Annotated in this window: 85 protein-coding genes, 2 tRNA genes and 2 pseudogenes (1 of these 89 running past the window's edge); 37 read left to right on the top strand and 52 right to left on the bottom strand. The window is 67.0% G+C overall.

What is annotated here, in order from left to right; genetic code table 11:
• The 8 genes from ACT7B3_RS17200 to ACT7B3_RS17235 form a co-directional block, all read left to right on the top strand.
• Positions 1 to 184, top strand: the final stretch of a protein-coding gene (locus ACT7B3_RS17200; protein ID WP_444678943.1) for a hypothetical protein. Its footprint begins 242 nt before the window's first position; 184 of the gene's 426 nt are visible here — the last part of the coding sequence; the start codon falls outside the window, past its left edge; the stop codon is at positions 182 to 184.
• A gap of 125 nt (positions 185 to 309) precedes the next feature.
• A complete protein-coding gene (gene fdnG, locus ACT7B3_RS17205; RefSeq protein WP_445158771.1) occupies positions 310 to 3,378 on the top strand; it encodes a formate dehydrogenase-N subunit alpha in 3,069 nt (1,022 codons plus the stop codon).
• Positions 3,379 to 3,448: 70 nt separating this feature from the next.
• Positions 3,449 to 4,324 (top strand): formate dehydrogenase subunit beta, encoded by an 876-nt coding sequence (gene fdxH, locus ACT7B3_RS17210; RefSeq protein ID WP_445158899.1) that lies wholly within the window; start codon positions 3,449 to 3,451, stop codon positions 4,322 to 4,324.
• The gene (locus ACT7B3_RS17215) at positions 4,321 to 5,010 is read left to right on the top strand and encodes a formate dehydrogenase subunit gamma (protein ID WP_445158772.1); all 690 of its coding nucleotides are present in this window, start codon (positions 4,321 to 4,323) and stop codon (positions 5,008 to 5,010) included. The genes fdxH and ACT7B3_RS17215 overlap by 4 nt, the downstream gene beginning before the upstream one ends.
• A complete protein-coding gene (gene fdhE / locus ACT7B3_RS17220) occupies positions 5,007 to 5,945 on the top strand; it encodes a formate dehydrogenase accessory protein FdhE (protein ID WP_445158773.1) in 939 nt (312 codons plus the stop codon). The genes ACT7B3_RS17215 and fdhE overlap by 4 nt, the downstream gene beginning before the upstream one ends.
• A gap of 129 nt (positions 5,946 to 6,074) precedes the next feature.
• Entirely contained in the window at positions 6,075 to 7,550 is a 1,476-nt protein-coding gene (gene selA / locus ACT7B3_RS17225; RefSeq protein WP_445158774.1) for an L-seryl-tRNA(Sec) selenium transferase, read from the top strand.
• Positions 7,547 to 9,568 (top strand): selenocysteine-specific translation elongation factor, encoded by a 2,022-nt coding sequence (selB, locus tag ACT7B3_RS17230; RefSeq protein WP_445158775.1) that lies wholly within the window; start codon positions 7,547 to 7,549, stop codon positions 9,566 to 9,568. Before selA ends, selB begins: the two co-directional genes overlap by 4 nt.
• A gap of 39 nt (positions 9,569 to 9,607) precedes the next feature.
• Positions 9,608 to 9,703 (top strand) — tRNA-Sec (locus ACT7B3_RS17235).
• A 19-nt stretch (positions 9,704 to 9,722) separates the two neighbouring features.
• Here ACT7B3_RS17235 and ACT7B3_RS17240 read toward each other — a convergent pair.
• From ACT7B3_RS17240 to lhgO, 5 genes and pseudogenes are all read right to left on the bottom strand, one after another.
• A complete protein-coding gene (locus ACT7B3_RS17240; RefSeq protein WP_445158776.1) occupies positions 9,723 to 10,382 on the bottom strand; it encodes a L,D-transpeptidase family protein in 660 nt (219 codons plus the stop codon).
• A gap of 234 nt (positions 10,383 to 10,616) precedes the next feature.
• Complete coding sequence (gene fdhD / locus ACT7B3_RS17245) at positions 10,617 to 11,441, bottom strand: formate dehydrogenase accessory sulfurtransferase FdhD (protein ID WP_444678935.1); 825 nt, start codon at positions 11,439 to 11,441, stop codon at positions 10,617 to 10,619.
• Positions 11,434 to 11,703, bottom strand: a pseudogene (locus ACT7B3_RS17250) (molybdopterin dinucleotide binding domain-containing protein); the annotation flags it as partial. The pseudogene ACT7B3_RS17250 and the gene fdhD, both read right to left, overlap by 8 nt.
• A 127-nt stretch (positions 11,704 to 11,830) precedes the next feature.
• A tRNA-Arg gene (locus ACT7B3_RS17255) sits at positions 11,831 to 11,907 on the bottom strand.
• A 70-nt stretch (positions 11,908 to 11,977) separates the two neighbouring features.
• On the bottom strand, positions 11,978 to 13,177 hold the full coding sequence (lhgO, locus tag ACT7B3_RS17260) for an L-2-hydroxyglutarate oxidase (RefSeq protein ID WP_445158777.1): 1,200 nt from the start codon (positions 13,175 to 13,177) through the stop codon (positions 11,978 to 11,980).
• A gap of 242 nt (positions 13,178 to 13,419) precedes the next feature.
• On the opposite strand from lhgO, the gene ACT7B3_RS17265 reads away from it, so the two are divergent.
• Positions 13,420 to 14,328 carry a c-type cytochrome gene (locus ACT7B3_RS17265; protein WP_444678934.1) on the top strand — a complete coding sequence of 303 codons (909 nt, stop codon included), beginning with the start codon at positions 13,420 to 13,422 and terminating at the stop codon, positions 14,326 to 14,328.
• A gap of 125 nt (positions 14,329 to 14,453) precedes the next feature.
• On the opposite strand, the gene rep is transcribed toward ACT7B3_RS17265, so the two are convergent.
• The 4 genes from rep to pyrE form a co-directional block, all read right to left on the bottom strand.
• The gene (gene rep, locus ACT7B3_RS17270) at positions 14,454 to 16,532 is read right to left on the bottom strand and encodes a DNA helicase Rep (RefSeq protein WP_445158778.1); all 2,079 of its coding nucleotides are present in this window, start codon (positions 16,530 to 16,532) and stop codon (positions 14,454 to 14,456) included.
• Positions 16,529 to 17,023 carry a tRNA (uridine(34)/cytosine(34)/5-carboxymethylaminomethyluridine(34)-2'-O)-methyltransferase TrmL gene (gene trmL / locus ACT7B3_RS17275; RefSeq protein ID WP_445158779.1) on the bottom strand — a complete coding sequence of 165 codons (495 nt, stop codon included), beginning with the start codon at positions 17,021 to 17,023 and terminating at the stop codon, positions 16,529 to 16,531. The genes rep and trmL overlap by 4 nt, the downstream gene beginning before the upstream one ends.
• Positions 17,024 to 17,085: 62 nt before the next feature.
• A complete protein-coding gene (locus tag ACT7B3_RS17280) occupies positions 17,086 to 17,652 on the bottom strand; it encodes a YfaZ family outer membrane protein (protein ID WP_445158780.1) in 567 nt (188 codons plus the stop codon).
• A gap of 40 nt (positions 17,653 to 17,692) precedes the next feature.
• Positions 17,693 to 18,376 carry an orotate phosphoribosyltransferase gene (gene pyrE / locus ACT7B3_RS17285; RefSeq protein ID WP_445158781.1) on the bottom strand — a complete coding sequence of 228 codons (684 nt, stop codon included), beginning with the start codon at positions 18,374 to 18,376 and terminating at the stop codon, positions 17,693 to 17,695.
• A gap of 135 nt (positions 18,377 to 18,511) precedes the next feature.
• Here pyrE and ACT7B3_RS17290 point away from each other — a divergent pair, with 135 nt between their 5' ends.
• Complete coding sequence (locus tag ACT7B3_RS17290) at positions 18,512 to 19,279, top strand: exodeoxyribonuclease III (RefSeq protein WP_444678929.1); 768 nt, start codon at positions 18,512 to 18,514, stop codon at positions 19,277 to 19,279.
• 78 nt (positions 19,280 to 19,357) lie between these two features.
• Here ACT7B3_RS17290 and rph read toward each other — a convergent pair whose 3' ends face one another.
• Positions 19,358 to 20,095 carry a ribonuclease PH gene (rph, locus tag ACT7B3_RS17295; protein ID WP_444678928.1) on the bottom strand — a complete coding sequence of 246 codons (738 nt, stop codon included), beginning with the start codon at positions 20,093 to 20,095 and terminating at the stop codon, positions 19,358 to 19,360.
• A gap of 177 nt (positions 20,096 to 20,272) precedes the next feature.
• Here rph and ACT7B3_RS17300 point away from each other — a divergent pair, with 177 nt between their 5' ends.
• The 7 genes from ACT7B3_RS17300 (at position 20,273) to ACT7B3_RS17330 (ending at position 26,119) form a co-directional block, all read left to right on the top strand.
• A complete protein-coding gene (locus tag ACT7B3_RS17300; protein WP_444678927.1) occupies positions 20,273 to 21,151 on the top strand; it encodes a YicC/YloC family endoribonuclease in 879 nt (292 codons plus the stop codon).
• 86 nt (positions 21,152 to 21,237) lie between these two features.
• On the top strand, positions 21,238 to 21,852 hold the full coding sequence (gmk, locus tag ACT7B3_RS17305) for a guanylate kinase (RefSeq protein WP_445158782.1): 615 nt from the start codon (positions 21,238 to 21,240) through the stop codon (positions 21,850 to 21,852).
• Between the two features lie 116 nt (positions 21,853 to 21,968).
• Complete coding sequence (gene rpoZ, locus ACT7B3_RS17310) at positions 21,969 to 22,229, top strand: DNA-directed RNA polymerase subunit omega (RefSeq protein WP_444678925.1); 261 nt, start codon at positions 21,969 to 21,971, stop codon at positions 22,227 to 22,229.
• Between the two features lie 22 nt (positions 22,230 to 22,251).
• On the top strand, positions 22,252 to 24,387 hold the full coding sequence (locus tag ACT7B3_RS17315) for a RelA/SpoT family protein (RefSeq protein WP_445158783.1): 2,136 nt from the start codon (positions 22,252 to 22,254) through the stop codon (positions 24,385 to 24,387).
• An 89-nt stretch (positions 24,388 to 24,476) separates the two neighbouring features.
• Positions 24,477 to 24,866 (top strand): RidA family protein, encoded by a 390-nt coding sequence (locus ACT7B3_RS17320; RefSeq protein ID WP_444678924.1) that lies wholly within the window; start codon positions 24,477 to 24,479, stop codon positions 24,864 to 24,866.
• Between the two features lie 163 nt (positions 24,867 to 25,029).
• Positions 25,030 to 25,548, top strand: a complete 519-nt coding sequence (gene thpR / locus ACT7B3_RS17325; RefSeq protein WP_445158784.1) for an RNA 2',3'-cyclic phosphodiesterase — start codon at positions 25,030 to 25,032, stop codon at positions 25,546 to 25,548.
• Positions 25,549 to 25,615: 67 nt separating this feature from the next.
• Positions 25,616 to 26,119, top strand: coding sequence for an acyloxyacyl hydrolase (locus ACT7B3_RS17330; RefSeq protein ID WP_444678922.1), 504 nt, complete (start codon positions 25,616 to 25,618; stop codon positions 26,117 to 26,119).
• Positions 26,120 to 26,153: 34 nt separating this feature from the next.
• Here the strand turns inward: ACT7B3_RS17330 and ACT7B3_RS17335 are convergent, their stop codons facing one another.
• Complete coding sequence (locus ACT7B3_RS17335) at positions 26,154 to 27,026, bottom strand: NAD(P)H-binding protein (protein WP_445158785.1); 873 nt, start codon at positions 27,024 to 27,026, stop codon at positions 26,154 to 26,156.
• A 77-nt stretch (positions 27,027 to 27,103) separates the two neighbouring features.
• Between ACT7B3_RS17335 and ACT7B3_RS17340 the strand changes: the two genes are divergently transcribed.
• Entirely contained in the window at positions 27,104 to 28,024 is a 921-nt protein-coding gene (locus tag ACT7B3_RS17340) for a hydrogen peroxide-inducible genes activator (protein WP_445158786.1), read from the top strand.
• A complete protein-coding gene (recG, locus tag ACT7B3_RS17345; protein WP_445158787.1) occupies positions 28,021 to 30,114 on the top strand; it encodes an ATP-dependent DNA helicase RecG in 2,094 nt (697 codons plus the stop codon). Before ACT7B3_RS17340 ends, recG begins: the two co-directional genes overlap by 4 nt.
• 9 nt (positions 30,115 to 30,123) lie before the next feature.
• Here recG and yccS read toward each other — a convergent pair whose 3' ends face one another.
• From yccS to ACT7B3_RS17370, 5 genes are all read right to left on the bottom strand, one after another.
• Positions 30,124 to 32,346 (bottom strand): YccS family putative transporter, encoded by a 2,223-nt coding sequence (gene yccS, locus ACT7B3_RS17350; protein ID WP_445158788.1) that lies wholly within the window; start codon positions 32,344 to 32,346, stop codon positions 30,124 to 30,126.
• 6 nt (positions 32,347 to 32,352) lie between these two features.
• On the bottom strand, positions 32,353 to 32,970 hold the full coding sequence (locus tag ACT7B3_RS17355; protein WP_444678919.1) for a cyclodeaminase/cyclohydrolase family protein: 618 nt from the start codon (positions 32,968 to 32,970) through the stop codon (positions 32,353 to 32,355).
• Between the two features lie 57 nt (positions 32,971 to 33,027).
• On the bottom strand, positions 33,028 to 33,384 hold the full coding sequence (locus tag ACT7B3_RS17360; protein ID WP_444678918.1) for a hypothetical protein: 357 nt from the start codon (positions 33,382 to 33,384) through the stop codon (positions 33,028 to 33,030).
• Positions 33,385 to 33,459: 75 nt separating this feature from the next.
• Positions 33,460 to 33,738 (bottom strand): HU family DNA-binding protein, encoded by a 279-nt coding sequence (locus tag ACT7B3_RS17365; protein ID WP_010625919.1) that lies wholly within the window; start codon positions 33,736 to 33,738, stop codon positions 33,460 to 33,462.
• A 213-nt stretch (positions 33,739 to 33,951) separates the two neighbouring features.
• Positions 33,952 to 35,112, bottom strand: coding sequence for an NAD(P)/FAD-dependent oxidoreductase (locus ACT7B3_RS17370; protein ID WP_445158789.1), 1,161 nt, complete (start codon positions 35,110 to 35,112; stop codon positions 33,952 to 33,954).
• A gap of 106 nt (positions 35,113 to 35,218) precedes the next feature.
• On the opposite strand from ACT7B3_RS17370, the gene ACT7B3_RS17375 reads away from it, so the two are divergent.
• The 4 genes from ACT7B3_RS17375 (at position 35,219) to phoR (ending at position 38,841) form a co-directional block, all read left to right on the top strand.
• The gene (locus ACT7B3_RS17375) at positions 35,219 to 35,776 is read left to right on the top strand and encodes a chorismate--pyruvate lyase family protein (protein ID WP_445158790.1); all 558 of its coding nucleotides are present in this window, start codon (positions 35,219 to 35,221) and stop codon (positions 35,774 to 35,776) included.
• Positions 35,777 to 35,805: 29 nt separating this feature from the next.
• Positions 35,806 to 36,696, top strand: a complete 891-nt coding sequence (gene ubiA, locus ACT7B3_RS17380) for a 4-hydroxybenzoate octaprenyltransferase (protein ID WP_445158791.1) — start codon at positions 35,806 to 35,808, stop codon at positions 36,694 to 36,696.
• A gap of 80 nt (positions 36,697 to 36,776) precedes the next feature.
• Positions 36,777 to 37,466 carry a phosphate regulon transcriptional regulator PhoB gene (gene phoB, locus ACT7B3_RS17385; protein WP_444678916.1) on the top strand — a complete coding sequence of 230 codons (690 nt, stop codon included), beginning with the start codon at positions 36,777 to 36,779 and terminating at the stop codon, positions 37,464 to 37,466.
• 1 nt (position 37,467) lies between these two features.
• Positions 37,468 to 38,841 carry a phosphate regulon sensor histidine kinase PhoR gene (gene phoR, locus ACT7B3_RS17390; RefSeq protein ID WP_445158792.1) on the top strand — a complete coding sequence of 458 codons (1,374 nt, stop codon included), beginning with the start codon at positions 37,468 to 37,470 and terminating at the stop codon, positions 38,839 to 38,841.
• Between the two features lie 10 nt (positions 38,842 to 38,851).
• Here phoR and cysZ read toward each other — a convergent pair whose 3' ends face one another.
• The 6 genes from cysZ to ACT7B3_RS17420 are packed head-to-tail and all read right to left on the bottom strand — an operon-like array spanning position 38,852 to position 44,861.
• Positions 38,852 to 39,574: a sulfate transporter CysZ gene (gene cysZ, locus ACT7B3_RS17395; protein WP_445158793.1), complete on the bottom strand. Its 723-nt coding sequence runs from the start codon at positions 39,572 to 39,574 to the stop codon at positions 38,852 to 38,854.
• Between the two features lie 19 nt (positions 39,575 to 39,593).
• Positions 39,594 to 40,319 carry a phosphate signaling complex protein PhoU gene (gene phoU, locus ACT7B3_RS17400; RefSeq protein WP_444679419.1) on the bottom strand — a complete coding sequence of 242 codons (726 nt, stop codon included), beginning with the start codon at positions 40,317 to 40,319 and terminating at the stop codon, positions 39,594 to 39,596.
• Between the two features lie 32 nt (positions 40,320 to 40,351).
• Positions 40,352 to 41,167, bottom strand: a complete 816-nt coding sequence (gene pstB / locus ACT7B3_RS17405; RefSeq protein WP_445158794.1) for a phosphate ABC transporter ATP-binding protein PstB — start codon at positions 41,165 to 41,167, stop codon at positions 40,352 to 40,354.
• Positions 41,168 to 41,182: 15 nt separating this feature from the next.
• On the bottom strand, positions 41,183 to 42,721 hold the full coding sequence (gene pstA / locus ACT7B3_RS17410; RefSeq protein WP_445158795.1) for a phosphate ABC transporter permease PstA: 1,539 nt from the start codon (positions 42,719 to 42,721) through the stop codon (positions 41,183 to 41,185).
• The gene (locus tag ACT7B3_RS17415) at positions 42,718 to 43,851 is read right to left on the bottom strand and encodes an ABC transporter permease subunit (protein ID WP_444678914.1); all 1,134 of its coding nucleotides are present in this window, start codon (positions 43,849 to 43,851) and stop codon (positions 42,718 to 42,720) included. The genes pstA and ACT7B3_RS17415 overlap by 4 nt, the downstream gene beginning before the upstream one ends.
• A 47-nt stretch (positions 43,852 to 43,898) precedes the next feature.
• Positions 43,899 to 44,861 carry a PstS family phosphate ABC transporter substrate-binding protein gene (locus tag ACT7B3_RS17420; protein ID WP_445158796.1) on the bottom strand — a complete coding sequence of 321 codons (963 nt, stop codon included), beginning with the start codon at positions 44,859 to 44,861 and terminating at the stop codon, positions 43,899 to 43,901.
• A 228-nt stretch (positions 44,862 to 45,089) separates the two neighbouring features.
• Between ACT7B3_RS17420 and ACT7B3_RS17425 the strand changes: the two genes are divergently transcribed.
• Entirely contained in the window at positions 45,090 to 45,500 is a 411-nt protein-coding gene (locus ACT7B3_RS17425) for an acyl-CoA thioesterase (protein ID WP_444678911.1), read from the top strand.
• Positions 45,501 to 45,604: 104 nt separating this feature from the next.
• Here the strand turns inward: ACT7B3_RS17425 and ACT7B3_RS17430 are convergent, their stop codons facing one another.
• From ACT7B3_RS17430 to hexR, 3 genes are all read right to left on the bottom strand, one after another.
• Positions 45,605 to 46,693, bottom strand: a complete 1,089-nt coding sequence (locus ACT7B3_RS17430) for a TRAP transporter substrate-binding protein (RefSeq protein ID WP_444678910.1) — start codon at positions 46,691 to 46,693, stop codon at positions 45,605 to 45,607.
• 131 nt (positions 46,694 to 46,824) lie between these two features.
• Positions 46,825 to 49,032: a DNA helicase II gene (gene uvrD / locus ACT7B3_RS17435; protein ID WP_445158797.1), complete on the bottom strand. Its 2,208-nt coding sequence runs from the start codon at positions 49,030 to 49,032 to the stop codon at positions 46,825 to 46,827.
• Positions 49,033 to 49,223: 191 nt separating this feature from the next.
• Complete coding sequence (hexR, locus tag ACT7B3_RS17440; protein WP_444678909.1) at positions 49,224 to 50,087, bottom strand: transcriptional regulator HexR; 864 nt, start codon at positions 50,085 to 50,087, stop codon at positions 49,224 to 49,226.
• Between the two features lie 208 nt (positions 50,088 to 50,295).
• Here hexR and ACT7B3_RS17445 point away from each other — a divergent pair, with 208 nt between their 5' ends.
• Positions 50,296 to 50,496 carry a PA3496 family putative envelope integrity protein gene (locus ACT7B3_RS17445; protein WP_444678908.1) on the top strand — a complete coding sequence of 67 codons (201 nt, stop codon included), beginning with the start codon at positions 50,296 to 50,298 and terminating at the stop codon, positions 50,494 to 50,496.
• A gap of 71 nt (positions 50,497 to 50,567) precedes the next feature.
• Here the strand turns inward: ACT7B3_RS17445 and ACT7B3_RS17450 are convergent, their stop codons facing one another.
• Positions 50,568 to 51,914 (bottom strand): sodium-dependent transporter, encoded by a 1,347-nt coding sequence (locus tag ACT7B3_RS17450; RefSeq protein WP_444678907.1) that lies wholly within the window; start codon positions 51,912 to 51,914, stop codon positions 50,568 to 50,570.
• Positions 51,915 to 52,701: 787 nt separating this feature from the next.
• Here ACT7B3_RS17450 and ACT7B3_RS17455 point away from each other — a divergent pair.
• Entirely contained in the window at positions 52,702 to 53,304 is a 603-nt protein-coding gene (locus ACT7B3_RS17455; RefSeq protein ID WP_444678906.1) for an undecaprenyl-diphosphatase, read from the top strand.
• A 64-nt stretch (positions 53,305 to 53,368) separates the two neighbouring features.
• Here the strand turns inward: ACT7B3_RS17455 and glmS are convergent, their stop codons facing one another.
• The 4 genes from glmS to ACT7B3_RS17475 form a co-directional block, all read right to left on the bottom strand.
• Positions 53,369 to 55,201 (bottom strand): glutamine--fructose-6-phosphate transaminase (isomerizing), encoded by a 1,833-nt coding sequence (glmS, locus tag ACT7B3_RS17460; protein WP_445158798.1) that lies wholly within the window; start codon positions 55,199 to 55,201, stop codon positions 53,369 to 53,371.
• Between the two features lie 21 nt (positions 55,202 to 55,222).
• Entirely contained in the window at positions 55,223 to 56,590 is a 1,368-nt protein-coding gene (gene glmU, locus ACT7B3_RS17465; protein ID WP_445158799.1) for a bifunctional UDP-N-acetylglucosamine diphosphorylase/glucosamine-1-phosphate N-acetyltransferase GlmU, read from the bottom strand.
• 86 nt (positions 56,591 to 56,676) lie between these two features.
• Complete coding sequence (locus tag ACT7B3_RS17470) at positions 56,677 to 57,747, bottom strand: FAD:protein FMN transferase (protein WP_445158800.1); 1,071 nt, start codon at positions 57,745 to 57,747, stop codon at positions 56,677 to 56,679.
• A 33-nt stretch (positions 57,748 to 57,780) separates the two neighbouring features.
• Entirely contained in the window at positions 57,781 to 58,593 is an 813-nt protein-coding gene (locus ACT7B3_RS17475; protein ID WP_445158801.1) for an undecaprenyl-diphosphate phosphatase, read from the bottom strand.
• Between the two features lie 347 nt (positions 58,594 to 58,940).
• Here ACT7B3_RS17475 and mgtE (ACT7B3_RS17480) point away from each other — a divergent pair, with 347 nt between their 5' ends.
• Together mgtE (ACT7B3_RS17480) and ACT7B3_RS17485 are read left to right on the top strand one after the other, a co-directional pair.
• The gene (mgtE, locus tag ACT7B3_RS17480; protein WP_445158802.1) at positions 58,941 to 60,290 is read left to right on the top strand and encodes a magnesium transporter; all 1,350 of its coding nucleotides are present in this window, start codon (positions 58,941 to 58,943) and stop codon (positions 60,288 to 60,290) included.
• 88 nt (positions 60,291 to 60,378) lie between these two features.
• Positions 60,379 to 61,548: a cation diffusion facilitator family transporter gene (locus ACT7B3_RS17485; RefSeq protein ID WP_445158803.1), complete on the top strand. Its 1,170-nt coding sequence runs from the start codon at positions 60,379 to 60,381 to the stop codon at positions 61,546 to 61,548.
• A 22-nt stretch (positions 61,549 to 61,570) separates the two neighbouring features.
• Here ACT7B3_RS17485 and mgtE (ACT7B3_RS17490) read toward each other — a convergent pair whose 3' ends face one another.
• From mgtE (ACT7B3_RS17490) to argC, 16 genes are all read right to left on the bottom strand, one after another.
• Positions 61,571 to 62,944: a magnesium transporter gene (gene mgtE / locus ACT7B3_RS17490; protein ID WP_444678902.1), complete on the bottom strand. Its 1,374-nt coding sequence runs from the start codon at positions 62,942 to 62,944 to the stop codon at positions 61,571 to 61,573.
• A gap of 156 nt (positions 62,945 to 63,100) precedes the next feature.
• On the bottom strand, positions 63,101 to 63,529 hold the full coding sequence (locus ACT7B3_RS17495; RefSeq protein ID WP_444678901.1) for a F0F1 ATP synthase subunit epsilon: 429 nt from the start codon (positions 63,527 to 63,529) through the stop codon (positions 63,101 to 63,103).
• A gap of 25 nt (positions 63,530 to 63,554) precedes the next feature.
• Positions 63,555 to 64,931: a F0F1 ATP synthase subunit beta gene (gene atpD, locus ACT7B3_RS17500; RefSeq protein WP_444678900.1), complete on the bottom strand. Its 1,377-nt coding sequence runs from the start codon at positions 64,929 to 64,931 to the stop codon at positions 63,555 to 63,557.
• Positions 64,932 to 64,999: 68 nt separating this feature from the next.
• The gene (atpG, locus tag ACT7B3_RS17505) at positions 65,000 to 65,884 is read right to left on the bottom strand and encodes a F0F1 ATP synthase subunit gamma (protein ID WP_445158804.1); all 885 of its coding nucleotides are present in this window, start codon (positions 65,882 to 65,884) and stop codon (positions 65,000 to 65,002) included.
• 68 nt (positions 65,885 to 65,952) lie between these two features.
• Positions 65,953 to 67,497 carry a F0F1 ATP synthase subunit alpha gene (gene atpA / locus ACT7B3_RS17510; RefSeq protein WP_444678899.1) on the bottom strand — a complete coding sequence of 515 codons (1,545 nt, stop codon included), beginning with the start codon at positions 67,495 to 67,497 and terminating at the stop codon, positions 65,953 to 65,955.
• A gap of 16 nt (positions 67,498 to 67,513) precedes the next feature.
• On the bottom strand, positions 67,514 to 68,050 hold the full coding sequence (locus tag ACT7B3_RS17515) for a F0F1 ATP synthase subunit delta (RefSeq protein ID WP_445158805.1): 537 nt from the start codon (positions 68,048 to 68,050) through the stop codon (positions 67,514 to 67,516).
• Positions 68,051 to 68,062: 12 nt separating this feature from the next.
• Positions 68,063 to 68,533 carry a F0F1 ATP synthase subunit B gene (locus ACT7B3_RS17520; protein ID WP_444678897.1) on the bottom strand — a complete coding sequence of 157 codons (471 nt, stop codon included), beginning with the start codon at positions 68,531 to 68,533 and terminating at the stop codon, positions 68,063 to 68,065.
• 73 nt (positions 68,534 to 68,606) lie between these two features.
• Entirely contained in the window at positions 68,607 to 68,834 is a 228-nt protein-coding gene (gene atpE / locus ACT7B3_RS17525; protein WP_010625958.1) for a F0F1 ATP synthase subunit C, read from the bottom strand.
• 69 nt (positions 68,835 to 68,903) lie between these two features.
• Complete coding sequence (gene atpB, locus ACT7B3_RS17530) at positions 68,904 to 69,734, bottom strand: F0F1 ATP synthase subunit A (protein WP_444678896.1); 831 nt, start codon at positions 69,732 to 69,734, stop codon at positions 68,904 to 68,906.
• Positions 69,735 to 69,745: 11 nt separating this feature from the next.
• Positions 69,746 to 70,117 (bottom strand): ATP synthase subunit I, encoded by a 372-nt coding sequence (locus tag ACT7B3_RS17535; protein ID WP_445158806.1) that lies wholly within the window; start codon positions 70,115 to 70,117, stop codon positions 69,746 to 69,748.
• A gap of 222 nt (positions 70,118 to 70,339) precedes the next feature.
• Positions 70,340 to 71,251, bottom strand: coding sequence for a ParB/RepB/Spo0J family partition protein (locus ACT7B3_RS17540; RefSeq protein WP_444678894.1), 912 nt, complete (start codon positions 71,249 to 71,251; stop codon positions 70,340 to 70,342).
• Between the two features lie 49 nt (positions 71,252 to 71,300).
• Entirely contained in the window at positions 71,301 to 72,071 is a 771-nt protein-coding gene (locus ACT7B3_RS17545) for a ParA family protein (protein ID WP_444678893.1), read from the bottom strand.
• Between the two features lie 25 nt (positions 72,072 to 72,096).
• Positions 72,097 to 72,762: a 16S rRNA (guanine(527)-N(7))-methyltransferase RsmG gene (gene rsmG / locus ACT7B3_RS17550; RefSeq protein ID WP_444678892.1), complete on the bottom strand. Its 666-nt coding sequence runs from the start codon at positions 72,760 to 72,762 to the stop codon at positions 72,097 to 72,099.
• Positions 72,759 to 74,654, bottom strand: coding sequence for a tRNA uridine-5-carboxymethylaminomethyl(34) synthesis enzyme MnmG (gene mnmG / locus ACT7B3_RS17555; RefSeq protein ID WP_445158807.1), 1,896 nt, complete (start codon positions 74,652 to 74,654; stop codon positions 72,759 to 72,761). Before mnmG ends, rsmG begins: the two co-directional genes overlap by 4 nt.
• Before the next feature lie 591 nt (positions 74,655 to 75,245).
• Positions 75,246 to 75,599 carry an iron-sulfur cluster insertion protein ErpA gene (gene erpA, locus ACT7B3_RS17560; protein WP_444678890.1) on the bottom strand — a complete coding sequence of 118 codons (354 nt, stop codon included), beginning with the start codon at positions 75,597 to 75,599 and terminating at the stop codon, positions 75,246 to 75,248.
• 95 nt (positions 75,600 to 75,694) lie between these two features.
• The gene (argC, locus tag ACT7B3_RS17565; protein ID WP_445158808.1) at positions 75,695 to 76,729 is read right to left on the bottom strand and encodes an N-acetyl-gamma-glutamyl-phosphate reductase; all 1,035 of its coding nucleotides are present in this window, start codon (positions 76,727 to 76,729) and stop codon (positions 75,695 to 75,697) included.
• A 122-nt stretch (positions 76,730 to 76,851) separates the two neighbouring features.
• On the opposite strand from argC, the gene ACT7B3_RS17570 reads away from it, so the two are divergent.
• The 5 genes and pseudogenes from ACT7B3_RS17570 to ACT7B3_RS17590 all read left to right on the top strand — a co-directional run bounded on the left by ACT7B3_RS17570 (position 76,852) and on the right by ACT7B3_RS17590 (position 82,796).
• Positions 76,852 to 78,609: a chloride channel protein gene (locus tag ACT7B3_RS17570; RefSeq protein WP_445158809.1), complete on the top strand. Its 1,758-nt coding sequence runs from the start codon at positions 76,852 to 76,854 to the stop codon at positions 78,607 to 78,609.
• Between the two features lie 149 nt (positions 78,610 to 78,758).
• On the top strand, positions 78,759 to 79,190 hold the full coding sequence (hemJ, locus tag ACT7B3_RS17575) for a protoporphyrinogen oxidase HemJ (RefSeq protein WP_444678889.1): 432 nt from the start codon (positions 78,759 to 78,761) through the stop codon (positions 79,188 to 79,190).
• A gap of 1 nt (position 79,191) precedes the next feature.
• Positions 79,192 to 79,989, top strand: a pseudogene (gene thiD / locus ACT7B3_RS17580) (bifunctional hydroxymethylpyrimidine kinase/phosphomethylpyrimidine kinase); the annotation flags it as partial.
• 255 nt (positions 79,990 to 80,244) lie between these two features.
• Positions 80,245 to 81,525, top strand: a complete 1,281-nt coding sequence (gene hemL, locus ACT7B3_RS17585; protein ID WP_444678887.1) for a glutamate-1-semialdehyde 2,1-aminomutase — start codon at positions 80,245 to 80,247, stop codon at positions 81,523 to 81,525.
• 29 nt (positions 81,526 to 81,554) lie between these two features.
• Positions 81,555 to 82,796, top strand: coding sequence for an AAA family ATPase (locus tag ACT7B3_RS17590; protein ID WP_444678886.1), 1,242 nt, complete (start codon positions 81,555 to 81,557; stop codon positions 82,794 to 82,796).
• A 31-nt stretch (positions 82,797 to 82,827) separates the two neighbouring features.
• Here the strand turns inward: ACT7B3_RS17590 and ACT7B3_RS17595 are convergent, their stop codons facing one another.
• Together ACT7B3_RS17595 and ACT7B3_RS17600 are read right to left on the bottom strand one after the other, a co-directional pair.
• Positions 82,828 to 83,517, bottom strand: a complete 690-nt coding sequence (locus tag ACT7B3_RS17595) for a LuxR C-terminal-related transcriptional regulator (RefSeq protein WP_444678885.1) — start codon at positions 83,515 to 83,517, stop codon at positions 82,828 to 82,830.
• Between the two features lie 521 nt (positions 83,518 to 84,038).
• A complete protein-coding gene (locus tag ACT7B3_RS17600; RefSeq protein ID WP_445158810.1) occupies positions 84,039 to 85,406 on the bottom strand; it encodes a sigma 54-interacting transcriptional regulator in 1,368 nt (455 codons plus the stop codon).
• Positions 85,407 to 85,733: 327 nt separating this feature from the next.
• Between ACT7B3_RS17600 and rdgB the strand changes: the two genes are divergently transcribed.
• The 4 genes from rdgB (at position 85,734) to ACT7B3_RS17620 (ending at position 89,196) form a co-directional block, all read left to right on the top strand.
• The gene (gene rdgB, locus ACT7B3_RS17605; protein WP_445158811.1) at positions 85,734 to 86,348 is read left to right on the top strand and encodes an RdgB/HAM1 family non-canonical purine NTP pyrophosphatase; all 615 of its coding nucleotides are present in this window, start codon (positions 85,734 to 85,736) and stop codon (positions 86,346 to 86,348) included.
• Positions 86,345 to 87,529 carry a radical SAM family heme chaperone HemW gene (hemW, locus tag ACT7B3_RS17610; protein WP_445158812.1) on the top strand — a complete coding sequence of 395 codons (1,185 nt, stop codon included), beginning with the start codon at positions 86,345 to 86,347 and terminating at the stop codon, positions 87,527 to 87,529. The genes rdgB and hemW overlap by 4 nt, the downstream gene beginning before the upstream one ends.
• Positions 87,530 to 87,560: 31 nt before the next feature.
• A complete protein-coding gene (locus tag ACT7B3_RS17615) occupies positions 87,561 to 88,238 on the top strand; it encodes an OmpA family protein (protein ID WP_444678881.1) in 678 nt (225 codons plus the stop codon).
• Positions 88,239 to 88,347: 109 nt separating this feature from the next.
• Positions 88,348 to 89,196 (top strand): 23S rRNA (adenine(2030)-N(6))-methyltransferase RlmJ, encoded by an 849-nt coding sequence (locus ACT7B3_RS17620; RefSeq protein WP_445158813.1) that lies wholly within the window; start codon positions 88,348 to 88,350, stop codon positions 89,194 to 89,196.
• Between the two features lie 10 nt (positions 89,197 to 89,206).
• Here the strand turns inward: ACT7B3_RS17620 and mnmE are convergent, their stop codons facing one another.
• From mnmE to rpmH, 4 genes are all read right to left on the bottom strand, one after another.
• The gene (gene mnmE, locus ACT7B3_RS17625; protein WP_445158814.1) at positions 89,207 to 90,577 is read right to left on the bottom strand and encodes a tRNA uridine-5-carboxymethylaminomethyl(34) synthesis GTPase MnmE; all 1,371 of its coding nucleotides are present in this window, start codon (positions 90,575 to 90,577) and stop codon (positions 89,207 to 89,209) included.
• A gap of 107 nt (positions 90,578 to 90,684) precedes the next feature.
• Entirely contained in the window at positions 90,685 to 92,376 is a 1,692-nt protein-coding gene (yidC, locus tag ACT7B3_RS17630; protein ID WP_445158815.1) for a membrane protein insertase YidC, read from the bottom strand.
• Positions 92,377 to 92,494: 118 nt separating this feature from the next.
• On the bottom strand, positions 92,495 to 92,866 hold the full coding sequence (gene rnpA / locus ACT7B3_RS17635; protein ID WP_444678879.1) for a ribonuclease P protein component: 372 nt from the start codon (positions 92,864 to 92,866) through the stop codon (positions 92,495 to 92,497).
• A 13-nt stretch (positions 92,867 to 92,879) separates the two neighbouring features.
• Entirely contained in the window at positions 92,880 to 93,014 is a 135-nt protein-coding gene (rpmH, locus tag ACT7B3_RS17640; RefSeq protein ID WP_010626003.1) for a 50S ribosomal protein L34, read from the bottom strand.
• Between the last annotated feature and the right edge of the window lie 499 nt (positions 93,015 to 93,513).

Here is a 93,513-nt window from a genome sequence, read left to right on the forward strand (position 1 = left end):
GGCCGACGAACTGTTCCAGACCCCGGCGGCAGGCGCCCACGCCGGGCCCGCCTACGAGGTCGAAACTCCCGAGCGCGCCGACGAAGGCGACCCCGAGACCCTCCCCGATGCGCCGATCGGCGCCGACGACAGCGGACGGCGCGAGGATGGCGAGCCGCAGGCCAGCACCGACCAGTCGCCCTGAGCAGCCACCGTCCTGCTGCGTTACCGATGGAAACAAAGCGGCGGCAGGCAGGCGGGCAGAAGTCGCTACGCTTAAAGGCAGACCATGACAACACCAATGGGTACCGGAACCTGGCAGGAGGCCTCATGACCCTCAGGGTGACACGCAGACAATTCTTCAAGCTCGGGGCGGCGGGGATGGCCACATCCAGCCTGGCCATGATGGGCTTCGCCCCGGAGCCCGCCGTTGCCTCGATCCGCCACTTCAAGCTCACCGGCGCCAAGATCACCCGCAGCAACTGCACCTACTGCTCGGTGGGCTGCGGGGTGCTGATCTACAGCCGGGGCGACCAGGCGATCAACAACATCGACGACGTTTATCACGTCGAGGGCGACCCGGACCATCCGGTGAGCCGCGGCTCGCTGTGCCCCAAGGGCGCCGGGCTGCTCGACTACATCCGCAGCGACTCCCGGCTGCGCTACCCGCAGGTGCGCGAGGCCGGCGCCAGCGAGTGGAAGCGGATCAGCTGGGACGAGGCCTTCACCCGCATCGCCCGGCACATGAAGGACGACCGCGACGCCAACTTCGTCACCCAGGACGCCGAGGGCAACACCGTCAACCACTGGACGACGACCGGCATGCTGGCGGCTTCGGCCTCGACCAACGAAACGGCCTACTGCACCCACAAGATCGCCCGCAGCCTCGGCATGGTGGCGTTCGACAACCAGGCGCGCGTCTGACACGGACCGACGGTGGCAGGTCTTGCCCCAACATTCGGTCGCGGTGCCATGACCAACCACTGGGTCGACATTCGCAATGCCGACCTGATCATCGGTATGGGCGGCAACCCCGCCGAGGCGCATCCCGTGGGCTTCCGCTGGGTGATGGAGGCACGCGAGCACAACGACGCCCGGCTGGTGGTGGTCGACCCGCGCTTCACCCGCACGGCGGCGGTGGCAGACTACTTCGCCGAGATCCGCACGGGCACCGATATCGCCTTTCTCGGCGGGCTGATCCACTACCTGATCGAGAGCGGTCGCTTCCAGCGCGACTACGTGCTCGCCTACACCGATGCCAGCCTGATCGTGCGCGAGGAGTTCGGCTTCGAGGACGGCCTGTTCACCGGCTACGACGCCGACAACGGCGAGTACGAGACGGAGACCTGGCAGTACGAATACGACGACGAGGGGCACGCGCTGCGTGACGAGACGCTGATGCACCCGCGCTGCGTGTTCCAGCTGATGCGCCAGCACTACAGCCGCTACACCCTCGACGTGGTCTCGTCGGTGTGCGGCACGCCGCGCGAGAAGATCCAGCACGTCTGGAACATGGCCGCCGAGACGGCCGCCCCCGACAAGACCATGACCTTCCTCTACGCGCTGGGCTGGACCCAGCACTCGATCGGCGCGCAGATCATCCGCACCGCGGCCATCGTCCAGCTGCTGCTGGGCAACATGGGCATGCGCGGCGGCGGCGTCAACGCCCTGCGCGGGCACTCCAACATCCAGGGGCTGACCGACCTGGGACTACTCTCCGACCAGCTGCCGGGCTACCTGACCCTGCCCGACGACGACGAGCAGGACTACGAGGCGTACATCCGCGACCGCGCCCGCCCGCCGCTGGTGCCCGGAGAGGTCTCCTACTGGCGTCACTACGAGCGCTTCCACGTCAGCCTGATGAAGGCGTGGTACGGCGACGCCGCCACCGAAGCCAATAACTGGTGCTACGACTGGCTGCCGAAGATGGGCGAGGACCTCTACGACATCCTGCACACCTTCGAGCGCATGCATCACGGCGAAATGACCGGCTACCTGTGCCAGGGCTTCAACCCGCTGGCGGCCTTCCCGCACAAGGCCAAGGTCACCGAGGCATTGTCACGGCTCAGGTACCTGGTGGTGATCGACCCGCTGCGCACCGAGACGGCGGAGTTCTGGATGAACCACGGCGAATACCACGACGTCGATACCGCCGCCATCGACACCGAGGTGTTCCGCCTGCCCACCACCAGCTTCGCCGAGGAGGACGGCACCATCGTCAACAGCTCGCGCTGGCTGCAGTGGTTCTGGCAGGCCGCTCCGCCGCCGGGCGAGGCCAAGCCCGACACGGCGATCCTGGCCGGCATCTTCCTGCGCCTGCAGCGGCTCTACCAGGAGGAGGGCGGCGCCTTCCCCGATCCCATCCTCAACCTGCACTGGCCCTACCGGCGGCCCGAGGAGCCGAGCCCCGCGGAGCTGGCCCGCGAGTACAACGGCTGGGCGCTGGAGGACGTCGTCGACGAAGAGCGCAACCTGGTGATCCGCGCCGGCCAGCAGCTCGAGGACTTCGGCATGCTGCGCGCCGACGGCTCCACCGCCTGCGGCTGCTGGATCTTCGCCGGCTGCTGGACCGAGGCCGGCAACCAGATGGTGCGACGCGACAACTCCGACCCCTACGGCACCGGCCAGACGCTGGGCTGGGCCTGGTCGTGGCCAGCCAACCGCCGCATCCTCTACAACCGCGCCAGCGCGCGGCCCGACGGCACCCCCTGGGCGGCCAACAAGGCCGTGGTGTGGTGGGACGGCCAGCGCTGGGTCGGCAACGACGTGCCCGACTTCCCCGAGGAGTCGGCCCCCGGCATGACCCAGGGCCCGTTCATCATGAACCAGACCGGCCGCGGCCAGCTGTTCGCCCGCGACCGCATGAAGGAAGGCCCCTTCCCCGAGCACTACGAGCCGTTCGAGACGCCGATCGCCAGCAACCCGCTGCACCCGGACAGCCCGCTGGCCAAGCACAACCCGGCCGCGCGGATCTTTGCCCAGGACCGCGCCAACCTAGGCACCTTCGAGGAGTTTCCGCATGCCGCCACCAGCTACCGACTGACCGAGCACTTCCACTACTGGACGATGCACAACCGTCTGAATGCCATCGCCCAGCCGGAGAAGTTCGTCGAGATCGGCGAGGCGCTGGCCGAGGAACTCGGCATTGCCAAGGGCGACCGCGTGCGGGTCAGCTCCAAGCGCGGCCACATCGACGCCGTGGCGGTGGTGACCAAACGCATCCGCCCGCTGCAGGTGGCCGGCAAGACCGTGCACCAGGTAGGCATCCCGCTGCACTGGGGCTTTCTCGGCGAGACGCGCAAGGCCCACCTGACCAATACCCTGACGCCGTCGGTCGGCGACGCCAACACCCAGACGCCGGAGTACAAGTCGTTCCTGGTGCGCGTCGACAAGCTGTAGGGAAAGGAGGCCAGACATGAGAGGCGAACAGATCAACCTGCAGAACATCATCGCCCGCTCGGCGACCCCGGTGCCCTCGCCCCAGGAGCGCACCGGTGGGGTCGACCGGGTGACCAAGCTGATCGACGTGTCGCGCTGCATCGGCTGCAAGGCATGCCAGGTCGCCTGCGCCGAGTGGAACGACCTGCGCGACGAGGTGGGCGAGAACGTGGGGATCTACGACAACCCGCTCGACCTCACCCCCAACACCTGGCAGGTGATGCGCTTCAACGAGTACGAGAACGAGCAGGGCAACCTGGAGTGGCTGATCCGCAAGGACAACTGCATGCACTGCGCCGAACCCGGCTGCCTCGAGGCGTGCCCGGCGCCGGGCGCCATCGTGCAGTACGCCAACGGCATCGTCGACTTCAACTCCGAGCACTGTATCGGCTGCGGCTACTGCGTCACCGGCTGCCCGTTCGACGTGCCGCGCATCTCCGAGGTGGACGGCAAGTCCTACAAGTGCACGCTGTGCTCCGATCGGGTGTTCCACGGCCTGGAGCCGGCCTGCGTCAAGTCGTGCCCCACCGGCTCGATCATGTTCGGCACCCGCGACGACATGCTCGACCTGGCCGAGACCCGCACCGACTTCCTCCGCAGCCGCGGCTACGACAACGCCGGGGTCTACAACCCCGAGGGGGTCGACGGCACCCACGTGATCTACGTGCTGCAGCACGCCGACAAGCCGCAGATCTACAACGACCTGCCCGAGGACCCTCGCATCAGCCCGATGGTGGACGCCTGGAAGGGGCTGGGCAAGCCGCTGGCCTCGGCGGCGATCGGCCTGGCCGCGCTGACCGGCTTCTTCCACTACGTTACCGCCGGGCCCAAGGAGCACGGCGAGGAGGACGAACAGGCGGTTCGTGACGACGAGGCCCGCGATCGTGAACGGGAGGAGCGACCATGAGCCTGGCCAAATCCGATCCCCACCTGCGCCGCTACACCCTGGCTGAACGCATCAACCATTGGCTGGTGGCGATCAGCTTCGTGCTGCTGGTGCTCAGCGGCCTGCCATTTTTCCACCCCTTCTTCTGGTCGCTGACGGGGCTCTTTGGCGGCCCCACCATGACCCGCATCCTGCACCCCTGGATCGGCCTGTTCATGGTGCTGATGTTCGCCGTCATGGCGGTACGATTCTTTAAGGAGAGCCTGATCCGCCGCCATGACATCCAGTGGCTCAAGCAGATCAACGACGTGCTGTTCAACCGCGACGAGAAGCTGCCGCCGGTGGGCAAGAACAACGCCGGCCAGAAGCTGGTGTACTGGCTGATGCTGGGCTGCATCACCCTGCTGCTGATCACCGGGGTGATGATCTGGCAGCCGCTGGTCGGCGAGGCGATGCCGATCACGCTGCGCCGGCTGGCCTCGCTGGCGCATGCCTACCTCGCCTTCCTCGCCATCCTCACGCTGATCATCCACATCTACTCGGGCATCTGGGTCAAGGGTTCGTTCCAGGCCATGGTACGCGGCCGGGTGAGCAAGGCCTGGGCCCGCCACCACCACAAGCTGTGGTACGAGCACGAGATGGAGAAGGAGCGCAAGCATCGCGCGATCAGTCGGCGCCACGACAGCAGCGGACAGGAGACGCCGTGAACCACGCTTACGGTAGCGCCCCCACCGGGATCATGAACCCGGCAGAAGTGCGGCTGCCCACCGGCGACCACTTCGCCCGCCGCGCCCGGCGCCTGGAAACGCTGGCCGAGCGTCATCCGCCGCTGGGCGAGTTCCTTGCCTTCATGGCCCGGCTGGCCGCTGCCCAGCAGGTGGCGCTGGAACGCGGGATGCCGAGCTGGCAGCCCGCCCCGGGCGCCTTCGACCTGGCGCTTGCCCATGGCATGCCGCCGCTCAACGCCCAGGCCCTGCTGGACGACATCGACCTGCCCGGCGAACTCGAGGCCCTGCTTGCGGCGCTTGAGCTGCATGTCGGCGAGGCCCAGCGCCCACTGATTGCCGCCCTGCACCGGCTCCCGCCGCAGGCGCTGCGCCGGCTGGCCGGCCAGGTCGTGGCCGGCGAGGCCGGCGAGCCCGACATGCGCGGCCTGATGCCGCTGGTCGCCGCCGCCCTGCAGGTGGCCTGGCTGCGCCTGGTGCCCACGCTGCCCCACGCGCCCAAGCGCCCTCAAGGCGAGCTGCGCGCACTGTGCCCCTGCTGCGGTTCGCCGCCGGTGGCCAGCCTGGTCGAGAGCGACCCCCAGAGCAGCGGGGTACGCTATCTGCAGTGCGGCCTGTGCGCGACCCAGTGGTACTTCGAGCGCTCGCTGTGCACCCTGTGCGAACAGAGCGGCAAGCTCGACTACCTGAGCCTGGCGCCGGAAGCCGACGCCGCCGCGGTCGGCGACCCCGGCGTAGCCCAGGCCGAAGCCTGCGGCGACTGCGGCGGCTACCTCAAGCTCTTTTCCCGTGCGCTGGATGCCGACGCCGAGCCGCTGGCCGACGACCTGGCCAGCCTGGCGCTGGACCTGCTGCTCGGCGAGGAAGAGCGCTACCGGCGCAGCGGCTACAATCCGCTGCTGATCGTCGAGGGCTGAGCCGGCGGTTGGACGCTGACCGCCCCGACGTGCTATGCCATAGGGAGCCCAACCACGAGAGAGCGCGGGAAGCAGCGACGCCTCCCCGCAAGTAGAGTGGCTGACCCCGACATGGACATGAGCACGACAATGGACGTTCGACGCCAACTGCCCGCGGTGGATGCCTTGCTGGCGCATCCCGCCGTGGACGCGGCCCGCCTGCACCACGGCCACCGCCTGACCCGGCGCGCCGTGCGCCAGGTACTCGACGAAGCCCGCCGGCGGCTTTCCGCCGGGCTGGCCTCGGAGCTCGCCTCCCAACCCAGCGAACCCTCCGCCAACCCGCACGACACCCTGGCCGCTGCCGCCGTCGAGCGGCTCGCCGAGCTGGCCCGCCCGGCCTGCCGCGCGGTGTTCAACCTCAGCGGCACCGTGATCCACACCAACCTGGGGCGCTCGCCGCTGACCGAGGCCGCCATCGCCGCCATGGCCGAGGCGGCCCGCCACCCCATGGCGCTGGAGTACGACCTGGAGGATGGCGGGCGCGGCGACCGCGACCGCCTGGTCGAAGGGCTGCTGTGCGAGCTGACCGGCGCCGAGGCCGCCACGGTGGTCAACAATAACGCTGGCGCCGTGCTGCTGGCGCTGGGTGCGCTGGGTGCCGGCCGCGAGGCGCTAATCTCGCGCGGCGAGCTGATCGAGATCGGCGGCGCCTTCCGCATGCCCGACATCATGCAGGCCGCGGGCTGCCACCTGCGCGAAGTGGGCGCCACCAACCGCACCCATGCGCACGACTTCGAGTCCGCCATCGGCGAGCACACCGGGCTGATCGTCAAGGCGCACACCTCCAACTACGCCATCACCGGCTTCACGCAAAGCGTGCCGGAAGCCACGCTGGCCGAGATCGCCCACGCCCACGGCCTGCCCTTCCTGGTCGACCTGGGCAGCGGCGCGCTGGCCGACTTCAGCGCCCTGGGCCTGCCCTACGAGGCGCAGCCGGGTGACGCCATCGCCGCCGGGGCCGACGTGGTCACCTTCAGCGGCGACAAGCTGCTCGGTGGCCCCCAGGCGGGCATCATCGTCGGGCGCCGCACGGCCATCGCCACCATCAAGCGCCATCCGCTCAAGCGCGCGCTGCGCCTGGACAAGCTCACCCTGGCGGCGCTGGAGGCCACCCTGCGGCTCTACCGCGACAGCGACGCCCCCGAGCGCGACATTCCCACCCTGGCGCTGCTGACTCGCGGCGAGGCGGAGATCGCCGCCCTGGGCGAGCGCCTGCTGCCACGCGTACGTGAGCTGCTGGCCGACTTCGACGTCACGCTCGCCCCCTGCGCCAGCCAGCTCGGCAGCGGCTCGCTGCCGGTGGACCGGCTGCCCAGCCGGGCGCTGGCGTGGCGCTCGCGCGCCGACACGCGACGCCAGCGCGAGCGCCAGCTGCGCCGCCTGGAAAGCGCCCTGCGCCGGCTGCCGCGCCCGGTCATCGGGCGCATCCGCGACGCCGCCCTGCTGCTCGACCTGCGCTGCCTGGCCACGGCGGCCGACGAAGCCGTCTTCCTCGGACAGCTTGCCGAACTGCCCGAGCGTTACGCCGCCCCTGGTGGAGCGAACAACGGAGGCACGCCGTGATCGTCGGCACCGCCGGCCACGTCGACCACGGCAAGACCGCGCTGATCCAGCAGCTCACCGGCATCGACACCGACCGGTTGAAGGAGGAGAAGGCCCGCGGCCTGACCATCGAGCCCGGCTTCGCCTACCCCGAGATGGACGAGGGCATCGAGCTCGGCTTCGTCGACGTGCCCGGCCACGTGCGCTTCCTGCACCACATGGTGGCCGGCAGCGTCGGCGTCGACACGGTGCTGCTGGTGGTGGCCGCCGACGACGGCGTGATGCCGCAGACCGTCGAGCATCTGCAGATCCTCACCTTGCTGGGGCTCGACCGCGGCGTGGTGGCGCTGACCAAGGTCGACCGGGTCGACGCCGCGCGACGCCGCCAGGTGCGCGAACAGATCGCCACGCTGCTGGCCGACACGGCGCTGGCCGAGGCACCGCTCCACGAGGTGTCGAGCCATACCGGCGAGGGCGTGGAAGCCCTGCGCGACCGGCTCTGGACCCTGGCCGCCCGGCGCCAGGCCGCACCGGTGCAGGGCCACTTCCGCCTCGCCGTCGACCGCGTCTTCACCAAGCGCGGCGCCGGCGTGGTGGTGACCGGCACGGCCCTGGCCGGCCGCGTGAAGGTCGGCGACAGGGTGCAGCTGGCGCCTTCCGGCCTGACGGCTCGGGTGCGCGGCCTGCGCCGCCAGCACCGCGAGAGCGACCATGCCCGCCAGGGTGATCGCGTGGCGCTCAACCTCGCCGGTGGCGCCGTCAGCCGCGACGCCATCCAGCGCGGTGACTGGGTGGTGGCCGAGGCGCTGGCGGCACCGCTGCTGCAGCGCTTCGACATCGACCTCAGGCTGCTCGATGACGCCCCCACGCTCAGGCACTGGTCGCCGGTGCAGGTGCACCTGGGCGTGGGCCGCTACAACGGACATGTCTCGCTGCTGCAAGGCCAGCGCCTCGGCCCGGGCGAACGCATGCTGGGCCAGCTGGTGCTGGATGCACCGGTGCACGCCTGCCTGGGCGACCGCTGCGTGATCCGCGACCCCGCGGCCGGCATCACTCTGGGCGGGGCCACGGTGCTGGAAGGCGACCCGCCGCGCCGCGGCCAGCGCCGCCCAGAGCGGCTGGCCTGGCTCAGCGCCCTGAGCCGCTGCGCCGCCCACACGCCGCTCGACCTGTCCCCGGCGCTGCGCGAAGGGCTGGGGCTTGGGAAAACGCGTGGGCAAGACGCCGAACCGTACGCGGGCGAGGGAGCGCAAGACGGGTCAGGCAAGGCACAGGAGCCGGCGCCGAGCCAGGCCCAGCCGCCTGCCGGCGTCGACCTGCATGCCCTGGCGCACAACGCCAACGTCGCGCTGTCGGGGCTGGTCGACGCCGTGGCCGCGCTGGGCGGCGAAACTCTGACGGCACAGGAGCATGCCCGCGCCTTCTCGGCCGAGGCCATCGCGACGCTCGAGGCCCGGCTGCTCGACGCCGTAGCCACCAACCACGTGCGCGACCCTTCGCTGCTCGGCACCGAACGTGGCCGGCTGACGCGCCAAGCCGTCCCCTGGCTGCCCGAGGCAACGGGTCGGCAGCTGATCGAACGGCTGGTAGCCTGCGGCAAGCTTGAGCCCCAGGGCCCCTTCGTCGCCCGCCCCGGCCACCGCGCCGTGCTCGGTGAGGACGACGAGACGCTGTGGCAGCGACTCGCGCCGCGCATCGCCGCCGCGCCCTTCCAGCCGCCGCGGGTACGCGACCTGGCAGCAAGCGAAAGCCTCGACGAAGGGCGCATCCGCGAAGTGCTCAACGCCTGCGCCCGCCTCGGCCGGCTCTACCAGGTACGCCGCGACCACTTCTATCTCGCGGCGACGGTCGCCGAGATGGCCGCCATCGTGCAGGCGCTGGAGCGCGAGCATGGCCGCATTCGCGCGGCCGACTTCCGCGACCGCATCGGCACCGGCCGCAAGCTGGCCATACACCTGCTCGAATTCTTTGATAAGGTAGGCTTCACGCGCCGCATCGGCGACGAGCGCGTGGTACGCAATGCCGAGATGTGGCAGTAGGGCAACGGCCCACGGAGGCTGTCACACGACACCGCTCAAGGAAGAGGATCGACCCCCGGTGGGGCGGCCAGACTTCAAATCTGGCAGGGGCTGCCAGCGGTCCCTGGTGGGTTCGACTCCCACGCTCTTCCGCCAGCGCCCCCGCCCGTGTTCGTCAGCCCTTGATCACCACCCGCGTGCCGATGCGCAGCCAGGGGTCCAGCGCGCGAATCTGCTCGTTGTTTACCGCCACGCAGCCTTCGGTCCAGTCGAACAGCTCATGCACCTCCGGGTCGCCCCGGCCCAGGCCATGGATACCGATCAGCCCGCCCAGCGCCGTGGTGTGCGGCGCCCGGCCATGGCGTCGCCGGTACTCCTCGATGTACCAGTACTCCTGCAGGGTGATCTTGCCGCTGCGCAGCGCCTCCTCGGCGACCTGGGCATTGGGATAGTCGAAGCCGAAGAACAGCGCAAAGCGCGAGGACCGGTTGATGCGATCGACGCGAAACTCGCCGATCGGCGTCATCGAGCTGCCCTTGGCGCGCAGCGGCGCCGCCCCGCCGGCACCGTAGGCCAGGTGATCGATACGCTTGATGACATGCTCGCCGCGGAACACCCGCACCAGGCGATTGCGCAGGTCGATGCTGAGCCAGACCTCGTCTGGCGTCAGCCCTTCGGGCATGGCGATGGCGTCCAGCGCCTGCCACAGGGTCGGGGTGTCGCCCAGCATGCCGTCGAGGTGGTGCGAGGAATAAGGAATGTTGGCCTGTACCGTCGGCCCGAAGGTAAAGAGGCCCGCCATCAGGACGGCGGCCCGGAAAAGTGCCCTGTTCATTCAGCCCTGCCCGCGCGTTTGTCGTGTCGACCTGACCAGGTCGATCATTGTTTGCCTGCCTGGCGGGCGCCCGAGTGGCCCGCACTCCCGCCAGGGCTGAGCGAATATAGCATAGGGAAGCGAGGCCGAAAGAGAGGCCGGCGCATCTTGCGCCAAGGAAACGCCGGCCTGTATTCCGCCGACGTCTAGGCCGGCAGCGCACGGGGCAGGAGCTGGCTGCGGCTCATGCTGACATCAAACTCCGCTGGCTTGGACGACCGGGGCGATCTCGGCGACCGGCTGATGATAGATGACGTGGCGCCCCGAACGGGCGAAACCGACCAGCAGCAGGCCGGCCTGACGCGCCTGGTCGATGGCCAGCGAGGTGGGGGCTGAAACCGCCACCAGGCCGCCGATGCCCGCATTAGCGCATTTCTGCACCATTTCGTAGCTGGCCCGGCTGGAGACCAGGGCGAAACCGCTCTCGGCATCCAGGCGCCGTTTCTGCATGGCACCGATCAGCTTGTCCAGAGCGTTGTGGCGGCCTACGTCCTCGCGCGCCAGCTGCACCTGGCCGGTCAGATTGCACCAGGCGGCCCCATGGGTGGCGCCGGTTTCGCGCTGCAAAGGCTGATGCCAGCGCAAGGCCTCCAGGGCGTACTGGATGGCGGCATCGGAGACCAGCGGCGCTGACACCGGTGCGATGGGCCGGATCGCCTGCTCCAGCGACTCGGTGCCGCACAGCCCGCAGCCGGTGCGCCCGGCCAGGCTGCGACGACGCTGCTTGAGCGCCATGAAGCGCTGGGTGGCGATCTCCAGATGAACGGCAATGCCGCAATCCTCCTGGCGCACCTCGATGCCGTAGAGTTCATCTGGGGTGTGCAGGATCTGTTCGGTGAGGCTGAAGCCGAGCGCGAAGTCGTCGAGGTCGGCCGGGGAGGCCATCATCACGGCGTGGGAGATGCCGTTGTAGACCAGCGCCACCGGCGTCTCCACGGCGATGCTGTCTTCCAGTCGCTCGGCGCTGCCGCCCCGGCATACCTCCACGGGGGCTCGGCAGCGGCTGTGGTCGTCACTCATTGGCACGCTCCGCTGTGGGCGGCTTGGTCGCATCGTCCTTGTTCCCACCGCGCAGCAGCTCGAGCTGAAGCCGATCGAAGGTCTGGAACTGGCGCTGCCAGGCAGACGGCTGGCTGACCTTCTCGACCTGCACGGCGGGCACCTTGTATTCCGGGCAGTGGGTCGCCCAGTCGGAGCTAGCGGTGGTGATCACGTTGGCCCCGCTGCCCGGGTGATGGAAGGTAGTGTAGACCACCCCCGGCGGCATACGGTCGCTGATCCGTGTTGGCGTACCGGCACTGCAGGCGGCGAGCTGCCGACGCAGGCTGCCAGTGGCGAGCCTGGCGTTGAGCACAACGCAAAACGGCCACCGCGATGATTCGCTAAGTGACCGTTTTTACTATGGATTCTGGCGCGCCCGGCAGGATTTGAACCTGCGACCCCTGCCTTCGGAGGGCAGTACTCTATCCAGCTGAGCTACGGGCGCGTTGCGTGCTGCGAAGCGGCGGACATCGTAACCGCCAGCGCCGAAACTGTCCAGCCCGGCCGGCGGGGCCTCAGCTCGCCTGTACCATCTCGCCGACCTTCTCGAGGATATGCCGGCCGATGGGTAGCGCCGAGGTGGCGGCGGGCGACGGGGCGTTGCAGACGTTGACGGTGCGCCGGGTATTGACGAACAGGAAGTCGTCGATCAGCCGGCCGTCGCGGGAGACCGCCTGGGCGCGCACGCCGGCGGGCCAGGGCTCGAGATCGTCCAGCGTCACGCTGGGGCAGTACTTGCGTACCTCTTCCAGGTAGCCGCGCCGCCACAGCGAGTTCTTCATTTCATGCAGCCCGGGCCTGAGATTGCGCCCCAGCACCTTGAGGATGCCGGGGTCGCGCAGCATGCGCGCCATGTCGGCCAGCGAGACGTCGCCCTTGCGATAGCCCTCGCGCTTGAAGGCCAGCACCGCGTTGGGCCCCACGGTGACCGAGCCGTCGATCATGCGGGTCAGGTGTACGCCGAGAAACGGCATGCTGGGGTCGGGAATGGGATAGATCAGATGCTTGACGATATCGCTGTGACGGTCGGGCAGGCGGTAGTACTCGCCGCGGAACGGGCAGATGGAGAACCCGGGGTCGCGGCCCAGCAGGCGCACCACGCGGTCGGCCATCAGGCCGGAGCAGGTCACCAGATAGCGGCTGTTGAACTCGCCCTGGGAGGTGCCGACGATCACCTCACCGGTGCGCTCGGCGAGGCCGGTGACAGGGTGGTCGTAACGGATCTGCCCCCCGTGCCGCTGGAACTCGTCGGCCATGGCCTCGGCCACCCGGGCATAGCTGACGATGCCGCTCGACGGCACGAAGATGGCACCCTGGCCGGTGATGTGCGGTTCGCGCTCCTTCAGTTCACCGGCGGAGAGCCACTCGCGCTCCAGCCCGTTGGCGGCGGTGCGCTCCCACAGCGCCTGCATGCGCTGCATTTCCTGGGCATTGGTGGCCACCAGCAGCTTGCCGCAAACGTCGTAGGGGATGGCGTGGCGATCGCAGAACGCCTTGGTGGCACGGTTGCCTTCCAGACAGAAGCGCGCCTTGAGGCTGCCCGGCGCATAGTAGACCCCGGCATGGATCACGCCGCTGTTGTGGCCGGTCTGGTGCCGAGCCGGGCCGCTCTCCTTTTCCAGCAGCAGCATTTTCTTGTCGGGATAGCGTTCGATGAGCTGCATGGCGGTGGACAGGCCGAGGATGCCGCCACCCAAGATGATGAAGTCGTACACGCGGGCCTCGCGTAGCCAGGGAAAGGGCGAACAAACGCTTCACGATACCCGCCGGTTGCCGTGCTGGCCAGCCGTCTCGCCGCGCCTCCCCGCCTCATGCGAAAGGCGTGGGCAACGGCGTTTTCCAGCGGTTTGCTATCTCGGTATACTATCGCCCATTGTGCGTACCATGGTGCCGGGGTGGCATGGGCCGACGTCGCCACGGACAGATTACGATTACAGACCGTCGAGAGGTGGTGAGAGTGAAATCCAACAAGCTGATCATGGGGTGTCTGGCTACCCTGGGCCTGACCGCAGGTGCCGCGTACGTTCACGCCGAGGTGGATCGCGATGCCATGGCCGAACGTCTGAAGCCCGTGGGGCAGCTCTGCCTGGAAGGCCAGGAGTGCGGCACCGCCGCCGCTGCGGCCAATGGCGCCAGCGCAGAGCCCGCTTCCGCCGGCATCGACGGCGGCGCCATCTATCAGCGCGTGTGCATGGCCTGCCATGAAACCGGCGCCGCCGGCGCACCGCGGCGTGGCAACGAAGGCGAGTGGGCCGACCGTATCGACCAGGGGTGGGATACGCTGCTGGATCACTCCATCAACGGCTTCAACGCCATGCCGGCCCGCGGCGGCAACCCGAGCCTCTCCGACGAGGAAGTCGCCGCTTCCACCGCCTACCTGCTCGAACCGGTGATGGACGTTCCCGACATCGGCGGCGAAGCCGCTGCTGACGAGGCGCCTGCAGAAGATGCCGCCGCCGAAGAAACCGCGACTGAAGAAGAAGCCGTGACCGAGGCCGGTCCGGTAGAGGAAGAAGCCGAAGCCGCGGCCGTGGCCACCGAGGAAGGCCCGGCGGAAGACGAAGCCGTCGAGGAAGCCGCCGCCGATGACGCGGCCGCCAGCGATGACGAGCCGGCATGGGCCGGTATCGACGGCGAAGCCATCTACAACCAGGCGTGCATGGCGTGCCACATGACCGGTGCCGCCGGTGCACCGATTCGCGGCAATGCCGATCATTGGGCCGAGCGCATGGGCCAGGGCATGGATACCCTCTATGACCACGCCATCAACGGCATCGGCGCCATGCCGCCCAAGGGTGGCAACATGAGTCTTTCCGACGACGACGTGCGCGCCGCCACCGACTTCCTGGTCGAACCGGTGCGCTGATCCAGCCGAGAGCGGTAACGCAAACGGGGCGCCAGTGGCGCCCCGTTTGCATTGGTGGCAGGAGCCTTCAGCTTGTGAAGAGCCCTCAGCTCAGTGAAGAGCCTTCAGCCCACAATAGAGAACCTTCAGCCCAACAACGAACGCAGCCCGGCAATGGCGTCCTGGCCCCGCGCCTGCTTCCTCTCCGGGTCTTCCCTGTCGGCCCGCCCGATCCACTCCAGGTCATCCGCCGGCAGCTCGTCGAGGAAGCGGCTGGGCGCGCAGTCCATCAGCTCGCCGAAGGCCTTGCGCTGGCGCGCCAGGGTCAACGTCAGGGTCTGGCGCGCCCGGGTGATGCCGACGTAGGCCAGGCGCCGCTCCTCCTCCACCGTGCCGGCCTCGATGGCGTTGCGGTGGGGCAATAGCTCCTCCTCCAGGCCCATCAGGTAGACATGGGGAAACTCGAGCCCCTTGGAAGCGTGCATGGTCAGCAGCTGCACCCGGTCGGTGTCGTCCTCCTCGGCCTGCTGCTCGAGGATGTCGCGCAGCACCAGCCGCGAGATGGCCGCCTCGACGTCGTCGGTCTCGGCGTCGTCTTCTTCGCCGGCCTGCTCCGCACGCTCTTCGGGGCTCTCGTTTCCAAGGGCAGGCTTCATCGACTTCTCGAGCTGGTCGATCAGCGTCCAGACGTTGGCCATGCGCTTTTCGGCGATGGTCGGCGCGCTGGCGTTCTGGTAGAGCCACGCCTCGTAGTCCATCTCGTGCAGCATGCCGCGAATGGCGGCCAGGGCGTCGCCCTGGTCCATGCGCCGGCGCACGCCGTCGATGAAGTGGGTGAAGCGGCCAAGGCGCTCCACCGCCCGCGCCGGCAGCTGCTGCTCCAGGCCCAGCTCGTGGCAAGCGTCGAACAGCGAGACGCCGCGCTCGGTGGCGTAGTTGGCCAGCTTCTCCAGGGTGCCGGGGCCGATCTCGCGGCGCGGCACGTTGACGATGCGCAGGAAGGCGTTGTCGTCGGCCGGGTTGATCAGCAGGCGCAGGTAGGCCATGGCGTCCTTGATCTCGTTGCGCGAGAAGAACGAGGTGCCGCCGGAGAGCTTGTAGGGAATCTGGTAGTGCTGGAGCTTCAGCTCCAGCAGGCGGGCCTGGAAGTTGCCGCGGTAGAGCACGGCGAAGTCGCGCCACTCGGCGCGCTCCTTGATGCGTCGGGTGAGGATCTCGCTGGCCACCCGCTCGGCCTCGGCCTCCTCGTGACGGTTGACCACCACGCGGATCGGCGCGCCCTGGCCCATCTCCGACCACAGGGTCTTCTCGTAGACGTGGGGGTTGTTGGCGATCAGCGTGTTGGCCGCACGCAGGATGGTGCCGGTGGAGCGGTAGTTCTGCTCCAGCTTGATCACGTTGAGCCGCGGGAAGTCCTCGCCCAGGGTCACCAGGTTCTCGGGACGCGCGCCGCGCCAGGCGTAGATCGACTGGTCGTCGTCGCCTACTACGGTGAAGGTCTTGCGCTCCTCCATCAGCAGCTTGACCAGCAGGTACTGCGAGACATTGGTGTCCTGGTACTCGTCCACCAGCATGTAGTGGATCTTGCGCCGCCAGCGCGCCAGCACCTCCGGGTTGTCCTTGAGCAGCACGACCGGCAGCAGGATCAGGTCGTCGAAGTCCACTGCGTTGTAGGCCTTGAGGTGGCGCACGTAGGCCTCGTAGATCCTCGCGGCGTACTGCGCGTCCTCATCCGCGGCATGGGACAGCGCCTGGCCCGGCAGCACCAGGTCGTTCTTCCACGCCGAGATCTGGTGCTGCACGGCGTTGATCTGCTCGGCGTCGACCTGGGCATCCTTGTTCATCAGATCGCGCAGCAGCGCCTTGGCGTCCTCGGGGTCGAACAGCGAGAAGCCCGGCTTGTAGCCCAGCGCCTTGAGCTCGCCGCGGATGATATTGAGGCCCAGGGTGTGGAAGGTCGACACGGTGAGCCCGTGGCCCTCCTTGCCCTTGAGCATCTGCCCCACCCGCTCCTTCATCTCGCGGGCCGCCTTGTTGGTGAAGGTCACCGCGGCGATGCGCCGGGCGCTCATGCCGCACTCCTGCACCAGGTAGGCGATCTTGGTGGTGATCACGCTGGTCTTCCCCGAGCCGGCGCCGGCCAGCACCAGGCAGGGGCCGTCGATGTAGCGCACCGCTTCCTGCTGGCGGGGGTTGAGCTTGGCCAGACGCTGCCGAATGCTCATGGGCGTGCCTCGGTTGGCCTGTCGAGCGCCGCCGCCCCGGCGAAACCCAGCTGACGCCAGGCCTCGAACACCAGGATGGCGCAGGCGTTTGAAAGGTTGAGGCTGCGGCTGTCGGGCAGCATGGGAATGCGCAGGCGCTGCTCCGGCGGCAGGGCGTCGAGCATGGCCTGGGGCAGGCCGCGGGTCTCGGGGCCGAACAGCAGCACGTCGCCGGAGCGGTAGCGCGGCTCGTGGTAGCCGGTGCGGCCGCGGGTCGAGACGGCAAACACGCGCTCGGGCCTCACCGCTTCGACGAAATCCGGCCAGTTGCGGTGCACGCGCACGGCAGCCCACTCATGGTAGTCGAGCCCGGCGCGGCGCAGCCGCTTGTCGTCGAGCACGAAGCCCAGCGGCTCGATCAGATGCAGGCGAAAGCCGCTGTTTGCACACAGCCGGATCAGATTGCCGGTGTTGGGCGGGATCTCGGGTTCGAAAAGCACGACGTCTAGCATGGCAGGCCTGCCGGAACGCGCGCGGGCCCCCGCAGGGGCCCGCTGGCTCGATGAAGAAGCAATCAGAAGCTCAGGCGAACGCCGACCTGGGCGCCACGGTCCAGGGTGCGGTTGCCGTGGCGATTGTCGAAATCGGCCGCCGCCTGGCGCAGGCCGACGTAGCCGTCGACGTTGGGCGTGAAGGCGTAGCGCGCACGCACGCCCACCTCGTAGCCGTCGTCCAGATCGCCGCTGGTCACCACGCTGGGAGTATAGAAGCCGTAGCCGCCCAGCGAGACGGCCGGCGCCTGGGGCAGGTAGACGTAGCCATAGCCGCCCAGGCCGAGACCGCCACCGTTCCCGTAGTCGGTGTCGAACTGGGTCCAGCGGGCACCGATGCCGACGTCGCGCTGCAGGTTGCGCTGCACGCCCAGCAGCTGGGCATGATAGAGGGTGGCATCCTCACGGTAGTCGCTGTGCAGGATACCGCCGCCCAGCGCCACGCCGTGGGTGATGGTGCCGGCGGCTTCGAACTGCACCGCGTCCGGCCCCAGGTTGAGGTCCAGGCTGCCGGCCTGGGCGCTGGCTGCCGCCAGCACGACGGTACCCAGCAGCGTGGCCTTGGCAAAGTGGCTGATGAGGGTGTTCATCGACTCGCTCCTTCTGCATGCGCAATCGCGCGTCCAAGTCTCAATCGGGGCGCACGCCATAGCGTTCCCGGTAGGCGCGTATGGCGTCGGCGTGCCGGGCGAAGGCGTCGCCGTCCTGCGCTTCGAGATACGCGAGCACCATGTCCAGCGTGACGATGCTGACCACCGGGATACCGTAGCGCATCTGCACTTCCTGAATGGCGCTGTGGCGCTTCGTTTCTCCATCGGCCTGGCCGCACTCCTGGCGGTCCAGCGCGATCACCACCCCGGCCGCCTCGGCGCCGGCGGCCTCGATCAGCGTCATCACCTCACGGATGGCGGTGCCCGCGGTGATCACGTCATCGATGATCAGGATGCGTCCGGCCAGCTCGGCGCCAACAATGTTGCCGCCTTCGCCGTGCGCCTTCGCCTCCTTGCGGTTGAAGGCGAAGGGCAGGTCGCGGCCGTGGTGGTCGGCCATTGCCACCGCGGTGGTGGCGGCCAGCGGGATACCCTTGTAGGCGGGGCCGAACAGCACGTCGAAGGTCAGACCGCTGGCTTCGATGGCGTTGGCATAGAAGCGGCCCAGCTGCGCCAGGGCGCTGCCGGTACGAAACAGGCCGGCATTGAAGAAATAGGGGCTGACGCGGCCGGACTTGAGGGTAAACTCGCCGAACTTCAGCACGCCCTGCTCGATGGCAAACGCGATGAAGTCTCGCTGGTAGGCTTGCATCTTGGCCGACATGGCGCCTCTCTCATTTCTCACGGACCCGCCACGGACCCGCTATCGGCGTGTCCTATCATGGTTATCCATGCGGGCCATTTACCCAAACGTCGAAACGTCGGGTATCATACACGCGCGACGACAAAGGGACCATGTATGAAAATTGCCACCATCAACGTCAACGGTATTCGCGAAGCCGTCGGCCGAGGCTTTCTCGACTGGCTGGCCGAGCAGGATGCCGACGTCATCTGCGTTCAGAACCTCAAGGCCAAGAGCTTCGAACTCGATGACAGCATTCTCTACCCGGAAGGCTACGAAGGCTACTTTCTGGATGCCGAGGAAGACGGCTTCTCCGGCGTGGGGCTCTACTGCCGCAAGATCCCCAAGGCGATCATGTACGGTCTCGGCTTCCCCCAGTGCGACAACGAGGCGCGCTTCCTGCAGGCCGACTACGATCGCTTCAGCATCGCCAGCTTCCTGATGCCCGACGGCAGCGACTACGCCGCCAAGCAGGCCTTCATGGCCCAGTATCAGGAATACCTGAGCAAGATGGCACGCAAGCGCCGCGAGTACATCATCTGCGGCACCTGGCACATCGCCCACAAGACCCTCGACCTGGCCAACTGGGCGGACAACCAGGCCACCCCGGGCTTCAAGCCCGAGGAGCGCGCCTGGATGGACCAGGTGTTCGGCCCCACCGGCTTCATCGACACCTTCCGCGAGATCAATCGCGACGCCGGTGAATATACTTGGTGGCCCAAGCTCGATCAGGACGAACCGCGTTCGCGCCAGGAAGGCTGGCGCATCGACTACCAGATCGTCGGCCCCAACCTGCGCCGCCACGTGACCGATGCCTGGATCGACCGCGAGGCCACCTTCAGCGAATTCGCCCCGCTGTTCGTCGAGTACGACCTGACGCTCTGAGCGTGTTCCTTTCGTCGCGGCCGGCGCGTCCGGATCGCATCGCGCCGGCCCTGGGCCGGCGCGATGCGTTTGGGCGAATCAGCCGGGAATGCCGAGCGCCTCACGCTGATGGGCGAACAGCCCGGCGCCGGCCTGCTCGGCCAGGTCGACCATGGCATTGAGCTGCTCACGCGAGAACACGCCCGCCTCGGCGGTGCCCTGCACCTCGATCAGCCCGCCCGACTCGGCCATGACCACGTTCATGTCGGTCTCCGCACCGCTGTCCTCGGGATAGTCGAGGTCGACCACCGCCACGCCCTTGTACATCCCCACCGACACCGAGCTGACCAGCTGCAGGAAAGGGTCACCCTTGATCAGCTTCTTGCGCTGCAGGTGGCGAATGGCGTCCACCAGCGCCACACAGCCGCCGGTGATCGAAGCGGTACGGGTGCCGCCGTCGGCCTGGATCACGTCGCAGTCCACGGTGATGGTGAATTCGCCCAGCTTCTTGAGGTCAACCGAGGCGCGCAGCGAGCGGCCGATCAGGCGCTGGATCTCCAGCGTGCGACCGCCCTGCTTGCCCCGGGCCGCCTCACGCCCGCCGCGGGTGTGGGTGGCGCGCGGCAGCATGCCGTACTCCGCCGTCACCCAGCCCTGGCCCTTGCCACGCAGCCAGCGCGGCACGCCGGCCTCGACGCTGGCGTTGCACAGTACCTTGGTGTCGCCGAACTCCACTAGCACCGAACCTTCGGCATGGCGGGTAAACTCGCGGGTCAGCCGGATCTCGCGGGGCTGGTCGGGGCGCCGCCCGCTGGGTCGTACGGAGGGGAAGGTCATAGCACCTCTCAGGACAAGCGCATCTCAGGATACGCGTGGCTAGTGTGGCGCCCCTTCGCCAAGGCGAAGGGGCACCGCAATGGCCCGCCATTCTACACGGCATCCCAGCGGAATCGGTTACACTCCAGGCCAGTTACGTCAATGGGCACGGCCCTTCGGGCCAGTACGGGAGTCGCCATGGTTCAGAGCAACGGAGTTCACAGCATGACCGCCTTCGCACGCCAGACCCGCGAAGGCGACTGGGGCAGCCTGCAGCTGGAGCTGCGCTCGGTGAACCAGCGCTACCTGGAACCCTTCTTTCGCCTGCCGGAAGCGCTGCGCGACCTCGAGCCCGGCTTCCGCGAGGCGCTGCGCAACCGCCTGGCCCGCGGCAAGATCGAGTGCCACCTGCGCTTCGAGCCTTCCGCCACCAGCGAGACCCTGGCGGTCAACCACACGCGCCTGGTCGCCCTGGCCTCCGCGCTGGGCGAGATCCGCGAGGCGCTGCCCCAGGTGGCGATGCCCGACGCCCTGTCGCTGCTCGAGCACCCCGGCGTGCTCGAGGCCCAGGGCGTCGACCTGGACCTGGTGAAGGCCGAGGCCGCCGCACTGTTCGCGGCCGCCCTCGACGAACTGATCGAGGCCCGCGCCCGCGAAGGCGAAAAGCTGGCGGTACTGATCCGTGACCGGCTGGCCGGCGTACGCGGCCAGGTGGCCGAGGTGCGCCGCCTGCTGCCGGAGATCCTCACCCGCCAGCGCGCCCAGCTGCTGGAGCGGCTGGAAGCGGTCAAGGCCGAGCTGGACCCCCAGCGGCTGGAAGCCGAGCTGGTCATGATGGCGCAGAAGGCCGACGTGGACGAAGAGCTCGACCGGCTCGAGACCCACGTGGAGGAAGTGGCGCGCCAGCTCGGCCAGAAGGGCCCCAAGGGGCGGCGCCTCGACTTCCTGATGCAGGAGCTCAACCGCGAGGCCAACACCCTCTCCTCCAAGTCCGTGGTGGCCAGCACCACCCGCTGTGCGGTGGAGCTCAAGGTATTGATCGAACAGATGCGCGAGCAAATTCAGAATATCGAGTAGCGCTGCAGCCGGGCGGGAATTCGTGCGATACTGCGCGTTTTCTCGGCCCAGGCCGCTTCGTACAGCTGTCAACAGGGATGCCGACCATGCCCCAAGGTACCCTCTTCATCGTTTCCGCCCCCTCCGGCGCCGGCAAGACCACGCTGGTACGCGAGCTGATCGAAAGCCTCGACGGCATTCAGGTCTCGGTGTCGCACACCACTCGGACACAGCGCCGCGGCGAGGTCGACGGCGTCAACTACCACTTCGTGGCGGTCGCCGAGTTCGAGGCGATGATCGAGCATGGCGACTTCTTCGAATACGCCCAGGTATTCGACAACTACTACGGCACCTCGCGCTCGGCGGTGGAAACGCTGCTGGCCGCCGGCCAGGACGTGATCCTGGAGATCGACTGGCAGGGCGCACGTCAGGTCCGCGAGCAGCTGCCCGAGGCGGTGTCGATCTTCATCCTGCCGCCATCGCGCGACGAGCTGGAGCGCCGCCTGGCCGGCCGCGGCACCGACGAGCATGCCACCATCGCCCGGCGCATGCGCGATGCGGTCAGCGAGATGTCGCACTATGACGAATACGACTACCTGGTGATCAACGACGACTTCACCACCGCCCTGCGCGAGCTGCAGGCGCTGGTGATCAGCCGCCGCCTGAGCCTGACGCGAGTGCAGGAGAGCCACGGCCCGCTACTGGCTGCGCTGTTGTCCTGACCCGCCACCGGCGCTTGTCACGGCCGCGGGGGGTCGAGTAATCTAGTCAGTCTTGTTCATTTTCTAGGCGCTGCGACCCCGGTCGGAGCTCCTTCGCTTTCGGGAAGTACCCAACTATGGCGCGTGTCACCGTCGAAGATTGTCTGGAAAACGTCGAAAACCGTTTCAAGCTGGTGATGATCTCCACCCAGCGCGCTCGCCAGCTGGCCCGGGGCTCGCGCGACGCCCTGCTGCCGTGGGAGAACGACAAGCCCACCGTGATGGCCCTGCGCGAGATCGCCGCCGGCCTGGTCGACCACACCGTGCTGGACGAGCCGATCGAGGCGCCGGTACGCATTCGCCGCGAAGGCGAGCCGGGCCTCGCCCTCGAGGAGTAAGGCAGTCCACCAAGGCGCGCTAATGTTCACCATCGACGACCTGGCCGACCGTCTCGGCGGCTACCTCCCCCCCGACGAGATCCAGCAGGTCAAGCGCGCCTTCTATTACGCCGAACAGGCCCACGACGGCCAGCGCCGGCGCTCGGGCGAGCCCTACGTCACCCACCCGCTGGCCGTGGCCAACATCCTCGCCAATATGCACATGGACCATCAAAGTCTGATGTCGGCCATGCTGCATGACGTGATCGAGGACACCGGCGTCTCCAAGGAAGCGCTGGCCGAGCAGTTCGGCAAGCCGGTGGCGGAGCTGGTCGACGGCGTCTCGAAGCTGACCCAGATCACCTTCGAGGACAAGGCCGTCGCCCAGGCCGAGAACTTCCAGAAGATGGTGCTGGCGATGTCGCGGGACATCCGCGTCATCATCGTCAAACTCGCCGACCGCCTGCACAACATGCGCACCCTGGGTGCCCTGCGCCCAGAGAAGAAGCGCCGCATCGCCCGCGAGACACTGGAGATCTACGCCCGCATTGCCAGCCGCCTGGGCATCAATACCATCCGCGTGGAGCTCGAGGACCTGTCGTTCCAGGCCCTGCATCCCATGCGCGCCGAGCGCATCAAGCGCGCCGTCTCCAGCGCCCGCGGCCATCGCCGCTCGGCGATTCGCCAGATCCAGACCACGCTGCAGAAGAGCCTCGACGACGAGAAGCTGGCCGGCACCGTGGTCGGTCGCCAGAAGCACCTGCTGTCGATCTACAAGAAGATGCGCGACCAGCGCAAGCCGTTCGCCGAGATCATGGACGTGTTCGGCTTTCGCATCATCACCGAGGATGTCGACAGCTGCTACCGCATCCTCGGCGTGGTGCACAACCTCTACAAGCCGGTACCGGGGCGCTTCAAGGATTACATTGCCATCCCCAAGGCCAACGGCTACCAGAGCCTGCACACCACCCTGTTCGGCAGCGGCGGCATGCCCATCGAGGTGCAGATTCGCACCCGCGAGATGGAGGCCATGGCCAACAACGGCATCGCCGCCCACTGGCTCTACAAGGCCGGCCAGACCGACCACCCTATCGCCGAGGGCAGCCACGCCCGGGCTCGACAGTGGGTCAAGGGCCTGCTCGAGATGCAGCGTCACGCCGGCGACTCGCTGGAGTTCATCGAACACGTCAAGAACGACCTGTTCCCCGACGATATCTACGTGTTCACCCCGCGCGGCGACATCATGGAGCTGCCCCAGGGCGCCACGGTAATCGACTTCGCCTACACCGTGCACACCGATATCGGCAACAGCTGCATCGCCTGTCGCATCGACCGCCACCTGGCGCCGCTCTCCACCCGCCTGGAGAGCGGCCAGACGCTGGAGATCATCACCGCCCCCGGGGCGCGCCCCAACCTGGCCTGGCTCAACTTCGTGGTCACCGCCAAGGCGCGCTCGGCGATCCGCCATGCGCTCAAGCACCAGCAGCACACCGAGGCGGTGCAGCTCGGCCGGCGCCTGCTCAACAAGGCGCTGGCAGACTTCGAGACCAGCCTGGAGGAGCTGCCCGAGCACGTACTTCCGGAGCTGGTGGCGGAGCTGTCGCTCAAGGGCGATGAGGTCCTGCTGGAATCGATCGGCCTCGGCACGCGCGTGGCCCACGTGGTGGCGCGGCGGCTGGTCGACCTGCTGCATGGCGACACCGCCGAGGCCGGCGAGCGCACGCTGGCGTCCCAGGGGCCGATCCAGATCAGCGGCGCCGAGGGCATGGTGATCAAGTTCGCCCGCTGCTGCCATCCGCTACCGGGCGACCCGGTGGTCGGCCACCTATCGGTGGGCAAGGGCATCGTGGTGCACCGCACCGAGTGCCGCAACCTCGACGAACTGAGAAGCGACCCCGACAAGCTGTTCGCCCTGGAGTGGTCCGACGAGATCACCGAGGACTTCCCAGTGGCCCTGCGCATCGAGATCGAGAGCCGCCGCGGCCTGGTGGCCGAGCTCGCCAGCCTGGTCACCGATGCCGACGCCAACATCGAGCGCATCGGCATCGAGGAGCGCGACGCCCGGCTCTCCATCGTGCACCTCACCCTGGCGGTGCGCGACCGCGTGCATCTGGCGCGCATCATCAAGCGCATTCGCAACCTCTCCCACGTAGGAAAGATCACCCGCGTCGGAAACTGAGCCTTCTCTCGGCCCGTTCGCCGCTTTTCGCGGCGAACGGGCCTTTCATTCCTTGCCAGCCGGCACGCAACTGACACCAAGGAGCACTCATGAGCAACAAGGCCGTCATCAACACCGACAAGGCACCCGCCGCCATCGGCCCCTACTCTCAGGCCATCAAGGCCGGCAACACCGTCTATCTTTCCGGCCAGATTCCCCTCGACCCGGCCACCATGGAGCTCGTCTCCGAGGACTTCGAGGCCCAGGCGCGCCAGGTCTTCACCAACCTGAAAGCCGTATGTGAAGAAGCCGCCGGCTCGCTGGGCGAGATCGTCAAGGTCAACCTCTACCTCGTCGACCTCGACAACTTCGCCATCGTCAACAAGGTCATGCAGGAGTTCTTCAGCGCGCCCTTCCCGGCCCGCGCCGCGGTGGGCGTCAAGGCGCTGCCCAAGGGCGCCCAGGTGGAAGCGGAAGCAGTAATGGTAATCGGCGACTAGAAAAGGCGAATTCGCGACTGCGCTCGAGATCCTGACCGCCGGCGGTGCCGATGCGCCGGACCGTCGCTCTCCTCATGTAGCAATACTCCGGGAGCTGCGCTCCGGCGGCGATCAGCCTCTCTTTGCTCGTGACGCGTCTTCCTCCTTTTCAGCTGTATTAGCTATGAGGCTCTTCCTGGCCCTGGTGCCGCCGCCCAGGCTACGCGAGCGGCTCGGCGAACTGGCAGATGCCGCCCATGCCCAGTGCGGCGGGCGGCGCATGCCCGACGAGACGCTGCATGTGACGCTGGCTTTCCTCGGCGAGGTGACTGAAAAGCAAGCCACCGAGCTGGTCGACGGGGTGCAGGGCCTGGCCGTCGAGCCCGACGAGTGGCACCTCGACCGCTGGGGCCACTTCCGCCAGCCCGGCATCGTCTGGGTTGGCGGGCCGAGCCCGGCCCTGGCCGCGCTGCACGCCAGGCTGTGGAGCACCCTTGAAGCACAGGGCCTGGGGTCGCGCCCGGCGCGCTTCATCCCGCACGTGACGCTGCTGCGCCGCGCCGACTCCTTAGATCTCGCCCCCCTGCCCCGCACGGAGCTGAGCTGGGCCTATAATCAGGTAACGCTGATCCATTCGATCCGCGATGCCCGGGGTGCGCGCTATCGAATCCTGGCCGCTTCACCGGGCGAGCACGAGGCATGACGCCACACCGGCCGACGGCGCCGGCCGACGGCACCGGCCGCAAAGGCAGTATCGTAAGGAGAGCCCAGTGATTCGACACAAGATTGCCGCCGGCCTGCTGGCCTGTCTGGCCATGGCCGCCAGCCAGGCGAGCCTGGCGAACCTCTACGTGGCGGGCGGCATCACCAGCGAGTCCACCGCCACGGCACGCATCGAGCTCGACCGCATGTTGCACTGGGAGCGCCTGCCTTCCCGGCTCGGCGTGCGCCTGGGCGGCGGCCTGCTGCTGCTCGAGGGGCAGAAGGAGCGTCACAACGTCGCCCTGCTGGTCACACCGGCACTGCGCTGGCGCTTCGGCAAGACTCGCCGTCTATTCGTGGAAGGCGGGATAGGTGCGGCGCTGTTTCTGCATACGCGCCATGAGGCGACCGAACTCGGCAGCGCCTTCCAGTTTCAGGACCGGCTGGCGCTGGGTACGGCGTTGGGGCCGGGTGAGCTCGCGCTGAGCGTCACCCACTATTCCAACGGCGGCATCAAGTCGCCCAACAACGGCTTCGAGACCTTATCTCTCGGCTATCGTTGGGCGCTGTGAGGCTGTCGCTGATCGCACGGCAGGCGCCGTGCGATTAAACCGGTTCGGCCAGGAAGCCGCCCTCCTGCATCACCTGGGCATAGCCCTCGCGATAGCTGGGGAAGCGGAACGCGTAGCCCGTCTCGCACAGGCGGGTGTTGTCGCAGCGCTTGCTGGAGCGCTTGCGCAGCGGCGCCTGGATCACCTCCGTCGGCTCGACCTTGAGCTGCTTCGCCATCCACGCCATGACGTCGTAGAGCGGCTCCGGCGCGCAGTCGCTGGCCAGATAGAGTTCATCGACCGGCTTACCGGCCTCGCACAACGCGATCAGGTGTGCCAGCACGCCGGCACAGTCGTCGCGATGGATGCGGTTGGAGTACATCGGCGGCGTCTTGGGCGCGATCCGGCCCTCGAGCACCTGGCGAATCAGCCGGTCGCGCCCCGGGCCGTAGATGCCCGAGAAGCGCACCGCGGTGCCGGTCAGCGGGCTCTTGAACAGCGCGCTTTCGCCCTCGCGCAGCACCTTGCCGGAAAAGCCCTTGGCGTCGGCCGGGCTGGTCTCGTTGACCTGCTCGCCGTCCTTCTGGCCGTACACGCTGGTGGACGACACGAACAGGATGCGCCGGGGCGACTTGGCGCGCGCCTCGTAGGTACGCAGCACCGCCTTCAGGCCGTCGGCGTAGGCGGCGCGATAGGAGGCTTCGTCGAAGCGGTCGGCACTGAGGATGTAGACCACGTAGTCCGCATCCGGCAGCGCGGCAAGCGCCTCTTCGTCGCTCAGGTCCAGCGGCAGCGGCTTGATGCCCGTACCCTTCAGCGCCGCCACGTTGCGGCGGGCACCGATCACCTGATGGCCGGCGGCCAGCAGCTCGCGACCCAGCACCATGCCGATGTCACCGCAGCCCAGAATCAGTGTGGTTTTCTTCACCTTTCTCTCGCCCCCTGATAAAAAGTCCCTATTGAAAGTCATCTATCGTCCGAGAGGATGCCCAAGGGGCACCAGACATGACTCTAACAGAACTTCGCTACATCGTAACCTTGGCGCAGGAACGTCACTTCGGCCGTGCCGCCGAACGCTGCTTCGTCTCTCAGCCGACCCTGTCGGTGGCCGTCAAGAAACTCGAGGAAGAGCTCGGCGTGGCCCTGTTCGAGCGCTCCAAGTCGACCGTGCAGATCACCCCTCTTGGCGAGAAGATCGTGGAGCAGGCCCAGCGCGTGCTTGAACAGAGCAGCATGATCAAGGAACTGGCCAATGCCGGCAAGGACCAGTTGGCCAGCCCCCTGCGTATCGGCGCCATCTACACCATCGGCCCCTACCTCTTTCCGCACCTGATCCCGGCACTCACGCGCAGCGCACCGCAGATGCCGCTCTACATCGAAGAAGGCTTCACCGCCAACCTGCGGCGCAAGCTGAGGACCGGCGAGCTCGACGCCATCCTCATTGCGCTGCCCTTCACCGAGACCGACGTGGTCACCAAGGCCCTCTACGAGGAGGAGTTCGAGGTGCTGATGCCAGCCGACCATACCTGGGCCCAGCGTGACTGCATCGAGAAGGAGGATCTGCTCAAGGAGCGCCTGCTGCTGCTCGGTGAAGGCCACTGCTTCCGCGACCAGATCCTCGAGGCCTGCCCGGCCATCAGCCATCAGCTCAACAGCCCGAACAATACCCTGACCGCCGAGGGCGGCTCGCTGGAAACGATCCGCCACATGGTGGCCTCGCGCCTCGGCATCACCATCCTGCCCCATTCCGCCATCGGCACCGGCCACTACGAAAGCGGCATGCTCGTCAGCCGCCCCTTCGCGTCCCCGGCGCCATCACGCACCGTAGCCATCGCCTGGCGCGCCAGCTTCCCGCGGCCCAAGGCGATCGATGCGGTGACCAACGCCATCGCCGAGTGCCACGTGGAGTTGCCCGAACCGGCATGAGCGCCAACGCCAACGCGCTGGAGGCGCCGGTCAGCGAGCTCAAGGGCGTGGGCGAAGCGGTCGCGCTGAAGCTGACCCGGCTCGGCATCGCGCAGGTAGCCGACCTGCTCTTCCACCTGCCGCTGCGCTATCAGGACCGCACCCGCATCACGCCGATCGGCACCCTGCGCGCCGGCCACGAAGCGGTGGTGGAGGGCGAGGTCTCGGCCAGCGACGAGGTGAAGGGCCGACGCCGCAGCCTGCTGGTGCGCCTGCGCGACGGCTCGGGCATCCTCAGCCTGCGCTTCTTCCACTTCTCCCCGGCCCAGCAGCAGCAGTTCCGCCCCGGCGCCCGGGTGCGCTGCTTCGGCGAAGCCCGCGCCGGGGCCACGGGGCTCGAGATCTATCATCCCGAGTATCGGCTGCTGAGCGCCGACGCCCCGCCGGTGGAGGACCACCTGACGCCGATCTACCCCACCACCGAAGGGCTGCACCAGGCGCGCCTGCGGCCGTTGATCGAACAGGCCCTGGCGCGGCTCGAGGCCAGCCCCGATGCGCTGCCCGACTGGATTCCCCCGGCGCTGCGCCAGCGCTTCGAGCTGCCCGAGCTGCACCAGGCCCTGCACGTGCTGCACCAGCCGCCGCCCGACGCCGACCCGGCGCTGCTGGCCAGCGGCCGGCACCCGGCCAGCCGCCGCCTGGCGCTGGAGGAGCTGCTGGCGCACCATCTCAGCCTGCGCCAAGTACGCCTGAAGATTCAGCAGGATGGTGCACCGGCGCTGCCCTCCGGACGCAGCCTGCAGGCGCGCTTCCTGACCCAGCTGCCGTTCTCGCTGACCGCCGCCCAGCGCCGCGTGCTCGACGAGATCGGGGCGGACCTGGCCCGCGAGGTGCCCATGCTGCGGCTGGTGCAGGGCGACGTTGGCTCGGGCAAGACGGTGGTGGCGGCGATGGCCGCGCTATCGGCCCTCGCCGGCGACTGCCAGGCGGCGATGATGGCCCCCACCGAGATCCTCGCCGAACAGCACTACCAGACGTTCAAGGCCTGGTTCGCGCCGCTGGGCATCGAGGTGGCGTGGCTGGCCGGCAAGCTCAAGGGCAAGGCGCGGCTCGATGCCAAGGCCGCCATCCTCGACGGCCGCGCGCGCATGGTGGTGGGTACCCATGCGCTGTTCCAGGGCGACGTGCATTTCCAGCGCCTGGGCCTGGCGATCATCGACGAGCAGCACCGCTTCGGCGTGCACCAGCGCCTGGCGCTGCGCGAGAAAGGCGAAGCGGGCGGGCTCACGCCGCACCAGCTGGTGATGACCGCCACGCCGATCCCGCGCACCCTGGCCATGAGCGCCTACGCCGACCTCGACGTCTCGGTCATCGACGAGCTGCCGCCCGGACGCACACCGGTGAAAACGGTGGTGGTGCCCGACGAGCGTCGCCCCGAAGTGGTCGAACGCATCCGCCACGCCTGCGCCGACGGGCGCCAGGCCTACTGGGTATGCACCCTGATCGAGGAATCCGACGTGCTGCAGTGCCAGGCCGCCGAGGCGACCCTGACCGAGCTCACCGAGGCCCTGCCGGCGCTTGCCATCGGCCTGGTCCACGGCCGCATGAAGGCCGCCGAGAAGACCGCGGTGATGGACGCCTTCAAGCACGGCGAGCTCGACCTGCTGGTGGCCACCACGGTGATCGAGGTCGGCGTCGACGTGCCCAACGCCAGCCTGATGATCATCGAGAACCCTGAGCGGCTGGGGCTCTCCCAGCTGCACCAGCTGCGCGGCCGGGTCGGGCGCGGCGCCACCGAGAGCTTCTGCGTGCTGCTTTACCACGGGCCGCTGTCGGCCCACTCGCGGGAGCGCCTGGCGGTGATGCGCGACTCCACCGACGGCTTTCGCATCGCCGAGAAGGACCTCGAGCTGCGCGGGCCGGGCGAGGTGCTCGGCACCCGCCAGACGGGCCTGGCGCAGATGAAGATCGCCGACCTGGAGCGCGACGCCGACCTGCTGGAACGCATCCCACCGCTAGCCGAAGCGCTGCTGGCCAGCCACCCGCAGGCCAGCGCACCGCTGATCCGCCGCTGGCTGGGTGAGGAGGCGGGGCGCTACGGTCAGGTGTAGCCCGCCCGGCTAGCCGGTGGCCGCCAGCGCAGCGGGCCCGTCGCCGCGCTGGCGCCGCACGCTGAGGCGCTGCGCGGCCTCGGTCAGCGGCTCCAGCTGGCGCACGATCAGCAGCAGCGGCATGTGCAGCGGGTGGTAGCCGTCGTCCGCCGCATCGCTGGCAAAGGCCTGGGTCGCCTGTTCCAGCGCCGCCATCAGCGCCTCGCGCTGCTCGGCCAGCCCGTCGCTCATCTCGCGCCGGGCCAGACCTGCCGCCAGCTGCTGCAGGTACGCCACGATGCCACGTGCCACCGGCAGCAGCCGGGTATCGTCGGCCTCCTCGCCCAGCCGCTGGCGGTGCGCCCCCAGCGCCGAGAGATAGCCCAGCAGGGTGTGCGACAGCACCAGGAAGCGGAAGCCATCATCAGCCACGTGACGACGGTAGGGCTCGGGTTCCTGCAGCACGTTGGCCAGCAGACTCGACAGCGCGGCATCGGCGTTATGCGCGTTGCGCCGCGCCAGGCGGTAGGCGAGGTCGTCCTGCTTGCCGCTCTCGTACTGGCGCAGAATCTCGTCGAGGTAATGGCAGCTGGCTTCCAGCGTGGCGGCCGCCTGGCGATGCAGCCGCCGCCCCTGCCAGTCGGGCAGGATGAAGAACACCGCCACCCCCGCGATCAGCGCGCCGATCAGGGTATCGAACAGCCGCGGCCAGATCAGATCGAAGCCATGCCCGACCTGGTTGAAGCTGCTCAGCGCCATCAGGGTGATGGCGGCGGTGGCCAGTACGTAGTGCTTCTCGCGGCTGGCAAAGAAGGTCACCCCGGCCATCACGGCGATCAGCGTCTGGGTCAGCATGCCGGGGAACAGACTGATCAGCGCCCAGCCTGCCACCAGGCCGAGCACGGTGCCGAGGATGCGCTGGGTCAGAAAGCGGCGCGTGGCGGCGAAGTTGGGGCGGCAGACGAACAGCGTGGTCAGCAGAATCCAGAAGCCCTGGCTCGGCTGGATCAGCTGCAGCAGCGCGTAGCCCGCCAGCAGCGCCAGCGGCAGGCGTACCGCGTGGCGGAAGGTGGGCGAGCCCACCGTCAGGTTGAGGCGGATGCGCTCCCAGGCCTCCTTGAGGGTCACCGGCGAACGATTGAACAGACTGGGATCGCCCAACCCGTCATCGGCGTCGGGATTGTGGGCCTGGGCCAACTGCTGTTCCAAGGTGGCGAGATTGTCGGCCAGGCCGCCCAGCGGCGGCATCAGTTCACGCCAGGCCGGGTTGCGCATGGCCTTGAGGTGAGCGATGGAGGCACGCAGATCGGCCAGCGCCTGTTCGCTCTGGGCATGCTCGAAAGGTCGATTGAGCAGCAGTGCCTTGCCCAGCCGCCGGCAGGCCTGGCCCTGCTGGTCGAGCAGGCGCTGGCAGCGGAACAGCACGTCGTGGTGGAAGAAAGCCTCGGTCAGCTGCGCATAGGGGTAGTGCGACGAGCTGGCCCGCTCGTGGATATCCTGGGCGATGAAGTACACGCGCAGGTAGCGATTGAGCTGGCGATTGCCGCGCTGGCCTTCGAGGCGGCGGAAGATCATCTCCTTGGCCTGGTTCATGGCCTCCACCACGCGGCCGTTCTGTCGCGCCAGCGCCAGCCGGCGCGCCTCCAGGTCGAGCCCGCGCAGCGGTTCGAACAGCGCCGACTTGAGGATCAGGTAGCGGCCCAGTTCGCGATAGAGCAGGGCCATGCTCTGCTTGACCGGCTGGCGTGAGAATAGCGCGCACCACACCACCGAGATCACCCCGTACCAGGCGGCGCCCGACAGCAGCAGCAGGGTCTGGGCCCAGCTGTCGTGCGCGCCGCCGCCCTGCTGCTCGATGTTGATCATGGTATAGATCGCCAGGATCAGCGTGCCGGAGGCGATGGTGGCGTAGCGCTGCCCTACCGCCCCCAGCATCACCAGCACGAACGTCGACAGCCCCAGCATCAGCGCGAACAGCCAGGGCCAGGGGAACAGCCAGCGCACCGCAAACGACGCCACGGCAAAACAGACCAGGGTGACCGCCAGCGCCTGCAGGCGACCCTGCCAGCTGTCGTCGGTCTCCGACAGGGCGCTGGCGATGATGCCGAGGAACAGCGGCAGCACCAGGGCGAAGTCGGCCAGCGACCAGCTCAGCAACAGCGCACCGCTGAAGGCGAGGAAGACCCGCAGGCTGTAGGCGAACTTGTCCAGCGTCCACAGGCGCCGCAGCGAAAGCGAGAGTGAAGGAGGCATAGGAGGTCAGGGTCGTCGGCGCTCGGCCTCTTGTCGCAGGCGGTCGCGCTCTTCGGCGAGGTCGGCGCGCTGCTGAGAGTCCGCCAGACCCGGGAGGTTGTCGTCGAGGCCCACCAGCACCGCATCGAAGGCGGCAGCCAGCAGCTGCAGCCCGGCGCGGGTGTCGCTTTGCAGCGCCGCCGCGGTATGCGCCAGCGCCTCGCTGCCCAGCGCCAGGCCGTCGCAGCAGCCGCGGGCGATCTGCAGCGGCACGCGGCAGGCCGCCAGCAGCGCCTGCTGGCGCGCCTCGTCTCGCTGCCGCGCCTGCCCAGGCGTGCGGTGGGGCAGCCGCTGCGCCGCCAGGTAGGCCTCGAAGCCGGCGATATCGTCGTCGGCCAGGTGCGCAAGCCGCTGGCGCAGCGCATTGCCACGTGCGATCAGGGCGCTGCGCCCGGGTGCCTCTGCCGTTTCCTCGCCGAGCCGCAGCCCCTTGAGCACCAGCGCCAGCCCGATCCCGGCACTCACCGCTGCCGCCGCGCCGCAGCCCGGCATGGAGCGCGCCTCGATGGCGTGGCAGAAGTCCTCGAGCGAGGCTTGCCACACGCTGTCATGGGACGACATGGTCGATTCCGGCTGGGATGCCATGGCAGGAATCCGCCCGGAAGGCGGGCAGGGCGCGGTGAGCAGACGCACGGCACGCCATCAGAGGTGCTTGAGCAGCTTTTGCAGCTTGTTGAGATCACCCGAGTCACCGACCAGGCGCACCTTGCCGGCCATCATGCCGTCAAGGAAGGCCCGCTGGGTCGGCTTGCGCAGCACCGCCAAGGCGGTGGCTTCATCCTCGAAGCGCAGCTCCAGGTCGAGGTCGACCGGCAGCCCCGCGCCGCTGCGGATGCCGTGCGGCGACATGCGGTAGTGGCGGGCGACCGACAGGTCTTCGGTGGCGATGCCCCAGTCGAGGCGTCGCAGCTCGGCCAGCTGCTGGCGAAATTGCGGCTTGCGGCGCGAGGCGCGCTTGAGCAGCAGGCCCAGCAGCCAGAGCATCAGTCGCAGCTTCATGATGGGATCGACTCACAGGCAGGCGGGCGACGGCCTGCCGGGGCAGGCCGCAGGGTGACGGCACGCGGGCGGGCATCAGCCCTTGCCGACGGCATCCTTGAGCCCCTTGCCCGGCTTGAAGGCCACGGTCTTGCTGGCGGGAATGGCCAGCGGCTGGCCGGTCTGCGGGTTCTTGCCGGTGCGAGCGGCACGCTCGCGCACGGTGAAGGTACCGAAGCCGATCAGCGAGACGTCCTGGCCCTGGGCCACGCTGCCGGTGATCTCGTCGAGAATGACGTTCAGCACCTGGCTGGCCTTGTCCTTTGAAAGTTCCGCCCGTTCTGCGATGGCCGCTGCAAGTTCTGGCTTGCGCATAAAAGCCCTCCTGGTATTGGCTGGTTGCCGGCATGGATGCCGTGGTGTTGTTATCAGCGCGTCGAATGGATCGCAAACCGCCCACCGCTTTGCCGGAGAGCTCGTTCCCTTGCGTGTGGTGATCCGCGTGTGAAGATCGCCCCTGCTCCTGGAAAGCGTCAAGCGAGGTGTTCGTCAGTTTGCCCGCGGGAAAGCCCCGCGGCGCCGACGAGACTAGCCTAGCAACGGCGGCACGGCTCGCGCCAGCTCAACTTTCCGCCGCACGCTGGCGCCTGTCAACGCAAAACCGATCAAACGCTCGTCCTGGGTTTCGGCGAAGGCGGCCAGGTCGGCTCCCTCCCCTTCGATGCGCCAGCGCGCCGGTGCCTCGGCGGGCGGATAGGCCACCACCGGCAGCAGCGGGGTTTTCACTACCACCGGCCAGGCGGCGTAGTGCACGGCGGTGGGCGTACCGGCCAGGGTACGGGCCAGCGCCTTGGCGCTAGCCTGCAGCGGTGGCACGTACATGGCGTTGACCCCTGCCACGCAGGCCGCATCGCCAAGGGCAAAGATGCCGGGCGACGAGGTGGCCAGGTAGTGGTCGACCACAATGCCGGCCGGCAAGGTCGCCAGCCCCGCCGCTGCCGCCAGCTCGGTGCGCGGCCGTAGCCCGGTGGCCACCAGCACCAGGTCCGCCTCAAGCCCAGTGCCGTCGTCGAGCCGCAGGACGACATCGGCGCCAACGCTCTCCAATGCCTCAAGGCCACGTCCCAGGCGCAGGGCCATGCCCGCCGCAGCGAAGGCGCTCCCCAGGGCGCGCCCCAGCGGCTCGGGCAGCAGCCGCGGCAGCGGCGTGCGCTCTGGCGCCACCAGGCTCACCGCATGCCCACCGACGAGCAGGTCATTGGCGAATTCGCAGCCCACCAGGCCGGCGCCGATGATGGCGACCCGGGCCGGCCGCCCCAGCGCCTCCAGGGCGGCATGGAAGCGCCGATAGTCATCGAGGTCGTTGATGGTGTGCACGCGAGCAGCGACGGCAGCGGGCACGGCGAACGGCACCGCGGGCGCGGCTCCGGTAGCCAGCACCAGCGTGCCATAGGGCAGCCGCTCGGCGCCAAGCTGCAGGGTGCGGGCCTGGGGGTCGATGGCCTCGACGCGGGTGTGGGTGCGCACCACCGCCCCCAGCTGGTCGGCCAGCGCCAGGGCCGAGCGCACGGCCAGCCGCGACGGCGGCAGGCGCTTGGCGAAGCCGGTGGAGAGCAGCGGCTTGGCGTACTCGTCGCCGCTGTCGGCGGTGATCAGGGTCAGCGCACGCTCGGGGTCGAGGGCGCGCAGCTGGCGCGCCAGGCCGATGGCGGCCATGCCGGAGCCGATGAGGATCAGAGGTGCGGTCATGGGACTCCCTGCCGGTTGCCGGGACCGCGACATGCGGCCCTGCACGAGGAATCGTGGCAAGGCCGCATGTTACACTATGCGCCCCCAGTCGACCCGGAGAGAGCCGGTGGCCCGGACCCCCACGGCGCAGCAAGGCCATGCACACCGTTACCCCATCTGGCGGCCGCTGGCGGCGAGCCGGCCTGCCATGAGCCCGGGCTGGTGGCAGTGGGTAGCCTCGCGCGATTCGCTCACCGCCCGCCTGATCGCGGCCGGCGCCGAGCGTCGCTTTCGCGTGCGCCTGCTCGACCAGCGCCTCGACCGGCCGCGGCCCGACGAAGCCCAGGCCCTCGGCCTGCCCTGCGACCGCCTGGCATGGCGCCGCGAGGTCGCCCTGTGCCTCGACGAGCGCCCCTGGGTGGTGGCGCGCTCGGTGGCCTCCCTGGCGCTGCTGCGCGGCCAGCGCCTTGACCGGCTGGGCGAGCGCTCGCTGGGCAGCTGGCTGTTCCGCCAGCCGGACCTCGAGCGCAGCCCCATCGAGATCACCCGCGCCAGCGCCCCCTTCCATGCGCTGGACGGCCCCTGGGGCCGGCGTTCGGTGTTCCGCCACGGCCGCTTTGCAGTGCTGGTGCAGGAGTTCTTCCTCGACGCGATGGCGGAGGAACTCGGCCTTCCCGCACGCTAGGATAAACGTCATTGCATAAGGAGGACTCGATGGATCGCTCGTTGCTCCACCCCAGCGGCCTGGCCCGCTTGCCCGACTTCCTGCAGCTGATGCGGCTGGATCGCCCCATCGGTACCTGGCTGCTGATGTGGCCGACACTATGGGCGCTGTGGGTGGCCGCCGAAGGCCTGCCCGAGCGCCACCTGCTGCTGATCTTCGTCGCCGGGGTCTACCTGATGCGTGCGGCCGGCTGCGTGGTGAACGACTACGCCGACCGCCACTTCGACGGCCACGTCAAGCGCACGCGAAACCGCCCCCTGGCCACCGGGCGCATCAGCGAGCGCGAGGCCAAGCTGCTGTTCGCCGCCCTGGTCGCCGCCGCCTTCGTGCTGGTGCTGTTCACCAACCTGTTCACCGTGCTGCTGTCGCTGGTGGGCGTGGCCCTGGCCTTCATCTATCCCTTCATGAAGCGCTACACCCACCTGCCGCAGCTGTTCCTGGGTGCCGCCTTCTCATGGGCGATTCCCATGGCCTTCGGCGCCGTGCTCGGCCAGGTGCCCTTCGAAGCGTGGCTGCTGTTCGCCGCCAACGTGGCCTGGACGGTGGCCTACGATACCCAATACGCCATGGTCGACCGCGACGACGACCTGAAGATCGGCATCAAGTCCACTGCGGTGCTGTTCGGCCGCGCCGACCGGGCCATGATCGGCCTGCTGCAGCTGGTGACGCTGGGCCTGCTGGGCTGGGCCGGGGTGCGCCTGGGGCTTGGCCTGTTCTACTGGCTGGGCCTGGCAGGCATGGCGGCTACCTTCGTGCACCAGCAGTTCCTGATCAGGACGCGCGAGCGCGAGCGCTGCTTCCAGGCCTTTCTCAACAACCACTGGTCGGGGCTCTTGCTGTTCGCCGGGATCGCGCTGAGCCTGTGGCCCGAACTGGGCTGAGCGCTGGCGGCCATGTCATCCTACTGTCATGATAACGTGGTGATATCGTCATCGAACGTCACGCAACATGAGGCAACGGGATGACTGCCAAGACCGTTTTGATCGTCGATGACGAGGCGCCGATCCGAGAGATGATCGCCGTCGCGCTGGAGATGGCAGACTACCGCGTGCTGGAAGCGGCCAACGCCCAGAGCGCCCACGCCATGATCATCGACCATCAGCCTGACCTGCTGCTGCTCGACTGGATGATGCCCGGCACCAGCGGCATCGAGCTGGCGCGCCGGCTCAAGCGCGAGGAAGCCACCCGCGAGCTGCCGATCATCCTGCTGACCGCCAAGAGCGAAGAGGACAACAAGATCCTCGGCCTGGAAGCCGGCGCCGACGACTACATCACCAAGCCGTTCTCGCCCCGCGAGCTGGTGGCCCGGCTCAAGGCGGTGCTGCGGCGCACCACGCCGCGCGGCGTCGAGGAGCCGGTGGAGGTCGACGGCCTGCAGCTCGACCCCGTCAGCCATCGCGTCAGCGCCCATGGCCAGGCGCTGGAGATGGGCCCCACCGAGTACCGTCTGCTGCAGTTCTTCATGACCCACCAGGAGCGCGCCTACACCCGCAGCCAGCTGCTCGACCAGGTGTGGGGCGGTAACGTCTACGTGGAGGAGCGCACCGTGGACGTACACATCCGCCGCCTGCGCAAGGCCCTGGGCGACGCCCACCAGCACCTGATCCAGACTGTGCGGGGCACCGGCTACCGCTTCTCCAACAAGGGCTGACGTGCGCCCCTGGAGCCGGGAGGTCTGGCGCATCGGCCTGCTGGGAGCCGCCGGCAGCCTGGTCGGCTGGCTGTTCTCGGCGCCGGGGTTGGGGCTCGCGGTGGGCCTGGCCGCCTGCCTGGCCTACCACCTGCGCCAGCTGCACGCCCTGCGCAACTGGCTGATCCGCCGCCCCCACGACGAACCGCCCGCCGCCGCCGGCCTGTGGGGCGACCTGTTCGATCGCCTCTACCGCTACCAGAAGGGTCAGCGCCACACCCAGGGCCGCCTGCAGGCGACCCTCAAGCGCATCCAGGAGTCCTCCGAGGCGATGCGCGACAGCGTGGTGATGCTCGACCCCCACGGCGACCTTGAGTGGTGGAACAGCGCCGCCGAGGCGATGCTGGGGCTGGAGCCCGCCCACGACCGCGGCCAGCACATCACCAACCTGATCCGCGACCCGCGCTTCGTGGCCTACTTCAACGCCCGGGCCTACCGGGAGCCGCTGACGCTGACCTCGCCGGTGGACGAGCGTCGGGTGCTGCAGTTCCAGATCACCCTGTACGGCGACGACGAGCGCCTGGTGATGGCGCGCGACATCACCCGCCTGCACCGCCTCGAGGAGATGCGCCGCGACTTCGTCGCCAACGTCTCCCACGAGCTGCGGACGCCGCTGACCGTACTGGCCGGCTACCTGGAAACCTACGCCGACACCGCCGAGCTGCTGCCGCCGCGCCTGGCCAAGGGGCTTGGCCGCATGCAAGAGCAGACCGCGCGCATGCAGAACCTGGTCAACGACCTGCTGCTGCTGTCGCGGCTGGAGATCGACCAGGGCGGCGAGGATCACCTGGCGCTGGCGATGCCCGAGCTGCTGGCGCGCATCCAGCGCGACGGCGAAGCGCTGTCGGCCGGGCGCCAGCGGATCACGCTCTCGATCAGCGAGCCGCGGGGCCTGCTCGGCAGCGAGCAGGAGATCCACAGCGCGCTGTCCAATCTGCTGTTCAATGCGGTGCGCTATACCGGCGAAGGCTGCCGCATCGAGCTGCGCTGGCGCCCGCACCCCCTGGGCGCCTGCCTCGAGGTCGAGGACAACGGCGAAGGCATCGACCCAATCCACCTGCCGCGACTCACCGAGCGCTTCTACCGGGTCGACAAGGGCCGCAGCAACGCCACCGGCGGCACCGGCCTGGGGCTGGCCATCGTCAAGCACGTGCTGCTGCGCCACGACGCCAGCCTCGAGATCGAGTCGCACCCCGGCCAGGGCGCCCTGTTCCGCTGCGTGTTTCCCGCCGCGCGGCTGGTCGCCCTGCCCGCCACACCGCCTGCTCCGACAGCCGCGCTGGCTCCTGCATCCGGCACGCTCAGCCCGTCCGCCACCCCCACCAGGCCCGACTGAACGCCGGCGTTCAGCGCTCGCTCGGCAGGCCGCGATAGTGGCTTTCCCACATCAGCACCGCGCCGGCCACCGCGCCCGGCAGCAGCAGCAGGTTGGCCAGCGGCAGCCAGGTAATCAGGGTAACCCAGCCGCCGAAGGTAAGGGTCTGCCAGGAGCGCGCCGCCAGCCGCCGGCGCATGTCGGCAAAGCTCACCTTGTTGTTGTCCATCGGGTAGTCGAGGTAGGTGATGGCCATGATCCAGGCCGAGAACAGCGCCCAGAGGAACGGCGCGACGACGTTCAGCCCCGGCACCCAGCTGAGCGCGAACAGCGCCAGCATGCGCGGCAGGATGTAGCCCAGCTTGACCAGCTCGCGGCCCAGCGCGTCCACCGCGGTACGCGCCAGGCCGCGGTCGTCCAGCGGCGGGCGGCCGGTGGCCTCGACCTCCACCTTGGCGGCCAGAAAGCCGTAGAAGGGCGCGGCGATCAGGTGGGTCACCAGCGAGAAGGTGAAGAACACGATCAGCACCAGGCTGACCACGAACAGCGGCCAGAGCAGCCATTCGAGCCAGACCAGCCAAGCCGGCACCAGCGCCAGCCAGGCCGCCAGCCATTCGCCGAAGCGGGTGACCACGTAGTAGAGCATGGCCGCGTAGACGCTCAGGTTGATGGCAATCGGCGCGTAGACGTAGCGGCGCAGGCCGCGGCGGTAGACCAGCTTCACGCCGCGCAGCAGGGCGGTCTGTGCTTGCATCGGCTCTCCCTTGGGCGGCTTACTTGCGGGCCAGGGCGCCGGCGTCGAGCTGGCCCGGGTCCATATGGCGAATGTCGAGCCCCTTCACCAGGTAGATGACATATTCGGCCAGGTTGTCGGCGTGGTCGCCGACCCGCTCCAGCGCGCGCAGTACCCACATGACGCTGAGCACCGGGCCGATGGCGCGGCTGTCCTCCATCATGAAGGTCATCAACGAGCGCATGGCACTGCTGTACTCATCGTCGACCGACTCGTCCTCGCGCACCACCTGCAGCGCCAGCTCGGTATCGAAGCGGGCGAAGGCGGTCAGCGCATCGCGCAGCATGCGCCGCACGTGCTCGCTGATGTGGCGCACCTCGACCAGGCCGCGTACGCTGCCGCCGCCTTCGGTCAGGCTCAGGGCGTTGCGTGCGATCTTGCTGGCCTCGTCGCCGATCCGCTCCAGGTCGGCGGTGGCGCGGATCACCGCCAGCACCAGGCGCAGGTCGGAGGCCGCCGGCTGGCGGCGGGCCAGCACCCGGGTGCACTCGTCGTCGATCTTGAGCTGCATGGCGTTCACTTCACGGTCGCGGTCGCGGACCTTCTCCGCCAGGCGGCTGTCGCCTTCGAGCAGGGCCTGCACCGCCTCCTGCACCTGCTGCTCGACCAGGCCCCCCATGGTCATCAGTTGGGTCTTGAGCGCCTCCAGCTCTTGGTTGAACTGGCGCGAGATATGCTGGCTATGGGTGTCGCTGGTGATATCCATGGGTTCCTCCTCGGGCCGCCGTAGCGGCCGCTTCAGGCCATGCGGCCGGTGATGTAGTTCTCGGTGCTCTTCAGGCTCGGGTTGGTGAACAGCGTGTCGGTGGGGGCGTACTCCACCAGCTCGCCGTGCTGCAGGAAGGCGGTGTAGTCCGACACCCGCGCCGCCTGCTGCATGTTGTGCGTGACCAGCACCAGGGTGAGCTGCGACTTCAGCCGCCGGATCAGCTCCTCGACCTTCAGCGTCGAGATCGGATCCAGCGCCGAGGCGGGCTCGTCGAGCAGCAGCACCTCGGGGCGTACCGCCAGCGAACGGGCGATCACCAGACGCTGCTGCTGGCCGCCCGAGAGCGACCAGGCCGAGGCGCGCAGGCGATCCTTCACCTCGTCCCACAGCGCGGCGGCGTTGAGCGCCCACTCGACGGTATCGTCCATCTGCCGCTTGCGCATGCCGCCCAGCAGGCGCAGCCCGAAGGCCACGTTCTCGTAGATCGACATGGGGAAGGGGTTGGGCACCTGGAACACCATGCCGACCCGCCGCCTCAGCTCGTCCACCGCCACCTCCGGCGCGTGGATGTCCTGGCCCTCGAGCAGGATCCGCCCGGCGTGGCTGACCTCGTCGTTGAGGTCATGCAGGCGGTTGAGCGCACGCAGCAGGGTCGACTTGCCGCACCCCGACGGGCCGATGAAGGCCGTGACGCGGTGGCGGGGAACGCGCAGGGTGAGCCCCTTGAGCGCCGGCTTGCCGCCGTAGGCCAGCGTCAGCCCTTCGATCTGCAGGCAGCTGGCCTCGGCCGGGAAGTCGATGATCGACCCCGTGGCGAAAGGCAGCGGCCCAGGCGGTTTGGTCATGCACGACTCCTCGAGTCAGCGGCGCGGCTGCACGCCGTGACGCACCCTGAAATGATGCCGCAACAATATGGCAGTCAGGTTAAGCACCAGGATCACCAGCACCAGCAGCAGCGCCGTGGCATAGACCACCGGCATGGCGGCCTGCACGTCGTCGCCGTGGAAGGCCGTGTCGTAGATGTGGTAGCCCAGGTGCATGAACTTGCGCTCAAGATGGAGGAAAGGAAAGTCGCCGTCCACCGGCACCTGAGGCGCCAGTTTGGCCACGCCGACCAGCATCAGCGGAGCCACTTCCCCGGCGGCCCGCGCCACGGCCAGGATCACCCCGGTCAGCATGGCCGGCACCGTCATCGGCAGCACCACCCGGGTCAGGGTCTCCAGCCGCGTGGCGCCCAGCGCCAGGGCACCCTCGCGCTGGTGCGACGGGATGCGCGCCAGCCCCTCCTCGGTGGCCACCACCACCACCGGCAGGGTCAGCAGCGCCAGGGTCAGCGAGGCCCACAGCAGCCCGCCGGTGCCGAAGGTGGGCGACGGCAGGGTGTCGCTGAAGAACCACTCGTCCAGCGTGCCGCCGATGCCGTAGACGAACACCCCCAGCCCGAACACGCCGTAGACGATCGACGGCACCCCCGCCAGGTTGCGCACCGCGATGCGCACCAGGTGGGTCAGGCGGCCCTGGTGGGCGACCTCGTTGAGATAGATGGCCGCCAGCACGCCGAAGGGCGTCACCAGCAGCGACATCAGCATCACCATCAGCACCGTGCCGAAGATTGCCGGCCACACCCCGCCGGCGGTGTTGGCCGCCCGCGGCCCCTCGGAGAGAAAGCGCCACACCCCTCGCGTCCAGGCCGCCAGCTTGGCCGCCCCGCTCATGGCGTTGGGCCGGGTGGCCGCCAGCACCTCGTCCAGCGGCTGGTGCAGGCGGCGCCCGTCGACGCTCTCCAGCACCGCCACGTCGCCGCGCATCGCCTCCTGCAGCCGCTGAAGGCGCGCATCGAGCTCGGCCAGCGCCTGCTGCGCCTGGCGATCGCTGGGGTTTCGCTCCAGGTGGGCAACGAGCGGCCGCAGCGCCTCCCGGCGCAGGCGCTCGCGTTCATCTCGCAGCGCCTGCAGCGCGGCCAGGCGCCGTTCGAGCGCGGGCCAGGCCGCCTCCTGCCCATAGCGCTCACCGCCGGCCAGCTCGATCGCCAGCAGCCGGCCGATGAAGTCGCCGTAGCGCTGGCGCTCTAGCACGACCAGCGCCTCGGGGCGCTCGGTGCGGGCGATCTCGTGCAGCGCCACCCAGCGCCACACATGGCCGTCCAGGTCGCGGTTGGCGGTGAAGTAGAGCCGCTCGCGACCTTCGCCGAGGGGCAGCGGCAGTTCGCGGATCTCGCGCCCAGCCAGGCGCTCGCCGTCATGCAGCGCCACCAGCTCCACCGGGGCCGGCCAGAACAGCGCCAGCCCGCGCACGGCGATCAGCGTGAGCAGACCGCCCAGCAGCAGCAGCGACAGGGCCACGCTGGCGGCACAGAGCCAGGCCCAGGGCCCCTCCGAACGCGGCAGGCGACCCTTCACGGTGCGCTGCCCAGCCAGCGATAGCGGCGCCTCAGCCGCGTCCGCACGATTTCGGCCAGGGTGTTGACCAGGAAGGTGAACAGGAAAAGCAGCAGCGCCGCCAGGATCAGCAGCAGGTAGGGCTGGCTGCCGGGAATCGCCTCGGGCAGCTCCACGGCGATGCCGGCCGCCATGGTACGCATGCCTTCCAGCGGGCTCAGGCTCATCAGCGCGGTATTGCCGCTGGCCATCAGCACGATCATGGTCTCACCCACGGCGCGCCCGGTGCCGATCATCACGGCGGCGAACACGCCGGGTGCCGCGGCCGGCAGCACCACCCGGCACAGGGTCTGCCAGCGGGTCGCGCCCAGCGCCTGGGCGCCCTCGCCCAGGCTCGCCGGCACCCCGGACAGCGCCTCCTCGCTCAGCGCATAGACGCTGGGCATGACGGCAAAGCCCATGGCCAGGCCGACGATCATGGCATTGCGAGTGGCGTAGTCCAGGCCGAAGCGGCTGTCGAGCCAGGCGCGCAGATCGCCGCCGAAGAGGCTCGCCTCCAGCCACGGGGAGAGCGCCAGAGTGGCGAAGGCCACCGCTGCCAGCCACGGCAGCAGCCACAGCCCGGCCCAGGCCAGCGGTGCGCGCTGGCGCAGCCGCGCTGTCAGCCGGCGCCACACCCCGGCCACCAGCAGCACGGTCAACGGCAGGGTCAGCAGCAGCGCCAGCGCCCCGGCCAGGTGGCGTTCGATCCAGGGCGCAAGCACCAGCCCCGCGACGAAACCGATCACCACCCCGGGCAGCGCCTCCATCAGCTCCAGGGTCGGCTTCAGGTGGCTGCGCAGGCGCTGCGACATGTACAGCGACGAATGCACGGCTGCCCCCAGCGCCAGGGGAATGGCGAAGACCAGCGCCCAGAAGGCGGCCTTGAGCGTGCCCCAAGCCAGCGGCGACAGCGACAGGCGGATCGACGCCGGGTCCAGCCTGCCGGCGAAGAGCGCCGGCAGCACCTCCACGGCCAGGAAGGCCCCGATGGCCATCACTGCCGCGATCACCGCAATGCCGCCGGTGGCAATCAGCACGCCGGCCAGCCGATCGCGCAACTGGCGTCGACGGAAGCGGGAGGAAGCGGGAAAGGCGGGAGGTTCGGTCATGAACAGAAGAGTAAGACGCCTTGATGACAGTTGAATGACAGCCGGTGCTAGGGGTCGTCCAGCCCCAGCCGGCGCCGCTGCTGCATGACCACGGTCTCGGGCAGCGCCACGAACCCCAGCTCCGTCACCGTGGCCTGGCCGCGGGGCGACAGGACCAGCTCGAAGAAGGCGCGCTCCGGCCCCGCCAGGCCCTGACCCGGCGGCAGGTTGGCATAGACGAACAGCGAGCGCCCCAGCGGGTAGTCGCCACGCTGCACCGAAGCGGCATCGGGCCGGTGCACGCGCCCCTGCGCATCGGTCAGCGTCAGCACCTTGACCCCGGGGGTCAGGTGATTAAGCCCGGCATAGCCCAGGGCGTCCAGGCTCTCGGTGACGGCGGCGACCACGGCGGCCGAGCCGGAGTGCTCGTTGAGGCGGCGCCGATACTCGCCGCCGCACAGAGCGCGCTCGCGAAACAGGCCGTAGCTGCCCGAGGCGCGGTTGCGCCCATGCAGCTGGATCCTGCCGGCGGGCGCCGTCACCCCCAGCGCGGACCAGCGCTCGATCGGCGCCTCTCCGCCGCAGCGGCGCGTGTGCGAGAAGATCGCATCGAGCTGTGCCAGGCTCAGGCTGTCCAACGGATGGTGGCGATGCACGATGACCGCCAGCGCATCCCGCGCCACCTCGATCTCCACCGGCGGGTAGCCGTGGGTGGCGATAAAGGCCTCGCGCTCACGGTCGCTCATGGCCCGCGACATCGGTCCCAGCCGCGTGGTGCCTGCGGTCAGCGCGGGCGGCGCACTGGCCGAGCCGCTGGCCAGCAGCTGCAAACGAATGCCTGGATGGGCGTCGCCGAGCTGCTCGCCCCAGCGCAGCATCAGCCCGGCCAGGGTGTCGGAGCCGACGATGCCCAGGGTACCGACTGGCGCCTCGGCCCGTGCCGCCAACGCAGCCAGCAGCAGCAGGCAGGCGGCGAGCCAGCGCGACAGGCGGCGGCCCGGGCGGTAAGGCGAAGCGCTGACTGGCAACATGGTTCACTCCTGAGGGCGAGCGGGGACAACGATGGGCAAGGCGATCCAGGCCTGGCGCTCGGCTGCGGCGACGCGGTCATCGCAACGGCGACGCTGCATCGGCATGGGACGGCAGATCGCCGCAGTACTGGGATCGCTCGCATTAGGCGTTTATGATGGCGCACGCATCGTCCGCGCTGCACTGCAATACTCTCAACCGACAACAACAAGCCGAGCTTACGACAATCCATGACCGATCTCGACGACGTTCCCTCTCCCCAGGGCCAACTGACGCTCAAGCTGCTGGCCTCGCGCCAGGACACCAACGTCTACGGCGACATTCCCGGCGGCTGGCTGGTGCGCCACATGGACCAGGCCGCCGAGCTGGCCGCAGGCCGCGAAGCGCTGGGCCGTACCGCCACCGTGGCCATCGAAACCATGGATTTCCTGTGCCCGGTGCGGGTCGGCTCGATGGTCAACATCTTCACCGCCGTGCGCGAAATCGGCCACAGCTCGGTCAAGATCGACGTGGAAGTGTGGATCCGCCAGCCCCACGAGCGCGAGAACAGCGAACTGCACAAGGTCACCGAAGCGCGCTTCGTGATGGTGGCGCTTGACGACAAGGGCCGGATTCGCGCGGTGCGCCAGCCGGGCCTGTGAAACGCCGGGGCGTGCGCTATTTCAGCGAATGCCCGCCGCCTGCACAAAAGCCAAGGGCGCCACGCGGGCGCCCTTGACGTTCACGGCGAAGCGATCGCTGAGGTTCAGCCACCCACCGCTTCGCGTGCCTTCAGGTAACTGAACTCGCCGATGTCGCTGAACGGGCGTACCACCTTCTGGAACGCCACGTAGGATTCGTAGACCTTCTTCGAGTCCGGGTCGTTATCGATCTGGTTCTGGATCACCTGCTGCGAGGCGTCGTACAGCGCCTGCATGACGTCCTCGGGGAAGGTGCGCAGCTGCACGCCGTGCTCGGTCACCAGGGTGTCGAGCGCCTGGGCGTTGCGGAAGGCGAACTCGCTGATCATGGCCAGGTTGGACGCCTTGGCCGCTTCGCGCACCACGTCCTTCAGGTCGTCGGGCAGGGCGTTCCAGGCATCCAGGTTGACGGTGCCTTCGAGCACCGCGGACGGCTCGTTCCACACCGAGGTGTAGTAGTAGTCGGCCACCTGATGCAGGCCAAAGGCCATGTCGTTGTACGGGCCGACCCAGTCGGCGGCGTCGAGCACGCCGGTCTGCAAGGAGGTGAAGATCTCGCCGCCCGGCATGTTGACGGTGGTCACGCCGATGGCGTTCATCGCTTCGCCGGCCAGGCCCGGCAGGCGCAGGCGGATGCCGCGCATGTCCTCCAGGGAGTTGATCTCCCTCTTGAACCAGCCGGCCATCTGGGTGCCGGTGTTGCCGACCGCGAACGGCTTCAGGTTGTGCTTGGCGTAGATCTCGTCCCACAGCTCCTGGCCGCCGCCGTGGTACAGCCAGGCGTTGGTTTCGGTGGTGTTCATGCCGAACGGCACGGCGGTGAAGAACTGCGAGGCAGCGACCTTGCCGCGCCAGTAGTAGGCGGCGGAGTGACCCATCTCGGCGGTGCCGGCGGCCACGGCGTCGAACACCTCCATGGCGGGCACCAGCTCACCCGCGCCATGCACGCGGATGCGCATGCGGCCGTTGGAGAGCTGTTCGATGCGCCGGGCGAAATCGTTGGCACCCGTGCCCAGGGCCGGGAAATTGGTCGGCCAGGAGGTGACCATGTCCCAGGTGATGGTGTCCTGCGCCTTGGCGGTGGAAACGAAGGGCGCGGCGGCGACGCCGGCGGCACCGAGGCCGACGGTCTTGAGGAAGTTACGGCGTTGCATGCAGGCATGACTCCGGCTGGTTGTTCTGAGTCGCGTCTTGTGTTGCGCGATGTGTCCGCCGCAGAGTATGCGACAAGGGGGAATTCACCGGCAAGCCAAGCGTTTGTCTGACTTACCGCTACCCCTCTCGCCTACAGCGGCGTGAGCTTGGCAAACCCAAGCACCAGCCACTTGTCGCCGACCCCTTCGAAGCTGACCTGCACCCGGGCGCGCTCGCCCTGCCCTTCGGCGTTGAGGATCACCCCTTCGCCGAAGATCGGGTGGCTCACCCGCTGGCCGAGGCTGAGGCTGGGCAGGTCGCCGCCGCCGTCGACCGAGGTCTGACGCGACAGCCCCACCGCCGGGCGCATGGCCGTGACCGGGCGCGAGACCTGCCCACGCAGGCGCACCTCTTCCAGGCACTCGGCGGGCAGCTCGCGCAGGAACCGCGACGGCCGCTGGAAGGTCTCCTTGCCGTGCAGGCGGCGGATCTCGGCGTGGGTGAGGTAGAGCTTGCGCATGGCGCGGGTCAGGCCGACGTAGCACAGTCGGCGCTCCTCCTCGAGCCGGCCGGGCTCCTCCAGCGACATTTTGTGCGGGAACAGCCCCTCTTCCACCCCGGCGATGAACACCAGCGGAAACTCCAGCCCCTTGGCCGAATGCAGGGTCATCAGCTGCACGCTGTCCTCGAACTCGTCGGCCTCGTGGTCGCCGGCGTTGAGCGCCGCCTCGGCCAGGAATGCCTCCAGCGCCACGGCCCCCTCGCCGACCTCGGGCGGCTCGAAGGACTCGCCCTGGGTGAAGGCGCGGGCGGCGTTGATCAGCTCCTCCAGGTTCTCGACCCGGGCCTGCCCCTTCTCGCCCTTCTCGCTGCGGTGGTGCTCGACCAACCCCGACATGGTGTTCACGTGATCGATGATCTCGTGCAGCGCCAGGCCCGCGGTGTCGTTGTCGAGCCGTTCGACCAGGTCGGCGAAGGCCTGCAGCGACGCCCCGGCGCGCCCCTTCAGCGCGCCCTCGGCCAGGCCATCGTGCAGCGCCTGCCACAGCGAGGCGCCGGTGACTCGCGCCCGCTCGCGCAGCAGCTCCACGGTGCGGGTGCCGATACCGCGGGCCGGCACGTTGATGATGCGCTCGAGCGAGGCGTCGTCGTCGCGGTTGAGCAGCAGGCGCAGGTAGGCCAGGGCGTTCTTGATCTCCAGCCGTTCGTAGAAGCGCTGTCCGCCGTAGATGCGGTAGGGCATCCCTTGGCGGATCAGGGTCTCCTCGAGCACCCGCGACTGGGCGTTGGAGCGGTAAAGGATGGCCACGTCGCGGCGCCGGTAGCCCTCGTCGACCTTCTCCTTGATGGTGTCGACGATGAAGCGCGCCTCGTCCAGGTCGTTGAAGCCGGCATACACCGAGATCGGCTCGCCGCGCGCGCCGGCCGTCCACAGCTGCTTGCCCATGCGCTCGGTGTTGTGGCTGATCAGCGCATTGGCGGCGTCGAGGATGGCGCTGGTGGAGCGGTAGTTCTGCTCCAGCCGCACAGTCCTGGTGGCAGGGAACTCCTGCTCGAAGCGGCGAATGTTCTCGATCCGCGCCCCGCGCCAGCCGTAGATCGACTGGTCGTCGTCGCCGACCACCGTCATCGGCGTACTCACGCCGGTGAGCAGCTTGAGCCAGGCGTACTGCAGGGTGTTGGTGTCCTGGAATTCGTCGACCAGCACGTGGCCGAAGCGCTCCTGGTAGTGGGCCAGCAGCGCCGGGGTATCACGCAGCAGCTCCAGGCTTCTCAGCAGCAGCTCGCCGAAGTCGACCAGGCCGCCGCGCTCACAGGTGAGCTGGTAGCGCTCGTAGAGCTCGACCATCTGCGCCAGGTAGGCGTCGCCGTGGACGTCGACCTGGTGCGGGCGCAGCCCCTCCTCCTTGCAGCCGGAGATGAAGTACTGCACCTGGCGCGGCGGGTAGCGCTCGTCGTCGATCCGGTGGTCCTTGAGCAGCCGCTTGATCAGCCGCAGCTGGTCGTCGGAGTCGATGATCTGGAAATGCTGCGGCAGCCGCGCGTCCTGCCAGTGGGTGCGCAGCAGGCGATGGGCGATGGAGTGGAAGGTACCGACCCAGACGTTGCGCAGCGACAGCCCCAGCAGCGCCTCGAGCCGCGTGCGCATCTCGCGGGCGGCCTTGTTGGTGAAGGTCACGGCGAGCACGGCGTAGGGCGACAGCCCCTCGGCCTGCATCAGCCAGGCGATGCGATGCACCAGCACCCGGGTCTTGCCCGAGCCGGCCCCGGCCAGCACCAGCATGTTGCCCTGGGGGGCGCTCACCGCCTCGCGCTGGGCCGGGTTCAACTGATCGAGAATCGCCGTGACGTCGTCCATGGAAGGGGTCTGCCGCTGGAAAAAATGAGCGCCCAGCTTAGCATATCCGCCCGTCCAATCCTCGACCCGAGCGGCGCCGGGGACAGGTCGAAGCGGAGGTCATCCTTCAGGGATGAAGGATGTAGCGCCCAGGGAAGGGTTCACAGCGCCTCCGCCTAGACCTGTCGCCGGAACAGCCGCGGGCTAGGCCGCTAGGGCTTGCCCTCCTGCTCCGGAAACCGCAGCGGCGTCAGGCTCTTCTTGACCGCCTTGAGCTGCTCGGCGAGCTTCGGCCCGCGGGTCTTGGCCACCCCCACGGCGAGCACGTCGACCAGCACCAGGTGGGCGATGCGCGAGCTCATCGGGGTATAGATCTCGGTGTCCTCATGCACGTCGATATAGAGCGGCAGGGTCACCTCCTCGGCCAGCGGCGAGCCGGTGGGGCACAGCCCGATCACCGTGGCGCCGGCCTCGCGAGCCAGGCGCACGCTGGCGACCAGCGCGCGGGTGCGGCCGGTCTGGGAGATCGCCACCACCACGTCGCCCTCCTTGAGCGTCACCGCCGACATGTTCTGCATGTGCGGATCGGCATAAGCGGCGGTGGAGATCTGCAGGCGGAAGAACTTGTGCTGGGCATCGAAGGCCACCGCACCGGAGGCGCCGAAGCCATAGAACTCCACCCGGTTGGCCATGGCCAGTGCCTGGATCGCCCGGCTCAGAGCATCGTTGTCGAGCCGGTCGCGCACCGACAGCAGGGTACCCACGGTGGAGTCGAAGATGCTTTGCGAGAACTCGGCGACGGAGTCGTCGTCGTTCATCGAGAACTGGGCGAACTGGCTGCCCGACGCCAGCATCTGCGCCAGCTTGAGCTTGAAGTCCTGAAAGCCGTTGCAGCCCAGCGCCCGGCAGAAGCGCACCACGGTCGGCTCGCTCACCTTGGCCTCGGTGGCCAGGTCGACGATGCGCATGTGGATCACTTCCTCGGGGTTACGCAGCACGAAGCGCGCCACTTTCTGCTCGGAGCGACGAAAATGCTCCATGCGGCGTCTCATTTCATCGAACAGGGCGCGGCTCACGCTGAACTCCTTGGTTTCACGAACGCAGCAGCCAGTATGCCCCATCCGACGCCGGCTGTGGGAGTTTCGCACCCAGCGTGGACAGCCCGTCCGTCACATTTCCGTCAGTGAGTTATAGTAAAAGTCGAGTGTCGCGCCGTTAGCCGGCACGCAACATGAACCCATGGAACAAGGTGTCAGGCAAAAGAAGAAAAAGGGAGATTCGATCATGCGAAAGGTCGAACGGGTCACTTCCGTCAAGAACGAACTTCTCGATATCTACATGAGCCTCAACGTCGCCGAGCACGAGAAACGCTCACGCTGTGCCGCCCAGCGCAACCTGCGCGCCCGGCGCGGCATCGAACTGCACAACGAATTCAAGCGCCTGGAGCGCGACATCGCCGACCTGGTCGACGACGAAACCCATTGAAACGGCCGCCCCGAAGGGCGGCCGTTTGGCTTCCGGGCCCCGCCTGGCGCGGCCCGGGGTAACGCGTTGACTCAGCCGAGCAGCGAGTTGACGAATACTACGATGACGCCCAGCGGTGCCACGTAGCGCGCCACCAGGTGCCACAGCCGCTCCATGCCGCCCGCCAGCCGAAGCTCAGCGGCCACGCTGCCGCGCTCCAGGCACCAGGCCACGAACACGATCGCGCCGAGGCCAGTCAGCGGCAGCAGGATCTTGCTGGTGAAGGTGTCGAGCAAGTCGAACACGTTCAGGCCAAACATCACCGGCCCCGGCCAGACGTTGAACGACATCAGCGCCGCGATGCCCAGCACCCACACCGCCACGGCGCTCACCAGGGTGGCCATCACCCGTGTCAGCGGCGTGCGCTCCTCGACGAACTCCACCACCGGCTCGAGCAGCGAGATCGCCGAGGTCAGAGCGGCAAAGGTCAGCAGCAGGAAGAACATCAGCCCCAGCAGCATGCCGCCGGTAATGTTGCCGAAGGCCAGCGGCAGGGTGACAAAGATCAGCCCCGGCCCTTCGCCGGCGCTCAGGCCGTTGGCGAACACGATAGGGAAGATGGCCAGGCCGGCCAGCAGGGCGATCACGGTATCCAGGATGATCACCGTGCGTGCCGTACCCAGCAGGTTGACGTCCTCGCCCAGGTAGGAGCCGTAGGCCATCATGATGCCCATGCCCAGCGACAGGGTGAAGAACGCCTGCCCCATGGCCGCCAGCACCACGCCGCCGGTCAAAGCGCTCCAGTCTGGGCGGAACATGAAGGCCAGCGCTTCGCCGAAGTGGCCGGTGGTCATGCCATAGCCCACCAGCACCAGCAGCAGCACCACCAGTGCCGGCATCAGGGTACGCGCCGCGCCTTCCAGCCCCTTGGTCACGCCACGCGCCACGATCCACACCACCAGCGCCATGAACGCGGTGTGCCACAGCAGCAGCGCCCCCGGGCTGCCCAGCAGGCCGGTGAAGACGGCGGCGACGCCGTCAGCGTCTTGACCGGTAAAGGTACCGGTGACCGAGTTCAAGGTGTAGGAGAGCGACCAACCGCCGATCACGCTATAGAAGGAGAGGATCAGGAACGCCGCCAACACCCCGCTGACGCCGACCAGCGCCCAGGCCTTGGGCTGGCCGTTGCGGCTGGCCAGCTCCGCCATCGCGTTGATCGGGTTCTTCTGCCCGCGCCGGCCGATCAGCCATTCCGCCACCAGGATCGGCAGGCCTACTACCGCCACGCACGCCAGGTAGACCAGCACGAAAGCGGCGCCTCCGCTGTCGCCCACCATGTAGGAAAAGCGCCAAATATTGCCCAGCCCCACCGCCGAACCCGCCGCCGCGAGAACGAAGCCCATTTTCGACGACCACTGCGCATGGACGTGTTTTGACATGTATCACCTATTGTTCTGTAGATGGTTGTTAAGGTGTTTCAGGTACGGAAATACAGTAAAAAACGATGCATTTACGCCTGATTGTCGGCAAATCTATCCGATCAAACGCTAGAAGGCCAGCGGCTGGCTTGGCCGATGGTGCACTGCGGCCAGGCGGCCCGAGGGCGCCTGGCGCGCTCAGGAAAACGCGTGGGAGCGAGCCAGAGCGAGGCGTGACGGTGAACAAGGCAGGGCGAGCCCCCAAATAACAGCCGTCGGAAGAAGAAGAGCCTGCCAAACGTGGCGACAGGCAAGCGCCACGGAGGAGGCCGGCATGGTGCGGGTATGCACAATGAAGAAAGAGGTTTTCCCCTATTTTATCCACAGCCTCAAGCACCGAAACCAGGCTGCTGGATACGCCAGGCGACGGCGTTCGTCAAGCCTTTCGATGCGCGAGAGCGGTGGCCTGTGAGCCGTGGAAATCCCGTGTAACGGGAGTTGTGGCTTTTCTTGCCGCGCGTGAAGCCGGACAGGGCCGACTCTGGCCGCAGTGGCAAACGACAGGAGAACGTCTCGCTATTCCCTGTGGCCACCATAAGTTATCAACAGGCGGTGGAACGCGACTTTCACGCACCCCTTGTGGAAAAGATGATGCCGAATCGCTCGCTTCCAGCACATCGCCGGAGCACAGGGGGAAGGGCCAGGCTGTCATCGCGGTGTCACAAAAACGGTGGGCAAGCCCCGGGCCCAAATGGCAGGATGGCAGCGTTACGCCAGTCACAAGGAAGCGCATACGCGCAGCACGCTCATGGAACAGACGCTGAATCTCGCCCTCTTTACTCGCCTTAACGCGCCGGTGGACGTCGACCCTCGCTGGCTGCTGATCGCCGAACAGCTGGCGGAGCGCCTGATCTGGGCGGTGCCGCTGCTGCTGGTGATCGGCTGGCTGCGTGGCAGTGACCGGCTCAAGCGCCCGCTGCTTGAGGCCTTCATCGCCACCATGCTGGCCCTGGCGGCAAGCTGGGTGATCGGTTATCTCTGGCCCACGCCGCGCCCCTTCATGGTGCCGATAGGCCAGCATTTCCTCGACCATTCGCCCACGCCGGCCTTCCCCAGCAATCACGCCACCATCATGCTGACCATGGCATTCAGCCTGCTGCTGCACTCGGGCACTCGCCGCATCGGCCGCTACCTGCTGCTGCTCGCCCTGCCGGTGGCCTGGGCCAGGGTGTTCCTCGGCGTGCACTTCCCGCAGGACATGCTCGGTGCCCTGGTGCTGGCGGCCGCCATGGCGCTGCTGGTCGGCGCCAGCCGCCACTGGCTGGTGCTGCCCTTCTACCATCACGTGGCCAGGCGGCTCTATCACATCCTGTTCGCCCCGCTGATCAGCCGCGGCTGGGTGGAACGCTAGGCATACGCCCAGCTTCCACCGCAGCGGCGGCTTCTCGCTGCCATGTCTACGGCAAGGAGCCTGGCTACTCTACCGTGACCGACTTGGCCAGGTTGCGCGGCTGGTCGACGTCGGTGCCCTTCAGCACGGCGACGTGGTAGCTCAGCAGCTGCAGCGGGATGGTGTAGAGAATCGGTGCCAGGGCTTCGTGCACGTGAGGCAGGCACAGCACGCGCACGCCTTCCTCCTCCTTGATGCCGACCTGCTCGTCGGCAAACACGAACAGCTCGCCGCCGCGGGCACGCACTTCCTGCAGATTGGACTTCAGCTTGTCGAGCAGTTCGTCGTTGGGCGCCACGGAAATGACCGGCATCTCGCTGTCGACCAGCGCCAGCGGGCCGTGCTTGAGCTCGCCGGCGGGATAGGCCTCGGCGTGGATGTAGGAGATCTCCTTGAGCTTCAGCGCGCCTTCCAGGGCGATGGGGAAGTGAGCGCCGCGGCCGAGGAACAGCGCGTGGTGCTTCTCGGCGAAGGCCATGGAGAGCGCCTCGATCGCGTCGTCCAGCGCCAGCACCTGGTTGACCAGTCGCGGCAGGCGGCGCAGGTTATCGACCAGCTCGGCCTGGGTGCCTGCGGCCAGCCCCTTCACGCGGCCCAGCGCCAGGGTCAGCAGCATCAGCGCGGTCAGCTGGGTGGTGAAAGCCTTGGTGGAAGCCACGCCGATCTCGGGGCCGGCCTGGGTCATCAGGGTCAGGTCGGATTCGCGCACCAGCGAGCTGCCCGGCACGTTGCAGATCGCCAGGCTGCCGAGGTAGCCCTGCTCGCGGGCAAAACGCAGCGCCGCCAGGGTGTCGGCGGTCTCACCCGACTGGGAGAGGGTCACGAACAGCGTGCCTTCCGGCACTACCACGGTGCGGTAGCGATATTCGGAGGCCACCTCCACCTGCACCGGCACGCCGGCGTAGCGCTCCAGCCAGTAGCGCGCCACCATACCGGCATGGTAGCTGGTGCCGCAGGCGACGATGTGAATCTGCTTGACCTGCTGGAACAGCACCTCGGCGTCGGGGCCGAAGCATTCGGGCGGCACCGAGCCCTCACCCAGCCGCCCTTCCAGCGCCGCCGTGATCACCGTGGGCTGCTCGAAGATCTCCTTCTGCATGAAGTGACGGTAGTCGCCCTTGCTGGCTGCGCCGTCACCGTGCTCGAAGGTGTGCACCTCGCGCTCGGCCGTGCCCCCCGCGGCATCGAAGATCTCGATACGCCCGGCGCCCGAAAGGCGCACCACGTCGCCCTCCTGCAGGTAGATGAAGCGGTCGGTGACCTGTAGCAGCGCCAGCGGGTCGGAGCCGAGGAAGGCTTCGTCGATACCGGCACCCACCACCAGCGGGCTGCCCTTGCGCGCGCCGACGATCACGCCGGGCTCGTCGGCGTGGATCACGCCCAGCGCATAGGCGCCATGCAGCCGGGCCAGCGCCGCCTGCACCGCGCCGAGCAGGTCACCGTGGCGGCGGTACTCGCGGTCGACCAGGTGAGCCACCACTTCGGTGTCGGTTTCCGAGGTGAAGGCATAGCCGGCCTCGGCCAGCTCGCCGCGCAGCGCCTCGTGGTTCTCGATGATGCCGTTGTGCACCACCGCCACGCGCTCGTTCGAGACGTGGGGATGCGCGTTGATCTCACTGGGCTTGCCGTGCGTGGCCCAGCGGGTATGGGCGATGCCGCAGCGGCCGACGAGGGACTGGGTCGCCAGCCGCTCCTCCAGCGCCGCCACCTTACCCACCGCGCGGCTGCGCTGAAGCCCATCGGGCGAGAGAATGGCCATGCCGGCCGAGTCGTAGCCGCGATACTCCAGACGCTTGAGTCCTTCGAGCAGTATGCCTTGAACGTTACGCTGGGCGACGGCCCCCACGATTCCACACATGAACGCTACCTCCTTGGCTGATCATTGATCCTGTTGCTTGGTCGGGCGCTGCCAGTCCGGCTTGCTGATTTGGCGGCCCCGGGACACCGCCAGGGCGTGATCGGCAACGTCCTTGCTGATCGTCGAGCCCGCGCCGATGGTGGCGCCCTTGCCGATGCTCACCGGCGCCACCAGCGCCGTGTTGGAGCCGATGAAGGCCGCATCGCCGATCTCGGTCACATGCTTGCGGGCGCCATCGTAGTTGCAGGTGATGGTGCCGGCGCCCACGTTGACGTCCTGGCCCAGGCGGGCGTCGCCCACGTAGCTCAGGTGGTTGATCTTGCTGCCTTCGCCCACCTCGGCGTTCTTGGTCTCGACGAAGTTGCCGACCTTGGCACCCACCGCCAGGCGGGTGCCGGGACGCAGCCGGGCGAAGGGGCCGATGCGATTGTGGCCGGCGGCCACGACGCCTTCGAGCACGCTGTGCGGCTCGATGACGGTGCCGGCGCCGATGTGGCTGTCGCGGATCACACAGTGCGGGCCGATGCGCACGCCTTCGCCCAGCTCCACCTCGCCTTCGAACACGCAGCCCACGTCGATCTCGACGTCGTGGCCGCAGCGCAGCCGGCCGCGCACGTCGAGGCGCGCCGGATCCATCAGGGCAACCCCCTGGGTCATCAGCGCGTCGGCGATACGCGCCTGGTGGGCGCGCTCGAGCCTGGCCATCTGCACGCGGTTGTTGACGCCTTCCACTTCCAGCGCATCGGCCGGTTGGGCAGTGGCAATGGCGACTCCTTCGGCGGCGGCCATGGCGATCACATCGGTCAGGTAGTACTCGCCCTGGGCGTTGTCGGCGGAGAGCCGCGGCAGCCAGCGCTTCAGCTGGGCGGCGGTCATCGCCATGATGCCGGTATTGCATTCGCGTATCGCCAGCTCATGCTCGGCGGCATCCTTCTGCTCGACGATGGCCACCACCTCGCCAGCCTCGTTGCGCAGAATGCGCCCGTAGCCGCTGGGGTCGTCGAGGGTCACGGTCAACAGGCCCATGCGGCTCTCGTCGACCTGGGCCATCAGCGCAGCCAGGGTCTCGTGGCGAATCAGCGGCACGTCGCCGTAGAGCACCAGCACCCGGCCATCGCCAAGGCCCTCCAACGCCTGGGCCACGGCATGTCCGGTGCCCTTCTGTTCGGCCTGCACGGCGAAGCTCACCGGGTAGTCCGCCAACGCCTCGCGCACCCGCTCGGCGCCGTGGCCGATCACCACATGCAGGCGCTGGGCCTCCAGCCGGCGTGCCGTATCGAGCACATGCCGTACCATCGGCTTGCCGGCCAGGCGATGCAGCACCTTGGGCAGGTCCGAGCGCATCCGCGTGCCTTGGCCCGCGGCCAGTACCACCACATCGAGGGTCATCGTTGGCTCCTTGTTCCTTCTGGTTTCCATGGTGTGGCCCGCCGGGCGGGCCGTGCGTCCCTGTCGCCGGGCGGCGCCACCGCCGCTCAGCGCACCAGGATGCCGAGCTCTTCCATCAGCTCGGCGCCGAGATAGTCAGCGAAGGCGGGGCTCGCCACGCTGGCCCAGCCTTCGTCCTCACGTACCAACATCAGCACCTTGAGATCCTCCTCGCGGGCCAGCGCAAGGCCCTCCTCGTCGCCCAGTACCAGCATGGCGGTGGCCCAGGCGTCGGCCCAGGCGTTGGAAGGATGCGCCACCGTCACCGAGGCCACGCGATGGTCGATGGGGCGCCCGCTGCGCGGATCGATAGTGTGCGAGAAGCGCTGGCCGTCCTCCTCGAAATAGTTGCGATAGTCGCCGGAGGTGGCGATCGAAATGGCGTGCAGCGGCAGGATGAACTGGGCCTCCTGGCGGTCGGTCAGCGGCGCCTCGATGCCGACTCGCCACGGCTGCTGCTCGGTGTCGCGGTAGCCGCGGGTGACCAGGTCGCCGCCCAGATTGACCAGGTAGTGCTCCAGGCCCTGGGCGTCCAGGTAGGCGGCGACCCGGTCGGTGCCGTGGCCCTTGGCCACGCCGCCCAGGTCGATGAAGACGTCGCGCAGGCGCCGCGCCTGCATGGCCTGCTCGTCGATCTCGATGCTGCCCGGGCCGACCTCGCTCAGGCGCTGCTGCAGCGTGCCGGGGTCGGGCACCTCGCGCGGGCGGGCTTCGGAGCCGAAGCTCCACAGGTTGACCAAGCCGCCGATGGTGATATCGAAGGCACCGTGGCTGGCCTCGGCGACCGACTGGCTGATCGCCAGCACCTCGATCAGTTCGTTGGAGAGCGGCTGCCATTCGCCCAGCGGGGCCTGATTGAAGGCCATCAGCTCGGAGTCGTCGCGGTAGATCGACATGGCCGCATCCACCTGTTCCAGCACGTCCACCAGGCCCTCGTCGAGCCGCTGCGCCTGCCCCTGGGTCAGGCTGTCGGCGATCGACACCTGATAATAGGAGCCGAAGATGGCGCCTTCGAGGCGAACCGGCGAATCCAGCGGCCGGTCGCTCTCGGAGCAGCCGGCCAGCAGCCCTCCCAGACACAGCATGGAGACCGCCACGGGGCGCAGGACAGAGTTCATGGTTTCAGGACTCCTCGATAGAGTGAGACGCGGCTACCAGAAGATCCACAGCAGCCACAGCCCAAGCACGATGCGGTAGATAACGAAGGGCTGCATGCCGATCCGCTTGATGAAGGCCAGGAAGTAATGGATGCAGAGGTAGGCGCTCAGCCCGGAAAGCACCACGCCTGCCGCCATGGCCTGCCAGTCAATCTCCCGCGGCATCTGCACCAGCCCGACAATCTCCAGCCCCGAGGCCAGCGCCGTGACCGGGATCGACAGCAGGAACGAGAAGCGCGCCGCGCCCTCGCGGCTCATGCCCAGCAGCAGGGCCGCTGTCATGGTGATGCCGGAACGCGAAGTACCGGGGATCAGCGCCAGCGCCTGAGCGGCGCCGATCCATAGCGCATCGCGCAGGGTAAGCTGGTATTCGCTGCGCCCCGGGCGCTTGTGCCAGTCAGCATACCCCAGCAGCAGGCCGAAGCCGATCAGCGAGAAGCCGATCAGGATCGGCGAGCGCATGCTGTCGCTGATGACATCGTGCAGCAAGAAGCCGGCCACGCAGACCGGGATCGTCGCCAGCAGTACCCACCAGGCCAACCGGGCGTCCGGGTCGTCGGTCCCATGGCCTGACATGCCCCCCCGGAGCGAGGCTGCGAAACTCGCGCCCATGCGCCGCAGGTCGTGGCGAAAATAGGCCACCACGGCAATCAGGCTGCCTAGGTGCACCGCCACGTCGAAGGTCAACCCCTGATCGCTCCAGTCGGTCAGCACCGGAACCAGAATGAGGTGAGCCGAACTCGAGATCGGTAAAAATTCGGTCAATCCCTGAACCACCGACAGTACGATGACCTGCAGCCAATCCATTTGGCACTCTCCTTTTCGGCAAGGGCAAACGCCGCTTGACACAAACTCACGACAGGACGCACAGAGGATACACGCCCCCTTGGCTCTTGTCCGCCGTGTCCTGTTACAAAACTCGCCGCAGACCCCGCCAACGTTGCGTCTTGCCGATTCCGGGCCTAGAATGCGCGCGCCGCCGAATCGCGGCGACATCCATCACCGAGGACGTTATGGAACCTCCGAGTCGACAGACAACGACGGACTTTCCACTGACCGGCGACGCATGCTGCGCGCTCGGGACGCCATCGGCCTGATCCCCCAGGCTTGATCGCGGTTCCTGCGCGTACGCGATGCGCGCCAGGAGCCTGACCATGAGCTATGCCATCCTCGCTGCCTCCCTGCGCAGCGCCATGCAGCGTGACGACCAGGACACCATCGAGCGCCTGATCGCCGACATGCAGCCGGCCGACCTGGCCGAATTCGTCCAGCATGAGCAGAGCGACACCGTGCTGTCGCTATTGCAGCACCTGCCGCTCGACCAGCGCGCGGTGGCCTTCGGCTACCTCAGCGAAGCGCTGCAGGAAGAGCTCGCCTTCCGCCTCAGCGATACCAAGCTGGCGGAACTGCTGCGCCACATGAGCGCCGACGAGCGCACCGACCTGTTCAAGCAGCTCGACGAGGCGCGCCAGCAGGCGCTGCTCCACGTGCTGCCGCGCGCCGAGCAGGAGAGCCTGCGCAAGCTGGCCAGCTACGCAGAGGGCACCGCCGGGGCGATCATGACCTCGGACTACGTGGCGATCCCGGCCTACTACGACGTGACCCGCGCCCTGGACAAGGTGCGCACCACCGGCGCCAACGCCGAGACGGTCTACCAGCTCTACTGCATCGACACTGAAGGCCGGCTGCTCGGCACCGTCTCGCTGCGCGAGCTGATCCTGGCCGAGCCCGACACCCAGGTCGCCGAGCTGATGACCGAGGAGGTGGTATTCGTGACCGCCGCCGAGACCCAAGAGGCGGTGGCGCGGCTGGTGGCGCGCTACGACCTGCTGGCGCTGCCGGTGGTGAACGGCGGCGAACGGCTGGTAGGGATCGTCACCTACGACGACGCCATGGACGTGGCCGAAGAGGAAGCCACCGAGGACATGCACAAGGGGATGTCGATCGGCAAGCTTGAGGGCGGGCTGCGCAACGCCGGCCTGTTCGAACTCTACCGCAAGCGGATCGTGTGGCTGGTGCTGCTGGTGTTCGCCAATATCTTCTCCGGCGCCGGCATCGCCTACTTCGAGGAGACCATCGAGGCCTACATCGCACTGGTGTTCTTCCTGCCCCTGCTGGTGGACAGCGGCGGCAACGCCGGCTCCCAGGCCGCCACGCTGATGGTGCGCGGCATGGCCACTGGCGACGTGCGCACCCGTGACTGGACGCGGCTGCTGGGACGCGAGGTGCTGGTGGCCGCCGGGCTGGGGCTGACCATGGCGCTGGCGGTATCGGTGGTGGGGGTGTTCCGCGCCGGCACTGAGATCGCCATGGTGGTGGCAATGAGCATGGTGCTGATCGTGATCATCGGCAGTCTGATCGGCATGATCCTGCCGTTCCTGCTCAATCGCCTGGGCTGGGACCCGGCCACCGCCTCGGCGCCGCTGGTGACCTCCATCGCCGATGCCTCAGGGGTGCTGATCTACTTCGCCATCGCCACCGCGGTGCTGGGCCTGCCGGGCTAGCGCTTCAACTGGCAGGGCGGGAGTGCGAGAATCAATGAAAGAGAATTATTCGCCTCCCGCCTGCGCTGCGGGACCTGGAGCCACCCAAATGATCACCACCCCCGACCTGGCCGTGCACAACCGCGAAGCCAAGCGCGCCACCTACATTGCCGCCTGGCTGGACGGCCTGCTCGGCTGTGCCAAGGTGGTAGTGGGTGTGCTGGTAGGTTCGGCGGCCTTGGTGGCCGATGGCATTCACTCGTTCTCCGACTTGGTCACCGACGGCTTCGTGCTGGCGGCCACCCACTATGGCCGCCAGGGCCCCGATCACGACCACCACTACGGCCACGGCCGCATCGAGACCCTGGCCACGCTGCTGCTGGGCAGCGTGCTGATCTTCGTGGCCGGCGGCATCGCCTGGTCGAGCCTGCAGCGGCTGCTCGGCGGCACCGAGATCGCTGCCCCGGGGCTCTGGGCCATGCTGCTGGCACTGGCCGCCCTGCTGGCCAAGGAGTGGCTGTTCCACTACACCATGCGCATTGCCAGGCGGGTGAAGTCGAAGCTGCTCGAGGCCAACGCCTGGCATTCGCGCTCCGACGTGCTCTCCACCGCGGTGGTGCTGGTGGCACTCATCGGCGCCCAGTTCGGCTTCGGCTGGCTCGACGCCGTGGCGGCGGTGATCGTCGGCCTGCTAGTGGGCAAGGTGGGCTGGGACCTGCTGTGGGAGTCGGCCCGCGAGCTGGTCGATACCGCCCTGCCGGCCGATGCCCAGCAGCAGATGCACCAGGTGGCGCTTGAGGTACCCGGCGTGGAAGGCGTACACGACCTGCGTACCCGCCAGTCGGCCGGGCATGCCATCGTCGACCTGCATGTGGTGGTGGGCCCGCGCATTAGCGTGTCGGAGGCCCATGAGATCGGCAACGAGGTCAGCCGCCGACTGCGCCTCGCCTATCCTGCGCTCAGCGACGTGACTTTTCATATCGATCCCGAGGATGACGCCGGCGAGGGCGATCCCAGCCGCTTCCCGGGCCTGCCGCTGAGGCCGGAGGTGACCTCTGCCCTCGATGCGCGCTGGAACCATCATCCCGCCTGGCGCAACCTGACCCACCTCGAGCTGCACTACTTGGACGGCAAGGTATCCGTGGCACTGGTCATTGCCGGCGCGACCGACACCTCTCCCCAGCGCCTGGCCAGCCAGCTGAAGGCCCAGGCCGAAGACATCGGCTGGCTGGGCCAGGTCGAAGTACTCTATGAGACGCGTGGCGCCAGCCCGCACTGAAGCGGTGGGCGCCGCGGCCAGCCTATAGCCCGGTCAATACCGCCGTGGCGATCGTGAAGTAGATCAGTACCCCGCAGGCATCGATCAAGGTGGTCACCAGCGGCGCCGAGGCCGTGGCCGGGTCCCAGCCCACACGGTTGAGCAGAAACGGCAGGCACATGCCGAGCAGGCTGCCGAATAGCACGATGGTCACCATGCTGGTGGCCACCACCATGGCCACGGCCTCACCGCCGCGCATCACGCCGATCGGTGCCACCGCGAGCGCCATGGTCAGCCCTAGAGAGCCGGCCACCAGCAGCTCACGGCCCAGCAACTTGCTCCAGTCCTTGACGCCCACGTCGCCGGTAGCCATGCCGCGCACCATCAGCGTGGCGGCCTGAGCGCCGGCATTGCCGCCACTCCCGATCAGCAGCGGCAGAAAGAATACCAGTGCCACCTGCGCGGCAATGGTGTCCTCGAAGTAGGCGATGCCAGCGCCCGAGAAGAGGTTGGCGAACACCAGCAGTACCAGCCAGGTGACGCGCTTGCGGTAGAGGCTCCAAAGCGGTACCCGACTGACGCCATCCTCCAACTGGCCGATGGACATCCCCTTGTGAAAGTCCTCGGTGGCCTCGGATTCCACGACGTCCATGGCGTCATCGTGGGTGACGATGCCCACCAGGCGCTCGTCATGATCCACCACCGGCATCGCCAGCAGGTCGTAGCGCGCCACCAGCCGGGCCACTTCTTCCTGCTCTTCATCAACGGCAATGCGGATCACGTCCTTGATCATCAGGTCGTCGACCTGGGCGCCCGGGCGCGCCACCATCAGCTGGCGCAGCGACAGGGTGCCGGCCAGCTTGCCGTCCGGGTCGATGATGTAGAGCTGATAGACGGTCTCGGCGTCGGGCGCGGTCTGGCGCACGCGCATCATCGCCTTGGATACCGTCATGCCGCTGGGAATGGCGACGTAGTCCGAGGTCATGATCGCCCCAGCGGTGCCCTCCTCGTAGCTGGCCAGCCGCTTGAGGTCCTCGCGCTCCTGGCGTGCCATGCGTCGCAGCAGCGCCTCCTGGCGATCTTCATCGAGCAGGTTGAACAGGTCGGCCCTCTCGTCGGAGCCCATCTCCTCGAGTACTGAGAGCAGCAGCTCGTCGGCCATGGACTGGGCTACCAAAAGCTGGATTTCACCCGGTAGATAGCCGATGACGTTGGCCCGCCGCTCGAGCGACAGGTAATCGAGCAGCTTCAGCACGGTGGGAAGGTCATCTTCCTCTTCAACCAGCTCCTCAAGAATCTCAGAGAGATCCGCGGCCCGCAGCTCGGGCAGCAACTCATCGAGGCGTTGGCGCTCCTCCTGCTCAAGGGCAGCCAGCAGCGTTTCCTTCTGCTCCTGCAGCTGTTCGCTCAGTGACATGATCACCTCCTTTCCCACATCGTCAGTTTCCGATACCGGCTGACGCCGTGGCATGCATGCGGCCCCAGACCTTCCTGATTGCAAATAGCATGATAACAGAGACAAAAACGCCCCCCGAACAGCGTTCGGGGGGCGTTTTGTGGCAATCGGCTGGAATCAGCCCTTGCCGGCCTTCTTGCGCAGCTGCTGAATGGTACGCAGCTGGGCCACGGCTTCCGCGAGTTCGGCGGCGGCGCGGGTGTAATCCAGCTCCGCCGACTTGTCGTTGAACGCCTTCAGGGCATGCTGGCGGGCTTCCTCGGCGGCGGCCTCGTCGAGGTCGCCGGCGCGGGAGGCCGCATCGGCCAGTACGGTCACCACGTCGGGCTGCACTTCCAGGAAGCCGCCCGAGACGTAGAAGTTCTCTTCCGTACCGCCTTCCCGAATCACCCGGATCGGCCCTGGCTGAAGCTCGGTCAGCAGCGGGGCGTGCCCGGGCAGGATACCCAGGTCGCCCATGATGCCGGAAGCGATGAGCTGCTCGATCTCACCCGAGAAGATCGCCTCTTCGGCGCTGACGATGTTGCACTTGAAGCTGTTCGCCATAGCGAAGTCCCCCTGGTGGACGGCCTTACTTCATCTGATTGGCTTTTTCGACGGCCTCGTCGATGCTGCCCACCATGTAGAAGGCCTGCTCCGGCAGGTTGTCGTATTCGCCGTTGAGGATGCCCTGGAAACCACGGATGGTGTCCTTCAGCGACACGTACTTGCCCGGGGAGCCGGTGAACACCTCGGCCACGAAGAACGGCTGCGACAGGAAGCGCTGGATCTTACGCGCGCGGGCCACGGTCTGCTTGTCCTCGTCGGACAGTTCGTCCATGCCCAGGATCGCGATGATGTCCTTGAGCTCCTTGTAGCGCTGCAGCACGTTCTGCACACCGCGAGCGGTGTTGTAGTGCTCTTCGCCGACGACCAGCGGGTCGAGCTGGCGCGAGGTGGAGTCCAGCGGATCGATGGCCGGGTAGATACCCAGTTCGGCGATCGAACGCGCCAGTACCACGGTGGCGTCCAGGTGGGCGAAGGTAGTGGCCGGCGACGGGTCGGTCAGGTCGTCCGCGGGCACGTAGACGGCCTGCACGGAGGTGATCGAGCCCACCTTGGTGGAGGTGATGCGCTCCTGCAGAACGCCCATCTCCTCAGCCAGGGTCGGCTGGTAGCCTACCGCCGAGGGCATACGGCCCAGCAGGGCGGATACCTCGGTACCGGCCAGGGTGTAACGGTAGATGTTGTCGACGAACAGCAGCACGTCGCGGCCTTCATCGCGGAACTTCTCGGCGATGGTTAGGCCGGTCAGGGCCACGCGCAGACGGTTGCCCGGCGGTTCGTTCATCTGACCGTATACCAGCGATACCTTGTCGATAACGTTCGACTCGGTCATCTCGTGGTAGAAGTCGTTACCTTCACGGGTCCGCTCACCCACGCCGGCGAACACAGAGTAACCGCTGTGCTCGATGGCGATGTTGCGGATCAGCTCCATCATGTTGACCGTCTTGCCCACGCCGGCGCCGCCGAACAGGCCGACCTTGCCGCCCTTGGCGAACGGGCAAACCAGGTCGATGACCTTGATGCCGGTCTCGAGCAGCTCGTTGGAAGCCGCCTGCTCGGCATAGGTGGGCGCCGGACGGTGAATGGGCATGCGCTCCTGCTCACCGATATCGCCGGCCTCGTCGATCGGCCGACCCAGCACGTCCATGATGCGACCCAGGGTCTCCTTGCCCACCGGCACGGAGATCGGTGCCCCGGTGTTGGTGGTCTCCATGCCGCGCTTCAGGCCCTCGGTGGAGCCCATGGCGATGGTACGCACCACGCCGTCGCCCAGCTGCTGCTGGACTTCGAGCACGGTCTCGGAGTTGGCGACGTTGAGCGCGTCGTAGACCTTGGGAACCGAGTCCCGCGGGAACTCGACGTCAATCACCGCGCCGATGATTTGTACGATACGTCCGCTCATCTTGCGATCCTCTCAAATACCTGCAAATGAAACCTGTACCGGGAGAGCACGGCGGCTCTCCCCGGGCGCTATACGGCGGCGGCACCGCCGACGATCTCGGAAATTTCCTGGGTGATGGCGGCCTGGCGGGCCTTGTTGTACACCATCTCCAGATCGTCGATCAGTCCGCCGGCGTTGTCGGTGGCGTTCTTCATGGCGATCATCCGGGCCGCCTGTTCGCAGGCCCCGTTCTCGACCACCGCCTGATAGACCTGCGATTCGATGAAGCGAACCAGCAGGCTATCCAACAGCGCCTTGGCATCCGGCTCATACAGGTAGTCCCAGCTACCGGGACGCTTGTTGTCCTCGTCATCCGCATCGGCCCCCATGTCGGGGGAGAGCGGCAACAGCTGACGAACCACCGGCCTTTGCGTCATGGTGTTGATGAATTCGTTGTACACCACGAACAGGCGGTCGACCCGCCCCTCGTCGTAGGCGTCCAGCATCACCTTGACGCTGCCGATCAGATCCTCGACCTCGGGCGATTCGCCCAGGCCGCTCTTCGCCGCCACCAGGTTGCCACCGTAGTTGCGGAAGAAGCCGCCGGCCTTGCTGCCCAGGGCGCAGAAGTCGAGCTCCGCGCCCTCGCTGCGCCACGCCATGGCATCCTTGATGACGGCCTTGAACAGGTTGACGTTCAAGCCGCCACACAGGCCGCGATCGGTGGAGACCACGATGTAGCCGACCCGCTTCACCTCGTCACGCTCGATCATGTAGTCGTGGCGGTACTCGGGGTTGGCGTCGGCGATATGGCCTACCACGTTGCGGATCTGCCGGGCGTAAGGCTGGCTGGCCTTCATCAGATCCTGCGCTTTACGCATCTTCGACGCAGCGACCATTTCCATGGCGCTGGTGATCTTCTGCGTATTCTTGATGCTCCCGATCTGGGTGCGTATCTCTTTTGCAGCTGCCATAGCGATCTACTCCGTTCGTAGCCCTCAGAAAGCTTCTGGGCCCGCCCATGGCGGGCGGGCCTGCGGCATTACCAGCTCTGAGTGGCCTTGAACTGCTCGAGACCCTGCTTCAGCCCTTGCTGGATCTCGTCGCTGTAGTCGCCGGTCTGGTTGATCTTGTCAAGCAGCGCACCGTGCTCGGACTTCATGTACTCGTGAAGAGCACGCTCGAAGTCCAGCACCTTGCTCACCTCGACGTCATCCAGGAAGCCTTCGTTGGCGGCATACAGCGACACGCCCATCTCGGCCACGGACAGCGGCGAATACTGCTTCTGCTTCATCAGCTCGGTGACGCGCTGACCGTGCTCCAGCTGCTTGCGGGTGGCTTCGTCCAGGTCGGAGGCGAACTGGGAGAAGGCCGCCAGCTCGCGATACTGGGCGAGTGCCAGACGCACGCCGCCGCCGAGCTTCTTGATGATCTTGGTCTGGGCCGCACCACCGACGCGGGAGACCGACAGACCGGCGTTGATGGCCGGACGGATACCTGCGTTGAACTGGTCGGTTTCCAGGAAGATCTGGCCGTCGGTGATCGAGATCACGTTGGTGGGAACGAACGCGGACACGTCGCCGCCCTGGGTCTCGATGATCGGCAGCGCGGTCAGCGAGCCGGTCTTGCCCTTGACCTCACCGTTGGTGAACTTCTCCACGTAGTCGGCGTTGACGCGAGCGGCACGCTCGAGCAGGCGCGAGTGGAGATAGAAGACGTCACCCGGGTAGGCTTCACGGCCCGGCGGACGACGCAGCAGCAGGGACACCTGACGGTAGGCCCAGGCCTGCTTGGTCAGATCGTCATAGACGATCAGCGCGTCCTGACCGCGGTCGCGGAAGTACTCGCCCATGGTGCAGCCGGCGTAGGGCGCCAGGAACTGCATCGGGGCCGGGTCGGCGGCGCCGGAAGCGACGACGATGGTGTGATCCATCGCGCCGTGCTCCTCGAGCTTGCGCACCACGTTGGCAATGGTCGACTGCTTCTGACCGATGGCCACATAGATACAGGTGACGCCCTTGCCCTTCTGGTTGATGATGGCGTCGACGGCGATGGCCGACTTACCGATCTGGCGGTCGCCGATGATCAGCTCGCGCTGGCCGCGGCCGATCGGCACCATGGCGTCGATCGCCTTGAGGCCGGTCTGGATCGGCTGGTCGACCGACTGACGGGTGATGACGCCCGGGGCGACCTTTTCCACCGCGTCGGTCAATTTGGCGCCCACGTCGCCCTTGCCGTCGATGGGGTTGCCCAGCGGGTCGACCACGCGACCGACCAGCTCGGGGCCCACCGGCACCTCGAGGATGCGGCCGGTACAGCTGGCGGTCATGCCCTCTTCCAGCTGCAGGTAGTCGCCCAGCACCACGGCGCCCACGGAGTCGCGCTCAAGGTTGAGCACCATGCCGTAGATACCGCCGGGGAATTCAATCATCTCACCGAACATCGCATCCTCAAGGCCGTGAATCTTCACGATGCCGTCGGAGACGCTGACGATGGTGCCCTGATTGCGGGCTTCGGATGCGACATCCAGCTTTTCGATACGCTGCTTGATGATGTCGCTGATCTCGGAAGGATTCAGTTGCTGCATGCCATGTCCCTCAGACTCAGGCGGTAAGGGCTTCGGAGAGGCGGTTCAGCCGACCGCGCACCGACCCGTCGATGACGGTGTCGCCGGCGCGCAGGATGACGCCCCCGATAAGCTTCGGATCCACCTGAGTGGTAATGGAGATTTCGCGATTCAGCCGCTTCTTGAGCGCGCCTGCGAGCTTGTTCTGCTGCTTGTCGTCGAGCGCGAAAGCCGACACCACGGTGACGTCGACACGCTTGTCATGGTCGGCGCGCAGCCGTTCGAACTGCTCGGCGATGGCACCCAGGGCAGTCAGCCGCCCCTTGTCGGCGAGGGTGTCCAGGAAGCGACGCGCCGCGTCGTCGACCTTGGCCTCGGCCAGTTCGATGACCAGTTCGACCTTGCGGGCGCTGGTCAGCTTGGGGCTGGCGAACAGTTTCTGAGCATCACGCTGCGCAACCACCTGGCCAAGCTTGAGCAGCATATCGGACCAGGCTTCCAGCGCCTTGTGGTCACGCGCGTACTCGAATGCCGCCTTGGCGTAGGGGCGTGCGACGGTAGACGTTTCCGCCATGGGTCACCTCCTTCACAGTTCGGCAGCAAGCTTGTCGAGCAGCTTGCGGTGTGCCTTCTCGTCGATGGAGGCTTCCAGAACACGCTCGGCACCGACGATGGCAAGGGTTGCCACCTGGGCGCGAAGCTCTTCCTTGGCGCGATTGATTTCCTGGTCGATCTCGGCACGGGCGCCAGCGACCAGGCGCTCGCCTTCGGCACGGGCCTGCTCGCGGGCTTCCTCGATCATCTGAGTGGAGCGCTTGTGCGCCTGCTCGAGAATCTGTGAGGCCTGCTCCTTGCTCTCGCGCAGCGTCTGAGCCGCCTGCTCCTGAGCAAGCTCGAGGTCGCGGGAAGCCCGGCTGGCCGCGTCGAGGCCATCGGCGATCTTCTTCTGGCGCTCGTGGAGCGCAGTGCTGATCGGCGGCCACACGTACTTGATGCAGAACCAGACAAAGATCGCAAACGCGATCGTCTGCCCGATAAGCGTCATGTTGATATTCACGGGTATGTACCTCTGACGGGTTCGTGGCGACCGGATAGAAGCGAACCGAGCGCCTCAGCGCTCGGTGCTGTCATTAACCGGCAACGACGAAGATCAGGTACATCGCGATACCGACGCCGATCATCGGCACGGCGTCAAGCAGACCGGCCATGATGAAGGTACGAGTCTGCAGCTGGTCGCCCAGCTCAGGCTGGCGAGCGGTGGACTCGAGCAGCTTGCCGCCCAGCATGGCGAAGCCGATGCCGGTAGCCAGGGCGCTAACGCTGATGATGATGGCGGCGGCAAGGTAGACGATTTCCATGATGTTGCTCCTACTAGTTTGATGGTGAGGTCGGGTTTCGAGTTACTGCGTTTGCAAAGGTTGCTTGGTTCAGTGGTGTTCGTGCGCGGCACTCAGGTACACGAGCGTCAGCGTCGTGAAGATGAAGGCCTGCAGCGTCACCACCAGGATGTGGAAAATGGCCCACGGCACGTCGAGCACCCAGATCGCCCAGAACGGCAGCAGCGCGATCAGGATGAAGATCACCTCGCCGGCAAACATGTTGCCGAACAGTCGCAGCGCCAGGCTGATCGGCTTGACGATCAGGCCGACGATTTCGAGGATCAGGTTGAACGGAATCAGCAGCCAGTGGTTGAACGGCGTGAGCGACAGCTCCTTGGCGAAGCCGCTGGCCCCCTTCGCCTTGATGCTGTAGTAGACGATCAGGATGAACACGCCCAGCGCCATGCCGAGGGTGGCGTTGACGTCGGTGGTCGGCACGATCTTCATGTACTCGAAGCCGAGGCGGGCGAACAGCTCGGGGAAGTAGTCGACCGGAATGATCTTGAGCGTGTTCATCAGCAGGATCCACATGAACAGCGTCAGCGCGATCGGCGCGATATGGGGATTCTTGCCGTGGAAGGTGGCGCGGGTCAGGTTCTCGATGAACTCGATGACCATCTCGACCGCATTCTGCAGCCCGCCGGGAACCCCGGTGGTGGCCACTTGCCCCGCCTTGCGGAATAACCAGAGGAACAGCGCCCCCATGGCGATCGACCAGCCCATGGTGTCGAGGTGAATCGCCCAGAAGCCCATTTCGGCAGCCTCGGTGGAGCTGCTGGCGATCTTCCAGCCGAGTTCGGGATGGTTGCCGAAGGTCAGGTTCTGAAGGTGGTGCTGTATGTAATAGATCGCGGATATTTCATTATCTGCTGCTGCCATACGCTGCTACCTCAGGTTCGTTGGGTCGGCCTGTCACGCACGAGCCATGGGGTCAGCCAGTGCATGAGTTGCGCCGCCACATATGCGACAAAGAAAAAAGCCGGGTTTGAAGGGGGCACTGTCACGAACACGATCGCGAACAGTGCCACCGTCAAACCGAACTTCCCCATGGCTGCCTGATAGAGGTTCATCACGCTGACCCGTGGCCGCCGCCCATCCCGCACCCGCTGGCCGCGCCACACGAAGTAGAGCGAGGGCAGCAGCGCCACCAGTCCACCCGTCACCGCGGACAGCCCCCCTTCCGGGCCGTGCCGCAGGCCAGCCAGCAATGCGATGATCAGGATTGCCAGACCCTGAGCCAGGAACAGGCGGGTGTAGTCCAAGCGCCGGCGCCTCATGGCAATGTTTCTGTGCATCCTGTCGACATTCCTGCCCTGCCTTGGCAGGGGCTGGGAGCCGGCGTAGCCGAGCGTGACACTCAGGCAAACAACGGCGGATTATAGGGAAGCGCCTCACCCCCTTCAACCGGACAAGGAGCTTTTGCGCATGAATGCTGTGGCTTTGCGACCAAAGATGAACGCAATTGTCGACACAGCGGGCACTACCTAGCGAATGTGCTCCAGAATGCCGTCCAGCTCGTCAAGACTGGAGTAGCGAATCGTCAGCCGCCCCTTGCCGCCGCGGCCATGCTGGATCTTGACCGGCGCACCCAGCAGCTCGCCGAGGCGAGACTCCAGGCGCGACACATCGGGGCTGACGGCAGGGCTTTCGCCCTTCTTCGGTTCGCCCTGGGTCAGGCGTTTCACCAAGGCCTCGGTGTCGCGCACGGTGAGATCCTTGTTGACCACCTCATGGGCGGCGCGCCGCTGCTTGGCGGGCGACAGTACCAGCAGCGCCCTGGCGTGGCCCATGTCGAGATCGCCGCGCTCGAGCAGCGTCTGCACCTCGGGGTCGAGCGCCAGCAGGCGCAGCAGGTTGGCCACCTGGGCGCGGGACTTGCCGACCGCATCGGCGACCTGCTGCTGGGTCAGCGCAAACTCCTCCAGCAGGCGCTTGAGCGCCAGCGCCTCCTCCACCGGGTTGAGGTTCTCGCGCTGGATGTTCTCGATCAGGGCCAGGGCCAGGGCGACCTCGTCGCTGACCTCGCGGATCACCGCCGGGATGGTGTCGAGCTCGGCCAGCTGAGCGGCGCGCCAGCGCCGCTCGCCGGCGATGATCTCGTAGCGCGATTCGCCGATGGGGCGTACCACGATCGGCTGCATCACGCCCTGGGCGCGGATGGAGTCGGCGAGTTCCTCCAGGGCTTCCGGCTGGATATCGCGCCGCGGCTGGTACTTGCCGCGGCACAGCTGGACCAGCGGCAGGCGCTCGAGGCGCTCCGGAGCGGGAGCTGCCGCGGGCGCCTGGGCCGCGCCGGGCGAGGCCTCCTGCTCGGGCAGCTCGAGGCTCTCGCGGCGGCGCGAACCGGCACCGATCAAGGCGTCCAGGCCGCGGCCCAAGGCGCGTTTTCGCGTCATCTACTTTCCCTCATCATGACGAGCGGACACGACAGGTGGAGGCCTGGCACTACAGCGACAGGCGACGAATCAGTTCCTTGGCCAGCACCCGGTGGGCCTGGCTGCCGCGCGAGAAGCGCGCGTACTTGGTCACCGGCAAGCCATGGCTGGGGGCCTCGGCCACCCGCACGTTGCGCGGGATGGTGGTCTTGAGCAGGGCGTCGCCGAAGTAGTCGCGCAGCTGCTTGGAGACATCCCGGGTGAGGCTGTTGCGGGCATCGAACATGGTGCGCAGGATGCCGTCGATGGCCAGCGCCGGGTTCACGCTGTCCTTGATCTGCTCCACGGTGTCAAGCAGCGCCGAGAGCCCTTCCAGGGCGTAGAACTCGCACTGCAGCGGGATCAGCACGCCATGGGCGGCGGTCAGCGCATTGACGGTGAGCATGTTGAGCGACGGCGGGCAGTCGATCAGCACCACGTCGTATTCGCCGGCCACGCTGGCCAGGGCCTCGGCAAGGCGGCGCTCGCGCCCTTCGGCAAGCTCGAGCAGCTCCACCTCGGCGGCGGTCAGGTCGCCGTTGCCGGGCAGCAGCGAGTAGCCGGCGGCAGGGCAGTCGAGCATCACCTCGGCGGCGCTCTTCTCGCCCAGCAACAGGTCGAGCACGCTGCCCTCCAGGCTGTGCTTGTCGACGCCGCTGCCCATGGTCGCGTGCCCCTGGGGGTCCAGGTCGACCAGCAGCACGCGGCGATCCAGGGCGGCGAGACTGGCAGCCAGGTTGACGGTGGTGGTGGTCTTGCCCACGCCACCCTTCTGGTTGGTCAAGGCGATTATCCGGGTCACGGCGATATCCTTGCGTCGATGCCGCTCAATCACGGCCTGGGTTGGAATCGGATCGCTCGACAATCACAAGCTGACGCTCACCCGAACTGAACGGCACCCGGTAGGCGTGGCGCTCTCGAATCACCGTCCCGGCGGGGAGTTCGGCCAGCTCCTCCTCGACCGCCGGCCCCTTCATCGCCAGCCAGCGGCCTTGAGCGGCCAGCAACGGCTCGGTGAGGCGCAGGAAGTCGCCCAGGCTGGCGAAGGCGCGCGAGATCACCTGCAGGTAGCCGCCGGAGCGCGGCGTAAACGCTTCGACCCGGGCCTGCACGGGGGTGACATTGCCAAGCCCCAGCTCCATGACCGCCTGGCGCTGGAAGCGCACCTTCTTGCCGTTGCTGTCGAGCAGGGTGACCGCGAGCTCCGGCTCGAGGATTGCCAGCACCAGGCCCGGCAGGCCGGGGCCGGCGCCGACGTCGAGCAGCGGCGCATCGCTGACGAAGGGCAGCACCGCAGCGCTGTCGAGCAGATGCCTGGCCACCATCTCGTCGGGTGAACGTACCGCGGTGAGGTTATAGGCGCGATTCCACTTGTGCAACAGTTCGACCAGCCGCAGCAGCCGTTCGCGCTGCTGCGCATCGACGCGAATCGTCAGCTGTTCGAGGCCGTCGTCAAGCCGTGTTTCCACCAAGGGCGAGATCGCGTGGCTCATGCTTGGCTCACCCGGTTGTCCTCGAGCAGGCGGCGCTTCTTCAGGTGGATCAGCAGGATCGATACCGCGGCGGGCGTCACCCCGGAAATCCGCGAGGCCTGGGCCAGCGTCTCGGGACGCGCCTCGGCGAGCTTCTGGCGGATCTCGTGGGACAAGCCCTCGACCCTGGCGTAGTCGAGATCGGTGGGCAGCGGCGTGGCCTCGTGGCGCTTGAGCTTGTCGATCTCGTCCTGCTGACGGTCGATGTAGCCCTGGTACTTGGCCTGGATCTGCACCTGTTCAGCCACCGCTTCATCATCCACGGGCTCGCCGGCGAGGTGGGCCACGTCGGCATAGCCGAGCTCGGGGCGCTTGAGCAGATCGAGCAGGCTGTACTCACGGGCCAGCGACTTGCCGGTCCTGGTCTCGATGGCCTCGGCAGCGGCCGTGCCGGGCTGTACCCAGCTGGCCTTGAGCCGGGCGCTCTCGCGCTCGATCGCCTCACGCTTGGCGCTGAACGCGGCCCAGCGAACGTCGTCGACCAGCCCCAGCTCGCGGCCGGCCTCGGTGAGGCGCAGGTCGGCGTTGTCCTCGCGCAGCAGCAGCCGGTACTCGGCGCGCGAGGTGAACATGCGGTAGGGCTCCTTGGTGCCTAGCGTGATCAGGTCATCGACCAGCACGCCGAGGTAGGCCTCGTCGCGGCGCGGATGCCAGCTGACCAGCCCCTTGGCGCGGCGCGCGGCATTGAGGCCTGCCAGCAGCCCCTGGGCGCCGGCCTCTTCGTAGCCGGTGGTGCCGTTGATCTGTCCGGCGAAGAACAGGTTGTGGATGAATTTGGTTTCCAGCGAGTGTTTGAGATCGCGTGGATCGAAGAAATCGTACTCGATGGCGTAGCCGGGCCGGGTGATATGGGCGTTCTCGAGGCCCTTGATCGAGCGCACCACCTGTAGCTGCACGTCGAAGGGCAGCGAGGTGGAGATGCCGTTGGGGTAGAGCTCGTGGGTATCGAGGCCTTCGGGCTCGATGAACACCTGGTGGCTCGCCTTGTCGGCGAAGCGGTGCACCTTGTCCTCGATCGACGGACAGTAGCGCGGGCCAACGCCCTCGATCACGCCGGAGTACATCGGCGAGCGGTCGAGATTGGCGAAGATGATCTCGTGGGTGCGCTCGTTGGTGTGCGCAATGTGGCAGCTCACCTGGCGCGGGTGCATGTCGCGGCTGCCCAGGTAGGACATCACCGGGGTGGGCGAGTCGCCCGGCTGCTCCTCGAGCACCGAGAAGTCGACGCTTTTGGCATCCAGCCGCGGTGGGGTGCCGGTCTTGAGCCGGTCGACCCGGAACGGCAGCGCGCGCAGGCGTTCGGCCAGGGCGTTCGAGGGCGGATCGCCGGCGCGCCCACCGCGGCTCTGTTCGAGGCCGATATGAATCACGCCGCCAAGGAAGGTGCCGGTGCACAGCACCACGCTCTCGCTCAGGAAGCGGATGCCGGTTTCGGTGACTACGCCACGTACGCTGTCGCCTTCGACGATCAGGTCCCCCGCCGCCTGCTGGAATAGTGTCAGGTTGGCCTGGTTTTCCAGCATGCCGCGAATCGCTGCCTTGTAGCGCACGCGGTCGGCCTGGGCGCGAGTGGCGCGCACGGCAGGGCCCTTGCGGCCGTTGAGCACACGGAACTGGATGCCACCGAGATCGGTGGCCAGGCCCATGGCACCGCCCAGTGCATCGATCTCCTTGACCAGATGACTCTTGCCGATCCCGCCAATGGCGGGATTGCAGGACATCTGGCCCAAGGTCTCGATGTTGTGGGTCAGCAGCAGGGTCTGACAGCCCATGCGGGCGGAGGCCAGGGCGGCTTCGGTTCCCGCATGGCCGCCGCCGATGACGATGACGTCAAAGCGGTCGGGATACTCCAAGGTGCACCTCGTTGCGCTGCGCGCGGATATTGCCGGGGATCGAAAATAGCCTGGCAGTATAAACCCCCTGTGGGTAAGCGTCAGGGGTTTTCCACACCCCGTTTTTCGTCCTTCGGTAAACAAATAAAATAAGAAGAGTTAAAAGAGAAGTTCTGTTGTGGTTGTAACTACTGGTGTGGATAGATTCAGTGGATAAGGAGTAATTAACTTTTAAAGTCAATAAGTTGCCTTGTTGGCTTTTGCGCTGGAAAAGGGCGGACTGCCTCTGGGTCTCCGGTGTCCAGCCTGTGGATGAAAGGCAGACTTGCCCACAGCCGCCGCTGTCCCCGGCTTTTCCACCGCCCCCTACCGCGCTTGTTACCGCGACTGTGAACACCGGCGTAAGATCGGCTGAAACGGCGGGGTCATGCGTCCTGTCGGCAGGTTGGACTTGCCAGAGCCGAAAAGTTATCCACAGACGAAAAAAACCCCGCCGGAGCGGGGTTTTTCGTTATTCGCGTTAAACAGTGTCGCGTTGGCCAGGCCTATCGGCGTAGGTGGTAGGCCGAGCGGGGATGCGTTGCCGCTGGTCAGGGTGATGCGGCAGTGCCCTCACACCATGAAGGAGGCGCCGCAGCCGCAGGTGGTGGTGGCGTTGGGGTTCTGGACCAGGAAACGCGCCCCGGCGAGCCCCTCCTCGTAGTTTACCGTGGAGCCGACGAGGTACTGGTAGGAGAGCTCGTCGACCACCAGGGCGACGTCGCCGAAGGCGATCACGGTGTCGTCGTCGCCCACGGCGTCGGCGAAATCGAAGCCGTACTGGAAGCCGGAGCAGCCGCCTCCCGTGACATACACCCGCAGCTTGAGCTCGGGATTGCCTTGTTCCGCGATGAGCGCCTGGAGCCGCTGGCGTGCGGCTGCAGTGAGCATCATGGGCGTAGGCGTGAACGTTTCTGCGCCGCTCATGGGCATCCTCCCCTGAGCCGAAAATGAATGGTCTGACAGTGAATTATCCACAAACCCGAGCAAAAGGGTCAACTATTGCTCGGGATGCGTCGCCTTCAGGGCATCATGGCCGGCGCCTGGAGCCCGGCGCTCTCGTCGAAGCCGAACATCAGGTTGAGGTTCTGAATGGCCTGCCCCGAGGCACCCTTGACCAGGTTGTCGATGACGGAGAGCACCACCACGGTGTCGCCGTCCCCCGGGCGATGCACCGCCAGGCGGCACAGGTTGGCGCCCTTCACGCTGCGGGTTTCCGGGTGGCTGCCGGCGGGCATCACGTCGACGAAGGGCTCCTTGGCGAAGCGCCGCTCGAACAGCGCCTGCAGGTCGCCCGGCTCGCCCAGCAGGCGACCGTAGAGCGTGGCATGAATGCCGCGAATCATCGGCGTGAGGTGAGGAATGAAGGTCAACCCGACCGGGCCCTGGGCGGCATCGCCGAGACCCTGACGAATCTCCGGCAGGTGGCGGTGGCCGCCGGCGGCGTAGGCCTTCATCGATTCGCTGGCCTCGGCCAGCAGCGAGGGCACCTTGGCGCCGCGGCCGGCGCCGGTGACGCCGGACTTGCAGTCGGCAATGAGATGCCCGGCGTCGATCAGGCCGGCTTCGAGCAGCGGCAGCAGCCCCAGCTGCACCGCGGTGGGGTAGCAGCCGGGCACGGCGATCAGGCGCGCCTGGCGAATGGCCTCACGGTGCATCTCCGGCAGGCCGTAGATGGCCTCGCCCAGCAGCTCCGGTGCGCCATGCGGCTGGCCGTACCACTGCGCCCACTCGTCGGCGTCACGCAGGCGGAAGTCGGCGGAGAGATCGATCACCCGGGTGCCCTTGGCCAGCAGCTCCCCGGCCAGGGCGTGCGCCACGCCGTGGGGGGTGGCGAAGAATACCGCATCGCAGGCGCCCAGGCGTTCGGCATCGGGTTCGCTGAAGGTCAGGCTGTCGTAATGGCCACGCAGGTTGGGATACATGTCGCAGACGCGCACCCCGGCCTCGGATCGGGAAGTGATGGCGTCGATCTCGACATGCGGATGCTGGGCCAGCAGCCTGAGCAGCTCGACCCCGGTGTAGCCGGTACCACCAACGATTCCAACCTTGATCACGATGGGCTCCTTCATGGGTTGCCTGAAGCACGGCGGCCGGAACTGGGCCACCCTGCCCGGATATGATACACAAGAGTGCCGGGCACCACCCAGCCAACCGCCACCGCCGTACAGGACGCCACGTGCCACAGCCACCCCGCCTTGACTTCAGCCTGGAAGGCTTTCGTCGTCAGCTGGCCAATGTCGATGCGCTGCCCCAGCTCTGCGTGCTGGGCGTGGTGTCGGGCATCCTGACCGGGGCGCTGATGGTCGGGTTTCGCCTGCTGCTCGATCTCGCCGCCCTGGGCTACATGCCGAATGGGAACCATGAGGCCTTCGAGGGGCTGCCTCCCTGGGTACGCGCTGCGCTGCCCCTGCTGGCGGTGCTGGTCATCGGCGTGGGCCTGTGGCGCCAGCCGGCGGCGGCGCGCAAGCTGGGCGTGGGCCATGTGATCGAGCGCCTGACCTACCACCAGGGGCGCTTTCCGCTGCGCAACTGGCTCAATCAATGGTGGGTCGGGGCGGTGTCGGTGCTCGGTGGGCTCTCCGCCGGCCGCGAGGGACCCGCGATCCACCTGGGGGCCGCTGCGGCCAGCGGCATGGGACAGCGTCTCCGGCTACCCCACAATAGCCTGCGCGTGCTGGTGGCGTGCGGCACGGCGGCAGGTATCTCGGCCTCGTTCAACACGCCCATTGCCGGGGTCATCTTTGCCATGGAAGTGGTGATGATGGAGTACACCATTGCGGGCTTCATGCCGGTGATCCTGGCGTCCACCATGGGCGCGCTGGTGGCCATGCTGGTCTACGGCTCCGAGCCGGCCTTCCAGGTGCCGAGCGTGAGCCTCGGTTCGCTGTGGAACCTGCCCTGGATCGTGGTGACGGCACTGTTCATCGGCCTGCTGGCGGGGCTTTTCATCCATGTGGCGCGAAGCGAGCGCATCGCCGGCCTGCCCGTGTGGCTGCGTCTGGCGCTGGTGGCGCTGGCCACCGGCATGGTGGCCTGGTGGTACCCGCAGGTGCAGGGGATCGGCTATGACAGCCTGGCAGCGTCGCTGACCGATTCGCTGAGCATGGACGTGCTGCTGGTGCTGGTGGTTGCCAAGCTGCTGCTGACCGCGCTTACCGTGGCCAGCGGCATTCCCATCGGCATCATCGGGCCCATGCTGGTGGTGGGGGCGGCGGCCGGCGCCCTGGCCGGGCTCGTGGCGGCCTGGGTGTCGCCGCAGCTGGCCGGCGAGACCGGCTTCTACGCCATGCTGGGTATGGCGGCCATGATGGGCGCGGTGCTGCAGGCGCCGCTCGCGGCACTAATGGCGCTGCTGGAGCTCACCCACAACCCCAACATCATCCTGCCCGGCATGCTGGCCGTGGTGGTCTCCGGCCTGACGGCAAGGCAGCTGTGCCGCTGCGAGGGCTTTTTCATCAGCGTCACCCGGCATGGACTGCACCCCCTGCAGCAGCCACTGATGCAGGCGCTGTCACGCGTCTCTGTGCCGGCCGTGATGGAGCGCAGCCTGGTCACCACGCCGCGCATGGTGACGCGCGAGCGTGCGCTGCGCTTGCTCAATGCCAAGCCGACCTGGATCCTGATCCTGCGCTCGACGGATGACAAGCCTACGCTGGCGCTGAAGGCAGCCGACCTGGCACGGGCGCTGATGGACGAGAGCGAGCTGGCGGAGGCGCAACAGCAGGAGGGCTTGATCGATCTGCTCGAAATACCGGGTCAGCGTCTGGAGATGGCGCCGATCCACCTCCAGGCAACGCTCTCCGAGGCCTTCGAGCAAATCGAGGAGCGTGCGGTCGATGCCCTCTACGTGGAGCAGGGGCGCCACCCGAAGACGAAGCGAATTTCGGGTATCATCACCCGCGGTGCCATCGAACGGTACTATTCATTGAAGTGAGGTCGTTGAAGTGAGGTCGTTGAAGTGAGGTCGTTGAAGTGAGGTCGTTGAAGTGAGGTCGTTGAAGTGAGGTGATCGCCGCCCTTTCTCCAGACGGCGGTGTACCTTTGTCTGCTGCCTGTTTCCTTTTTCGCTGCTTGGGAGAGCACATGTACCTGTGGCTCAAGGCTCTGCATATCGTGGCCGTGGTGACCTGGTTCGCCGCGCTGTTCTACCTGCCGCGCCTGTTCGTCTACCACGCCATGGCGCGTGACAAGGGCGAGCAGCAGGCGATCGACCACTTTCTGGTCATGGAGCGCAAGCTCTATCGGGGCATCATGACGCCCTCCATGGTGGCGGTGCTCGGCCTCGGCTTCGGCCTGCTCTACCTGATGCCGCATTGGCTCGGCATGGGCTGGATGCATGTCAAGCTTCTGCTGGTGGTGGTGCTGGTGGCCTACCACCATGTCTGCCTGATCTACCTGAAGCAGTTCGCCCAGGGGCGCTGCACCAAGAGTCATGTGTTCTTCCGCTGGTTCAACGAGCTGCCGGTCATTGCCCTGCTGGCGATCGTGGTGCTGGCGGTGCTGAAGCCCTTCTGACATGGCGCTGGACGCTGGCGCTTCGAACCACCCGCCGGTGGTGCTGGTACTGGCCGGCCATGACCCGACAGGCGGGGCGGGGCTGGTTGCCGACAGTGAGGCGATTGCCGCCTGCGGTGGCTGGGCGTTGACGGTGCCGACCGCGCTGACGGTGCAGAACTGCCGCGACGTGCAGCGCGTGCAGGCGGTCACTCCCGAGCTGATACGCGAGATGGCCGCCGCGCTGAATGACTTTCCCGTCACCGCCATCAAGGTGGGGCTGCTCACGCACCCCGAGACGCTGGAGGCGGTGGCCGAGATCATCGGCGCCTTCCCCGGCGTGCCGGTGGTCGTCGACCCGGTGCTCAAGGCCGGGGGGGGAAGAGAGTTATCCACAACCGCGCTGCTCGAGGCGTTTCGCCGCCGCCTGCTGCCGCTTGTGGATATTCTCACGCCCAATCGCCAGGAATTGATGCGCCTTGCCGGCGTTGCAGGAGGCGACGATTCGGCTCGGGCGGCGGTCCTGCTCGAGCAGGGGTGCGGTGGGGTGCTGGTGACCGGCACCGACACGCCCGGCAGCGAGGTGCCCGCCGAGAGCGTCGAGCATGCGCTTTATGGGCAGGGCGAGGTGCGTCGCTGGCGCTGGCCGCGGCTGCCGGGCAGCTACCACGGCTCGGGCTGTACGCTGGCCGCGGCGCTGGCCGCCCGCCTGGCGGCGGGAGAGTCCTTGTCCGAGGCCTGCGCACAGGCCCAGGCCTTCACCTGGCAGGCACTGGAGGCAGGCTGGCAGCCCGGCCGCGACCAGGCGTTGCCCCGGCGTGGCCTTGCGCCCCCGGGCGGCTTGATCGAAGGCAAGACATCGCCGACTACCGCCTTGCGGCGCTGGCCATGCGAGGTGCAAGCTCAGAGAATGTCGCCAGCGTCGATGGAAACGCCAAGCGGTGGGCAAGTTCACCGCTTCTCCACCGACAGTGACAAGGTTATCCAAGAAGTTATCCAAGAAAATATCCACAGCCTGAAGCCGTCAGGCCGCTCCGTTTTGGAGTGCGATTTTCGACCCAGCCACGAGGTTTCCATGACCACATCCGCAACGCTCTTCGAACAGGCCTGCCGGCATATTCCCGGAGGCGTCAACTCCCCGGTTCGCGCCTTCAAGGGGCTGCATCGACCGCCGGTGTTCATTGAGCGTGCCCAGGGTGCCTATCTGTTCGATGTCGAAGGCAAGCGCTACGTCGACTACGTCGGCTCGTGGGGGCCGATGATCACCGGCCATGCTGACCCGGACGTACTGGATGCCGTGCGTCGCCGGCTGGACAACGGGCTCTCCTTCGGCACGCCGACGGCCATCGAGACCACCATGGCCGACCTAATCTGCGAGATGATCCCCTCCATCGAGATGGTCCGCATGGTCAATTCCGGCACCGAGGCCACCATGTCGGCGATTCGCCTGGCACGCGGCTTCACCGGACGTGACAAGATCGTCAAGTTCGAAGGTAACTACCACGGCCACTCCGACTCGCTGCTGGTCAAGGCCGGTTCGGGTGCGCTGACCCACGGCGAGCCGAGCTCCCCGGGCGTGCCGGCATCGCTTGCCGCCCATACCCTGACGCTGCCCTACAACGATCTCGATGCCGTCGAAGCCTGCTTCGAGGAGATGGGCGGCGAGATCGCCTGCATCATCGTCGAGCCGGTGGCCGGCAACATGAACTGTATCCCGCCGCAGCCCGGTTTCCTGGAAACCCTGCGTCAGGTTTGCACAGAGCATGGCAGTGTGCTGATCTTTGATGAGGTGATGACGGGCTTCCGGGTCGCCATGGGCGGTGCCCAGGCGCACTTCGGCATCGAGCCCGACCTGACCTGTCTGGGCAAGATCGTCGGTGGCGGCATGCCGGTAGGCGCCTTTGGCGGCAAGCGCGAGATCATGGCGCATATCTCGCCGCTGGGGCCGGTGTACCAGGCGGGCACCCTGTCGGGTAACCCGCTGGCCATGGCGGCCGGTATCGCCCTGCTGACCAAGCTGCGCGAACCCGGCTTCCATAACGCCCTGGCCCAGCGGGTGGACACCCTCTGTCATGGGCTGCAGGAGCGCGCCGATGCGGCCGGGATCGACATGATCACCCAGCGGGTCGGCGGCATGTTCGGGCTGTTCTTCACCGGGCAGACGCGGGTCGACAACTTCGCCCAGGCAACGGCCTGTGATGCCGAGGCGTTTCGTCGCTTCTTCGCCGCCATGCTTGAGGAAGGCGTCTACCTGGCGCCATCGGCCTACGAGGCGGGGTTCATGTCCAGCGCCCATACGCCGGAGGACATCCAGCTGACCCTGGATGCCGCCGAGAAGGCCTTCGCGGCCATGTAGACGAAGTCACGCACAGGCAAGGAGCGACCATGAGTGAACGACCAGCGAAACCCGACTGCGACTCTACCGATACGCTCAGCCTGGATGAGCTGATCGATTCGCTGGTGGCATCGCACCTTGCGCTGGTCGATGACCTGCCCTATGCCGGCGCCTCGGGCTCGCTGACGGCGACGCGTGCCCTGGTCGCTGACGAATTCGCTACCCTGGAACGCCGGCTGAGCGGCGAAGAGGATGCCACACGGCTCGCGCGGTTGAAGGTATGGCTGGAGCAGGAACTGGCGAGACTGGCGCCCTACTTTGCCGAGCGCAGCGAACCGCGGTTCAGCTGGGTCGCCGGCCGCCCGCTCATGTCGCTGTGTGATCAGCAGCGTCTGGTGATGGTCAATGCGCTGGATCTCGACCCGTCGGATCCAATGGCGACCCGCCGCCTGGACCGAGGCTTCGACATCGTCTCGCTGCTGGTGGGGCTCTACGTGCGCGGCGAGACCCGCCTGGCGCACTATGCACTGGATCGCTACCTGTGCCTGACCGGCGATTACGCACTGACGCGGCTGATTTCGGTGTTCGCCGTCTGTCGCTCGCTGAGTGGCGCGCGCCGGGCGTTGCAGCGGTGGGATACGGGTGCCGAAACCCAGGCCTTTCACTTGGCTGAGATGCTGACCGAGAGCCGCCAGTACCTTGATCTGGCCGAGCGGGTTTCCGAGTTCCGCTTCCCTCCCTTGATTATCGGCGTCGGCGTGTCGGGCAGCGGCAAGAGCCGTTTCATGGCCGAGGTGGTCGAGCGGCTGGGAGCGGTACGCCTCAGTTCGGACGCCGAGCGGCGGCGCCTGTATGGAATCGATCCACAGGAGGTCGTGCCCAATCCTCCTGTGGATATCTTTTCCGAGCAAGCCACCGAGCGCACCTACCATCGCCTGGCGGCGCTCTCGGGCGTGCTGCTAAATGCCGGCATTGCCACCTGTGTCGATGCGACCTGTCTGACGCGGGCCCAGCGGCGGCTGCTGCGCCAGCAAGGTGAAGCGCGTGGGTTGCCGGTGCTGATCGTCAGCTTCGAAGCGGACGATGCCACCCTCGAGGCGCGTATCATCAAGCGTGCACGCCAACAGGAGGTGGATGAAACCACCAGCCTGGAGGTGTTGCGCCTTCAGCAGCGGCTGTTCGAACCCTTCGACGACGAAGAGCGCCAGCACCTGGTGCATATCGACACCACGGCCGCGAATGCCACCGATACCCTGGCGGCGCTAATACAGCAGCGTGTGTTTACGGTGTGACGCCTGTGCTGAACGGCCCCCTCCGGGCCGTTCAGGCCATGCGTTTCTCGTCGTGCCGGTTTTCGCGCTTGAAGCTCACCGGCACGCTGAACAGGTTACGTCGGGCCCAGTTCATGGCCTGCAACCGGTTGTGCACCTTGATCTTGCGGAAGATGTTGTAGAGGTGTGACTTGACCGTATGCTCGCTGACGAACAGCTTTTCGGCGATTTCTGAATTCGTCGAGCCGGTGCCGAGCAAACCGATGATCTCCATCTCGCGCTGTGTCAGCCCGCAGGCCGGGCGGTAGGAGTTCATCTGCTGGCGGCGCAGCAGCTCGATCATGCGCGACATGAGTGAGCGCGACATCCACAGGTTGTCCTTCTGCAGCGCCTGGATCCCCTTGCAAATCAGGTCGATGCTGTCGTCGCGGTAGAAGATACCCTGCAGGTTGAGCGCCGAGAGAAGCTCGACGGCATGGTCTTCGCCACGCACATTGAAGGCCGCGAGGCTGAGCGCTTCCTTCTCTTCCGCCAGGGCCTGCCACTTCTGCATGTTGCTTTCACTAACGTGGTCCAGATCGAGAATGATCAGCGTGGCGTTGTCGTGATCGATGAGGCTGGACTCCTCTTCGGACACCGCAACGATCTTGTGTTCGATCTTTTCCTGTAAGTGTTCGATAAAGAATTTCGACTGCGGGTTGATATCGGTAACGAGCAGAATCTGTCCTTCCATGATACCCATACTAGACCTCCTTCCCCATATTCGCTCTTGTTTATGTAATGATACGTAAGCAGACTCATTGAGTCTCGATTAAATTAAATGACTTTTCTAATAGCTTTTTTTCATGATAGGGCCAAGCCACCTCATGAGTTTATTAAAGCTGCACAGTTTTCTATAAAATCCATTTTTATCAGATGGTTAAATTATTTCCATGATCCCTGTAAACCGCGGTTCCAATGTGATCATACAAGGGTGAGCGTTTTTATCAACCCTTATAAGCAATGTATCATTTGGTTTGCACTTGCTTTCTTCCAGCTTTCTCATTCTTCTGAATTCGTCGCATCAGACGGTTATGAACGCCCTGGTATTGGCCGTTTCGATTTTTTGTTTCTGATTAGTTACATTCATATTTGAAGCGTTACAAAACGCCAGCAGTATGAGAGCGTCACACTTCGAACAGCGCACGGCAGGTAAGATCGCGTTCCCATGGGCCTTCACCGCCTGGGTCGGACGCTGCTTGCATGTCCGCGGCCGTCGCCGGCTCAAGGCGACGCGCCCGGCTCTGGCTCACCCCTGCGGTCCAAGGCGTGCTTCTCCATCAGCCGGTAGAGGGTCACACGCGAGACCCCGAGTTCGTCGGCCGCTTTCTTTATCTTGTACTGGCTGCGGTTGAGGGCATTCAGCAGTACCTCTCTTTCCGCCACGTTGCGTGCCTCTTCCAGCGTGATGATGTGGCGGTTCGAGCTGCGTCTTTCCAGGCCAAGATCGGCCGGCTTTATCAGTCGCTGCTCGCACATGACCATGGCGCGGCGCACCCGGTTGACCAGTTCGCGCAGGTTACCCGGCCAGGCATACCGCTTCATGAGCACCAGCGCCTCCTGGCTGAAGCCCCTGACGCAGGGCGATTTCTCCTGTGCATAGTCGCGGAAGATGGCGTGGGCCAGTGGCTCGATATCCTCCTGCCGTTCCCTCAAGGGCGGTACTTCCACTTCGAGTACCCGTAAGCGGTGGTAGAGGTCGGGGCGAAAGTGGCCCGCTTCCATGGCCACTTCCAGGTCGGCATGGGTCGAGGCGATCACTCGCACATCGAAGGGGACGAGTCGCCCTGTTTCAGGATCCGGCAGGGCGCCGCGCTCGATCAGGTGCAGCAGGTCGTGCTGTGCTTGCGCCGAGAGCTCGCTGACTTCATCGAGAAAGAGCGTGCCCCCTGCAGCCTGGGCCAGGGGCTTGGCCGGCTGGTCGTGGCTGGCGGTAGGCCCCGAAGCGGCAGTATTGCTTTCGCCGCGCAACCAGCCGACAGGCAAGGTGGCGCAGCTTACCGCGATGAAAGGCGCCGTTGCCCGTGGTGAACATGCATGGATGGCACGCGCCACGCGCGCCTTGCCGGTGCCAATCTCGCCGCTCAGGTAGACGGGCGCAGCGATGGCGGCCACGCGTGGAAGGCTGTCGAGCATCTTGCCCATGGCGGGAGAGGCGCGCAGCAGCCCCAGCGTCTCGGCCTGGTGTGCGCGTGCCTGGGGCAGTGCCGTGGTGTGTAGGCGCCGCATGGCGACGGCATGCGTCATGAGGCAGTCGATCTGTTCGAGCTGGAAAGGGGCTTGCTGAAAGGCGATGAACAGGTTCGCCATGACCGCCTGCAGGCCGGCATCGGCGGGGAGGTCGCCGTCGACCAGGGCCATCCACGGCAGGTCGGAGCGCAATACCAGCTGCTCCAGCGCCTTTTGTTCGGGAAGGTCGGCCGGGTTCAGGCAGTACAGGCCGGCAGCGTATTCCTCAAAGGAGAGAGGAAGGGTCTGGGGCGAGTCGCTTACCGCATCCACCGCCCACCCCCTGGCTTTCATGTCATCAATGAAGCCTGGCGGGTGACTGCCGAGAGAGCCCACCACCAGTAGTTTGGCCTTGTCTTCCATCTCGATGCATTCCTTTTTCGCTTCACGATGGGTGCCTGGTTGGCGTCATTCCCGGCTGTCTTAAGGCCAACCCTACGGCTGAGCGGCAGCGGAGGTGCCTGACGTACGCTACGTTTCCAGTGGCTCCGGCTGCAAAAACACTGTTTCGGAAAATCCTTGTTAAGATAGGTTACATTAGCGTTCGCAACAACCCTCGCTCCTGAGCGATGCGCATGACGGGAGCCTAAGCCCAAACGGGCTGCGGTTGCCCCCTATTGGCGGCAGTTCAGCTGGCCTGCGTGCTCGTGTACCATGCATGTCGTCATGCCTCAGCCTTAAGGAACTGCCGTGCCCCTCCAAGACGAACTGGTGCTTGCCAGCGGTAACCCGGGAAAGCTTCGCGAGTTTGCCCAACTGCTGGGCGGGCTTGGGCTCAAGGTGCGTCCGCAGTCGGACTTCGGGGTGCACGACGTCGAAGAAACAGGGCTCACCTTCGTCGAAAATGCGCTGCTCAAGGCGCGCGAGGCGAGTCGCGTCAGCGGCCTGCCGGCGCTGGCTGACGATTCGGGGCTGGAAGTCGATGCGCTGGACGGCCAGCCGGGCATCTACTCGGCTCGCTATGCCGGCGAGCCCAAGAGCGATGCGCGCAACAACCAGAAACTGCTCGATGCCCTGGCCGCGGTGCCGACAGCGCAGCGCACGGGGCGCTACTGGTGCGTGCTGGTGCTGTTGCGCCATGCCGAGGACCCGGTGCCGCTCATCGTTCAGCAGCGCTGGGACGGCCAACTGCTCGAGGCGCCGCGTGGTGAAGGCGGCTTCGGCTATGATGCGCTGTTCTGGCTGCCGGAGCAGGGCAGGAGCGTTGCCGAGCTGAGCGCCGAAGACAAGAACCGCTTGAGCCACCGTGGTCGCGCCTTGCGCGAGCTGATGGCAGCACTGCGCGCATCGCCGGGCTACCTGTGACAGCAAGCTTGCCGCCGCTATCGCTCTATGTGCACGTACCCTGGTGCGTGCGCAAATGCCCCTACTGCGACTTCAATTCACACGCGGTCGGTCGTAGCGATGCGCTGCCCGAGGCGGAGTATCTCGAGGCGCTGATCCAGGACCTTGAGGCCGACCTGCCGCTGTGCGAGGGCCGCCCGCTGGCAAGCGTGTTCATCGGTGGCGGTACCCCCAGCCTGATGTCGGCCGAGTTCTATCTCGAGCTGCTGGCGGCGGTCGCCCGGCGCTTGCCCTTGGCAGCCGATATCGAGATCACCCTGGAAGCCAACCCCGGCACGCTTGAGCGCGGCCGTTTCCAAGGCTACCGCCGCGCGGGCATCAATCGTCTTTCCCTCGGCGTGCAGAGCTTCCACGATGGCCAGCTTGCCGCGCTTGGGCGTATCCATTCAGGCGAGGACGCCGTGACGGCCATGCGTGAAGCGCGCCAGGCCGGCTTCGACAACATCAACCTCGATCTGATGCACGGCCTGCCCGAGCAGACCCCGGCCATGGCGCTGGCCGACCTCGAGCGCGCCCTGTCGCTCGAGCCGGAACATCTCTCCTGGTACCAGCTTACGCTGGAGCCCAACACCGCCTTCTTCACCAGCCCGCCCGTCCTGCCCGAGGAAGAGTTGCTGTGGGACATCCAGGACCAGGGCCACGCCTACCTGGAGGCCGCCGGTCTGCGGCGCTACGAGATCTCCGCCTACGCCAGGGCCGGCCGGCGCTCGCGTCACAACCTCAATTACTGGCAGTTCGGCGACTACCTGGGTATCGGTGCCGGCGCCCATGGCAAGCTCAGCCGGCGGAATACGGCGGGCGATTGGCAGATCGAGCGGCGCTGGAAGAGCCGGCAGCCCCAGGCCTATCTGCGCCGGCGCAACGACCCCCAAGGGTTCATCGCCGGCAGCCGGGCGATCGAAGCGGCAGAGCTGCCGCTGGAGTTCTGCATGAACGCGCTGCGGCTGGTCGACGGCGTGCCGGCCTCGGCCTGGTCGTCGCATACCGGCCAGGCCTGGATGGCGCTTGAGAGCCGCCTCGGCGAGGCGCGTAAAAAAGGACTTCTCATGGAAGATGACGAACGACTTCAGCCGACCCCCCAAGGTCTATTATTCTTGAACGAACTGCTGGCTCTCGTTGACCATCAGCCTGATACCCCTTGACCTCGTTACCCTGAGTTTTCGGAGAGACTTCATGTCCAAGACCCATCGCCTCCTCGTGCCGGTTGCCGCTGCACTGCTGCTGGTGGGCTGTGCCACCACCGACCCCTATTCCGGCCAGACCCAGCGTTCCAGCACCATGACGGGTGCCGGCGTGGGTGCCGCGGTCGGTGCGGCCGCCGGTGCGCTGTCCGGCAGTGGCAGCACCAGCCGTCGCGATCGTGCGCTGATCGGAGCCGCCGTGGGTGCGGCCGCCGGTGCCGGTATCGGCGCCTACATGGATCGCCAGGAAGAGCAGCTGCGCGAGAGCATGCGCGGTACCGGGGTCGACGTCGACCGCCGCGGCGACGATATCGTGCTCAACATGCCCAGCGGCGTGACCTTCGGCTTCGACTCCAGCGAGCTGACCATGAACGCCCGCAACGCGCTCAACGACGTGGCGGCGGTGCTCACCCAGTACACCGATACCCGGGTGAACATTGCCGGGCACACCGACAGCACCGGCAGCGCCGACTACAACCAGCGCCTTTCCGAGCGTCGCGCGCAGGCGGTGGGCAACTACCTGGCCCAGTCGGGCGTGGCCCGGCAGCGCCTCTACATGACCGGTTACGGCATGAGCCAGCCGGTGGCCAGCAACGCCACGGAAGAGGGCCGCGCCCAGAACCGTCGCGTCGAGATCACGCTGTCGCCGATCGAGTCGCAGTTCCAGTAATCGCCTGCCCGTTTCGTCGAAAGGCCCGCTGACGCCGTCAGCGGGCCTTTCGGCGTACAGGCCATGCCAAGCTTGCCGGAGGCCCTCCGGCGGCGAGAGGTTGCCATTCATGCTCTCCTACCAGCATGCCTACCACGCCGGCAACTTTGCCGATGTGCACAAGCATCTCACCCTGCTGGCGGTGCTGCGCCACCTGCAGCGCAAGGCGTCGCCCATCACCTTCGTCGATACCCATGCGGGACGCGGCCTCTACCCGCTGCAGGCCAGCGAGACCCAGCGCTTGGGCGAGTATCGCCAGGGCGTGCTGCCGCTGTGGAACGAACGGGCGGTGCTGCGCGATGAAACGCTGCTTGGCGCCTGGCTGCAGGCGTTGGAAAGCGCGCAGGGCAAAACGAAGACGCTGGCCTGCTATCCGGGGTCGCCCTGGTGGTTGGGCCAGGCGCTGCGCGAGCAGGACCGGCTGTGGCTTTACGAACTGCATCCTGGCGAGCATGATCACCTGGCCCGCCAGGCGGGCGTGGCTGCCCATGCCCGGCGCATCCATGGCGATGGGTTGAAGGGGCTGCTGGCGAACCTGCCGGTGGCGACCCCGCGGCTATGCGTGCTGATCGACCCGAGCTACGAGCGCAAGACGGAATACGACGAGGTGGCCGAGACGGTGATCCAGGCGATGCGCAAGGTGCGCCATGGTGTTGTCTTGGTGTGGTATCCGCTGCTGCCGGCTGCGCGTCACCTGGCGCTGCTGGAGGCGCTGCGCGACGGCGGGCTGCGCAAGATCTGGCGCAGCGAGCTGAGCCTGCACCCGGCTGGCGAGGAGCGCGGCATGTACGGCAGCGGCATGCTGGTGATCAATCCGCCCTGGGGGCTGGCCGAACAGCTCACCGACGCCATGCAGCGCATCGCACCGCTGCTCGGCGAAGCCAGCCGCCACGCTGCCGGCTGGTGGGTGGAGGAGTAGGGCGACCGCCTTACTTGCCGATGCAGAAGCTGCCGAAGATCTCGCCCAGCAGGTCGTCGGCGCTGAACTCCCCGGTGATCTCGGCCAGCGCCTGCTGGGCGTCGCGCAGGTCCTCGGCCAGCAGTTCGCCGGCCCCGTAGCCCGATAGCTGCTCCTCGCCGTTGGTGAGCGCTCGCTGCGCCCGATCCAGGGCGTCGAGATGGCGCCGGCGCGCCGAGAATCGGCCTTCCGTCGCGCCAAGCCCCATGATCGTCTTGAGGTGCCCCTTAAGGCTCTCGATGCCCGCGCCGGTCTTGGCCGACAGTCGTACCACCGGCGTGGCGCCACCCGCCGGGTCGAATCCGGCAGGCTCCTGGCTGGCGTCGATCTTGTTGCGCACCAGGGTCAGGCGTGACGGGTCGGGCAGCCGCTCGACGAATTCGGGCCAGATCGCCATCGGGTCGGTGGCCTCGGTGGTGGCGGCGTCCACCAGCAGCAGCACGCGATCGGCCTGCTCGATCTCGGCCCAGGCGCGGGCCACGCCGATCTGCTCCACGGCGTCCGGGGTGTCGCGCAGCCCGGCGGTGTCGATGATATGCAGCGGCATGCCATCCAGGTGAACGTGCTCGCGCAGCACGTCCCGCGTGGTACCGGCGATATCGGTGACGATGGCGGTTTCCTGCTGGGTCAGGGCGTTGAGCAGGCTCGATTTGCCTGCGTTGGGCCGCCCGGCGATCACCACGTTCATCCCTTCGCGCATCAGCGCGCCCTGGCCGGCTTCGTCGCGCACCCGGGCCAGTTCGTCCTTCACACCCTGTAGTTGCTCGGCGACCTTGCCGTCGGCGAGGAAATCGATCTCCTCTTCGGGAAAGTCGATCGCTGCTTCCACATAGATCCGCAGTTCGATCAGCCGTTGAACCAGGGCATCGACCTGGCGGGAGAACTCACCCTGCAGCGAGCGCAGGGCATTCTCGGCGGCCTGGCGCGAACTGGCGTCGATCAGATCGGCGATGGCTTCGGCCTGGGCCAGGTCGAGCTTGTCGTTGAGGAAGGCGCGTTCCGAGAACTCGCCCGGGCGGGCCAGGCGAGCGCCTAGCTGAACGCAGCGTTCCAGCAACAGGTCCATGATCACCGGGCCGCCGTGGCCCTGCAGCTCCAGCACGTCTTCGCCGGTGAACGACTGGGGGCCGGCGAAGAACAGCGCGATGCCCTCGTCGATCAGCGTGTCGGCGCCATGGAAAGGGCCGTAGTGGGCGTATCGAGGTGCAGGGCAGCGCCCTACCATGGCCTCGGCGATGCTCGCGCACAGCGGGCCGGAGACGCGCACGATGCCGACGCCGCCGCGACCGGGCGGGGTGGCCAGTGCCGCGATGGTGTCCTCGGAATAGAGACGCTGGGACATGGGATCTCACCGTGAGAGAAGGGGCCGACGCAGGCATTCTCCGTTTCGCGGCCCTGAAACGCCAGACCCCTGCCTGGGCAGGGGTCTGGCGCTGTGCCGCGAGACGCTTACTTCTTCGTCTTCAGGGCCTTGCCGACGCTGGGGTCGTTCTCGATCTTGCGGGTGATCACGTACTGCTGCGCGATCGAGATGATGTTGTTGACCACCCAGTAGATGACCAGGCCGGCCGGGAACCACAGGAAGAAGAAGGTGAAGATGATTGGCAGCATCTTCATGATCTTCGCCTGCATGGGGTCGGGAGGCGTCGGGTTGAGCAGCTGCTGCACGTACATCGACACGCCCATCAGGATCGGCAGGATGAAGAACGGATCCTTCATCGAGAGATCCTGGATCCAGAACATGAACGGTGCGTGACGCAGCTCCACCGACTCCAGCAGCATCCAGTACAGGGCGATGAAGACCGGCATCTGCACCAGGATCGGCAGGCAGCCGCCCAGAGGATTGATCTTCTCCTTCTGGTAGAACTTCATCATCTCCTGGGACATCTTTTGGCGGTCGTCGCCGTACTGTTCCTTGAGGCGCTGCATCTCCGGCCCCAGCTTGCGCATACGGGCCATCGACTTATAGGCCTTGGCGGAGAGCGGCCACATGGCCAGCTTGACCAGGATGGTCAGGAAGACGATGGACCAGCCCCAGTTACCGATCAGGCTGTGAATCTGGTCGAGCAGCCAGAACAGCGGGTTGGCGATGAACCATAGCCAGCCGAAGTCGACCGTGAGGCGTAGGTGGGGCGCCACTTCCTCGAGATAACTCTGGACCTTGGGACCCATGTAGAGCGTGGCGCCCAGGCGCGCTTCACCGTCTGCCGCCACCGTGGTCACCGGGCCGGCGAAGGCGGCCACGTTGCGGTTGCGCGAGTCGGTGGTGGCGTACTGCAGGTTCTGCTGGTTCTGGGGCGGGGCCCAGGCCGAGACGAAGTAGTGCTGGATGATGGCGACCCAGCCCCCCTGGACGTCACGGTTGTTGAAGCGCCCGCGCTGGATATCGTCGAAGCCGACCTTCTGGTAGCGCTCGTCCGGAGACGAGTAGGCGGCACCCAGGTAGGAGCTCATGCCCATGGCCACGCCGCTGGAGGGGTCCGGGCTGTTGTCGCGGGCCAGCTGGCCGATGAAGCGGGCGGTCACCGGCTCGTCGGTGTTGTTGGCCAGGTAGTAGCTTACGTCGACCGCATAGCTACCGCGGTGGAAGGTGAAGCGCTTGATGACGTCGACGCCATCGATTTCGGCGGTCAGATCGACCTCAAGTCGGCTGTCCCCGTCGGTCAAGCGGTAGCTGGTGTTGGCGGGCGTGAAGGCGATGCGGCCCGAATGGCCGTCGAGCTGCAGCCCGGAGCGTGCCACGTAGCTGCGCGTCTCGTTGTCCGACAGCAGGACGTAGGGGCGGTCGGAGTCGAGCGTCATGCGGTGCTGTGGCAGCGCCGCGTAGATGATGTCGCCACCCTGCGGGTCGATGCGCACGTCCAGCACGTCGGTGACGACGGCGACCAGGTCACGCGTGGCCGTGGCGCGGGCCGGGTCGGCGGCGATCTCTTCGCCAAGGTCGCCTTCGGCGCGCGGCGCAGCGGGCACTGTGAGGCCCTCGTCGCCGGGAACGACAGTCTCTTCGCCGGGGGCCGGCGTAGTGAAGGCGGGAGCTTCCGGCTCAGGGGCGACCTGGCCGTAGTCCTGGTTCCACTGGACAACGAGCAGGTACGCCAGCACGGCCAGAGGAATCAGTAAAAGGAGTCGTTTTACGTCCATGAGGGTTCTGCCCAATGGGTGGTGAACATGCCGTGGAACGCTAGGCGGTGCCAGTGCGATATACACGAAAGCCTGCCCTGGGCAGGCTTTTCATGGCGGTGACGGGCTCCGCATCCGGTCAGGGTGCCTTCGATTTTCGTACGTCCCGCTCGAGGCGACGCCACATGCCGCTCAGCTGACGATGCAGCGTGGCGCTGTCCAGTCCGACCGCATCGCGTCGTGCCAACACGACGATATCGACGGCGGGGAGCTGGTGCTGCTGCAGGCGAATGGACTCGCGCGTTAGCCGTTTCAGGCGATTGCGGTCCACGGCCCGGCGGACGTTCTTTTTACTGAAGACCAGGCCAAGGCGCGGGTGGTCCAGTCCATTGGGGCACGCCAGGGCCATCAGGCCCTTGCCATGAACCTTGAATGCAGCATGGTCGAAGACGAATCGATATTCCTTCGCAGCAAGAAGACGCAGCTGCTTGGAAAAGCCATGTCCGGACACGTGCCGTCTGCGATCAGGCGCTCAGACGCTTGCGGCCCTTGGCACGGCGGCGAGCCAGGACGGCGCGACCGTTCTTGGTGGCCATGCGAGCACGGAAGCCGTGCACACGCTTGCGCTTGAGAACGCTGGGTTGAAAGGTGCGTTTCATAACTCTTGATTCCCACGTGGTTTATTTGGACGGAACGTCTTCCAGAGAAGTCCTGAGCTCCTGTCGGAACCCAGGGAGATTCGGCTCAAGACCGGAAATTGTAGTGATTTCATGGGGCCGACGCAATTCTTGTTGAACGCTGTTTTCTCGCTGCCTGAACGCGTTCGAGCAATAATTACAAGAGGTTTTCTTGAACCTGTTGTGACTATTACTGGGGATGCTTTTTGTTGATAAGTGGGTTTTTGCCTTTATCTATAGGAAGTTGTGCAAAAAGAAACGCTGTGCACAAACGCCGGATGTCAGGTGGGCAAGGGGTTGGCAGGCTGTGGACAAGGGTTCAGGTTACCCACAGCGGGTGCGAAAAATATAGTTATCCCCAGCGAGCCGGAGTCCTTGAGGAAGGTTTTCCACAGCTCCTCTGGATTCCCGTGTGCGTGTGGATAACCTGGCCGACGAGGGATACAATGGCCGGCCATGCAATAACCGATGGTGAGGTCGA

The sequence above is a fragment of the Halomonas sp. E14 genome, assembly GCF_052568415.1.

Bases quoted from the DNA above. Each gene is read 5' to 3' on its own strand.
- rsmG (WP_444678892.1), bottom strand. From the start codon at position 72,762: ATGAGCCACGCGATCTCGCCCTTGGTGGAAACACGGCTTGACGACGGC.
- atpG (WP_445158804.1), bottom strand. From the start codon at position 65,884: ATGGCAGCTGCAAAAGAGATACGCACCCAGATCGGGAGCATCAAGAAT.
- ACT7B3_RS17445 (WP_444678908.1), top strand. From the start codon at position 50,296: ATGCGAAAGGTCGAACGGGTCACTTCCGTCAAGAACGAACTTCTCGAT.
- atpB (WP_444678896.1), bottom strand. From the start codon at position 69,734: ATGGCAGCAGCAGATAATGAAATATCCGCGATCTATTACATACAGCAC.
- pyrE (WP_445158781.1), bottom strand. From the start codon at position 18,376: ATGTCGGCCAAGATGCAAGCCTACCAGCGAGACTTCATCGCGTTTGCC.
- ACT7B3_RS17280 (WP_445158780.1), bottom strand. From the start codon at position 17,652: ATGAACACCCTCATCAGCCACTTTGCCAAGGCCACGCTGCTGGGTACC.
- ACT7B3_RS17360 (WP_444678918.1), bottom strand. From the start codon at position 33,384: ATGAAGCTGCGACTGATGCTCTGGCTGCTGGGCCTGCTGCTCAAGCGC.
- glmS (WP_445158798.1), bottom strand. From the start codon at position 55,201: ATGTGTGGAATCGTGGGGGCCGTCGCCCAGCGTAACGTTCAAGGCATA.
- ACT7B3_RS17590 (WP_444678886.1), top strand. From the start codon at position 81,555: ATGAGTGAACGACCAGCGAAACCCGACTGCGACTCTACCGATACGCTC.
- ACT7B3_RS17515 (WP_445158805.1), bottom strand. From the start codon at position 68,050: ATGGCGGAAACGTCTACCGTCGCACGCCCCTACGCCAAGGCGGCATTC.
- uvrD (WP_445158797.1), bottom strand. From the start codon at position 49,032: ATGGACGACGTCACGGCGATTCTCGATCAGTTGAACCCGGCCCAGCGC.
- ACT7B3_RS17300 (WP_444678927.1), top strand. From the start codon at position 20,273: ATGGTTCAGAGCAACGGAGTTCACAGCATGACCGCCTTCGCACGCCAG.
- ACT7B3_RS17595 (WP_444678885.1), bottom strand. From the start codon at position 83,517: ATGGGTATCATGGAAGGACAGATTCTGCTCGTTACCGATATCAACCCG.
- ACT7B3_RS17320 (WP_444678924.1), top strand. From the start codon at position 24,477: ATGAGCAACAAGGCCGTCATCAACACCGACAAGGCACCCGCCGCCATC.
- phoU (WP_444679419.1), bottom strand. From the start codon at position 40,319: ATGGATATCACCAGCGACACCCATAGCCAGCATATCTCGCGCCAGTTC.
- hemL (WP_444678887.1), top strand. From the start codon at position 80,245: ATGACCACATCCGCAACGCTCTTCGAACAGGCCTGCCGGCATATTCCC.
- ACT7B3_RS17620 (WP_445158813.1), top strand. From the start codon at position 88,348: ATGCTCTCCTACCAGCATGCCTACCACGCCGGCAACTTTGCCGATGTG.
- ACT7B3_RS17355 (WP_444678919.1), bottom strand. From the start codon at position 32,970: ATGGCATCCCAGCCGGAATCGACCATGTCGTCCCATGACAGCGTGTGG.
- yidC (WP_445158815.1), bottom strand. From the start codon at position 92,376: ATGGACGTAAAACGACTCCTTTTACTGATTCCTCTGGCCGTGCTGGCG.
- atpA (WP_444678899.1), bottom strand. From the start codon at position 67,497: ATGCAGCAACTGAATCCTTCCGAGATCAGCGACATCATCAAGCAGCGT.
- ubiA (WP_445158791.1), top strand. From the start codon at position 35,806: ATGGATCGCTCGTTGCTCCACCCCAGCGGCCTGGCCCGCTTGCCCGAC.
- rep (WP_445158778.1), bottom strand. From the start codon at position 16,532: ATGAGCATTCGGCAGCGTCTGGCCAAGCTCAACCCCCGCCAGCAGGAA.
- mnmE (WP_445158814.1), bottom strand. From the start codon at position 90,577: ATGTCCCAGCGTCTCTATTCCGAGGACACCATCGCGGCACTGGCCACC.
- ACT7B3_RS17240 (WP_445158776.1), bottom strand. From the start codon at position 10,382: ATGAACAGGGCACTTTTCCGGGCCGCCGTCCTGATGGCGGGCCTCTTT.
- mgtE (WP_444678902.1), bottom strand. From the start codon at position 62,944: ATGTCACTGAGCGAACAGCTGCAGGAGCAGAAGGAAACGCTGCTGGCT.
- selA (WP_445158774.1), top strand. From the start codon at position 6,075: ATGGACGTTCGACGCCAACTGCCCGCGGTGGATGCCTTGCTGGCGCAT.
- phoB (WP_444678916.1), top strand. From the start codon at position 36,777: ATGACTGCCAAGACCGTTTTGATCGTCGATGACGAGGCGCCGATCCGA.
- rph (WP_444678928.1), bottom strand. From the start codon at position 20,095: ATGACCTTCCCCTCCGTACGACCCAGCGGGCGGCGCCCCGACCAGCCC.
- gmk (WP_445158782.1), top strand. From the start codon at position 21,238: ATGCCCCAAGGTACCCTCTTCATCGTTTCCGCCCCCTCCGGCGCCGGC.
- fdhD (WP_444678935.1), bottom strand. From the start codon at position 11,441: ATGAGTGACGACCACAGCCGCTGCCGAGCCCCCGTGGAGGTATGCCGG.
- mgtE (WP_445158802.1), top strand. From the start codon at position 58,941: ATGAGCTATGCCATCCTCGCTGCCTCCCTGCGCAGCGCCATGCAGCGT.
- ACT7B3_RS17365 (WP_010625919.1), bottom strand. From the start codon at position 33,738: ATGCGCAAGCCAGAACTTGCAGCGGCCATCGCAGAACGGGCGGAACTT.
- yccS (WP_445158788.1), bottom strand. From the start codon at position 32,346: ATGCCTCCTTCACTCTCGCTTTCGCTGCGGCGCCTGTGGACGCTGGAC.
- ACT7B3_RS17415 (WP_444678914.1), bottom strand. From the start codon at position 43,851: ATGACCGAACCTCCCGCCTTTCCCGCTTCCTCCCGCTTCCGTCGACGC.
- ACT7B3_RS17370 (WP_445158789.1), bottom strand. From the start codon at position 35,112: ATGACCGCACCTCTGATCCTCATCGGCTCCGGCATGGCCGCCATCGGC.
- cysZ (WP_445158793.1), bottom strand. From the start codon at position 39,574: ATGCAAGCACAGACCGCCCTGCTGCGCGGCGTGAAGCTGGTCTACCGC.
- recG (WP_445158787.1), top strand. From the start codon at position 28,021: ATGAGCGCCAACGCCAACGCGCTGGAGGCGCCGGTCAGCGAGCTCAAG.
- hemJ (WP_444678889.1), top strand. From the start codon at position 78,759: ATGTACCTGTGGCTCAAGGCTCTGCATATCGTGGCCGTGGTGACCTGG.
- thpR (WP_445158784.1), top strand. From the start codon at position 25,030: ATGAGGCTCTTCCTGGCCCTGGTGCCGCCGCCCAGGCTACGCGAGCGG.
- atpE (WP_010625958.1), bottom strand. From the start codon at position 68,834: ATGGAAATCGTCTACCTTGCCGCCGCCATCATCATCAGCGTTAGCGCC.
- trmL (WP_445158779.1), bottom strand. From the start codon at position 17,023: ATGCTAGACGTCGTGCTTTTCGAACCCGAGATCCCGCCCAACACCGGC.
- ACT7B3_RS17290 (WP_444678929.1), top strand. From the start codon at position 18,512: ATGAAAATTGCCACCATCAACGTCAACGGTATTCGCGAAGCCGTCGGC.
- ACT7B3_RS17495 (WP_444678901.1), bottom strand. From the start codon at position 63,529: ATGGCGAACAGCTTCAAGTGCAACATCGTCAGCGCCGAAGAGGCGATC.
- rpmH (WP_010626003.1), bottom strand. From the start codon at position 93,014: ATGAAACGCACCTTTCAACCCAGCGTTCTCAAGCGCAAGCGTGTGCAC.
- ACT7B3_RS17450 (WP_444678907.1), bottom strand. From the start codon at position 51,914: ATGTCAAAACACGTCCATGCGCAGTGGTCGTCGAAAATGGGCTTCGTT.
- ACT7B3_RS17215 (WP_445158772.1), top strand. From the start codon at position 4,321: ATGAGCCTGGCCAAATCCGATCCCCACCTGCGCCGCTACACCCTGGCT.
- ACT7B3_RS17615 (WP_444678881.1), top strand. From the start codon at position 87,561: ATGTCCAAGACCCATCGCCTCCTCGTGCCGGTTGCCGCTGCACTGCTG.
- ACT7B3_RS17475 (WP_445158801.1), bottom strand. From the start codon at position 58,593: ATGGATTGGCTGCAGGTCATCGTACTGTCGGTGGTTCAGGGATTGACC.
- pstB (WP_445158794.1), bottom strand. From the start codon at position 41,167: ATGACCAAACCGCCTGGGCCGCTGCCTTTCGCCACGGGGTCGATCATC.
- ACT7B3_RS17540 (WP_444678894.1), bottom strand. From the start codon at position 71,251: ATGACGCGAAAACGCGCCTTGGGCCGCGGCCTGGACGCCTTGATCGGT.
- rpoZ (WP_444678925.1), top strand. From the start codon at position 21,969: ATGGCGCGTGTCACCGTCGAAGATTGTCTGGAAAACGTCGAAAACCGT.
- ACT7B3_RS17455 (WP_444678906.1), top strand. From the start codon at position 52,702: ATGGAACAGACGCTGAATCTCGCCCTCTTTACTCGCCTTAACGCGCCG.
- ACT7B3_RS17470 (WP_445158800.1), bottom strand. From the start codon at position 57,747: ATGAACTCTGTCCTGCGCCCCGTGGCGGTCTCCATGCTGTGTCTGGGA.
- ACT7B3_RS17315 (WP_445158783.1), top strand. From the start codon at position 22,252: ATGTTCACCATCGACGACCTGGCCGACCGTCTCGGCGGCTACCTCCCC.
- ACT7B3_RS17420 (WP_445158796.1), bottom strand. From the start codon at position 44,861: ATGTTGCCAGTCAGCGCTTCGCCTTACCGCCCGGGCCGCCGCCTGTCG.
- ACT7B3_RS17485 (WP_445158803.1), top strand. From the start codon at position 60,379: ATGATCACCACCCCCGACCTGGCCGTGCACAACCGCGAAGCCAAGCGC.
- ACT7B3_RS17430 (WP_444678910.1), bottom strand. From the start codon at position 46,693: ATGCAACGCCGTAACTTCCTCAAGACCGTCGGCCTCGGTGCCGCCGGC.
- ACT7B3_RS17425 (WP_444678911.1), top strand. From the start codon at position 45,090: ATGACCGATCTCGACGACGTTCCCTCTCCCCAGGGCCAACTGACGCTC.
- erpA (WP_444678890.1), bottom strand. From the start codon at position 75,599: ATGAGCGGCGCAGAAACGTTCACGCCTACGCCCATGATGCTCACTGCA.
- ACT7B3_RS17600 (WP_445158810.1), bottom strand. From the start codon at position 85,406: ATGGAAGACAAGGCCAAACTACTGGTGGTGGGCTCTCTCGGCAGTCAC.
- ACT7B3_RS17340 (WP_445158786.1), top strand. From the start codon at position 27,104: ATGACTCTAACAGAACTTCGCTACATCGTAACCTTGGCGCAGGAACGT.
- glmU (WP_445158799.1), bottom strand. From the start codon at position 56,590: ATGACCCTCGATGTGGTGGTACTGGCCGCGGGCCAAGGCACGCGGATG.
- atpD (WP_444678900.1), bottom strand. From the start codon at position 64,931: ATGAGCGGACGTATCGTACAAATCATCGGCGCGGTGATTGACGTCGAG.